Origin of the sequence: Arthrobacter sp. TWP1-1 (assembly GCF_049897845.1) — a bacterium.
GTDB lineage: Bacteria > Actinomycetota > Actinomycetes > Actinomycetales > Micrococcaceae > Specibacter.
Genome location: NZ_JAFCXC010000008.1, coordinates 57,672 through 173,014, shown reverse-complemented (window position 1 = coordinate 173,014; position 115,343 = coordinate 57,672). Strand labels below are relative to the sequence as shown.

94 protein-coding genes (2 of these 94 cut by a window edge) are annotated in these 115,343 nt (G+C 60.9%); 31 read left to right on the top strand and 63 right to left on the bottom strand.

What is annotated here, in order from left to right; translation table 11 throughout:
* From ACP7B9_RS14265 to ACP7B9_RS14250, 4 genes are all read right to left on the bottom strand, one after another.
* A protein-coding gene (locus ACP7B9_RS14265) for an aconitate hydratase (protein WP_425864410.1) crosses the window boundary here: on the bottom strand, nt 1-368 show its 5' end (the start). The gene continues 2,461 nt to the left of window position 1, outside the view; 368 of the gene's 2,829 nt are visible here — the first part of the coding sequence; the start codon lies at nt 366-368; its stop codon lies beyond the left edge, outside the window.
* A 68-nt stretch (nt 369-436) separates the two neighbouring features.
* Complete coding sequence (locus tag ACP7B9_RS14260; RefSeq protein WP_425864408.1) at nt 437-3,010, bottom strand: HAD-IC family P-type ATPase; 2,574 nt, start codon at nt 3,008-3,010, stop codon at nt 437-439.
* An 8-nt stretch (nt 3,011-3,018) separates the two neighbouring features.
* The gene (locus ACP7B9_RS14255; protein WP_425864407.1) at nt 3,019-4,449 is read right to left on the bottom strand and encodes a class I SAM-dependent RNA methyltransferase; all 1,431 of its coding nucleotides are present in this window, start codon (nt 4,447-4,449) and stop codon (nt 3,019-3,021) included.
* A gap of 5 nt (nt 4,450-4,454) precedes the next feature.
* A complete protein-coding gene (locus tag ACP7B9_RS14250) occupies nt 4,455-6,425 on the bottom strand; it encodes an APC family permease (protein WP_425864406.1) in 1,971 nt (656 codons plus the stop codon).
* 102 nt (nt 6,426-6,527) lie between these two features.
* Between ACP7B9_RS14250 and ACP7B9_RS14245 the strand changes: the two genes are divergently transcribed.
* Nucleotides 6,528-7,199, top strand: a complete 672-nt coding sequence (locus tag ACP7B9_RS14245) for a potassium channel family protein (protein WP_425864404.1) — start codon at nt 6,528-6,530, stop codon at nt 7,197-7,199.
* A gap of 2 nt (nt 7,200-7,201) precedes the next feature.
* Complete coding sequence (locus ACP7B9_RS14240) at nt 7,202-7,876, top strand: potassium channel family protein (protein ID WP_425864402.1); 675 nt, start codon at nt 7,202-7,204, stop codon at nt 7,874-7,876.
* Nucleotides 7,877-7,969: 93 nt separating this feature from the next.
* Here ACP7B9_RS14240 and ACP7B9_RS14235 read toward each other — a convergent pair whose 3' ends face one another.
* From ACP7B9_RS14235 to dut, 4 genes are read right to left on the bottom strand one after another with little or no spacing between them, the layout of a single operon-like run.
* Nucleotides 7,970-8,722 (bottom strand): DUF3159 domain-containing protein, encoded by a 753-nt coding sequence (locus ACP7B9_RS14235; RefSeq protein WP_425864400.1) that lies wholly within the window; start codon nt 8,720-8,722, stop codon nt 7,970-7,972.
* On the bottom strand, nt 8,723-9,052 hold the full coding sequence (locus ACP7B9_RS14230; protein ID WP_425864399.1) for a hypothetical protein: 330 nt from the start codon (nt 9,050-9,052) through the stop codon (nt 8,723-8,725).
* Nucleotides 9,053-9,063: 11 nt separating this feature from the next.
* Nucleotides 9,064-9,840 (bottom strand): DUF3710 domain-containing protein, encoded by a 777-nt coding sequence (locus ACP7B9_RS14225; protein WP_425864397.1) that lies wholly within the window; start codon nt 9,838-9,840, stop codon nt 9,064-9,066.
* Between the two features lie 53 nt (nt 9,841-9,893).
* Nucleotides 9,894-10,385, bottom strand: coding sequence for a dUTP diphosphatase (gene dut / locus ACP7B9_RS14220; RefSeq protein WP_425864428.1), 492 nt, complete (start codon nt 10,383-10,385; stop codon nt 9,894-9,896).
* A 125-nt stretch (nt 10,386-10,510) separates the two neighbouring features.
* Here dut and ACP7B9_RS14215 point away from each other — a divergent pair, with 125 nt between their 5' ends.
* Nucleotides 10,511-11,008, top strand: coding sequence for a DUF3093 domain-containing protein (locus tag ACP7B9_RS14215; RefSeq protein WP_425864396.1), 498 nt, complete (start codon nt 10,511-10,513; stop codon nt 11,006-11,008).
* Between the two features lie 41 nt (nt 11,009-11,049).
* Here the strand turns inward: ACP7B9_RS14215 and ACP7B9_RS14210 are convergent, their stop codons facing one another.
* Nucleotides 11,050-11,340: a DUF4193 family protein gene (locus tag ACP7B9_RS14210; RefSeq protein WP_425864395.1), complete on the bottom strand. Its 291-nt coding sequence runs from the start codon at nt 11,338-11,340 to the stop codon at nt 11,050-11,052.
* Between the two features lie 263 nt (nt 11,341-11,603).
* On the opposite strand from ACP7B9_RS14210, the gene sepH reads away from it, so the two are divergent.
* Nucleotides 11,604-12,893, top strand: coding sequence for a septation protein SepH (sepH, locus tag ACP7B9_RS14205; protein WP_425864393.1), 1,290 nt, complete (start codon nt 11,604-11,606; stop codon nt 12,891-12,893).
* A gap of 61 nt (nt 12,894-12,954) precedes the next feature.
* Here sepH and ACP7B9_RS14200 read toward each other — a convergent pair whose 3' ends face one another.
* The 3 genes from ACP7B9_RS14200 to ACP7B9_RS14190 form a co-directional block, all read right to left on the bottom strand.
* Complete coding sequence (locus ACP7B9_RS14200; RefSeq protein ID WP_425864391.1) at nt 12,955-14,202, bottom strand: alkaline phosphatase family protein; 1,248 nt, start codon at nt 14,200-14,202, stop codon at nt 12,955-12,957.
* A gap of 4 nt (nt 14,203-14,206) precedes the next feature.
* The gene (locus tag ACP7B9_RS14195; protein ID WP_425864389.1) at nt 14,207-14,902 is read right to left on the bottom strand and encodes a DUF5998 family protein; all 696 of its coding nucleotides are present in this window, start codon (nt 14,900-14,902) and stop codon (nt 14,207-14,209) included.
* 68 nt (nt 14,903-14,970) lie between these two features.
* A complete protein-coding gene (locus ACP7B9_RS14190) occupies nt 14,971-17,646 on the bottom strand; it encodes a GNAT family N-acetyltransferase (RefSeq protein ID WP_425864387.1) in 2,676 nt (891 codons plus the stop codon).
* 84 nt (nt 17,647-17,730) lie between these two features.
* On the opposite strand from ACP7B9_RS14190, the gene ACP7B9_RS14185 reads away from it, so the two are divergent.
* Together ACP7B9_RS14185 and ACP7B9_RS14180 are read left to right on the top strand one after the other, a co-directional pair.
* Nucleotides 17,731-20,346: a DNA gyrase/topoisomerase IV subunit A gene (locus tag ACP7B9_RS14185; RefSeq protein ID WP_425864385.1), complete on the top strand. Its 2,616-nt coding sequence runs from the start codon at nt 17,731-17,733 to the stop codon at nt 20,344-20,346.
* A gap of 59 nt (nt 20,347-20,405) precedes the next feature.
* Nucleotides 20,406-20,924 (top strand): DinB family protein, encoded by a 519-nt coding sequence (locus tag ACP7B9_RS14180; RefSeq protein WP_425864383.1) that lies wholly within the window; start codon nt 20,406-20,408, stop codon nt 20,922-20,924.
* Nucleotides 20,925-20,955: 31 nt separating this feature from the next.
* Here the strand turns inward: ACP7B9_RS14180 and ACP7B9_RS14175 are convergent, their stop codons facing one another.
* A complete protein-coding gene (locus ACP7B9_RS14175) occupies nt 20,956-21,933 on the bottom strand; it encodes a GNAT family N-acetyltransferase (protein ID WP_425864381.1) in 978 nt (325 codons plus the stop codon).
* Between the two features lie 125 nt (nt 21,934-22,058).
* On the opposite strand from ACP7B9_RS14175, the gene ACP7B9_RS14170 reads away from it, so the two are divergent.
* The gene (locus ACP7B9_RS14170; protein WP_425864379.1) at nt 22,059-23,828 is read left to right on the top strand and encodes a LamG-like jellyroll fold domain-containing protein; all 1,770 of its coding nucleotides are present in this window, start codon (nt 22,059-22,061) and stop codon (nt 23,826-23,828) included.
* A 12-nt stretch (nt 23,829-23,840) separates the two neighbouring features.
* On the opposite strand, the gene cydC is transcribed toward ACP7B9_RS14170, so the two are convergent.
* The 3 genes from cydC to ACP7B9_RS14155 are packed head-to-tail and all read right to left on the bottom strand — an operon-like array spanning nt 23,841 to nt 29,985.
* Nucleotides 23,841-27,269, bottom strand: a complete 3,429-nt coding sequence (gene cydC / locus ACP7B9_RS14165) for a thiol reductant ABC exporter subunit CydC (RefSeq protein ID WP_425864377.1) — start codon at nt 27,267-27,269, stop codon at nt 23,841-23,843.
* Nucleotide 27,270: 1 nt separating this feature from the next.
* Nucleotides 27,271-28,341, bottom strand: coding sequence for a cytochrome d ubiquinol oxidase subunit II (cydB, locus tag ACP7B9_RS14160; RefSeq protein ID WP_425864376.1), 1,071 nt, complete (start codon nt 28,339-28,341; stop codon nt 27,271-27,273).
* A 57-nt stretch (nt 28,342-28,398) separates the two neighbouring features.
* Nucleotides 28,399-29,985 carry a cytochrome ubiquinol oxidase subunit I gene (locus tag ACP7B9_RS14155; RefSeq protein WP_425864374.1) on the bottom strand — a complete coding sequence of 529 codons (1,587 nt, stop codon included), beginning with the start codon at nt 29,983-29,985 and terminating at the stop codon, nt 28,399-28,401.
* A 171-nt stretch (nt 29,986-30,156) separates the two neighbouring features.
* On the opposite strand from ACP7B9_RS14155, the gene ACP7B9_RS14150 reads away from it, so the two are divergent.
* Both ACP7B9_RS14150 and ACP7B9_RS14145 read left to right on the top strand, forming a co-directional pair.
* Nucleotides 30,157-30,534, top strand: a complete 378-nt coding sequence (locus ACP7B9_RS14150; RefSeq protein WP_425864372.1) for a BlaI/MecI/CopY family transcriptional regulator — start codon at nt 30,157-30,159, stop codon at nt 30,532-30,534.
* A 47-nt stretch (nt 30,535-30,581) separates the two neighbouring features.
* Nucleotides 30,582-31,532, top strand: coding sequence for a M56 family metallopeptidase (locus ACP7B9_RS14145; RefSeq protein WP_425864371.1), 951 nt, complete (start codon nt 30,582-30,584; stop codon nt 31,530-31,532).
* Nucleotides 31,533-31,553: 21 nt separating this feature from the next.
* Here ACP7B9_RS14145 and ACP7B9_RS14140 read toward each other — a convergent pair whose 3' ends face one another.
* Nucleotides 31,554-33,674: a DNA gyrase/topoisomerase IV subunit B gene (locus ACP7B9_RS14140; RefSeq protein ID WP_425864369.1), complete on the bottom strand. Its 2,121-nt coding sequence runs from the start codon at nt 33,672-33,674 to the stop codon at nt 31,554-31,556.
* A 218-nt stretch (nt 33,675-33,892) separates the two neighbouring features.
* Here ACP7B9_RS14140 and ACP7B9_RS14135 point away from each other — a divergent pair, with 218 nt between their 5' ends.
* Complete coding sequence (locus ACP7B9_RS14135) at nt 33,893-34,117, top strand: DUF7455 domain-containing protein (protein WP_425864368.1); 225 nt, start codon at nt 33,893-33,895, stop codon at nt 34,115-34,117.
* 243 nt (nt 34,118-34,360) lie between these two features.
* On the opposite strand, the gene ACP7B9_RS14130 is transcribed toward ACP7B9_RS14135, so the two are convergent.
* From ACP7B9_RS14130 to ACP7B9_RS14115, 4 genes are all read right to left on the bottom strand, one after another.
* On the bottom strand, nt 34,361-35,575 hold the full coding sequence (locus tag ACP7B9_RS14130) for an RNA polymerase sigma factor (RefSeq protein ID WP_425864427.1): 1,215 nt from the start codon (nt 35,573-35,575) through the stop codon (nt 34,361-34,363).
* Between the two features lie 383 nt (nt 35,576-35,958).
* Nucleotides 35,959-37,227 carry a DUF4192 domain-containing protein gene (locus ACP7B9_RS14125; RefSeq protein WP_425864367.1) on the bottom strand — a complete coding sequence of 423 codons (1,269 nt, stop codon included), beginning with the start codon at nt 37,225-37,227 and terminating at the stop codon, nt 35,959-35,961.
* A gap of 143 nt (nt 37,228-37,370) precedes the next feature.
* The gene (locus ACP7B9_RS14120; protein ID WP_425864365.1) at nt 37,371-38,729 is read right to left on the bottom strand and encodes an MFS transporter; all 1,359 of its coding nucleotides are present in this window, start codon (nt 38,727-38,729) and stop codon (nt 37,371-37,373) included.
* 14 nt (nt 38,730-38,743) lie between these two features.
* On the bottom strand, nt 38,744-39,700 hold the full coding sequence (locus tag ACP7B9_RS14115; RefSeq protein WP_425864363.1) for a proteasome assembly chaperone family protein: 957 nt from the start codon (nt 39,698-39,700) through the stop codon (nt 38,744-38,746).
* A gap of 229 nt (nt 39,701-39,929) precedes the next feature.
* Here ACP7B9_RS14115 and ACP7B9_RS14110 point away from each other — a divergent pair, with 229 nt between their 5' ends.
* From ACP7B9_RS14110 to ACP7B9_RS14090, 5 genes are all read left to right on the top strand, one after another.
* Nucleotides 39,930-41,453 carry a leucyl aminopeptidase gene (locus ACP7B9_RS14110; protein ID WP_425864362.1) on the top strand — a complete coding sequence of 508 codons (1,524 nt, stop codon included), beginning with the start codon at nt 39,930-39,932 and terminating at the stop codon, nt 41,451-41,453.
* 318 nt (nt 41,454-41,771) lie between these two features.
* Nucleotides 41,772-43,154, top strand: a complete 1,383-nt coding sequence (lpdA, locus tag ACP7B9_RS14105; RefSeq protein WP_425864360.1) for a dihydrolipoyl dehydrogenase — start codon at nt 41,772-41,774, stop codon at nt 43,152-43,154.
* Nucleotides 43,155-43,296: 142 nt separating this feature from the next.
* Complete coding sequence (gene sucB / locus ACP7B9_RS14100; protein ID WP_425864358.1) at nt 43,297-44,979, top strand: 2-oxoglutarate dehydrogenase, E2 component, dihydrolipoamide succinyltransferase; 1,683 nt, start codon at nt 43,297-43,299, stop codon at nt 44,977-44,979.
* A gap of 160 nt (nt 44,980-45,139) precedes the next feature.
* The gene (locus tag ACP7B9_RS14095) at nt 45,140-45,490 is read left to right on the top strand and encodes a hypothetical protein (RefSeq protein ID WP_425864357.1); all 351 of its coding nucleotides are present in this window, start codon (nt 45,140-45,142) and stop codon (nt 45,488-45,490) included.
* A gap of 266 nt (nt 45,491-45,756) precedes the next feature.
* Complete coding sequence (locus ACP7B9_RS14090) at nt 45,757-46,185, top strand: OsmC family peroxiredoxin (protein ID WP_425864355.1); 429 nt, start codon at nt 45,757-45,759, stop codon at nt 46,183-46,185.
* 133 nt (nt 46,186-46,318) lie between these two features.
* Here the strand turns inward: ACP7B9_RS14090 and ACP7B9_RS14085 are convergent, their stop codons facing one another.
* Nucleotides 46,319-48,037, bottom strand: a complete 1,719-nt coding sequence (locus tag ACP7B9_RS14085; RefSeq protein ID WP_425864354.1) for a serine/threonine-protein kinase — start codon at nt 48,035-48,037, stop codon at nt 46,319-46,321.
* Nucleotides 48,038-48,139: 102 nt separating this feature from the next.
* Here ACP7B9_RS14085 and lipB point away from each other — a divergent pair, with 102 nt between their 5' ends.
* Genes lipB through ACP7B9_RS14070 form a run of 3 tightly spaced genes read left to right on the top strand, consistent with a single transcriptional unit; the run spans nt 48,140 to nt 50,666 of the window.
* Nucleotides 48,140-48,850 (top strand): lipoyl(octanoyl) transferase LipB, encoded by a 711-nt coding sequence (gene lipB / locus ACP7B9_RS14080; RefSeq protein WP_425864352.1) that lies wholly within the window; start codon nt 48,140-48,142, stop codon nt 48,848-48,850.
* Nucleotides 48,847-49,863, top strand: a complete 1,017-nt coding sequence (lipA, locus tag ACP7B9_RS14075) for a lipoyl synthase (protein ID WP_425864351.1) — start codon at nt 48,847-48,849, stop codon at nt 49,861-49,863. Before lipB ends, lipA begins: the two co-directional genes overlap by 4 nt.
* Nucleotides 49,864-49,895: 32 nt before the next feature.
* Nucleotides 49,896-50,666 carry a DUF4191 domain-containing protein gene (locus ACP7B9_RS14070; protein ID WP_425864349.1) on the top strand — a complete coding sequence of 257 codons (771 nt, stop codon included), beginning with the start codon at nt 49,896-49,898 and terminating at the stop codon, nt 50,664-50,666.
* A 215-nt stretch (nt 50,667-50,881) separates the two neighbouring features.
* Here the strand turns inward: ACP7B9_RS14070 and ACP7B9_RS14065 are convergent, their stop codons facing one another.
* On the bottom strand, nt 50,882-51,319 hold the full coding sequence (locus ACP7B9_RS14065) for an RDD family protein (RefSeq protein ID WP_425864348.1): 438 nt from the start codon (nt 51,317-51,319) through the stop codon (nt 50,882-50,884).
* A 179-nt stretch (nt 51,320-51,498) separates the two neighbouring features.
* Here ACP7B9_RS14065 and glnA point away from each other — a divergent pair, with 179 nt between their 5' ends.
* Nucleotides 51,499-52,923 (top strand): type I glutamate--ammonia ligase, encoded by a 1,425-nt coding sequence (gene glnA, locus ACP7B9_RS14060; protein WP_425864346.1) that lies wholly within the window; start codon nt 51,499-51,501, stop codon nt 52,921-52,923.
* Between the two features lie 109 nt (nt 52,924-53,032).
* Here glnA and ACP7B9_RS14055 read toward each other — a convergent pair whose 3' ends face one another.
* The 5 genes from ACP7B9_RS14055 to ACP7B9_RS14035 form a co-directional block, all read right to left on the bottom strand.
* The gene (locus ACP7B9_RS14055) at nt 53,033-53,218 is read right to left on the bottom strand and encodes a CsbD family protein (protein WP_425864344.1); all 186 of its coding nucleotides are present in this window, start codon (nt 53,216-53,218) and stop codon (nt 53,033-53,035) included.
* A gap of 105 nt (nt 53,219-53,323) precedes the next feature.
* Entirely contained in the window at nt 53,324-53,524 is a 201-nt protein-coding gene (locus ACP7B9_RS14050; RefSeq protein ID WP_425864342.1) for an AsnC family protein, read from the bottom strand.
* A 163-nt stretch (nt 53,525-53,687) separates the two neighbouring features.
* The gene (locus tag ACP7B9_RS14045) at nt 53,688-54,602 is read right to left on the bottom strand and encodes a glutaminase (RefSeq protein WP_425864341.1); all 915 of its coding nucleotides are present in this window, start codon (nt 54,600-54,602) and stop codon (nt 53,688-53,690) included.
* Nucleotides 54,603-54,691: 89 nt separating this feature from the next.
* Nucleotides 54,692-55,438, bottom strand: a complete 747-nt coding sequence (locus ACP7B9_RS14040; RefSeq protein WP_425864339.1) for an amino acid ABC transporter ATP-binding protein — start codon at nt 55,436-55,438, stop codon at nt 54,692-54,694.
* On the bottom strand, nt 55,435-56,952 hold the full coding sequence (locus ACP7B9_RS14035) for an amino acid ABC transporter substrate-binding protein/permease (RefSeq protein WP_425864337.1): 1,518 nt from the start codon (nt 56,950-56,952) through the stop codon (nt 55,435-55,437). Before ACP7B9_RS14035 ends, ACP7B9_RS14040 begins: the two co-directional genes overlap by 4 nt.
* A 216-nt stretch (nt 56,953-57,168) precedes the next feature.
* On the opposite strand from ACP7B9_RS14035, the gene ACP7B9_RS14030 reads away from it, so the two are divergent.
* A complete protein-coding gene (locus ACP7B9_RS14030; protein ID WP_425864336.1) occupies nt 57,169-58,656 on the top strand; it encodes an arylsulfatase in 1,488 nt (495 codons plus the stop codon).
* Between the two features lie 7 nt (nt 58,657-58,663).
* Here ACP7B9_RS14030 and ACP7B9_RS14025 read toward each other — a convergent pair whose 3' ends face one another.
* Both ACP7B9_RS14025 and ACP7B9_RS14020 read right to left on the bottom strand, forming a co-directional pair.
* A complete protein-coding gene (locus ACP7B9_RS14025; RefSeq protein WP_425864335.1) occupies nt 58,664-61,726 on the bottom strand; it encodes a bifunctional [glutamine synthetase] adenylyltransferase/[glutamine synthetase]-adenylyl-L-tyrosine phosphorylase in 3,063 nt (1,020 codons plus the stop codon).
* 8 nt (nt 61,727-61,734) lie between these two features.
* Complete coding sequence (locus tag ACP7B9_RS14020; RefSeq protein WP_425864333.1) at nt 61,735-63,081, bottom strand: glutamine synthetase family protein; 1,347 nt, start codon at nt 63,079-63,081, stop codon at nt 61,735-61,737.
* Nucleotides 63,082-63,237: 156 nt separating this feature from the next.
* Here ACP7B9_RS14020 and panB point away from each other — a divergent pair, with 156 nt between their 5' ends.
* The gene (gene panB / locus ACP7B9_RS14015) at nt 63,238-64,185 is read left to right on the top strand and encodes a 3-methyl-2-oxobutanoate hydroxymethyltransferase (protein ID WP_425864331.1); all 948 of its coding nucleotides are present in this window, start codon (nt 63,238-63,240) and stop codon (nt 64,183-64,185) included.
* 1 nt (nt 64,186) lies between these two features.
* On the opposite strand, the gene ACP7B9_RS14010 is transcribed toward panB, so the two are convergent.
* On the bottom strand, nt 64,187-64,363 hold the full coding sequence (locus ACP7B9_RS14010; RefSeq protein WP_425864329.1) for an SPOR domain-containing protein: 177 nt from the start codon (nt 64,361-64,363) through the stop codon (nt 64,187-64,189).
* Nucleotides 64,364-64,494: 131 nt separating this feature from the next.
* On the opposite strand from ACP7B9_RS14010, the gene map reads away from it, so the two are divergent.
* From map to ACP7B9_RS13995, 3 genes are all read left to right on the top strand, one after another.
* On the top strand, nt 64,495-65,373 hold the full coding sequence (gene map, locus ACP7B9_RS14005; protein ID WP_425864327.1) for a type I methionyl aminopeptidase: 879 nt from the start codon (nt 64,495-64,497) through the stop codon (nt 65,371-65,373).
* Between the two features lie 114 nt (nt 65,374-65,487).
* Nucleotides 65,488-66,282, top strand: a complete 795-nt coding sequence (ppgK, locus tag ACP7B9_RS14000; RefSeq protein WP_425864325.1) for a polyphosphate--glucose phosphotransferase — start codon at nt 65,488-65,490, stop codon at nt 66,280-66,282.
* 10 nt (nt 66,283-66,292) lie between these two features.
* Nucleotides 66,293-67,045 carry an SDR family oxidoreductase gene (locus ACP7B9_RS13995; protein ID WP_425864324.1) on the top strand — a complete coding sequence of 251 codons (753 nt, stop codon included), beginning with the start codon at nt 66,293-66,295 and terminating at the stop codon, nt 67,043-67,045.
* 67 nt (nt 67,046-67,112) lie between these two features.
* Here ACP7B9_RS13995 and nrdR read toward each other — a convergent pair whose 3' ends face one another.
* From nrdR to dinB, 26 genes are all read right to left on the bottom strand, one after another.
* A complete protein-coding gene (gene nrdR / locus ACP7B9_RS13990) occupies nt 67,113-67,589 on the bottom strand; it encodes a transcriptional regulator NrdR (protein WP_425864323.1) in 477 nt (158 codons plus the stop codon).
* 108 nt (nt 67,590-67,697) lie between these two features.
* Nucleotides 67,698-69,080, bottom strand: coding sequence for a histidinol dehydrogenase (gene hisD / locus ACP7B9_RS13985; RefSeq protein ID WP_425864322.1), 1,383 nt, complete (start codon nt 69,078-69,080; stop codon nt 67,698-67,700).
* A gap of 10 nt (nt 69,081-69,090) precedes the next feature.
* Nucleotides 69,091-69,621: a hypothetical protein gene (locus ACP7B9_RS13980; protein WP_425864320.1), complete on the bottom strand. Its 531-nt coding sequence runs from the start codon at nt 69,619-69,621 to the stop codon at nt 69,091-69,093.
* The gene (gene dnaE / locus ACP7B9_RS13975; protein WP_425864318.1) at nt 69,621-73,187 is read right to left on the bottom strand and encodes a DNA polymerase III subunit alpha; all 3,567 of its coding nucleotides are present in this window, start codon (nt 73,185-73,187) and stop codon (nt 69,621-69,623) included. Before dnaE ends, ACP7B9_RS13980 begins: the two co-directional genes overlap by 1 nt.
* A 120-nt stretch (nt 73,188-73,307) precedes the next feature.
* Nucleotides 73,308-74,231, bottom strand: coding sequence for an RluA family pseudouridine synthase (locus ACP7B9_RS13970; protein WP_425864316.1), 924 nt, complete (start codon nt 74,229-74,231; stop codon nt 73,308-73,310).
* On the bottom strand, nt 74,224-74,808 hold the full coding sequence (lspA, locus tag ACP7B9_RS13965) for a signal peptidase II (protein WP_425864315.1): 585 nt from the start codon (nt 74,806-74,808) through the stop codon (nt 74,224-74,226). The genes ACP7B9_RS13970 and lspA overlap by 8 nt, the downstream gene beginning before the upstream one ends.
* A 94-nt stretch (nt 74,809-74,902) precedes the next feature.
* Complete coding sequence (locus ACP7B9_RS13960; protein WP_425864313.1) at nt 74,903-75,589, bottom strand: DivIVA domain-containing protein; 687 nt, start codon at nt 75,587-75,589, stop codon at nt 74,903-74,905.
* A gap of 144 nt (nt 75,590-75,733) precedes the next feature.
* Nucleotides 75,734-76,024, bottom strand: a complete 291-nt coding sequence (locus ACP7B9_RS13955) for a YggT family protein (RefSeq protein ID WP_425864311.1) — start codon at nt 76,022-76,024, stop codon at nt 75,734-75,736.
* A gap of 144 nt (nt 76,025-76,168) precedes the next feature.
* On the bottom strand, nt 76,169-76,705 hold the full coding sequence (locus tag ACP7B9_RS13950; protein WP_425864310.1) for a cell division protein SepF: 537 nt from the start codon (nt 76,703-76,705) through the stop codon (nt 76,169-76,171).
* A gap of 86 nt (nt 76,706-76,791) precedes the next feature.
* Nucleotides 76,792-77,535: a YggS family pyridoxal phosphate enzyme gene (locus ACP7B9_RS13945; RefSeq protein ID WP_425864308.1), complete on the bottom strand. Its 744-nt coding sequence runs from the start codon at nt 77,533-77,535 to the stop codon at nt 76,792-76,794.
* Complete coding sequence (locus ACP7B9_RS13940; protein ID WP_425864306.1) at nt 77,532-78,341, bottom strand: polyphenol oxidase family protein; 810 nt, start codon at nt 78,339-78,341, stop codon at nt 77,532-77,534. The genes ACP7B9_RS13945 and ACP7B9_RS13940 overlap by 4 nt, the downstream gene beginning before the upstream one ends.
* Nucleotides 78,342-78,432: 91 nt before the next feature.
* The gene (gene ftsZ, locus ACP7B9_RS13935) at nt 78,433-79,602 is read right to left on the bottom strand and encodes a cell division protein FtsZ (protein WP_425864305.1); all 1,170 of its coding nucleotides are present in this window, start codon (nt 79,600-79,602) and stop codon (nt 78,433-78,435) included.
* Between the two features lie 318 nt (nt 79,603-79,920).
* Nucleotides 79,921-81,027, bottom strand: coding sequence for a cell division protein FtsQ/DivIB (locus ACP7B9_RS13930; protein ID WP_425864303.1), 1,107 nt, complete (start codon nt 81,025-81,027; stop codon nt 79,921-79,923).
* On the bottom strand, nt 80,990-82,477 hold the full coding sequence (murC, locus tag ACP7B9_RS13925) for a UDP-N-acetylmuramate--L-alanine ligase (RefSeq protein ID WP_425864301.1): 1,488 nt from the start codon (nt 82,475-82,477) through the stop codon (nt 80,990-80,992). The genes ACP7B9_RS13930 and murC overlap by 38 nt, the downstream gene beginning before the upstream one ends.
* A 5-nt stretch (nt 82,478-82,482) precedes the next feature.
* Nucleotides 82,483-83,592, bottom strand: a complete 1,110-nt coding sequence (murG, locus tag ACP7B9_RS13920; RefSeq protein WP_425864299.1) for an undecaprenyldiphospho-muramoylpentapeptide beta-N-acetylglucosaminyltransferase — start codon at nt 83,590-83,592, stop codon at nt 82,483-82,485.
* Nucleotides 83,589-84,869 (bottom strand): putative lipid II flippase FtsW, encoded by a 1,281-nt coding sequence (ftsW, locus tag ACP7B9_RS13915; RefSeq protein ID WP_425864297.1) that lies wholly within the window; start codon nt 84,867-84,869, stop codon nt 83,589-83,591. The genes murG and ftsW overlap by 4 nt, the downstream gene beginning before the upstream one ends.
* A complete protein-coding gene (gene murD / locus ACP7B9_RS13910; protein ID WP_425864295.1) occupies nt 84,869-86,422 on the bottom strand; it encodes a UDP-N-acetylmuramoyl-L-alanine--D-glutamate ligase in 1,554 nt (517 codons plus the stop codon). Before murD ends, ftsW begins: the two co-directional genes overlap by 1 nt.
* The gene (gene mraY / locus ACP7B9_RS13905) at nt 86,404-87,516 is read right to left on the bottom strand and encodes a phospho-N-acetylmuramoyl-pentapeptide-transferase (protein WP_425864294.1); all 1,113 of its coding nucleotides are present in this window, start codon (nt 87,514-87,516) and stop codon (nt 86,404-86,406) included. The genes murD and mraY overlap by 19 nt, the downstream gene beginning before the upstream one ends.
* Nucleotides 87,513-89,018, bottom strand: coding sequence for a UDP-N-acetylmuramoyl-tripeptide--D-alanyl-D-alanine ligase (locus tag ACP7B9_RS13900; RefSeq protein ID WP_425864292.1), 1,506 nt, complete (start codon nt 89,016-89,018; stop codon nt 87,513-87,515). The genes mraY and ACP7B9_RS13900 overlap by 4 nt, the downstream gene beginning before the upstream one ends.
* Nucleotides 89,011-90,747, bottom strand: coding sequence for a Mur ligase family protein (locus ACP7B9_RS13895; protein ID WP_425864425.1), 1,737 nt, complete (start codon nt 90,745-90,747; stop codon nt 89,011-89,013). Before ACP7B9_RS13895 ends, ACP7B9_RS13900 begins: the two co-directional genes overlap by 8 nt.
* Nucleotides 90,748-90,803: 56 nt before the next feature.
* On the bottom strand, nt 90,804-92,633 hold the full coding sequence (locus ACP7B9_RS13890; RefSeq protein ID WP_425864291.1) for a peptidoglycan D,D-transpeptidase FtsI family protein: 1,830 nt from the start codon (nt 92,631-92,633) through the stop codon (nt 90,804-90,806).
* Nucleotides 92,634-92,697: 64 nt separating this feature from the next.
* Nucleotides 92,698-93,390 (bottom strand): hypothetical protein, encoded by a 693-nt coding sequence (locus ACP7B9_RS13885; protein ID WP_425864290.1) that lies wholly within the window; start codon nt 93,388-93,390, stop codon nt 92,698-92,700.
* Nucleotides 93,387-94,385, bottom strand: coding sequence for a 16S rRNA (cytosine(1402)-N(4))-methyltransferase RsmH (rsmH, locus tag ACP7B9_RS13880; RefSeq protein WP_425864288.1), 999 nt, complete (start codon nt 94,383-94,385; stop codon nt 93,387-93,389). Before rsmH ends, ACP7B9_RS13885 begins: the two co-directional genes overlap by 4 nt.
* Nucleotides 94,386-94,672: 287 nt before the next feature.
* Nucleotides 94,673-95,104, bottom strand: coding sequence for a division/cell wall cluster transcriptional repressor MraZ (gene mraZ, locus ACP7B9_RS13875; protein WP_425864286.1), 432 nt, complete (start codon nt 95,102-95,104; stop codon nt 94,673-94,675).
* Between the two features lie 471 nt (nt 95,105-95,575).
* Complete coding sequence (locus ACP7B9_RS13870; protein ID WP_425864285.1) at nt 95,576-95,953, bottom strand: DUF3040 domain-containing protein; 378 nt, start codon at nt 95,951-95,953, stop codon at nt 95,576-95,578.
* A 204-nt stretch (nt 95,954-96,157) separates the two neighbouring features.
* Nucleotides 96,158-97,372: a DNA polymerase IV gene (gene dinB / locus ACP7B9_RS13865; RefSeq protein ID WP_425864283.1), complete on the bottom strand. Its 1,215-nt coding sequence runs from the start codon at nt 97,370-97,372 to the stop codon at nt 96,158-96,160.
* 103 nt (nt 97,373-97,475) lie between these two features.
* On the opposite strand from dinB, the gene ACP7B9_RS13860 reads away from it, so the two are divergent.
* Nucleotides 97,476-98,048, top strand: a complete 573-nt coding sequence (locus ACP7B9_RS13860; RefSeq protein ID WP_425864281.1) for a hypothetical protein — start codon at nt 97,476-97,478, stop codon at nt 98,046-98,048.
* 56 nt (nt 98,049-98,104) lie between these two features.
* Complete coding sequence (locus tag ACP7B9_RS13855; protein ID WP_425864280.1) at nt 98,105-99,229, top strand: polyprenyl synthetase family protein; 1,125 nt, start codon at nt 98,105-98,107, stop codon at nt 99,227-99,229.
* Between the two features lie 107 nt (nt 99,230-99,336).
* Here the strand turns inward: ACP7B9_RS13855 and ACP7B9_RS13850 are convergent, their stop codons facing one another.
* Complete coding sequence (locus tag ACP7B9_RS13850; protein WP_425864278.1) at nt 99,337-99,690, bottom strand: Rv2175c family DNA-binding protein; 354 nt, start codon at nt 99,688-99,690, stop codon at nt 99,337-99,339.
* Nucleotides 99,691-99,872: 182 nt separating this feature from the next.
* Between ACP7B9_RS13850 and ACP7B9_RS13845 the strand changes: the two genes are divergently transcribed.
* Together ACP7B9_RS13845 and pknB are read left to right on the top strand one after the other, a co-directional pair.
* On the top strand, nt 99,873-101,294 hold the full coding sequence (locus ACP7B9_RS13845) for a LysM peptidoglycan-binding domain-containing protein (protein WP_425864276.1): 1,422 nt from the start codon (nt 99,873-99,875) through the stop codon (nt 101,292-101,294).
* 107 nt (nt 101,295-101,401) lie between these two features.
* Nucleotides 101,402-103,480: a Stk1 family PASTA domain-containing Ser/Thr kinase gene (pknB, locus tag ACP7B9_RS13840; RefSeq protein WP_425864274.1), complete on the top strand. Its 2,079-nt coding sequence runs from the start codon at nt 101,402-101,404 to the stop codon at nt 103,478-103,480.
* Between the two features lie 59 nt (nt 103,481-103,539).
* Here pknB and ACP7B9_RS13835 read toward each other — a convergent pair whose 3' ends face one another.
* Together ACP7B9_RS13835 and ACP7B9_RS13830 are read right to left on the bottom strand one after the other, a co-directional pair.
* Nucleotides 103,540-104,937, bottom strand: coding sequence for a class II 3-deoxy-7-phosphoheptulonate synthase (locus ACP7B9_RS13835; protein WP_425864272.1), 1,398 nt, complete (start codon nt 104,935-104,937; stop codon nt 103,540-103,542).
* An 84-nt stretch (nt 104,938-105,021) separates the two neighbouring features.
* On the bottom strand, nt 105,022-105,861 hold the full coding sequence (locus tag ACP7B9_RS13830; RefSeq protein ID WP_425864271.1) for a lysophospholipid acyltransferase family protein: 840 nt from the start codon (nt 105,859-105,861) through the stop codon (nt 105,022-105,024).
* Nucleotides 105,862-106,039: 178 nt separating this feature from the next.
* Between ACP7B9_RS13830 and ACP7B9_RS13825 the strand changes: the two genes are divergently transcribed.
* Together ACP7B9_RS13825 and ACP7B9_RS13820 are read left to right on the top strand one after the other, a co-directional pair.
* Complete coding sequence (locus tag ACP7B9_RS13825; RefSeq protein ID WP_425864270.1) at nt 106,040-106,783, top strand: alpha/beta hydrolase; 744 nt, start codon at nt 106,040-106,042, stop codon at nt 106,781-106,783.
* Entirely contained in the window at nt 106,773-107,318 is a 546-nt protein-coding gene (locus tag ACP7B9_RS13820) for a hypothetical protein (RefSeq protein WP_425864269.1), read from the top strand. Before ACP7B9_RS13825 ends, ACP7B9_RS13820 begins: the two co-directional genes overlap by 11 nt.
* 24 nt (nt 107,319-107,342) lie before the next feature.
* Here the strand turns inward: ACP7B9_RS13820 and ACP7B9_RS13815 are convergent, their stop codons facing one another.
* Nucleotides 107,343-108,386: an ROK family glucokinase gene (locus ACP7B9_RS13815; protein ID WP_425864267.1), complete on the bottom strand. Its 1,044-nt coding sequence runs from the start codon at nt 108,384-108,386 to the stop codon at nt 107,343-107,345.
* Between the two features lie 235 nt (nt 108,387-108,621).
* Between ACP7B9_RS13815 and ACP7B9_RS13810 the strand changes: the two genes are divergently transcribed.
* Nucleotides 108,622-110,436 carry an AMP-dependent synthetase/ligase gene (locus ACP7B9_RS13810; RefSeq protein WP_425864266.1) on the top strand — a complete coding sequence of 605 codons (1,815 nt, stop codon included), beginning with the start codon at nt 108,622-108,624 and terminating at the stop codon, nt 110,434-110,436.
* A 100-nt stretch (nt 110,437-110,536) separates the two neighbouring features.
* Here ACP7B9_RS13810 and ACP7B9_RS13805 read toward each other — a convergent pair whose 3' ends face one another.
* Together ACP7B9_RS13805 and gcvP are read right to left on the bottom strand one after the other, a co-directional pair.
* Nucleotides 110,537-113,932, bottom strand: coding sequence for a pyruvate carboxylase (locus ACP7B9_RS13805; RefSeq protein ID WP_425864264.1), 3,396 nt, complete (start codon nt 113,930-113,932; stop codon nt 110,537-110,539).
* 233 nt (nt 113,933-114,165) lie between these two features.
* Nucleotides 114,166-115,343 carry the 3' end of an aminomethyl-transferring glycine dehydrogenase gene (gcvP, locus tag ACP7B9_RS13800; RefSeq protein WP_425864424.1) on the bottom strand. Its footprint extends 1,666 nt past the window's final position, so 1,178 of the gene's 2,844 nt are visible here — the last part of the coding sequence; its start codon lies beyond the right edge, outside the window; it ends in the stop codon at nt 114,166-114,168.

Genomic DNA, 115,343 nt, shown 5'->3' with positions numbered 1-115,343 from the left:
ATGACCATCTCGGCGGGAGCCAACGGGTTTACACGGCTGGGGTCTCCGCCGAGTTCCTTGACTGCTTCACGCATGGTCGCCAGGTCAACGATGCAGGGAACTCCAGTGAAGTCCTGCATGATGACGCGTGCCGGGGTGAACTGGATTTCCGTGTTGGGTTCCGCGCTGGGATCCCACTGCGCCAACGCACGTACGTGGTCGGCTGTAATGTTCGCACCATCTTCGGTACGAAGCAGGTTCTCCAGCAATACTTTGAGGCTGAACGGAAGGCTCTTGGCGCCTTCTACCGAGTTCAGTCGGAAAATCTCATAATCGGTTCCGGCGACATTAAGTACGCCTTTGGAACCAAAACTGTCCACATTTGTCATGGATGGACTCCTCTCGCCACTGCTTTTATCTTGGTCACGCACGGGGCAGGATGCCAGTTAGGCAGCCCTTACTCACGCTCGGAGACCGCTCCGCGCTTCTTCAGAAAACGGTAGAGCAGCTCGATCGCCAAACATCCCATTGCAGTCACGGCAATCGTAACCGCTAACAAGCCTCCCCGGGGTATGTCCAGCGCAAAGAAGTTCCGGGCAAAGGGGACGGCCATGACCAGGGCCAGGCCAATGACCATGGCGGCGACCAATAACGCGCGCCATTTATCAAACGGCCGGGCCAAGGCGCCGAGCACCCACAGCGCCACCAACAGCACTGTCATGGTGACGGCCGTTTGTGCTTCCCGCACCGCCAACTCTTCCCCGAGTAGGGGGTTGGGGAACGTGGTGGCGTAGGAATAGACAGCCAGGATGCACATGGCGACAATGGTGCCGGAGGGGATGGCGAACATCAACGTCCGCCGCAAGAATCCGGGCTGGTAGCGCCGCGCATTTGGCAACAAGGCAAGGAAAAACGCCGGAATACCAATGGTCATGGAGCTCACAATGGACAGCTGCCGCGGTAGGAACGGGTAACGCCACATCAGGATGCCGATGACGATTGAGATGATGATCGCATAGGTGGTTTTGGTGAGGAACAGGTTTGCCACGCGCTCCACGTTGGCAATGACCCTGCGGCCTTCGGCAACAACGGAGGGCAGGTGCGAGAATTGCCCATCGAGCAGGACCAGGCGGGACACTGCCTTAGTGGCGGCAGCCCCGCTGCCCATGGCGATGCCGATGTCGGCATGCTTGAGCGCCAGGGCATCGTTGACGCCGTCGCCCGTCATGGCCACAACGTGGCCGCTGCGCTGTAGGGCCAACACGATGGCTTTTTTCTGTTCCGGAGTTACCCGGCCCAACACGCTTTCATGTTGCAGCACTTGGGCCAGGGCGTCGATGTCTTCTGGGAGGTTGCGCGCGTCATATCCGTCGCCAGTAAAGTCAAAACCTACATCCCGGGCCACGGCCGCGACGGTTCTCGGATTGTCCCCCGAAATAATTTTCAAGGCCACGCCCTGCTCGCGGAAATACTCCAAGGTCTCGGCAGCATCCGGGCGAACCTTTTCCCGGAACACCAAAAGCGCCACGGGAACAAGTCCCGTCAGATCGAAGTCGCCGGCGCTCACGCCAGGCCCAGGTGTGGCCGATTCCGCCGAGGGTGCCTGCGCCCGATGAGCCAACACCAGGGCCCGCAGGCCGCGCCCAGCAGCCTCGAAAGCCGTCGCGAGGGGTTCCGGGTGGAATTCAGGTTGTAGGACGACCTCAGGGGCACCCAGCACCCATTCACCGGCCACAGCGCCGGGGCCGAAAGTTACCGAACTGAACTTTCGCGCACTACTAAAATCGAGTTCCGAGATGGGACGGTCCTGGACCCCATCGCTGTAGCTTGAGGACAAGGCCGCGGCGGTTGCGTTGGCATTGGGGTGGGCGCCCAACCAGGCCAGGACCTGCTCCCACCCGGGGACCGCCTCAAACACGGTGGTGCCGGCCAGCTCCATCCGGCCCTCGGTGAGCGTTCCGGTCTTATCTAGACAAACCATATCGACGCGGGCCAGCCCTTCCACGGCCGGCAACTCCTGCACCAAAACCTGGCTGCGGGCCAGCTTTACGGCCGCCATGCCAAAGGAAATGCTTGTCAACAGCACCAGGCCTTCGGGAATCATGGCAACAATGCTCGCAACGGCGCTGACGACGGCGATGCGCCAGTCCCCCGAGGCAATGGCCGCGGCCCATCCGCCGTGGGCGTTCATCTGGCCGTTGATGACCAGCACGATGATGGGGATCAGGGCCCAGGCGATGTACAGGATGATCCGGTTGATGGAATTGCGGATCTCCGAATTAACCAGCGAGAACCGCCGCGCCTCGGCAGTCAGTGCCGCGGCATAGGACTCGGCCCCTACCCGGTGCACGCGGGCCGAACCATGGCCGGCCACCACGGCGGAACCCGAAAGGGACAAATCACCCGTGGACTTCCCTACCGGCGCCGACTCCCCCGTCAGCAGTGATTCATCAATTTCCAAGCCCTCGGAGACAACCACCACGGCATCCGCGGGAACCTGATCTCCTGTGCGCAGCAACAGCAGATCATCCTGAACCACCTCGGCGACGGCCAGTTCCAACGATAAACCGCCGCGACGCACCCTTGCCCTGGGTGCATGCAGCACGGCCAATTTATCCAGCGTGCGCTTGGCCCGGTACTCCTGAACCACACCGATGGCGGCGTTGGCCACCACAATGAACCCAAAGAGCGCATCCCGCGGGTCCCCCACCAGCAGCACCAGAACCAGGCAACTGCCCAACACCGTATTGAACAGCGTGAACACATTCGCGCGAATAATGGCCCACACACTGCGGCTGCTCTCATGCGCCACCGCATTGCTCAGCTCGGCAGTGTGCCGCTCATGAACCTGGGCGGCGTTGAGCCCATCGCGTTCCAGCGCCTGCGCATCAACCGGTGCCAACTTGCCGCGGGCCGCCTCCATGGCGGAGCGGCGGTGTTCATCGCGCCGTTCCGCCAGAAGCGTGACCTTGGGCTTGTTGCGGGTGAGGTCCCGCCGCGGCGGGCGATCCCTGGATTCGCTTTGGTTCAAGGACGTTCCTACTCCGTAATGGTTGCTTTCGCGGCAGGCACCAACAAGGCAACGGTTTCCACATGGTGGGTGTGCGGGTACAGATCGAAGGCTCGCAGCTTTTCGATCTTCCAGCCAGCGTTGGCAAAGTACTTTACGTCCCGGGCGAAGGCTGCCGGATCGCAGGAAACGTAGGCGATGGCCGACGGCGAGGTGGCCACCAGGGCGCGTACAACTGCCTTCCCGGCACCCGCACGCGGCGGATCGAGTACGACGGCGTCAAAGTGGCGGCGCTGTCCGGCGGCACTTTGGGAGGCTCGGGACTGGGTGCCCAGAATCTTTTCGACACGGCCCTGGAGGATTTCAACCTGCTCGCTGGCGTGCAGGTTTTTCCTGGCGTCGCGGCTGGTTCCCGGGGAACCTTCCACGGACAGTACGCTGCCGTCGTTTCCAACGGCGTCCGCCAACGGTGCGGTGAACAAGCCGGCTCCGGCGTACAGATCGGCGACATCGGCGCCGTCGTTCAGGTAGCCGCCTTGCAGCAGGTAGCCCAACGCTGCATCGGTGAGAACCTTGGGGGCCCTGCGGTGAATCTGCCAGAAGCCGTCGCCGGTGATGCGGAACTCGTGGTCGTCGGTAGTTTCCTTGACCCAGCCGCGGCCGTTGATGACCTCGATGGCACTGTTTTCAGGGTTCCAGCGCGCCACGGACGGGGCTGTTTCAAGGGCAGCAAGGGAGCGGGCGATGCGCTTGATGGCTGCTCCGGCGGCCTTTTCGCTGAGCCCGTGGATGGGTGCCAACAGCACCAAAACGCCGGACCCATTGGCTGGGGCGGCAACTTCAACACGATCAATGCCGGTGAAATCCAGCTCCCACAGACGCAGTTCGTTGATGGCTGGCAGTGCCAGCGGCATTTCCTGAACGGGCAGGATGGTGTGTGAACGGTGCGCGTGCATGCCAAGCTTGCCCGACGGTGTGACAGCAAAGCCCACACGGGTGCGCCAGCCAAGACCGGCTTGCTGCTCGGCGTTGCCGGCGGTATCCACGTCCTCCACGCCAGCACCAAACAGTGCGTCGATGGCCTCGGTGGACAGGCCGCCCAGGCGTTCAAGCTGTTCGCGTACCACGGAGGTCTTCAGCGCCAACTGGCCGGTGCGGGACACATGGCCAAATTCGGCTCCACCGACGGGGGCAGCATTGCGGCTGCCTGCTCGAAGGGCGTCGGCTTCGGCCCAGAAGTGGTGAACGCGCTCAGGCGAAGCCTCTACGACACTGGTGACATCACCGCGCCAGAACTTCGCGTCCTCGCCCTGCTCCGTGATGGCAATTTCCACGGTCTCACCGGGGATGGCGTGGCGGACAAAGATGACGCGTCCATCGTGGCGCGCAACGCAATGGCCGCCGTGGGCCACCGGCCCAACGGTGACGGTGAGGCGGGGGGTGCTGGTGGACTCGCTCATAGGCTCTATTCCTGATATTTCTTCGCGTCAGTGGAGGATTTCAGCTGCCAAGGCACGCTGGCAACCACAACTCCTGGTTCAAAATGCAACCGCGTCTTAATGCGCAGGGCCGTCTGGTTGTGCACCAGTTGCTCCCACCATTTGCCCACCACGTATTCCGGGATGTACACCACAATCAAGTCCCGCGGGGAATCCCTACGCATGGCCTTAATGTGGCTGATCAGCGGCGTCAACGTTTCCCGGTAGGGACTCGCCAACACAGTCAACGGTACCGGGATGGAGAGCCTTGCCCAATCCGCGATGGTCGCTTCGGTCTCGGCAGGGTCCAGATCAACCGTGATCGCTTCCAGCGTTGAAGGCCGCGACGCCCGTGCGAACGCTATTGCACGCATGACGGGCTTGCGGACGTGCGAGACCAAGATCACCGCGTGAATGCGGGCTGGCAGGGCCTTGATAGCCGAGTCTGTCTCGACGGCCAGTTCCTTGGCCACGTTGTCGTAGTGCGAGCGGATGCTCCACATGATGACAAACAAGATGGCCATGGCAAGCAGAGCAATCCAGGCACCCTGCTCAAATTTTGTGACCAAAACAATGAGCAGCACCGTCAGGGTCATGCAGAAGCCGATGGTGTTGATGACCCGCGAACGCATCATCCTAAAGCGGATGCCCTTGTCCTTGACCTTGAGCAGTTCCCGCGTCCAGTGCCGAATCATGCCCAGCTGGCTGGCCGTAAAGGAGATAAACACGCCAACAATGTAGAGCTGGATCAGGCGGGTGACATCGGCGTTGAAGGCGACGATCAGCACCAGCGCGCCGGCGGCAAGGAGTATGACGCCGTTGCTGAAGGCCAGGCGGTCGCCACGGGTACGCAACTGGCGCGGCAGGTAGCCATCCTTGGCGAGGATGGATGCCAGAACCGGGAAGCCGTTGAAAGCCGTGTTGGAGGCAAAGACCAGGATGGCTCCCGTCGCGGCAACGATGATGAAGAACGGGATGGATCCGGCACCAAAAATCGTGGATGCGATCTGGCTGATCGACGGGTTCTGTACGTAATCTTCGGGCAGCGCCACACCATTCAACAAGAACTCGGTGTGGGGATCCGCCACGATGTGAACGCCTGTGGCATTGGCAAGGAACAAAATGCTGGCCATCATGCCGGCGGCAATGGCACCGAGCAGCAACAGCGTTGTGGCGGCATTCTTGCTCTTGGGTTTGCGGAAGTTTGGCACTCCGTTGCTGATGGCCTCAACACCCGTCAAGGCGGCAGCGCCTGAGGAGAAGGCACGCAGGAGTAGGAAGGCCCCGGCTAGGCCGACAAGGCCCTGGTTGAAGGCAGACTCTGGCACAATCTCAAACGCGGCCGACGGCGCCCGGCCTAGGGATCCCGTCATGGCCTGAAACAGGCCCGTGGCGGTCATGGCGAAGATGCAGAACATGAAAATGTAGGTGGGCACGGCAAATACGCTGCCCGCCTCACGCACGCCGCGGAGATTGACCAGGGCCAGGATAATGACACCGACGACGGCGATCGCGGCCTGTGTGCCGTGCCATCCGGGCACCGCGGTGGCCAGGTAATTGGCGGCCGAGGACATCGACACCGCAACCGTCAAGACGTAGTCAACCATGAGCGCCGAAGCGACAGTCAGTCCCGATCGCTTGCCAAGATTGACTGTGGCAATCTCATAGTCGCCACCACCGGAAGGGTAGGCATGCACGTTCTGGCGATAAGAGGCCACAACCGTTAGCAGGACCACCATGACAGCCAAGCCAACCCAGGGCGACAGTGAAACAGCTGCCACACCCGCCAGAGCCAGGGTAAGCAAGATTTCATCGGGCGCATAAGCCACGGAGGAAAGAGCGTCCGAGGCGAATACCGGCAGGGCAATACGTTTGGGCAGTAGCGTGTGGGCAAGTTTGTCGTTGCGGTAGGGACGCCCCACAAGGATCCGCTTAAACGCGTTGAAGAAGTTCAGCACGCGGGTAACGCTAGCACCACCTTGCCCGTTGTGCCCCTGCCAGCACGAACTAATGCGAGAATGTACTGACACAACACGGTACCGAAACGACAGGGAGCATCAGTGGCACATTTCGTGATCATGGGTTGCGGACGCGTGGGTGCCACCTTGGCCCATGCCTTGGAGGACTCCGGCCATTCCGTGGCCATCATCGATCAGGATGAGCGCGCCTTCCGCCGCCTGCGCACGGGCTTCAGCGGTCGCAAGGTGACCGGCGTCGGCTTCGACCAGGACACGCTCAAGCAGGCCGACATCGAGAACGCCTACGCCTTTGCCGCCGTTTCCAGCGGAGACAACTCCAACATCCTGGCCACCCGCGTGGCCCGGGAAACCTTCCATGTGGAGCACGTTGTAGCCCGGATCTACGATCCCGGCCGCGCGGAAATCTACCAGCGCCTTGGCATCCCCACGGTGGCCGCAGTGCGTTGGAGCGCCGATCAGGTGTTGCGTCGGATCCTCCCGGAATCGGCGATCAAGGGTGACTTCCGGGAACCCTCAGGCCGGTTGCTGCTGACCGAGCTCACGCTGCATCCAGGGTGGATTGGCCAGCACGTCCTGGACATTGAAAATGCCGCCCAGGTGCGCGTGGCCTACCTGACCCGATTCGGTGAAGGCATGCTGCCGGGGCCGGACACGAGTTACCAGCAAGGCGACACCGTCCACGCGATGATCGTCGGCACACAATCCACTGACGTGATGCACATCCTGTCCACACCGCCAGCGAAGGAGTCCTAAGGATGTTGGTAGTCATTGTTGGTGCTGGCAGCGTTGGCTGTTCCATTGCCAAGGAACTTCTCTCTAACGGCCACGACACCTTGCTGATCGATCCCAAGCCCGAGGTCATTGGCAAAAGCGGACTTCGTGGCGCACGGTGGCTGGTGGGCGACGCCTGCGAAATCACTACGCTGCGCGAAGCCAAACTTGAGGAGGCCGACGTCGTCGTTTCGGCAACAGGGGACGACAAGGTCAACCTTGTCGTCTCACTGCTGGCCAAATCGGAATTTGGCGTTGGCCGCACGGTGGGCCGGGTCAATAATCCAAAGAATGATTGGATGTTTGACGATTCGTGGGGCGTCGACGTAGCCGTCAGCACTCCGCGGCTCATGACGGCCCTCGTTGAGGAAGCTGTGGAGATCGGTGACCTAGTCCGTCTGCTGACCCTTCAGGCCGGTGTGGCGTCCCTCGTTGAGTTCACCGTGCCAACGGAATCGCACATCATTGGCCAGACGGTTGGCACGATCGAGTGGCCGATGGACTCCACTTTGGTCGCTATTCTGCGCGATGAAGCTCCCATCACGCCCAGCCCGGACGACGTGGTGGAGGGCGGCGATGAACTATTCTTCGTCACCACCATTGCCGCGGAAAACGATCTGCGCGCGCTGCTCTCCCCGGACAAACCAACAAGCAAATAGCAAACCTGCCAGTAGCTTAAGCAAGGATGGGCCCGGTCATCTGACCGGGCCCATCCTTGCTTGTGGCTAGCTGGCGCTGTTGCTTTTAGCGCGCTAACTTTTAGCGTCTTCGCTGCCACCCACGGGCCGGCTGATGAGCCAAGCAATCCAGAGGCCAAACGCGTAGAGGGGAACGCCCATGATCAACCGCATGGCGCCGAGCGCATCAACATGCTCGGTCAGGTACAACGGCAGCTGGACAGCGAGGCGGGCAGCCATGACGCCCACCAAGATCCAGGTGGCCGCACGGTAGGCGCGCAGCCGTTCAGGCTCGGCACGCCAGCGCAATCCCTCATTCCGGGCGTAGCCAAACAGCAGCCCCAGAACAGGCCACCGAAGAGCAATGGACAGCACCATGGCCGCAATGTAGGCGGCGTTGGTGTAGAAACCCACCAAATAGTAGTTTTCTGCCTTACCCGTTTTCATGGCCAGAAACGCTGAAAGTGCGACGCCGACAATTCCGGCCAGTGCCTGCGTCAGCGGAGTGCGCTGAATGAGCCTAGCGACGAGGAAGATCGCCGCCATGGCGATCGACCCCACCAAGGCACTGCTCAGGTTCCGGGTCAGGGTGAAGACAACAAGAAATACCAGGCCAGGCAGGACGCTCTCGGCGATGCCCCTGATTCCCCCAGCTGCGGCCAGCAGGTCAATGTGTCCATCATCTTTTCGGACCAGCGGATTCTTAGCGGCCATCTCCTGGGCGAGTTCGGCAAAGGTAGCAGCCGGCTTACCTTGCTGATCTGCACTTGACTCATCGGCACTTAACTCATCGGCGCGGGAGTTATCTTCGGGGCTCTGCTGGCTCAACTAGCTCTCCTGAATTCCAATGATTTCGTAGCGTGGGTTGTACATGGTGGGTAAGCCATCGCGGAGCGAGACCATCCCTTCGACACGCAGACGGGTGCCGGCAAGAATGCCGGGCATCCGCCGTCGTCCGATCCAGACAAGACGCAGTCGGTGATTTCCGCCGTCGTTAGCCATCCGGTGGAATTCCCTATCCGTCAATATGGCGGTGTAGGCCGGGGCGACCAATTCGGGCTGGATCGTGACGGCGTCGATGACGCCCGTGCAGACCGCCCGGCCGCGCAGTGGCAATTCGCCGATGGCAATCGCCTCAGGCCAATCTCCTTGGGGCATGGGCGCCAAGGTCAGCCGATCGCCGTGATTTCAGGACCGCGCCGGAATGGCTCGCCACCCTGGGCCGGTGCTGCATGGTCGGCGGCCATCTGACCCTGGGGTCCGGCAACGGCGTCCTTGGGCAGGCGCAGGAGCAGCAGGTCACGAGGGGGCAGCGGTGTTTCGCCGCGCACAACTACGACGCCCCGGAAGAGGTCTTCCAATTCCTTGGCCGCTTCGCTGTCAACTGCGGCACTGCCACCCAAGACGCCGCGCAGGAACCAACGTGGTCCGTCGACACCGATGAATCGGGCAACGCGGAAGCCCTTGCTGCCGTCGCTAGCCTGGGCTGGGACCTTGGCCAAAACTTCCTTGCCAAAGGTGCCATCTAGAATTTCGATCTCGCCACCCTGGGATCCGACCGAGAGTCCGATCTGCTCGCGGATGTCGCGCCACAGTTTCTCCGACCGCGAGGCGGCAAAGGCTTGCAACTGCAGGCTTGAACCGTTCAGGTCAAGGGTTACGGCAATGACGCGGGAGGTACTCTCTTCAACCTCAAGGCGCAGCGACAGGCCTTCACGCGGGGTGACGAGCAGTGCGCCCAGATCCACGTATCCGTCGGTGTTCGTCACTTCTGATTCGTCCAAGGGGCCGTGGACGTCGCGCTCATAGGCGGTATCCGCCGGGTTGGGCGGCAGATCCACCGATTCCGGTTCCTTGGCTTCGCCTTCTTGGGCACCAGTTTCAGGCTGGAGCTCGTCCACGTCGTTTACGCTGTTCTTCTTTTTCTTACCGAACCCAAAAGCCATGGGGTAAAGACTCCTTGAAGTTTTTTCTTGAAATAGATGATGACTGCGGCGAATTAGGCCGACGGCGTGAAACCACCGGTGGATCCGAAGCCTCCGGTGCCGCGCACCGAATCCGGCAGTTCGTCCACCGCAATGAATTCCGCCGTTTCTACGCGCTGGATCACCATTTGCGCAATTCTATCGCCCCGTGACAGGGAGATGGAATGACGGGAATCTGTGTTCAGCAGCGTCACGGACAGCTCACCTCGGTAGCCGGCGTCAACTGTGCCAGGGCTGTTGACGATCGTCAGCCCGGACTTGGTGGCTAGGCCGGAGCGCGGGTGGATCAGTGCGACAAAGCCAAACGGAAGGGCAATGCTGACTCCGGTGGGAACCAGTGCGCGCTCCCCCGGCGCCAAGACGATGTCGATGCGGGTGCGCAGATCGGCTCCGGCGTCACCGGGGTGGGCGTAGCTGGGAGGCGCTATCCCGTCGTCGAGCATGCGCAACTGCACGCTGAGGGTGGGGCTGGGTGTCGGGAGGACAGAGTCCAGCTCGTCGTTCATTTGGTCTGCGGGGAAAGTCTCATGGGTCACAACAGCCAACTCTATCCCGAACCGGGGCACGGTGCCGCGCGGCCAGAGGGTGGCGTCAAGGTGAATTACTGGCGAAAAGATGAAAAGCTGTTCCCATGTCTTCACAATCCCCGCAGAGCGCCACGTCCCCTTCCACGGCAAACTACACCGAGAAGCTGTGGCCCAATTTCTGGGGCTGGGTCATCGTGGTGGGACTTTCCGCGGCGGCAATCCTCATCTTCATCCCGATTAGCCCTACCGCAGGCTACATTGCCTTCTTCGTCATGCTGATTGGGCTGTCGACGCTGCTGATCGCCACTACCCCCACCATTTCGGTCACCGCCGACACGCTGCGGGTGGGGCGTGCCCAGATTGAGCGCCAATATGTTGGCGAGGTCAGTATCTACAGCGGTGAGGCCGCCTTCGAACAGCGCGGCCGGAAGCTCAACGGTTTGGCGTACCTGTGCATTCGTGGCTGGATCAAGCCCGTCGTGAAGATCGAGATTACCGATCCGGCAGATCGCACGCCGTACTGGTTGACTTCCTCACGCAACCCTGAATACCTGGCCGCAGCCCTTGGTGGAGCAACCCGCACCGAGACCGGTCAAGACTAGAACGACTAGCGAGACTAGCGAGAGAAAGATTTACGGCTGCTTTAGCCTTCGCAATCCCGGCAATATTTCAGGCCGTTCTTCTCCCGCGCCAGCTGTGAACGATGCCTGACAAGGAAGCATGATCCACAGGTAAATTCATCGAGCTGTTCTGCCAGGATTTCCAAGGCCAGCTCGTCGGGAGGCAATTCTCCGCCGGGAAGTTCGTAGGACTCGGCAAGATCGGAGTCGGCGAGATCAATCACGGCGCTTTGTTTCGCTGCGTGCGAGTTTCCTTCAGCGGCCGGCCCGGAATGGTGGTGGGCCGCGCGGGGCCGGTGGTAACCGGTAGTCATGGTCGTTTCCTTAAAATAGCTGTCCAAGCGTGGCGGACAATAAACACTGCAAACACTTTAAACCTCAAAGCAACGCAGTTCAGCCAAGGGCGCCCTGAGTTCGCAGCTGGCTTAAGGCATTCGGCAGGCGACGGCGCCCCATGAGGGGTGGCAAGACGCACATTCTTCAAGGCTTCTCACGCCACGCCTGCACGGTAGTAGGAAAATGCGCACATCGGTGGCAAAGTTTCGAAGTGAACTGAAAGACTTTTTGGGAGGACGGCATGGCTGATCTACGGCTGGTGGGTGTCCACGATGATGGCAGAAATCTGCTTCTTAGTGGTCCCGATGGGGACATCTACCTACTCCCCCTGGATGAGGCGCTGCGCACAGCTGTGGGCAAAACCGCTCACCGCTCCTCACGCGTAACCCAGGCGTCGGGTACCCGGATGACACCTCGGGAAATTCAGAGCTTGATCCGGGCCGGATCCAGTGCATCTGATGTGGCCGAGGAATCGGGCCTTTCCCTGGAGCAGGTCCGACGCTATGAAGGACCGGTTCTGGCCGAGCGCGAGTACATCGCCACTCAGGCCCGTGCCGTTGAAGTTTCTGCGGCCGCCCCACACATTGAGGGTTACAAATCTGCCTTTGGCGACAGCCCGGCATCCCTGGATGAAATGGTCCGGCACCGCCTTGCGGCTTTTGGCATCGACCCCAAGACGCTGCGCTGGGACGCTTGGCGCAATAGCGCCGGCGCATGGACCATCAGTGCCGATTTTGACCCCGGCACTGAAAGGGCAGCCAGCAGCATTGGCGAACCTGCCCCCGCCCTCTGGCGTTTCCATGCGAGCCGCAAGGCTTTGCACAACGCCAACCGTTGGGCCCAGCAACTCAGCGAACTAGAACCACTGGACAGCCCCGTGCCGGAACGTCGACTCAGTGCCGTCATGGACAAACCCTTTGACGTAGAAGCGGACGTTTCAGAGGCGGAAGCTGACGCTGTTGCTACCGCAGAGGCGCCCGAAACCACCGAGGATTACCCGGCACGCGGCGGGCTCCTTGACATGTTGCGTTCGCGCCGCGGCGTACGCCTAGGCATTGATGAGGATGGCGACGACGAACTAGCCGCCATGCTCGGCACTCATGTGCCCGGCGCTCATCCGCGGGACGAGGCCCTGTACGGGTCCACCTCAGATGAGGAATCAACAGAGCCTGTCGAAGAAGAGCCTGAGGTTCCGGCGCCCAAGGATCGGCTGCGGTCCATCCCATTCCTGAAATTGGCACCTCGGCTGGCCGAGGATGATCACGAGTTCGACGGCGTATCCGACGTCAGCACGGAAACTCGCGAGATTGTCCTCTCTGGTGAACCTGCCACGGCACTACGCCCAACGCAGACTCAGGCAGAGCCGGTGTTTGAGGTTTCGGCCAAGAGGAGCGACGACAGCGACGAGGACGCCGGCGGCCCCAGCGACAGCGAAGTTGCCGCACGGCTGGAACGTAAGGCCGCTGGCAAGCCCAAGCGCTCCAGCGTTCCCAGTTGGGATGAGATCGTTTTCGGCACCAAGGGCGATTGACCTTCACTCCGAATAAATGCGGGATAAACACACTGTTCTAGTGTGTTTATCCCGCATTTCGTTAACGCCGCTTGGTTTTGCTCTTGGTTTTCTTGGCCGTGACGGGGATTCGCAGTAACGGAACTTCCCGTTCTGCCTTCGTAATGGATCCGTGCTGGCCCACCACATCCATGGCCTGCAGGCGCACCCGGCGGAGATCATAGAACGCGATCGACTCACGGGCCAGGATGAGAACGTCACCTATGCGGGCCGCGACTGATTCGCTGACCTCGCCGAAGTATCCGGCGGCGATGGCCTCCTCACGGGTGATTACCCACGCCTGCTTACCGAACTTCTCAAGCCAGGAAGCCATCAACAGTTGCCGGGTTTCCTCGCTGGAATCCGGTTCAAGGTAGAGGTGAACCATGCGCGGCTCCCCCGCCGTGTGCCGGACACCTGCCACGAGTTCGGGGAACTCGGAGTAATCAATGCGGGCCGAGCGCGGCACATCGACCATGCCGTGATCTGCCGTCAGCAGGATCAGGGCATCGGCCGGTGCCGCGGCTGCCAAACGTTTCATGCCGGCGTCGAGGTCCTCCAGCTGGCGTTCCCACTGCGGCGAATCAGACCCGTAGGCATGACCAGCCTTGTCTAACTCACTCCAGTACAAATACACGAGCGCGCTGGGCGTGGCGGCCAGCGCCTCGGCGGCAGCCTCAACGCGGTCCGTCGTGGACTGGACGCCACGGAAGTCACTGCCACGGAGCGCAGCACGCGTCATGGGCGAGTTGGCAAAGTGCGGCAGGCTCACCGTGGTGGTGGGCACGTTAGGAGACAATTTCTCGAAAATCGTGGCTTGGGGCTGCCACGTCATGGGGTCAACACCGGGATCCCAATTTCCCAACAAGTTCACTACCTTGTCCTGGCGCGGATCCAGAACGTCATAGCCAACCATGCCGTGCAGACCGGGAACCACACCCGTACCCAAGGCTGTAAGCGAGGTGGCTGTGGTGCTCGGAAACGCCGCTTGCAGGGTCCTGGGGTGTTCTCCCTGGGAGTCCTGCGCCATCACCTCACGGAGGAACGGTGCATGCGACGCGCGTTGTTTGAGCAGGGACTTACCCAACCCGTCGACAAGCACGACGCAGATCCGCGGCGCCGCGGGCAACCTCAGGACATTCGCGAACCCGGGGGCACCCAATGCCGCTGCAGCGCTGCTGAGAACATCGCCGATGCTGGATTTTCCGTAACCCGGCGCGGCTGGCAAGGGTGGCTGTTGAGCCAGCACCAGCGGTGCGGGACTTGTAGGTGCGGGACTCGTGGTGCTCACGGCGTTATCGGCGGTAATGGGAACGGCCCAACCGTGCGCCAAAGACGGGGAACTTACTTGCGGCCAGCTCCCCGTGGCCTGCACCGGAATTGACTGCCCCGGTGTTCACCGCGCGCAAGGCGCGGGCAAAGGCCTTGGCATCGGCAACAGCCTGGAGACCTTCCGCCTCGGCGCTGATACGCAACGCAATGTCTTCCTGGGCAATGGTGCCAGAGTAGCCATGATCCGCGTCGCATTCAGGATCCCCGCACGCCGACGGACCCATCTCGATCCGCTGGCCTCCGGACCAGGCGATGGCCAGGGTCAGCTCACGGGCCGGGTCGGAAGGCTTGTAGTCCTGGGGCTGGGCGTAAATATAGCTGAGCACCACGGACTTGATCTGGCTGACGGGCACCGACTCAGTGGAAACCTGGGCCACCATCTGCTCGCCCGACTCATCCAATTGGTGGTCGTCAACGTGGGTGATGACCAGCATTTCCGAGGTGAGCGCCAAGACCGTGATGTGACGGTGCACCTCGTTCCGCTCGAAGTGGGTTTCAAGATGGACCAGGTGCGACAAGCTTTCCTGGCCATCCAGGGCGTCATTGACCACATCCGCAACGAGTCGGGGATAAAAACCCGAGCGTTGGAGGGCGGCTTCCAATTCACGGGCCGTGGTGTTGGCCGGGGCGCCGGCTCCGAAGCTGTTCATATGCCCCATTTTCGCACTTTGGCGGCGGCGTTGCGAACTGGGCACGACGCGCATGAAACATGCACGTGAAAACCCAGTCAGGAAATCATGGCCCGGCGTGCACTGTCGGTACGCTGTGCCGGATTGCCGATGCGCAGATCAGCGGCAAGGACTGTCACCTCGGTGGGTCCCACCAGAATAGGCCTGAATTCCAGGAAGGCCACCTCCGGATGTTCGTCCTTGAGCATGGCAACCCTGGCCACAAGATCTTCCAACGCCGTCACATTGCCCGGGGGCAGCCCCTCGTAACCAAAGAGTTTTGCAGCCGCCCGTGGCGAGCGGATCAACTCGGCGGTGTCGCCGAGAGACAGCGGCGGGACCCTGTGCGCCCAGTCGTCCAAGAGATTCACGGCATCACCGGAAAGACCAAAGGAAACCACCGGGCCTAGAAGCGGGTCCTCAATGGCACGCAGGGTGCAGGATTGACCCACCTGCGCCATCGACTGAACTTCAAGCCCCTTCTTCCCGTACGGCTCGAGCAGCTTGCGCATCTGCACAATGTTGCGCCGGAGCGAGTCCGCGTCTTCAATATTGATGCGCACACCGCCTAGGTCCAGGCGATGCCGCAGGCTGGGGTCAAGGGTCTTGATGGCCACCGGCCAGCCCAGCCTTTCGGCGGCCGCAACGGCTTCATCGCCATTTCCAAAAGGCGCCGATTCAAGCATCGTAATTCCGTAGTGGCCCAATAGTTCCCGAGTCTTAGCGGCGCTGAGGGTCACCAGCTCGTCCCCGGCCACACCCTTGAGCCACGTAGCCAGAAGCGACTCGGCCGCCTGCGGGTTCACCCCAGCAGGCGGTTCGAAGATCGGCGCCTCCAACGTCAACCAGTGCGCGTAACGGGTCACCGCCGCTAGGGCAGCCGTGGCCGCGCCCGGGCTGGAATACGCCGGGAGCGCTCCAGCCATCTGCCGGTTCACCTGAACGCGAGGGTCCATGTTCCCTGTGAAAGCGGCGATGACAGGCTTCCCGGACTCCGCCGAGCACTCCTGCAATGTTTTGGCTATGTTTTCCAGCGTCAGCCCGATGACGGGCAGCAGGGTCACGATGGCAGAATCCACGCCGGGCTCCCCCAGCGCACCGAGGACGGTTCGTTTGAGCAGCGGCAAGGCCCGTGATTGGCCAATGTCAAGCACGAGCCGGGCGTGGACGGCCGCTACCGTCAGCCCGTGCCGTTCGGCCAAATCGGCCACGACAGTGCCCATCGCCGCGGAATTGCCAATGATGGCCAGCCCTGGCCCCTTGGGCAGCGGCTGGCCTGCCACTATTTGGGCCACATCGGAGAGTTCCTCAATCGTGTTGACCCGGATGACGCCGGACTGGCGCAGCATGGCGTCCAGCGCACCTGCCGGCGCCGCCGTGGTGCGCACGGCGTGACCGGGCGGCAGCCGCAGCCCCACGGAATCCGATTTAGCGACGATGACTGGTTTGCTGCGGGAAAGCCGGCGCGAGATGCGGGAGAACTTGCGCGGATTGCCCACGGATTCCAGATACAGCCCGCACGCGGTGGTGTTGGGATCGTCCTCCCAAAATTGCATCATGTCATTGCCAGAGACATCGGCCCGGTTTCCGGCGGACAGTACCGTTGACATGCCAACCTCCCGCCGCGTCATCGAGGCAAAGAGGGAAACGCCGAGCGCTGCGGACTGGCTAAAGATCCCCAGTCCACCCTTTGGCGGCAGAAATGGCGCCATGGAGGCGTTCAGGGACACTGCCGGATCGGTGTTGGCAAGACCTAACGACGCCGGACCCACCAACCGCATGCCGTTCGCCCGGGCTTGACGCACCAAGGCGCGCTGCCTCGCAAGGCCGCGTACGCCGTCGTCCGCAAAACCGGCCGTGACAACAACGAGGCCCTTGACACCTGCCTTGCCGCACTGATCCACTACGCCGGGAACCTGGTCATAAGGTACGGCGATGACGGCCAGGTCGACGGGCCCCGGCACCTCGGCGATGCTGGCGTAGGGCATCATGCCGGAGACTTCCAGGGCGTCCTGGTTGACGGCGTGAATGGCGCCTGTGAACTTGCCCTCCACCACGTGTTCGAGCAGTTGTTGCCCGATACTTCCCCACGCCCGGCTGGCGCCAATGACGGCCACGGACTGTGGCGCCACCAGACCGGCAACGCTGCGCGCTTCGGCGCGGTGTTCGCGGGACTCCATGACGGCCCGGGATTTGTCGGTGGGGTCGATCTGGAAGTACAGGGAGATGACGCCGTCGTCGTAGTGACGGTGAACCTCGTAACCGGCCTCGGAGAACACCTGGATCATCTTGCGGTTTTCCGGGAGGACCTCGGCGGAAAACTTATCGATCCCCTTCTCCCGAGCGGCCGCGGCGAGGTGTTCCAATAGGATGGAACCCAGTCCCCTGCCCTGGTTGGAATCAGAGACGTTGAAGGCAACTTCGGCCTCGGTGGGGTCATCGAGCCTGTCGTATCGCCCGATCCCGATAATTTCTGCGCCGCGCGTTATGACAAATGCCACACGGTTGGAATAGTCGAGTTCGGTGAAGCGGCGCAGTTCCTTCGCAGTGAGCTTGGATTTATACGTAAAAAAACGCATATAGATGGAATTTTGCGACTGTGACATGTGAAATGCCTGCACCGCATCCGCATCTTCGGCCGTCATGGGGCGCAAATGCCCGGTTCCGCCATCGCGGAGAACAACATCAGCTTCCCAATGGGCCGGATATACGGGCTCGGGCTCTGGCTTCACCATAGAATCACTGTACCGACTTGATGCGCTTTTTAGCGTCCGTGCCGGTTTCGCAACACCCCATGTAGAAAAGGAACCACTGCCATCATGGCCAAGCGCCAACCTCCCGCAGCCGAAGACTTCGTTGAAAACATCGTCGACATCGATGTTTCAAGTGAAATGGAAGGCTCCTTCCTGGAGTATGCCTACTCGGTTATTTACTCCCGGGCGCTGCCTGACGCGCGCGACGGGCTCAAGCCTGTGCAGCGACGCATCCTGTACATGATGAGCGAGATGGGGCTGCGCCCGGACAAGGGGCACGTCAAGAGTGCCCGCGTGGTGGGCGAGGTCATGGGAAAGTTGCACCCGCACGGCGACACTGCCATCTACGACACCATGGTCCGCATGGCCCAGGACTGGACGCTGCGCCTGCCGCTCATTGATGGGCACGGCAACTTCGGCTCGCTCGACGACGGCCCTGCCGCCCCCCGTTACACCGAGGCCCGCATGGCTGCCGCGGCCCTGGAACTCACGGGAAACCTGGATGAGAACGTTGTGGACTTTGTCCCCAACTATGACAACCAGATGATGCAGCCCTCGGTGTTGCCGGCCGCCTACCCCAACCTTCTCGTTAACGGCGCCAGCGGTATCGCGGTGGGCATGGCCACAAACATGGCCCCCCACAACCTCGGCGAGGTCATCGCCGCCGCACAACACTTGATCGCGAACCCCGACGCAACGCTCGAGGACGTCATGGCGTATGTTCCCGGGCCGGACCTGCCCTCGGGCGGGCGCATCGTTGGCCTGCAGGGAATCCGGGACGCTTATGCCAACGGACGCGGTTCCTTCAAGACGCGCGCCAAGATTACCGTCGAACAACTTTCCCCGCGCCGCGTTGGCCTGGTTGTCACCGAACTGCCTTATCTGGTGGGTCCGGAAAAGGTACAGGAAAAGCTCAAGGACGCCCGCAACAACAATAAAGTCGCCGGTGTCGCCGACTTCATCGACCTCTCTGACCGCAAGAACGGCTTGCGCCTGGTCATTGAGCTTAAGAACGGTTTCAACCCGGCCGCCGTCATGGAACAGCTCTACCGGTTCACCCCGCTCGAGGAATCCTTTGGCATCAACAACGTCTGTCTAGTGGACGGTCAACCGCAGACCCTCGGTTTGCTGCCGCTGCTGCAGGTCTTTGTTTCCCACCGCATTGATGTGGTCAGGCGCCGCACGGCCTTCAGGCTGGGCAAGAAGCAGGATCGGCTGCACCTGGTCGAGGGCATGCTCATCGCCATTGTGGACATCGATGAGGTCATCCAAATCATCCGCACCTCCGATGAAGTTGCTGCAGCCCGGGAACGGCTCATGGCCATCTATGACCTGTCCGAGATCCAAACCAACTACATCCTTGACCTGCAGCTGCGCCGCCTGACCCGCTTCTCCATGGTTGAGCTGGAAACCGAACGGGATGAATTGCGCCGCGAGATCGCCTCGCTCGAGGCGATCCTTGGCTCCCAGGAACTACTGCACCAGCTGGTGTCCGATGAGATGGGTGAGGTGGCGGCCAAGTACGCCACACCTCGCCGCACGGTGCTGCTGGAATCCGAGGCCATGGCTCCTTCGGTAGCCAAGGCGCTGGCCGCCGGCCTCGGTGGTAAGGCCGGAAAGGCTGCCCCGCTCGCCCTGGAAATTGCCGATGATCCCTGCTGGGTGTTGCTCAGCGCCACGGGGCAGATTGCCCGCACCAGCACGGCCGATCCGTTGGTTGAATCCGGCGGGCGGAGCAAGCATGATGTGTTCACCTCCGTGCTCAAGACCAGTGCCCGGGCAGAAATCGGTGCTTTGACCTCGCTGGGCCGGATGCTCCGGTTGCTGGTCGTGGACATGCCGGTCCTGCCACCCACGGCCGCCCTGCCCAACCTCTCCGGCGGTGTGGCTGCCAAGGACTTCATCACGCTCACCAAGGGCGAATCATTGGTGGGCTTCGTGCCGTTGAACAGCATCTTCGCGGTGGGTACAGCCACCGGTGTGGTCAAGCGAGTTACCCCGGAATACCCCCTGAACCGCGACGATTGGGAGTACATCTCACTCAAGCCCAAGGACTACGTAGTGGGGGCGGCTGTTGCCACGGACGACGACGACCTCGTGTTCCTCACGCAGGGAGCCCAGTTGCTTCGGTACAGTGCCGCCAACGTCCGTCCCCAGGGCCGCACGGCCGGTGGCATGGCCGGCATCAAGCTCGGCGCAGGTGACGTTGTACTGTCGTTCGGGGTGGTCTCCCCCGCCGATGCTGAGGCTGTTGTGGTCACGGTGGCCGGCGGGCAGGACGCCCTGCCCGGTACGCCGTCAGGCTCTGCAAAGGTCACGGCCCTCTCCGAATACCCGGCCAAGGGCAGGGCAACGGGCGGCGTGCGGGCGCACCGCTTCCTCAAGGGCGAAGACCGATTGTTCGTCGCCTGGGCCGGTCACGGCCCGGCCAAGGCCTCGACCAGTTCTGGCGTTGTGCGGGCCCTGCCCGTGGAGCACGGGAACCGAGACGGTTCCGGTGTGGCACTGAGCGCTGCGATCGACCTCGTTGGCCCAAGTCTTGGCTCCCAGGGCACGGGTCCGGAGGGCCCCGGCACGGCTCAGGCAGCTACACCCCCGCAGTCTGCACCGCCTGCTCCTGCGGCTGATCCAGAACCAATGCCGACCTCTACTCAGGAAGCATTTGAGCTACCCCTCGACTGATAAGTCGGATAGGGCGTAACCCGGTGCAGCCTTTCCCAAAATCCCCCTAGACTGGCCGCATGGCGATCATTTCTGATGACAAAGACTGGACCTGGGTTCTGGAACGGACCTGCCCCGAATGCGGTTTCGAAGCAGCTACGGCAACTCCCGCCACGGCGGCAACCATGCTTCCCGCGGTGCTGCCGCGCTGGCAGGGGGCATTGCGACGGGCAGATGTTGAGGTTCGCCCCAGTCCCGACACCTGGTCGGTGCTGGAATACAGTGCGCACGTCAGGGACGTCTTTGACGTGTTCACAGCCCGGCTTGAACTCATGCTGCGCGAAGAAACACCCACCTTTGCCAATTGGGACCAAGACCAGGCCGCCCTTGATGGTAATTATTCCGCTCTGGACCCCGAGGTGGTTTCGCAGGAGTTGGTACAAAACGGGCTCGACGCCGCAGCCGCCTTTGGCGCCGTCAGCGAAGAACAATGGAGCCGCCGCGGATTGCGCAGCAATGGCTCCGAATTCACGGTTTTGACCCTGGCCGGCTACTTCCTCCATGACGTGGTTCATCACCTGCACGACATCGACGCGTAGCATCAACGCCTAAAAATCAACGCCTAAAATTCTAGAGCGCCTTATCCCAGGCCATGCTGCTGCGCACGGGCTTATAGCCCATGCGCTCATACAAGCCCAGGGCCCCGGTGGGATTCTCGGTATCCACATCTAGGGCGGCGTACTGAAGTCCGGCCGCGGCAAAGCGAGCCATGGCATCCGCCAGCAAGGCCGGTGCGATCCCACGGCCCCGCCACTCCCGGCGCACGCCCAATAGCTCCGTGTAGCCCTCGCTGCGGCCGTTCGTGGATTCGGGGTCAACGGTCGCCAACTGGTATCCGGCAACGTCGCCCGTGGCACTGTCAACGGCCACGGCCGACAAGTCAAGGCGCCCGTGCTCGTGCGCCATTTGGACGTCCCACTGTTCAACAGTTCGGGGCTCGGAACCCCAATGGTCACCGAAGGCCTCATTGTGGGCAAGGCGGACGGCTTCGCTGAGCTCCGGCGTCCAGGACACGATAGAAATTCCCGGGGGTGCGGGCACCGCCGGAGCCTGCTCCAGCGGTCGGAGCATCTCCGAGAAATACCGCACCACGGTGTATCCGGCACCCGCCATCAGGGCAAGGAGCGCCGGGTTATCTTCCTCAACGTAGTTCCGTGCCTTCGGCGCGTGTTGGCCGTCCGCCACGAAACGCTCTGCGGTCCGGGCTTCCTGCCACGCCAGAACGGCCCGCCCAATGCCGCGCCGCTGCCACAACGGATCAACTCCACCGTAGACGTGGGCCTTGTCTCCGTCGGGATTCTTGACCACACGAGCAAAGACGCGCACCACGCCGTCGCCGTCCACACCCGCTAGCGAATTGTCCGCCACCGGGTTCACAGCATCGGATATCGCCGCCATCAGTTCGGAGCGCTGCATGTGCCACGGAGCCTTTTCAAACGCGGCGACGCGTTCCACCAGCTCGAGCCACATATTCACGTCCGCCGCCGTCAATGGGCGAAATTCCAGTCCAGGAACCGCGGGCCAGGGCACTGTTTGCATCGATGTCATGTCCCCAGCCTAGGCCGTGGCCGGCGAATCCTGCCCAGTGCTTGCGGGCTGGCCGCTGCGGGTTTTCGCCTGCTGTTTACGCTGCCGTGTCCGCCCGTTCAGAGTGGCCCCGTACGGTCTCTGCCATGTCAACCACACTTTCCCGCCGTTCCATGCTTGCCGGCGGCCTCGCCAGCGCCGGTGCCGCCGCGGCCGCACCCTTCCTCCTCCCCCAGAATGCGCAGGCCGCCGTTCTTGCGGCTCCGGCATCCGATTCCGGGCGGGTGTTCACGCTGGCCATCATTCCCGACACGCAGTACCTGTTCGACGGCGAGTCGCTCCACCCTGAACCCCTCACCGAAACCATGAAATATCTCGCGGGCTTGAAGGATCTCGCCTTCGTTGCCCACCTCGGCGACGTGGTGCAAAATGGGCTCGCCCAGGAAGTCGCGGCCGCGAAAGAGCCGTTCGCCATCCTCGCAAAGAAGAACATCCCGTTCTCCGTCATTGCCGGCAACCACGATCTCCCTAACTCCAACACGGACGACCAGCGCGGACCCACCCCGTTTCTGGACGCGTTTGCGCCGCTCGCCTCGAAGCAGCGCATTGCCCAGGACGCAGGCGGCTACAACTCCGCCTACACCTTTGATGGAGCAGGGACGGAATTCCTGCTGCTGGCCTTGGACTGGCGCCTGTCCACGGCGGGCATCGCCTGGGCGCGCTCCATCCTTGAAGCCCATGCCCAGACACCCACCATCATCACCGTCCACGATTCCGTCAGCGCCGACGGCGGAACCGCGGTCCAAAGCGCCCACGGCAAACTCGTCTGGGACCAGCTCATCAACGAGAACCAGCAGGTCTTCCTGAGCATCAACGGCCACTTTTGGCCCTCGGGCCGCATAACCCGCAAAAACGCGGCCGACCAGCCGGTCGAGCTCCACCTGGCCAACTACCAGCAGCTCTACTACGGTGGTGCTGCCGCCACACGGCTGTACCGCTTCGATCTGGACCGGGGCGTGGTGGATGTTTCCACCGAAGTCCCGCACATCGACGCGGGCGGCCTCAACGAGCTCGAACGCGAGGAACTGCAGCTCACAGCCGAGACCGACCGCTTCTCCTTTGCGCTGCCGCCAGCCCTCACGCCGCCGACGCGACGGGACCCTCGCCCGGCAGCGACATTGGTGATCCCCGGAACCGAGGCGTACTGGCGCTTCGAGGGAACAGGGACACTGGCCACGGGCAGCCGGATCGAGGATGCCTCGGGCCGCGGAAACGCGCTTGTCGTCGCAGGTCCTTCAACCGAGCCGTTGGTCTTCGCCAACGACAGCCACCCCAGTCAGCCAGCCAATTCTTCGCTGACTTTCTCCGGGAGCAAAGACACGGGCGCCTACCTCCTCACGGCTGACGACGCCCCCATCAACAAGGCAGCATTTGAGGGCGGCTACACCTTCGAGGCGTTCTTCAAGCTGCCGGAGCCGTTCAACGGCGACTCCGCCTGGAGCGCCATTATCTCCCGCTGGGTCTCAGCTAAGGCGGCCGGGCGCGTCAAGGGAGATGTCGACGAGCCAGCCGCAACACTGTCCATCAGTGGCGGTCCTGAGCTGCAATGGTGCGTCTACCCGACAAATCTGGACCGCTCCGTGACGAACTGGGGACACGAACTGCGCACCTCCCGCTGGTGGCACGTCGCAGTGGTCAACGATGGCCGCCACACCACCATGTACGTCGACGGATGCGCCGTGGTCCGCAACCCGTCCACTGTCAACAAGGGCCTAGCCGGTGGTGAAACCGGCGCACCGTGGACCGTGGGCGCCTACTCCTGGGCGGGCGAGCTCGACAAGACCTGGCTCGGCACCATTGGTGACATTCGCATCGTGTCCCGTGCTCTCGCACCGCGGGAGTTCATGATTGCCTGAGCCCAGCTGCGGCTAGGCACGCGCGGGCTGTGCCGCCGCCTTATCCATGCCCAGCGCGAGGTGCGTGTCCCCGCTGCCCGCCACCCCTCTGTTGTGGGAAACGTCGTGGGTCACGAGGACCACGGCGGCATCTACTAAGGCGCCACGGAGGTCACGTACCAGCTGCGCAGCCTCGTCCTCACCTAGGTGCGCCGTGGGTTCATCCAGAAGGACGACGTCGGCCCCCGCCACGAGCGTCCGGGCCACCGACACTCGGGTGCGCTGGCCGCCGGAAAGGTGGTGTCCGCCGGGGCCGACACGGGTATCAAGACCCAGTGGCAGATCGGCTAGCCAGGGGCCGAGGCCAACGGTCTCCAAGACCTGAAGCAGCTGGGCGTCAGTTGGCGCGCCGTCCGCCGGTTTGGCGATGGCAAGATTTGCGCGCAGCGTGGAATTGAAGAGATAAGAATCCTGGGGGCACCAGGCAATGCTGGCCAGCGCCCCGGGCGTGGCCGCGTGAGCGTTGATCCGGTAACTGCCGCGTTCGGGCACAAGGAATCCGAGGAGGACGGCCAACAAGGTGGATTTCCCCGATCCCGAGGGGCCGCTGACGGTCCACCAACGCCCGCGCTCGGTACCGCCACTCACGCCGCTAAAGACTGGATGTTCAGCGTTGGGGTACCTGGCCGAAATGTCGGCGACGGCCAGCTCCCTCACTTCCGTGCCGCCGTCGGACGCTTCCTCACTCTGGGTTGCCAGCACCGTGGACGGGGCATCGAGCAGCGGCAGCGTTCGTTTCATCATGGCCACGAGGGCCGGAAGTGCGGAGACCGCCTCGACAAACTGGCCCAGCGGTTCTGCCAACGCCAGCATCAGCAATGCCACAACGGCCGCGGCACGAGGATCCGCACCGGCACCAATGGCAGTTGCCGCGACACCCACCGCTGCCAGCGAAGTCAGGAACATCACGGCGCCTTGGCCTAGGCCGTCAGACCAGGCCAATCGTCGGAGCGGCTTGGCCACCATGGCATCTTGAGTGCTGAAGCGAACCGCCTCAGTACGGCCCACACCATTGGCCCGGAGCTGGCTCGCAGCGGCAAAGAGCGTTGTCACGCGGTTGGCAAGCCAGACCCGGTGCACGGCCGCGGCCGCCGATGCTCGGCGCTGTGCGGCGAGCACCACAAGGGGCAGCAGCACCAGTGCCAGCACACCAAGAACCACAACGATCCAGGCAACTTCGGGAACCAATAAGACAGTGGTTACGAGCACGGCCGCATAGGAAATGAGGGCGGCGGGAAGGGGAACCACGGCGCGGGGAACGGCGTCGCGCAACTCGTCCACGTCGGCAACGAGTGTGCCCAGTGCACCGCCAGATCGGGTGAGCTTGCCCCAGTGCAGCACCGAGGAACCCAACGAGTCCCACAACTTCACCCGCAGCGCAGCCGCCCACCGGAAGACTGCATCGTGTGTCAGCAGGCGTTCACTGTAGCGCAAGAGCGATCGGCCAATCCCGAAGGCACGAACACCCACGATCAAGGTCATCAGGTACAGAATGGGGGGCTGCGCGGCCGCCCATACGATGAGCCAGCCGGAGATGCCGCTGAGGGCCGCCGCGCTCAGGGTGGCGAGGGCGGAGACCGCGACTCCGGCGGCAAAACGAGGCGAAAGCAACGGCAATAGCCGCAGGTGACGCCACGACAACCTCGGCTCAGCGATAGTTCCAGGCACAGGACGCTCAGGCGCATCGCCTGCCGGGGAGCTGTCCGTGGCCGGCCCAGCGGGGTGGACGGGCTCGCCCTGTGCGGGCGTGCCGGAGACTTCGCCACCCAGCGTGGCTGCCAACTGCGAGTCATGGGTTGCCACCACAACGGCAACACTCCCCCGTAGGCGTCCCAGCGCCCTGCGCACGGCTGCTGCGGAGACTGGATCCAGGTGGGCGGTTGGCTCGTCAAAAAGGGCCAGTTCTACCGCCGGATCGGCCGCAATGCGTGCCAGCGCCCGGGCAACGGCCACCCTGCGAAGTTCGCCCGGGCTGCAGTCAACCACAGTGCGTTGGGCCAGGTGCGATGCATTGACGTCTGCCAGTGCAGCCGTGAATACGGCAGGGTCGACGGCGATCCCCTGCGGACCTGCGGCATAGAGGGCAAGCTCGGCCAACACGGTGTCTTCGGTAAATGCGGGATGTTGCGTAACAAATATCTGGGTGTCCGGGGCGCTCAGCAACAGAGTTCCGGTGATGTCCGCATTGTCCAAGGAGCCGGCGATGGCCGCCAGAATTGTTGATTTCCCTGTCCCGCTTGGCGTTGCCAGCACCAGTGCTTCGCCCCGGGCCAGCGTGGCACTGAAGCCTTCGACGGCGGCGTGCCCCCGACCGGGGTAGCTGACGCGCAGCTTGTCCGCCACCAGGACAGCGGTGCTGCCACTGGCTCGTGGCGCTTCACTTCGCTTTTGGGTGACAGGTGATTCATCGTCACCGGCCACCGGATCCGCCCCGCCCTCCGGATCCGTCGCCTCATTGCCCAGAATTTCCTTGACCCTGCGGAGCGCTTCCACGCCATCTTCACTGCCGTGGTGGGCAGCGCCGAGGTCCCGCAGGGGACGGAAGCACTCCGGCGCCAGCATCAAGGCAAGCAGCCCGGCCTCAAGTTCCATCCCTCCGGCAACCAATCTGACGCCAATGAAAACAGCAACCACGGCAACCGAAATGGTGCTGATGAGTTCCAGGGCCATGGAGGACAGGAATGCTGTACGGAGCGTAGCCATGGTCGATTTCCGGTAGGAATCGCATACATCGGCAAGGGCCTTGCGCTGTGCTGCCGCGCGGCGCAAGCCGACCAGAACCGGCAGCCCGCGAGCCAGTTCCAGCAGGTGATTTGAGAGCCTATCAAGGCCGCGGGCAGCCTGGTCAACACGTTCCTGGGTATGGAGGCCGATCAAGATCATAAACACCGGAACCAAGGGCACTGTCAACACCACGATCAGCGCGCTGACCCAATCCGAAATCAAAATCTGCAGCCCCACCAGCAGCGGCAGGACCGCGCAGCTCACCAGTGCCGGCAGGTACGTGCTGAAATAGTTGTCCAGCCCGTCCAAACCCCGGCTGGCCAGCATCGACTCCGCACCGACACCTGTGGCCCCAACACCCGCGCCCGGGGCAGAGCTTTCAGTGAGCCGATGTTCCACGAGACGTGCCCGCAGCTCCTCTTTGGTGCCCAACGCGGCTCGGCGGGCCAGGACTGATTGGCCCCACACGGTAACCCCCATGAGCACGGCGCCCACGGTGCCCTGAACCAGCAGCTTGATAGGGTCGAGGGCGGCGCCGGCCGCCCACTGCCCCAGCGCGTGGGCCAGGGCGCCCATGAGCAGGACCAGAGCCACTGCTTTGACGGCGGCCAGGCCAGCAAGGCCGGCCAAGGCCAGACGGGTTGAGGTACCTTCGGGGAGCGTGGGGCGCAGGCTCATATTAGATCTGGCCGCCCGTCACAGCAACGGATTCGGCTGCTTGGGCCGGCCCGACGGCGGGGGCAAAGTCGTGCGGTTCGGGCAGGTGCGTCACGCTGATGCGCTTACGGAAAATCCAGTACGTCCAGGCCTGGTAGGCCAGGACCAACGGGAGGCCAATGGCAGCCACGATGGACATCAACCCCAACGTGTAGCTCGAGGACGATGCGTTCTCCACGGTCAGGTTCCACACTGGGTTCAGTGTGGAGGGCAGCACCACGGGGTAGACAGCGCTGAAGATGGACGCGACTCCGGCCAAGAGAAAGCCGCCCATGGCCAGGAAGCTGAATCCTTCCCGGCCCGCCCGGTTGGCCACCCACGATGAGATGGCAGCGACCACGGCAACAGCGATCAACAACCAGCTGAACCACTTGCCGTTTTCGGCGGCAACCGCGATGGCCCAGAGCGCCATCGGCAGAAGTCCCACCGGCAACCAGCGACCCACTAGGCGGCGCGCCCGGTGGCGGACGTCGCCGTCGGTCTTCAGCGCTATGAATGCAGCCGCGTGAATCACCGCAAAGCCGACCACGGCCAAGCCACCCAGTACGGCATACCAAGTGAACCAGGCGAAGGGCCCGCCGACCCGGTCACCATTGGCATTCAGTGGCAGGCCCGTGGTGGTCAGGGCCAACATGGCACCAACACCAAACGCTGCAAGCAGCGAGCCGACGGCGATGGCCCAGTCCCAGACCCGCCGCCACATCTCCGAGTGGATCTTGCCACGATATTCGAAGGCCACGGCGCGGAAGATCAGGGCAAGCAGCACAAAGACAAGCGGGATGTACAGGGCTGAAAAGAGCGAGGCGTACCAAAAGGGGAAGGCCGCAAAGGTGGCGGCGCCGGCCGTAATCAACCACACCTCGTTGCCGTCCCACACCGGCCCCACGGTATTGAGCAGGAGCCGGCGCTCCTTCTCGTCACGGGCAAAGGTCTTCATGAGCATGCCAACACCCAAGTCGAAGCCCTCGAGGAAGAGGTAACCGGTCCAGAGCACGGCGATGAGTATGAACCATAAAGTAGGCAGAAAATCCATCATTAGTCCTTTAGTTCCAGCAGCAGATCAGGGAGCGTGGTGTGGTACCGGCAGGAATCAATACGCGAACGCAAGAACATCGTCGCCGCCATCTCCGCCCGGGCCGTTGGCGCCGTCGTCCTTCTTCTTCGTCTGGTCGAGTTCGGGCATAGCAGAGACAACTCCGCCCCGGATGTACTTGGTCAAGAGCTTTACCTCCACCACGAGCAGCACGGCGTACACGGTGGCCAAGGTAACGAGGGAGAAGATCACCTCGCCGGCAGAAACTCCCGGGGATGCGGCCGCAGCCGTGAACAGGAAGACCTGGTCCACGCCGCTCATGGAGGGGTTTGGTGCCACAACGAAGGGCTGGCGGCCCATTTCGGTGAAGATCCACCCTGCCGCATTGGCCCCGAACGGAGCAAGGATGCCAATCAGGGCAAGGCGCATCAGGCCCTTGGACTTCGGTACTGTGCCCTTGCGCGTGACGAAGAGCGCAACTGCGGCGGCCATGGCGGCGAGCCCGCCGAAGCCGATCATCATACGGAAGCCCCAGTAGGTGACAGGCATGACCGGGACGTAGTTGATCTCTTGGCCAGCGTTGGCGCCGTACATGGGATCATCGGGGAGGTATTTGCCGTACTTTTCCTGATACTTGGGGACGAGGGTGTTGACGCCCTTGATCTCGGTGTCGAAATCGTTGTGGGCCAGGAAGGAGAGCAGACCCGGAACTTCCATGACGGCGACGACGTCGGAACAGTCTTTGGCTCCCACATCACCTAGGGAAAGTATGGAGAAGCTCGTGCCGTCATGACAAGCGGCCTCGGCTGCGGCCATTTTCATGGGTTGCTGTTCGAACATGAGCTTTCCCGACATGTCTCCGGAGATAGCCGAACCGGCAAAGGCAATCATGGCCACGACGGCACCAATCCGCAAGGACTTGATCCAGACCGAGTGATCCCGTTTGTCGCGGCCAGGGATGGTTTCGGAGCTGCCAACAATGACGCGTCCGTCAGCACCAACAGTGTCAATCCCGTCCTTGCGGCGGCGCCACAGGTGATACCAGGAAATACCCAATAGGAACCCGCCGGCCACGGCGAAGGCACCGGTGATGGTGTGGAAGAAGGCCACAACCGCGGTGTTGTTGGTGAATACAGCCCAGGCGTCGTTCATGACCGGACGCCCATCAACCATTTCCACTCCAACCGGGTGCTGCATCCAAGAGTTGGCCACGAGGATGAAGTACGCCGAGACAATGGATCCTGCCACGGCTATCCACAGGCAGGCGAGGTGAACCTTGGCCGGCAGCTTTTTCCAGCCGAAGATCCATAAACCAAGGAAGGTGGACTCGACGAAGAAGGCCAGAAGCGCTTCCATCGCCAGCGGGGCGCCAAAGACGTCACCCACGAAGCGGCTGTACTCGCTCCAGGCCATGCCGAATTGGAACTCCTGAACAATGCCGGTGGCCACGCCCATGATGAAGTTGATCAGGAACAGCTTGCCCCAGAACTTCGTCATCCGCAGGTATTCTTCTTTGCCTGTTTTGAGCCAACGGGTCTGCAATATCGCAACCAGCCCACCGAGCCCAATAGTGAGTGGCACCATCAGGAAGTGGTACACGGTCACTATCCCGAACTGCCATCGGGCAATGTCCAGAGCTTCCACGAAATTCCCCTCGTCGTTCTAAAAACTTCAGGTCCCGCAATAATTTCTACTTGCTGTAGAAGTTCTAGTTCTACCCTGTGTAGAACATTGCTGTCAAAAGCTGTACATTAGAGGTGTGCACATGTTCCGTGTGCCACGTTTTGACGCACAGATTTTATTTTAAGGAAGTACATGGCAACGCTTGGAGATCTCGAAAGAGCTGTCATGGACCTGCTGTGGGAACATCAGGAAGCCATTACGGCCAATAGTCTGCGCGACCTGCTCTCGCAGCGCCCCTCCTCGGAAGACAGCTCCGTTGAGTCGCGGCCATTGGCCGTCACTACAGTTCTGACGGTCCTCTCACGCCTAGAGAAGAAGGGCCTGGTGGAGCGCGAACGCTCCTCACGCCCGCACCGCTACCGCGCCGTAACAAGCCGCGAGGACCACACCGCCGAACTCATGCTGGAAGTCCTGGGTTCCGCACCGGACCGCGAGGCAGTTCTCGCCCGATTCATCGGCACGGTCAGCGCAGGGGAAGCCGAAACCCTTCGCAAGCTGCTGGGCCACTAGCAACCGCACCGCCGCCATCAGTGCCGTTTCACGGTAAGTTGTAGTACATGTTTTGGACCTCTTGGTTCCTCGCCGCCCTTGCCGTGGTCTTGGCTTGGCCGGTTCCCGTTTTTCTGGCTCGTGCGGCATGGCCCGCACGAGCCCCTTTTGCTGCCATGGTGCTCTGGCAATCGATCGCACTCGCCGGTGGGCTCTCAATGATCGGAGCCATGCTTTGCTACGGGCTGGTGCCACTGGGCGACAATTTGGCCAGAGGCCTGCGGGGCTTGGCAAACATTCTTCTTGGCCAACAATCACTTGACACGCTGGGCCTGGTGCACGCCTTCGCCCTGAGCGCGGCAGCGCTGCTTTCCGCGCACCTCGTCTTCACACTGTGGCTGAGCTACTTCCGGATTCTGCGCCAACGCCGCCGCCACAGGGACCTGCTGAACCTACTCAGCTCACCTTCGGATGATCGGCCCGACACCTTCGTGATCAGCCATCAGGCGCCGGTTGCGTACTGCCTGCCGGGTGGCTCGCGATCCATCACCGTCTTGTCCGAGGGCCTGCTAAAGCTTCTCTCCCCCGATGAACTGCGTGCCGTGCTCCTCCACGAGCAGACACATCTGACGCAACGGCACCACCTGTTGTTGTGGGCATTTGCCGCCTGGCGTTCGGCACTCCCCTGGTTGCCGACCTCGAAGCTGGCCCAGCGCGCAGTGTCCTCACTCATCGAGATTTTGGCCGACGACGTCGCCTTGCGTTCGGTGAGCAAGTCAACCCTAGTCACGGCCATCGCCTTGGTGGCAAGTGGGCCGGCACAGCTTCCGGCCAACACCCTGCTGGCCGGCGATACCAGCCAGATCGACACACCAGCAACCACCTCGGCACGGTTGGGGCGCCTGCTAACTCCTACCCCGAGCTTGGGAGCCGGGCTTCAGGTGCTGGTGGTAGCCGGGGCAATCCTGCTCCTTGCCATTCCCACGGCACTGCTGCTGGTGCCTGGCATCATGCCTTGATTGCAGTACGGCGCCTGAGCGCTATGCGTCGATCCGGTCCTGGTCCAGGAATTCACTTCCGGCCACAATAAAGTCCTTGCGCGGTGCCACCTCGGAGCCCATCAGCAATTCAAAGGTGTGCTCGGCACGGTCCGCATCGGTGCTCGTGACCCGACGCAACGTTCTGTGGCGCGGATCCATGGTGGTCTCGGCCAGCTGGTCGGCGTCCATCTCACCCAATCCCTTGTACCGCTGGATCGGCTCCTTGTAGCGCTTGCCCGTTTTTGCCAGCTTCGCCAGCAACGTATGAAGTTCCTTCTCGGAATAGGTGTAGATCATCTCGTTGGCCTTGGCGCCGGCGTTGATGACCTCCACCCTGTGGAGCGGCGGGACAGCGGCGAAGACACGTCCGGCGTCGATCATGGGACGCATGTACCGGAAGAAGAGCGTGAGCAGCAGGGTCCGAATGTGTGCACCATCCACATCGGCGTCCGTCATCAGGATGACCTTGCCATAGCGTGCCGATTCCAGGTCAAAGCTACGGCCCGAGCCTGCTCCCACCACTTGGATCAGGGCCGCGCATTCGGCGTTGGCCAGCATGTCCCCCACCGACGCCTTTTGGACGTTGAGAATCTTTCCACGAATGGGCAGCAGGGCCTGAAAATCGGAAGACCGCGCAAGTTTTGCCGTACCGAGTGCGCTGTCACCTTCGACGATGAACAGCTCGCTCTTCTCGACTTCGTTACTGCGACAATCAGCCAGCTTGGTGGGCAAGGACGAGGTCTCCAACGCGTTCTTGCGGCGCTGAGTTTCCTTGTGAACTCGTGCGGAAATACGCGACTTCATCTCCGAAACCACTTTTTCAAGCAGCGTCGCGGCCTGAATCTTCTCCCCGCGGGCCGTAGATTCCAGCTTGGCCTTGAGTTCGCGTTCCACAACCTTGGCCACAATGTTCTTCACTGCAGGCGTGCCCAAGATCTCCTTGGTCTGGCCCTCAAACTGCGGCTCGGCAAGACGAACCGTCAACACGGCCGTCATTCCCGCCATAACGTCATCTTTCTCGATCTTGTCATTGCCAGCCTTGAGCTTGCGAGCATTGGTCTCAATGACCTTGCGGAACGTCTTGAGAAGAGCAAGCTCAAAGCCCTCCTGGTGGCGCCCACCCTTGGGTGTCGCGATGATGTTCACAAAGCTGCGCATTGTGGTGTCATAACCCACGCCCCACCGCAGCGCAATGTCCACCTCACAATCGCGCTCCACGGCCGTGCTTTCCAGATGGCCCTGGGCGTTCAAGACCGGAACGGTCTCCGTGAACGTACCGTTGCCATGAATGCGCCAAATGTCGGTAACAGGTCCACCAACGGAGAGGAAATCTACAAACTCCGAGATGCCGCCGTCGTGGTGGAACGTCTCTTCGTGGGTGGCAAACTCCCCCGGAGTACCTGCAACACGGCGTTCGTCAACAATGCGGATCTTCAATCCCGGAACCAGGAAGGACGTCTGGCGCGCCCTTGCCACGAGTTCCTCATAGGAGAACTTCGCGTCGGCGGTGAAAATTTGGCGATCGGCCCAGTATCTGATGCGGGTTCCGGTCACTCCACGCTTGGTGGTTCCCACAATGTCAAGGCTGGAGTCCTCAACGAACGGTTCGAATGTCACCTCAGGGCTGAGAGTTCGGCCGACGTCTTTAAAGTGCCCCGGCTCGCCCCGGCGGAAGCTCATCTGGTAAGTCTTTCCACCACGATCGACCTGTGCGTCCATCCGTGCGGACAGGGCGTTGACCACGCTGGCACCCACGCCGTGCAAACCACCGGATGCTGCGTATGAGCCGCCACCGAACTTACCGCCGGCATGCAACTTGGTGAGAACTACTTCCAGTCCGGTGAGTCCGGTCTTGGGCTCCACGTCCACAGGGATGCCACGGCCGTCGTCGTGCACTTCAACGGAATTGTCCTTGTGCAGGATCACGGAAATGTTCTGGCCGTAGCCGGCCAGGGCCTCGTCAACAGAGTTGTCGATGATCTCCCAGAGGCAGTGCATCAGTCCGCGGGAGTCGGTGGAGCCAATGTACATGCCGGGACGTTTCCGGACAGCTTCCAGCCCCTCCAGAACAGAGAGGTGGCGGGCGCTGTAATCGGAACTCGAACGTGCCACGGTTGGCATACTCCTTATGACTGTGTTGGCAAAGCCTGTGGGCCAAGCAAATATAGGGCGGTCAGGCCTGCACCTGCCTCACTCAAGGTTAACCGCTGCGGGCGCCGGCCCCTGACAGGCGTGCCGTATCGACACGGCTACGCGGTGAGCGAAAGTACACCCTTCCAGGGATGGAACAGCGACGACTAATGGTTATATAGGTATCAAGATCTATGAAGGAGGCCATCATGACTACCACCGCCATCGCCAGCCGAGAGCTGAATACTTTGGACCGTTGCGACCGCTGCGGCGCCCAAGCCTACGTGCGGGTCGTTCTGGAATCCTCCGGCGGGGAACTCCTCTTCTGCGGACATCATGCCCGCTCGGTTGAGGCTAACCTGAAGCCCATCTCCTCGGAGTGGCACGACGAGACCAGCCGTCTCACCGAAAAGGCTCCGGTCCCCGTGGACTAAATAATTTTCCAAATGTAGGGCCCCGGATTCGTCCGGGGCCCTACATTTTTGCCCTTTTACCGGGCCTCGCCCTCAACGAGCCCAAAAACAAAGTAACCCGCAGTTGTGGTCGAAAAAGCGCCTCAAAGGGCATTTTTTCGACGACTACTGCGGGTTACTTGCAAGGCCCATCCTTGGGCCCACGCGGCCGAGGGACCCAATGTTTGGATCGCTAGCGATCTAAACATTGGGAGGCCGTGGGGATTAGTCCAGGTAGTCGCGCAGAACCTGTGAACGCGACGGGTGGCGCAGCTTGGACATGGTCTTGGATTCGATCTGACGGATGCGCTCACGCGTAACTCCGTAGACCTTGCCGATTTCGTCTAAAGTCTTCGGCTGACCGTCGGTCAAACCGAAGCGCATTGCGACTACGCCGGCTTCGCGCTCGGACAAGGTATCAAGTACCGAGTGAAGCTGTTCCTGCAACAAGGTGAAGGACACTGCGTCGGCCGGTACAACAGCCTCGGAGTCTTCAATCAAGTCACCGAACTCAGAGTCACCGTCTTCACCCAGCGGGGTGTGGAGGGAGATGGGTTCGCGGCCGTACTTCTGAACCTCAACAACCTTTTCCGGGGTCATGTCCAATTCCTTGGCCAATTCTTCCGGTGTTGGTTCGCGACCAAGGTCCTGCAGCATCTGCCGCTGAACCCGGGCCAACTTGTTGATGACTTCCACCATGTGCACGGGAATACGGATGGTGCGCGCCTGGTCGGCCATGGCGCGAGTGATGGCCTGACGGATCCACCAGGTGGCATACGTGGAGAACTTGAAGCCCTTTGTGTAGTCGAACTTCTCAACTGCACGGATCAGGCCAAGGTTGCCTTCCTGGATCAAGTCCAAGAAGAGCATGCCACGGCCTGTGTAGCGCTTTGCCAACGACACAACGAGACGAAGGTTGGCCTCGAGGAGGTGGTTCTTGGCGCGGCCGCCGTCATGCACAATGCGGTCGAGATCGCGCTGGAGCTGGGGGTCCATGGAGTCCCGGCCAGCTTTGAGCTTCTCGGTGGCAAAAAGACCAGCCTCAATGCGCAGGGCCAAATCGACTTCCTGCTCCGCGTTGAGCAAGGCAACCTTGCCGATCTGCTTCAGGTAATCCTTGACCGGGTCAGCTGTTGCACCGGCCGACATGACCTGCTGGACGGGTGCATCGTCGTCGTCGGAATCGGAGTAAACAAAGCCGGTTCCGGTGGCAACTGGACGCTCGGGTTTTGCGTCGTCCTGCTCGTCCTCTTCTGCAGCGGAATCCGAGCTCTGCTCTTCTTCATCTTTAGCCTTGGCCTTGCCGCGTCGGGCCGGGGCAGCCTTCTTGGCGACAGGGGCCGCATCATCACCGGCTGCAGCCTTCTTGGCAGCGATGGTGGCAGCGCGCTTCTGTGCTGGAGTCAGCGGCGCGGTGGCTGAAGAGGTGGGATCCTCGATCTCCTTCGTTGGGGAGACTTTGCTCTTGGCAGTAGCAGACACAGAAAACCTTTCTTACGGCGGTCTGTGGAGTTACCTTCGGGCAACACCACTATGACCCTGTCAAGTCCGCGTTGCTTGGCGCATCACTTCTGCTTGGAGGGTCTAAGGGTATAACTCCCTGTGGGGCGGCTTTGTTCCCGCCTCACCAGAAGAAAATGCCTTCCGGATCCTTATATTCCAAACTTCATTAATGCATCAACACGAACCCAACCGGGTCTCGACTTATAGTGTCTCACGATTTGCCTCGTGCTCCTTGCCCGCACCGCCGCCTCGACCATGTTTTCCGCACCCATTCCGCTTGCATCCACGAGCGCTGCATCCCCAAACTGGCCGACGATTCGCTAGGCCGCTTGGTCACCGATGCTTTCATCCTTGCGGCCGTGCCAGGCGGTGCGCTGGTCCTTGGCGCAGGCTGCTATGTAGCCAACGGCAAGCAGCTGATCCAACATGCTGGCCAGCCGGTACCGGGGCTGGAAGCCTTGGCACAGCTGAAAGTAATTGCCCGCCCAGGTGCCCCGGCCCTTGCACCATTGAATCCATCCCAGCAGGCAGAGCACCGGAGCCTTGTCAGCGGCATTCGTGGCGCTGGCAAGGAAGGCCAGCAGTGGTTCGGCCCTGTCCAGTCGGTCCCAGTTCGGCCCTCTGGCCCCGCCGTCGTGGTCCCCAACCTCGCCCACCAAGATGTTGCCAAAGTCTCGGCAAGCCAGGAGGTAGGCCGTGTCGCTGTAGCTTTCAATTTCTACGATGCTCGGGGCTGACTGGTTGCCACCATGCCAATTGCGAGGCGCCACAACAGAAGTCATGTCCCCTTCCAAGAGTCCCATCCCGGATGCCCCGGTGAGCGCGTGGTTCGCAGTGGTTGCCAAGGCCACGATGACTGTATCGCGCACTGTGGTGTCAGCCAGGCTGGCCAGCAAGAAGGCGGTCATGGAAGCATCGGGTGTTTTGGGCCATCGACTCAGGCTGTATTCCCAGGCGCCGAGAGTGACTGCGATCTGCGCGGATCCGCGGCCGGAGTCAGCCAGCGGCTCCCGTAGATCGTTCCCCGCGGCGGCGACCGAGGTAGCAAAAGCTTCATCCTTGACGGCAATGAGCTCCCGAATCTGTTCCTTGGGGCTTTCCCCGACCATGCTCCCCCGGTAGATGAACTCCGTGTTGACGAAACTTTCCTTGATGGAGACGTTGTCCTTGCCAGGCCACGGACAGCACGCCGCATCCGTGCATTCCAGACTCCGCCAATGCTCGGTGCCCACGTACCAGGCATCCTGTACCGGCATGCCTGCCTCGGCAAAAGCAACACGCAAAGCCAAGTAACTCCCTGCCTGCGGGAAATCCGCTGGGTCAACCCAGTCTTCCCTGCCGAAAATTGCGATAAGGCAGCCATCGGCCTCGCTATCACTGGACAATTGCGATGCGGCAATATCAGCAAATTGTTGTGCATCAGAACTGTCATCCGGCGGCAGATCCAGCCGCATGGTAGCCCGTAGCCGCTTCCCGCTCATGCCGATACAGACGATGCTGTGCTTGGGCCAGTACCCCACCATGTGGGGAATGAAAGCCAGGAGGTCCTCACCGGCGCTTACCCTGATTTTGTCTACTTGATTTCCCATGCCCCAAGGTTCCCGCTGGCCGGGCATGGAAGAAAGGGCCAATAGGCGAAATCGCCGAATCTGTGGATAACGCAGGCACAGATCCGCATAGAAACTAAAAAAATCTTCGGCAAAACCGGAAGCGGCGCTCCCGGCGACCAGCCTCAGCGCTTGCGAGCTGCGCGCTGATCCTTTTGTTCTTGCTTGAACTGTTCACGCCGTCGTCGGTTGTCGGCGATGACATCACGAAGCGGGGGTACCATTTCGCCGCGCTCAGCCATGCCGCGACGAACTTTGCGACGAGTCACGGCTACCGCTGCAAAGCCGAAGCCAAGGACCAGGAACTGGAAGGAAAACGCCACGCGGAAGGCATCAAGGGAGTACAGCCCATCAGGTGAAAAGCCGACACTGTTGAGCAGGTCGAGAATAATTCCGATGATGTACATGCTGATGAGCGCGGCCACGAAGCCACCAACATTGACGATTCCGGTGGCCGTGCCAATCCTGTGGGACGGATTGAATGTCCGCGCGAAGTCGAAGGCAATCATCGACGCCGGACCGCCAATGGCGAGCACCAGGATCAAAATCACGAGCAGCCACAGCGGTGAAGGACCCGAATGGGAAATGACTGCGGCCCAAGCGGCTGCCGTGGCTAACGTCACGGCGAGCACCATGCTTGAACGGCGTAGGGGGTGGCGGCCTACCCAACTGCCGAGGAAGGGACCGCAGATAATGCCAACCACCACAAAAAGGCTCAACAATATGCTGGCTGTTCCGGTATCGAGGCCTTGACCGGATACCAGGAATGGGTAGCCCCAGGTGAGAACAAAGACCGTACCGCTGAACTGGGTGGCGAAGTGACTCCACATGCCCAGCCGAGTACCCGGCTGTCGCCACGCCGTAGACAAATCAATGGCAGTTTCCCTGATTCCGCTCTTGGAGACCGGCGTTTCCAAACCCTTGGGCGCATTGCGCAGCAGGGCAGCAGAGAGCACACACGCCAGCACACCCAACCCGGCGAGGCCCGCAAAAGCAGGGCTCCAGCCTGCAGCGTGAAGGACAAAAGCAAAGGGAGCAAGGCTGATGAGCTGACCAAATTGGCCCAGTTGACCTGTCAGCTGGGTCAGTACCGGAACTCGGTATGAAGGGAACCACAGCGGGATCAGGCGAATGACGGCAATAAATGTCATTGCGTCGCCTGCCCCGACGAAGATCCTGCCAACTACGCCGCCAGGGACAGAGGTGGCCGCCGCCAGCTGCAGCTGACCCACAGCCATCAAACCAGCACCCGTGGCGATCATGATCCGCGGGCCAAACCTGTCTACGAGGACGCCGACGGGGATTTGCAAAACGGCATACACCACAAGCTGAATGACGGTGAAGGCAGAGAGCGCCGACGCCGTAGCGTCAAAGCGATCGGTGGCAACAAGTCCAGCAACACCAAAGGAGGTTCTATGCGTCACCGCAATCAGGTACGCAAATACGCCAACACCCCACACCAACCATGCACGTTTACTATCCACCTGATTAGCTTATGTCAGCTTGGCCCAGCACCCTGTTGCCCTGCGTCACGGCTCGCCAAATACGCTTCGACGGCGGCACCAAGTTCATCGGCATCGGGCAATTCGTCATTGTCCCCGGCCAGGAGTGAACGGCGGGCAGTACCGTCAGCATGTTCGTCGTACTGTTTTTCAAGGTTCGACACAACCGCCGCAACGTCACTGGAGCCCTCGACTTGCTCGGTAATCTGGCGCTCCACTGCCCGGCCGGCTTCCCGCAACCGTTCGCTGGGGAGCATCAGGGATGCCGCGGCTCCCAGGAATTCAAGGCCAGCAACAGCGGCCGGCGGGTACTCGGCGTCGGCCAGGTAGTGCGGCACGTGGATGGCATAGCCAACCACGTTCCGGCCAGCCTCTGCGAGCTTGTACTCGAGGACATGACCCACAGCAGCGGGGATGTCCACGGTCGACTTCCACGCCGAAATGCCTTCGATTAGATCCGGCCGGTTGCCGTGCACCGTGGCGCCAATGGGACGAGTGTGCGGAACTGGCATGGGCACCGAATGCACCCAGGCCACCAGATTGACGTCGAAGCGTTCTACGAGGGAAAGTACGGCGGCGCTGAATCTTTCCCATTGCAGGTCAGGCTCGTTGCCTTGCAAGAACAAAAACGGAGTGCCCAGTGCATCGACCATGCGGTGCAGCACCAGCGAGGGCGCCTTGTAGTCCGTCAGGTGGTCCTCCGTGAACGTGATCCGGGGACGGCGCGAGCGGTAGTCAATAAGCTGATCAATATCAAACACAGCAACGGGTTCACCCGCGAGTTGATCCTTGAGTTCGTGGGAAATTTGCGTGACGACGTGGCCCGCATCGGAGGCCCCCGTGAAGGACATGATCATGTTCGCGCCCTGGAGGTCCGCATCGCCCACCAACTCTTCGTTGAGGACGTACAGGGATTCCGGGCTATTAAAGGGTGTGTATCTGGTCAAATTCATGATTTTCCTCAGCTGCTTGCGTCTCTTGAGTGCACAACACCGCAAGGCCGCCGATCATTCCTTGTCGAAAGCCTAGCCTTGGGACCGGCCATTGAAGGACGACGGCGTAGCCTCCTGAAGCCCTGCCTCGCCTGCCGCTGGCGCGAGCGGGCAATCTGGAGGCGTTGGGGATACGATCGAAGGCAGCGACACCCGTTCAATATCACCAAAAAGTGAGGACTGTATTTCAGTGAGTGTGAAAGAAAACATCAGCTTCCGCGTCATAAGCACGGATCTGGCGAAGGTATCAGCAGACGCATTGGTCATTGCCGTCAGCAAAGGCAGCGACGGTCCCGAGCTTGTGGGCGCTCCCCTGTCCGCTGTAGCCGTTGCATCCCTCAACGGTTCCATGACCGCACTGGGAGTTACCGGTGCGGCCGATCAGGTAGTCCGCCTCCCCGGCCTGCCCGAAACCGGGGCCAAGGTCCTGGTCCTGGCCGGCGTTGGTGCTGCGAAGGACGGCGTGGTCAGCGATGAAGCACTGCGCCGCACAGCTGGAGCGGCCGTACGCCAGCTCGCTGGCCTGAACCACGTGCTCTTTGCCATCCCCACGACGGCGGTTAGCCAGGTCGCGGCGATTGCCGAAGGTGCCGCACTGGGCGCTTACCAATACGCCAGCCTCCACTCGAGCACCAAGGGCAAACTGGAACCCGTTGCCAAGATCACCATCCACTCCACCTTGGCCAAGGATCCGGAACTGGCGGCCGCCCTGGAACGCGCTTCGATTGTGTCCAACGCGGTCAACGCAACCCGCACGCTGGTCAACGAACCCCCGAGCAAGCTCTACCCGGCCACCTTTGCCGAAGCGGCCAAGGACCTGGCCAAGGGCCTCCCCATCAAGGTGACAATCCTGGATGAAAAGCGTCTCCTGAAAGACGGCTACGGCGGCATCATGGGCGTCGGCCAGGGATCATCCCGTCCGCCTCGCATGGTGAAGCTGGAATACAAGTCCGATCGCGCCGTGGCCGATCTGGCCTTCGTCGGCAAGGGGATCACCTTTGACTCCGGTGGCATCTCCATCAAGCCGGGAGCCGGCATGGTCACCATGAAGTGCGACATGGCCGGCGCAGCAGCGGTCCTGAATTCGGTTCTGGCCGTGGCTGCCCTAGGTCTTCCCGTAAACGTCACCGGATGGCTCTGCATTGCAGAAAACATGCCCTCGGGCACTGCCATCCGCCCTTCCGATGTCCTAACAATCTTTGGCGGCAAGACGGTTGAAGTTCTGAACACCGACGCCGAGGGCCGCTTGGTCATGGCCGACGGCCTCGTCGCCGCATCGCAGGAATTCCCGGACGTCATCATTGACGTTGCTACATTGACCGGGGCCCAGGTTGTGGCACTCGGACACCGCACTGCCGGCGTCATGGGCGATGAAGGTGTTAGCGCGGCGTTGAAGGCTGCGGCCGATCGTGCTGGCGAATTGGTCTGGCCCATGCCTCTCCCCGAGGAATTGCGCCCGTCGCTAGAATCTCCCGTTGCCGACATGGCCAACATTGGCGAACGCATGGGTGGCATGATGACAGCGGCTGTCTTCCTGCAGGAATTCATCGGCAAGGGCAAGGACGGCGTGACCATTCCCTGGGCTCACCTCGATATTGCCGGACCGGCCTTCAACGAAGGCTCACCCTACGGATACACGCCCAAGCAGGGAACCGGCATGGCAGTTCGCACTCTGGTGGCCTACGTAGAAGATGTTGTGGCCCGCAGCGTCTAACCTCGCAGCGTTTAATCACGAACCGTCCCACATAACCATCGGTTGCGGCGTCATCAAGCACTGACGCCGCAACCGTGTTGGACGGGGCAAGAAATGCCAGCGTAAGCAATGCCATAGCGACTATGACCACAATCACCTTTACTGTGACAGCATCGAGGGCGTTGGATGGAACAACTGACGTAAGGTGAATGCTGAAAGTATTTGTCTTTGACTTAGAAGAAGCGTTGCATCCACTTCGGCTGGAATTGTTTCTTTCAATTATTGATGAGATGACGCGCTAACAAAATGTGCGTCACCCGAACGCGAGGGAGCGTCTAAGTGGCCGAACAGGCAGCTGGGCAAGAATTCGACATTTTGGTTCTCGGCGGTGGCAGTGGCGGATACGCAACTGCACTGCGGGCAGTCCAATTGGGTATGACCGTAGGTCTCGTGGAGAAGGGCAAGTTGGGTGGCACCTGCCTCCACAACGGCTGCATCCCCACAAAGGCTCTGCTGCACGCAGCAGAGGTAGCCGACCACGCTCGTGAAGGCGCCTCAATCGGCGTCAACAGCCAGCTCAACGGCATCGACCTGGTCGCAGTCAACAAGTACAAGGACGGCATCATTGCCGGCAAGTACAAGGGTTTGCAGGGCCTCATCAAGGGCAAGGGCATCACGGTCATCGACGGCGAAGGCAAGCTCACTGCAGCCAACACCATCACGGTGAACGGCGTGAACTACACAGGTAAGAACATTGTTCTGGCCACGGGTTCCTACTCACGCAGCCTGCCCGGCCTGGAAATCGGCGGCAAGGTCATCACCTCCGACGAGGCCCTGAGCATGGAAACCCTGCCCAAGAGCGCCATCGTGCTCGGTGGCGGCGTCATCGGCGTCGAATTTGCTTCCGTCTGGAAGTCCTTCGGCGTGGATGTCACCATCATTGAAGGCATGGCCTCCTTGGTCCCCAACGAAGATGCCTCCATCATCAAGGTGCTCGAGCGCACGTTCCGCAAGCGCGGAATCAAGTTCAACACCGGCACCTTCTTCCAGGGTGTGGAGCAGATCAACGACGGCGTCAAGGCCACCTTGGTTGATGGCAAGACGTTCGAAGCTGACCTCATGCTCGTAGCCGTTGGTCGTGGCCCGTCCACCTCCGGCATGGGCTTCGAAGAAGCGGGCGTCACGATTGACCGCGGCTTCGTCATCACCAACGATCGTCTGCACACAGGCGTTGGCAACATCTACGCAGTGGGCGACATTGTCCCCGGCGTGCAGTTGGCACACCGCGGCTTCCAGCAGGGCATCTTCGTCGCCGAGGAAATCGCCGGCATGAACCCGGTCATCGTCGAAGACATCAACATCCCCAAGGTCACTTTCTGTGACCCTGAGATTGCATCCGTTGGTTTGAACGAAAAGCAGGCCAAGGAAAAGTTTGGCGATGCAAACGTTGAAAGCACCGAGTACAACTTGGCTGGCAACGGCAAGAGCGCCATTCTTGGCACTGGCGGCATCATCAAGTTTGTCCGCGAAAAGGATGGCCCCGTAGTTGGTGTTCACATGATCGGCAGCCACATCGGTGAGCAGATCGGTGAGGCACAGCTCATTGTGAACTGGGAAGCGTACCCGGAGGACATTGCTGGCCTCATTCACGGTCACCCCACCCAGAACGAAGCTCTTGGAGAAGCGGCAATGGCCTTGGCCGGACGCCCGCTCCACGGCTAGCAACAAACCCTCTTAGTGCACCCGGCGCCCGCGCCGGGTGCACTAAGCTGAAAATCATACTTAATATCAAGGAATTTCGTGGCGATGCACCCGAGTGCACCATCAGCGAAATGCAGCGCATTAGAAGGAGAACGGGGACGAAATGTCTGAATCCGTGAACTTGCCCGCCTTGGGTGAAAGCGTCACCGAAGGTACCGTTACGCGATGGCTCAAGCAGGTCGGGGACCGCGTCGAAATTGACGAGCCCCTGCTGGAAGTTTCCACCGACAAGGTTGACACCGAGATCCCGTCACCCTTTGCCGGCATCCTGGAAGAAATCCTTGTACCCGAGGACGAAACCGCAGAAGTAGGTGCAACCCTTGCCCGCATCGGCAGCGGCGCCGCTGCTCCGGCAGAGGCACCCGCCGAAGCTGCTCCTGCAGCTGAAGCCGCTCCCGTGGCCGAAGCTGCCCCTGTGGTCGAGGCCGCTCCGGTAGCCGAGCCTGTCGAGACCCCGGCCGCTCCGGCCGGAGATGCCCACGAAGTGGTTTTGCCTGCTTTGGGTGAATCCGTTACCGAAGGTACCGTCACCCGCTGGTTGAAGGCCGTTGGCGACACCATCGAGGTCGACGAGCCGCTCCTCGAGGTTTCCACCGACAAGGTTGACACCGAGATCCCCTCCCCCGTAGCTGGCGTGCTGCTGGAAATTCGCGTTCCCGAAGACGAGACCGCTGAAGTTGGTGGCGTTCTGGCACTGATCGGTTCCGCCGCAGCTGCCGCAGCTCCCGCCCCGGCCGCAGCTGCACCTGCCGCACCCGTAGCCGCTCCGGCCGCCGTTGCTGCTCCTGTTGCAGCTCCCGCACCGGCCGCTGCTCCTGCCGCTCCCGCAGCAGCTCCGGCGGCTGGCGCCGAGTCCAACTACGTGACTCCGTTGGTGCGCAAGCTTGCCAACCAGCAGGGCGTTGACATCGCTACCGTCACCGGCACCGGTGTTGGTGGACGCATCCGCAAGCAGGACGTCGTTGCAGCAGCAGAGGCCGCCAAGGCTGTTGCCGCCCCGGCCCCCGCAGCGCCTGCCGCAGCCGCCGCTCCTAAGGCTGCCGCCGCCGTCGTACCGTCTTCATTGCGCGGCACCACGGTCAAGGCTCCTCGGATCCGTCAGGTTATCGCCCGCCGCATGCGCGAGTCGCTGGAAGCTTCCACGCAGCTCACGCAGGTGCACGAGATCGACATGACGCGCATCGTCAAGCTGCGCACCAAGGCTAAGAACCAGTTCCAGGCCACCAACGGCACGAAGCTGACTTACCTGCCTTTCATTGCTAAGGCTGTCACCGAGGCACTGAAGGTGCACCCGTCGGTCAACGGTGAATACAACGAGGAAACTCAGCAGATCACCTACCACGACGCCGAGCACCTCGCGATTGCTGTGGACACCGACAAGGGCCTGCTGGTTCCTGTCATCTCCAACGCAGGCGATCTGAACCTCGCTGGCCTGGCCGGCAAGATCGCCGATGTTGCTTCACGCACCCGCAGCGGCAAGATCGGTCCGGACGAGCTCTCCGGCGGCACGTTCTCCATCACGAACATCGGTTCTGTTGGCGCACTGTTCGACACCCCGATCATCAACCAGCCCAACGTTGCCATCCTTGGCACCGGCGCGATCGTCAAGCGCGCAGTGGTTGTTGCTGATGCAGACGGTGACGACACTATCGCCATCCGCCACATGATGTACCTGTGCCTGACGTACGATCACCGTCTGGTGGACGGCGCAGACGCTGGCCGCTTCTTGCAGACCTTGAAGGCTCGCTTGGAAGCTGGCGCATTCGAAGCTGACCTGGGCCTGTAATACGCCTTAGTCGATGAATGCTCGACGGCGGCCCGTGACTTGGAAACTCAAGTCACGGGCCGCCGTCGTTGTGTCTGCTGTTGTTGCTAGCCATGTCATGTTTCCCACATAAGGCGGACCTTGATAGACACTGTGTCACCAAGTTGCCTAAGCTGGGGACATGGACTTTTTACGCTTAGTGCTCGTGTTTTTGCATATCCTCGGTGCCGCCGCAATCGTCGGCGGCTGGCTCGCCGCCTTCAAGACGCCCACCGTTAGCAAGTGGCAGTGGATTGGTGCGCTGACCCAGCTCATCACCGGCCTGCTGCTGGTCGGTCTGGCCGAAATGGGCGACGGCGACGTCAACCATATGAAGATCGGCGTCAAGCTGCTCATCGCCCTGGTTATTGCCGTTGCCGCCTTCATTGGCCGCCGCAAGGTCAAGAACAACCAGGACGTCTCCAAGGGCATTGCCCACGCCGTGGGTGGCATGGCCTTCATCAATATTGCCGTGGCGGTTTTCTGGGTCTAGTACCTCAGAACACCCTGTGGGATTGCCGCTGTGGCGACTTAGACCTGGTCTACGTCGACACAGCGGCAATCCCATTCTTGTTGACGGGTGGGCGCCGCGATTTTATTCAGACGCAGTGATTTATTCAGGCGCAGTGTGTCATCGGCGCACGTTGCGGCGTTCAACCGCATAGGGTGGATGTAGGTGCCAAGGAATGCTCTGGCATCACGATTATTTAATTCTTCACAAGAATTCTTCACAATTCACTTTTTTCACAAGGAGTCAACATGGCTGCAACTCGTAACGCCCACGCAGGCTGGGTCGGCGACCTTCCCACCGGCGGCGGACAGGTCACGCTGGACAGCTCGGAACTGGGCACGTTCGACATCACATGGAAGGCCCGCACCGAGGCCTCAGAAGGCAAGACAAGCCCGGAAGAGCTCATCGCGGCAGCCCACTCCTCCTGCTTCGCAATGGCCTTCTCCCATGAGCTGTCAGGCGCCGGTTTCGCGGCAGAGTACGTCAACACCAGTGCGGCCGTCACCTTCGTTCCCGGTACGGGCATCACGGGAAGCCACCTCACGCTGGCAACGAAGATTCCCGGCATCAGCCAGGAAGACTTTGACAAGATTGCCAATGGCGCCAAGGCCGGATGCCCCGTTTCTGCAGCCCTCGCGGGAGTCGAGATCACTCTCGACGCAACGCTGGAAGCATAGCAACACCGGACACCTCGTCCCCTCAGCTTCAACAGAGTGGGCGGCAGCTACGTTAGTGGCCGCCGCCCACTCTTGTCATTAATTGCCTTGTCTTTATTTGCCTCGTCTCCAGCTACTTTGCTTCCGGCTACTTTCACCCATCCGGCAGAATTTCAGCGATGACCCACCGCTGATCAACCCGGGTCAGGACGATCGTCAACTCCTGCCGTTGTGGCTCGGACTGCCGGTGCACTATGGCGCCGGCAGCGTCCTGTTCTGCAAATGCGCTGGTCGTAATCGTTGCGTGAACGGTGACCGTGGCAGGATCATCGGCACTCCCACTGTCACTGGCTGGCCGCGCATCCCGGGCACTATCGATGCATGCCTCGGAAACACGGGTATCCAGCCCGGTAAAGGAGTGCCTAAGACTCTTGAGCGTGTCGACTACGGATTGGTCGGCTTCAAAGGCAGCAGAGCCGGGGGCATTGATCCCAGCCAATAAATCCGCATCGGCATTAGACAGTGCATAGGAACGCGCCCACGCCAGTGCATGCAACGCCGCCACGGGGTCTTGTGCTGACAGCCCTTTTCTCTTCTCTGTCGGCAATCCTGCCGCCCACGTGAGGGCAGCCACATTGGCTACGCTATCGTCTGCCAGCATGCTTGCGGTTGGATCCGGAAGACTGCTTGTCCGCGATAGTCCCCACGATCCCTGGAAGGTCGTCAAGGCGGCGGCAACGGCAATGACCGCCACGACAACTGCCGCGGAAACCAGCCGCTTCTTGGTGTTCCTTGGACGCCGCACTACTCCCGCTTCGCTGGCCCACACCAGGGCAGAGTGCCGTCTGGAGCGCCGAACCGGCGCCGCATGGCTGCGCGACCGTAGGGCATTAGTCCGCTGGGGACCACGCTGCGATGGCACGATTCGCAACATCAGATTCACGGCGCGTTGTGCCCACCTGGACGCAGGCCCTCTGGTCTGTCGGGCCATCACGTCATGTCGCGTCAATAGATCTGGCAAGACGCTCGAATGGACGGCGTTACCCAAGGCTACGGGCGCCGCCTTGGCGCTGCGGAACACCGCCTGCGCAAAGGCAGCCGCCGTCGGCCGCAGGACAGGGCTTTCTTGCAATCCCGCTTCTAGCGCGGCAACCAACTCGGCAGGCACGTCCGGCACAAAGGTTCCCAATGGAAGCCTGTCACGCGTAGGTGGCGCAGGACGGCCCGTGAGCAAGAACCAGCCAACCGAGGCCAAGGAATACACATCGGAGGCCTCGGTCCTTGAGGTGTCACTCTTGCAGTAAAAGCCGGGCGTGCCCGCTGGCGGCCCCTCCGATTGGCCCAACATCCGGCCGAAGCCAAAATCAGACAGATACGGTTTACCCGCCGCGCTGAGCAGGATATTGCCAGGCGATACATCACCGTGCACCGCTCCCCTGCCATGCAGGAATGAGAGTACCTGGCCCATGGGCGTCAAAACCGTGACTGCCTCACCTACGGTCATGGGGCCCTTTGCCGTGACAATCTGGGCGAGTGATCCTCCGGCAGCATGCTCCATGAGCAGAACGTGGGCGCCACTCTCATCCCTCACAAGCTGCTGCAGCCGGATAAGGTGCTCATGTCGAAATTGGGTCAACAGCCGCCACTCCTGTGTGATGTGCCTTTCATTGTGACGAAGCGGGTCTCCATCCTCATCGGAATCAGGACGGCTGGAAACTGGCGCCAAATACTTCGCCGCCACAGCCGGCGAACCGTCCTGGGGTGCCATAAGCCAAACTTGGCCCTGTGTGCCGGACCCCAAACAGCGCACCGGATCGTGGTTGGCGATGGCTGGCGGCTGAGGCTCCACCCCATTGGTGCTGAAAGTGTCCATAAACCAGTAGTAGTCCCATTCCGGATTTTCTGCTCGAAGTTATCCACAGGTCTCCGCGGATGCGTCTTTTCTGATTTAGGCGAAAAAGCTTCGTCCTCTAAAGTGACTCCTATGAGTGTTCAGTTCTCCGAGCTCGGATTTGAGCCTAATTTCATTGATTACGTCAGCGCCTGGGACCAGCAACGAGCTATTCATGCTTCCGTTGTTGCCGGCGATGCCCCCAATACCGTTTTGTTGCTGGAACACGCCGCCGTGTACACAGCAGGCAAACGCACCGAAGACCACGAACGGCCCTTCGACGGAACGCCAGTGGTCAATGTAGACCGCGGCGGGAAACTCACGTGGCATGGTCCCGGCCAGTTGGTCATGTACCCGATCGTGCACCTGGCCGACGTCCGCGGCATCAGGGCGTACGTCCATGCCCTCGAAGACATCATTATTGAGGTCCTTGCTCACTATGGCGTCGACGCCCTACGCGTTGACGGACGCCCCGGCATTTGGTTGCTCGCCGACGACAAGGGTCCTGATCGAAAGATTGCGGCCATCGGCATCAGGGTTCACGAAGGTGTGACCATGCATGGCATTGCCATCAACGTGAACAACAGCCTGGCCCCCTACGCGCAAATTATTGCCTGCGGCATTGAAGATGCCGGGACCACCACCCTGCAGGCCGAAACTGGCCTGGACATCGCACCCAAGGACATCGCTTCTCTGGTCCAGAGCGCCACCGCCCGGATCCTTGCGCCCCTTGTGACAGACATCCAGCCTGCCGCCACGCCGGAATCGACTCCCAGCGAAGGAGTTTTCTCATGACGTTGGCGCCTGAGGGTCGTAAGTTGTTGCGTATTGAGCAGCGTAATGCTGCTGTTCCGGTGGAGCGTAAGCCGGAGTGGATGAAGGCCAAGGTCGAGATGGGCCCGGAGTTCATCGCGATGAAGAACCTGGTCAAGGGCGAGGGTCTGCACACGGTGTGTGAAGAGGCTGGCTGCCCGAATATTTTTGAGTGCTGGGAAGACCGTGAGGCGACGTTCCTCATTGGTGGTTCCGAGTGCACGCGGCGCTGTGATTTCTGCCAGATTGATACAGGCAAGCCGTCCCCGATCGACAGGTTCGAGCCCACGAAGGTCGCCCGCTCGGTCGTGAAGATGAACCTGCGCTACGCCACCGTCACGGGTGTGGCTCGTGATGATCTGGCTGATGAGGGTGTGTGGCTCTACGCCGAGACGGTGCGGAAGATTCACGAGTTGAACCCGAACACCGGGGTGGAGTTGTTGATTCCTGATTTCTCCGGCAAGCCCGAGCACATCACCGCGATTTGTGAGTCCAAGCCCGAGGTCTTTGCGCACAATGTGGAGACCGTGCCGCGGATCTTCAAGCGCATCCGTCCGGCGTTCCGGTATGAGCGTTCCCTGGATGTCATTAGCCAGGGTCGTGACCATGGGATGGTGACGAAGTCCAACCTGATTCTGGGTATGGGTGAGACGCGTGAGGAAATCTCTCAGGCCCTGCAGGATTTGCATGATGCGGGGACGGATCTGATCACGATCACCCAGTACCTGCGTCCTTCCGAGCGGCACCTGCCGGTGGATCGTTGGGTCAAGCCGCAGGAATTCCTTGAACTCTCGGCCGAGGCTGAGGAGATGGGCTTCCTGGGTGTCATGAGTGGACCGTTGGTGCGTTCTTCGTACCGGGCCGGGCGTTTGTGGGCCACGGCCATGCGGAAAAAGGGCCTCGACATCCCCGAACACCTCGCACACATCGCCGAAGGCATCGAAGATTCCGGCCACACCCGCCAGGAAGCCGCCTCCCTAATCGCAACACCATAATTTCTTTCAAAACCCGCTAGAATTGACTTACTATGGCCAAAACCACTGACACAGCATCCAGCAACGCTGACGAACCCAAGCGCTCCTTCTTTTCTCGCAAGCCGAAGCCTGGCGCGCCGAATAAGGTAAAGAAGCCCAGCCGCATCAAGCAAATGGTGGACATCTTCAAGATGACCCGCCGCCACGACCCCATGATCACGTGGCTAATGCTTGGTGCATTCCTCGGCTTGATCCTGGTTTCCCTCGTGGTGACCTTGCTGGTCTCCCCCGGTAATTGGATCACCGGCTTGCTGGTCGGCATCCCCCTTGGACTCTTGGGTGCTTTGCTGATCATGTCGCGCCGCGCTGAGCGCGCTGCTTACTCCCAGATCGAGGGTAAGCCCGGAGCTGCCGGAGCAGCCTTGAGCTCGCTTAAGCGCGGTTGGATCTTTGATGAGCAGCCCGCTGCTGTCAACCCCCGCACCCAAGACGTGGTGTTCCGCGCCATCGGCAAGCCCGGCATTGTGCTGGTCACCGAAGGCCCTTCGACTCGAGTGAAGAGCCTCGTTGATGCAGAACGACGACGTCTCTCTCGTATTCTGCCCAACGTCACCATCACCGTCATCGAGACGGGTAAGGGCGAGGGCCAGACCTCGATTGCCAAGGTCACGAAGCAGATGAACAAGCTTAAGGGTGAACTGACCAAGGTTGAGGTCAGCACCGTCAACAAGCGCATTGCCTCGTTGGGTAACAAGCTGCCCATTCCGAAGGGCATTGACCCGAACAAGGCACGCCCGGATCGCAAGGCTGCTCGCGGACGCTAGTAGCGAACGCAACAATTTTGAGAAATAGAGTGGGCCCGGCAGAACTTCTGCCGGGCCCACTGTCGTTAAGCGCCAACTTCCACGCGCCGCCCAAGCATCAGGCCAGTGCCCGCAGCCAGCCGTATGGCCTATGACTGTTAGGACTCGACGCGCACCCAAAATATGGGACCTTAAAAAGAACCGGCCCCGAGACACGCCCGGGGCCGTACATTTTATTAGCGACGGACCAGAATGGTCTTCATGGCCTTGTCATGAAGACCACGGTGGTCTGCATCAACGATGATGGCCGGGATCACCAGGCACACCAGCAAGGTGCGAACCACACCGGCCAGCAGGCCCGCGGGTCCGCCGTCGAGCCTTGTCACCTGGATGCCCATGATCCTGTGCCCCACGCTGTATCCAAGGGTTCCCACGAGGACCATTTGTTCGGCGGCGAAGATGGCCAGGATGGCGTTGGGATTGGCGTCGAAAAAGGCAATCGCAATCAAATACGACAGACCCCAATCGATGCATAACGCGAGAATTCGCCGACCGGCCCTAGCCATGGAACCCCGGCCAGATTCCGGAAGACCCAACCGCTGCCCGGGAAATTTGGATATATTGGATGTGTCCGGCCCAGAGAGCCAAGAACCTATGTCTTTACGATCTACCACCCCTCCAGCCTACCTTCGCGCTTGCAAAGCCCGAACATCCGGCCACTTCGGAGGGCTTGTAACCTGCCCGAAACAATTCGGACACGATAAGGTAATGGGTTCGTTCTAGGCTGGTCACAGTTGTACAGGCACCATGGCCGCACCCAGCCGGCCAAACCCCATAGCGCCGAGGAGCGTAGATGTTCAAGAACGCGGAAGAAGTACTCCAGTTCATCAAAGACGAAAATGTTAAGTTCGTCGATATTCGATTCACCGACCTGCCCGGAGTCCAGCAGCACTTCAACGTGCCCGCCAAGACTGTGGACCTTGACTTCTTCGTCAACGGCCAGCTCTTCGATGGTTCCTCCATCCGCGGTTTCCAGGGTATCGCCGAGTCGGACATGCAGCTGATTCCGGATCCCACCACCGCATTCGTTGACACGTTCCGCAAGGAGAAGACGCTTGCGCTGAACTTCTCGATCGTGAACCCGCGCACCGGAGATCCGTACCACCGCGACCCGCGTGGCGTAGCCGAAAAGGCTGAGGCCTACTTGGCTTCCACCGGAATTGCCGACACTGCATTCTTCGGCGCCGAGGCCGAGTTCTTCGTCTTCGACAACGTCCAGTACGAGTCCTCACCGCAGGGATCTTTCTACAAGATCGACTCCGAAGAGGCCAACTGGAACACGGGCCGCGAAGAAGTTGGCGGAAACTTGGGCTACAAGACCCCCGTCAAGGGCGGTTACTTCCCGGTTGCCCCGATCGACCACCAGGCAGACCTGCGCGACGCCATGTGCATCGAGTTGGATGCCGCTGGCCTCGAAGTTGAGCGCTCTCACCACGAAGTTGGCGCAGCCGGTCAGGCTGAAATCAACTACAAGTTCAACACTCTGGTTCACTCAGCTGATGACCTGCAGAAGTTCAAGTACGTCATCAAGAACACCGCTTGGGCCGCCGGCAAGTCCGTAACCTTCATGCCGAAGCCCGTCTTCGGTGACAACGGTTCGGGTATGCACTGCCACCAGTCATTGTGGAGCAACGGCGAGCCGCTGTTCTACGACGAGAAGGGTTACGCCGGCCTGTCCGACATGGCTCGCTGGTACATCGGTGGTCTGCTCAAGCACTCCTCCGCTGTTTTGGCTTTCACCAACCCGACGGTGAACTCCTACCGCCGCCTGGTCAAGGGCTTCGAAGCTCCCGTGAACATGGTTTACTCGCAGGGCAACCGCTCAGCCGGTATCCGTATCCCGATCACCGGTACCAACCCGAAGGCCAAGCGCCTCGAGTTCCGCGCACCGGACCCGTCCTCCAACCCGTACCTGGCCTTCTCAGCTCAGCTGATGGCCGGCCTTGACGGAATCAAGAACCGGATTGAACCCCCGGCTCCCATCGACAAGGACCTGTACGAGCTGCCCCCGGAAGAAGCCAAGGACATCCCCAAGGCTCCGGAGTCCCTCGAAGCAGCCCTCATTGCTTTGGAGAACGACAACGAGTTCCTCCAGGCCGGTGGCGTCTTCACCCAGGACCTGATCGACACCTGGATCGAATACAAGCGTGAATACGAGATCAAGCCGCTCTCACTGCGCCCGAACCCGTACGAGTTCGAGCTCTACTACGGCTGCTAAGCCACGCATTAGACGCTAAATAAGCGCTGAAACAAACACTGAAGGGCCGGAACATTTATGTTCCGGCCCTTCAGTGTTAGTGCTCAATCTTTAATCTTCGATCCATGCTCTATTTATCAAAGACGTCCTTGGCAGCATCCTTGGCCTGTTCGCCAGCCTGCTTCGCCTTCGCCGCGGCTTGATCCGCGGCGCCCTCTGCCTGAAGCTTGGCATTGTCGGTTGCATCTCCGACGCCTTCTTTGACCTTGCCAGCCATTTCCTGCGCCTTGTTGCTGATCTTATCTCCGAGTCCCATGAGGACCTCCTTCAATATGAATCCAACGGGGTAACACTTTCGAAGCTACGTACCTAGGCTGGGAATTACCTGCATGGACAGTGAAAAGTCAGTTACACGCCTGATCTAGCGCTTCCCATATTTCTTGTGAACAGCCTGCTTCGTCACGCCCAAGCACAGGGCGACAGCCTCCCAAGAGAGCCCTGCTGCCCGCGCGCGGGCCACCATCTCTGATTCTGTGCGGGCCAGCTCCTTGCGCCATTGCGCAACCGCGTACAGGGCCTCAGCTGGACCCATTCCATCCATGTTGCCAACCAGTGTCTTCATCGCCACCCCTCCAACGTCAACGTTAGTTGACTAAGTGTGGGCGGGTCAATGAAAGTTGACGAATCGCTCGGGCATCGCGCGGTTACGAAACAACCACACGCAGGAGCAGGACCACCAGTCCGAAGCTGCAACAGCCCGGGGCGTCGAGTTGACGGTAGCAGCCCTAGAAGATGGACCAGCCCGTCCGTGCCGTGAAGGCGTCCAGAGCGGCGATGCCGGCCACAGAGTTGCCGTTCGGGCCCAAGGAGGGACCCCACACCGTGATGGAGCAACGGCCGGGGACAATGGCCACTATGCCGCCACCCACGCCGCTCTTGCCCGGCAGCCCCACGCGATAAGCGAACTCCCCCGCGGCGTCGTATGTGCCGCAGGTAAGCATGACGGCGTTGACACGCTTACTCTGATTGGGGCTCAGGAACGGCGTGCCGCCAGCTGAAACACCGTGCCTGGCCAGAAACAGCGACGCCTTGGCGAGGTCCTCGCAGGACATCTCAAGGGCACACTGGTTGAAGTAATTCTCCAGCACGAGTTCCACTGGATTTTCTAGGTTGCCGTAGCTGGCCAAGAGGTGCGCCAAGGATGCATTTCGGTGTCCATGGTCCGCCTCGGAAGCGGCCACCACCGAATCGACATCGACGGACGGGTTGCCAGATTCGCTGCGCAACAGTCCCCGCACGGACCCGGCTGCGTCACCTGTGAGTGTCAGCAGCCTGTCCGTGACCACGAGTGCGCCAGCATTAATGAAGGGGTTGCGGGGAATACCCCGGTCAGCCTCAAGCTGGATCATGGAGTTGAAGGGCGTACCGGACGGTTCACGAAAGACACGCTTCCAGATCGAGTCGTAATCGTAGGACATGACAAGGGCCAGCGAAAAAACCTTGGAAATGCTCTGGATGGAGAAGGGCGTGCGCCAATCCCCCGCCCCGTATACGGTGCCGTCGGCCATGGCGACACACATGCCGAAATTATCCGGAGAAACCTCACCCAAACTGGGAATGTAGGCAGCCACTTCACCATTGCGGCACAAAGGTGCAACCATGTCGGCTATCTCGTTCAAGATTCCCTGCAAGTCCTTCATGTCCGCTCCCAACTGAAGTAAAACGTCGTCGTTTCTTAACCCCAAAAAGGGGGTGGTCGGCAGTCAGCCGGCCACCCCCTATCGTGTCGCTAGAGTACTTTCGCCAAGAACTCCTGCAGACGCGGCTGCTGGGCGTTGGTGAAGATGGCCTCAGGGGTGCCCTCTTCGCAGATGTAACCGCCATCCATGAAGATCACGCGGTCGGCGACCTCGCGGGCGAAGCCCATCTCATGAGTCACTACCACCATGGTCATGCCTTCTGCGGCCAGATCGCGGATGACCTGCAGCACCTCGCCCACCATTTCGGGGTCAAGGGCGCTGGTGGCCTCGTCGAAGAGCATGATGCCGGGATTCATGGCCAGCGCACGGGCAATCGCCACACGCTGCTTCTGACCGCCAGAGAGCGACGCCGGACGGGCATCGGCCTTCTCTGCCAACCCCACGCGCTTCAACAGCTCCATGGCCTTGGCCCGGGCCGCAGCCTTGTCCAGCTTCTTCAGCTCGACAGGGGCCAGCATGATGTTCTGAATGACACTCATGTGCGGGAAAAGGTTGAAGTGCTGGAAGACCATGCCAATGTTCTGGCGCACGGTATTCAGGTCAACCTTGGCATCCGTGAGGTCAAAGCCGTTGACGGTGACCGTGCCGGCCGTGATGTCTTCGAGTTTGTTCAGGCAACGAAGGAACGTGGACTTTCCCGAACCTGACGGGCCGATGACACACACAACCTCGCCCTCGGCAATGTCAACGTCGAGACCCTTGAGGACCTCGTTGGAACCAAAGGACTTCTTCAGTTCGCGGACACTGATTTTCGCGGTCTTTTCGCTTGCGCTCATTTGTTGAACTTCCTGTCCAAGACGTTGGAGAGCTGGGTCAAGATGGTGATCACGATGAAGTACATCGCGGCCACGATCAGCAGGGTTTCACCGGTCCGGAAGTTGGAGGCGTAGATCTGCTGCCCCTGGTAGGTCAGTTCCGCGAAGCCAATGACGGCCAGCAAGGAGGTGTCCTTCAAGGTGATGACGAACTGGTTGATGAACGACGGCGTCATGATCTTCACAGCTTGCGGCACCACTACCCGGCGCATGGAGGTGACGTACCCCAAGCCAAGGCTGCGGCTGGCTTCGAGCTGGCCAGGATCAACCGACTGGATACCGCCACGGACGATCTCCGTCATGTAGGCTCCAGCGTTCAGGCTCAGCGTGAGAACACCCGCCGTGAGGACGTCCAGCGGCTGGCCGGTCATCTGGGGCAGGCCGAAGTAGAAGAAGAACGCCTGAACCAGCAGCGGCGTGCCACGGAAGATGGCGACGTAGACGGTGGCAATGGCCCGCAGAACCTTGTTCTCAGCTACCTTGAAGAAACCGAAGAGCACACCGAGAACCAACGCAATGGCCAAGGAAAGAACCGTGGCGACCAAAGTCAGCCACAGGCCCTTCATCAGGGCCGGGAAACTGTCCTTGACGAGCTGGAAGAATCCACCCTGTTCCTGAACATCGCTCTTGGCGAGGTACTTATCAAGGATGGCCTGGTATTCGCCATTGGCCTTCAAGGCCGTCAGGCCGTCATTGAACGCCTGCAGCAGCTCCGCGTTTTGCCCCTTGTTGACGGCGAAACCGTAAGAACTTCCCTGCTCCTTGTCGGTGACAATCTTCAGTCCATTGTTCTGGCTGACACCGTAGGCGAGCACCGGGTAGTCGTCGAACACAGCCACGGAGTTGCCGGCTTTTACGTCGTCGTACATGGTGGCCGAATCCGCCAGGGCCTTGACGGTGAAGCCGTACTGGTCCTTGATGGAGTTGGCGAATGTCTCGCCCTCGCTGCCGCGCTTGGCGGTAACGGTCTTGCCCGAGAGTTCGGTGTAGGACTTGATGTCCTGGTTGTTCTTCGCCACGGCCATCTGCACGCCGGAATCGAAGTACGGATCCGAGAAGTCAAAAACGTTCTTGCGCTCGTCAGTGATGGACATACCGGCAATGACGCCGGCTACCTGGTTCGACTGCAGTGCCTGCAAGGCAGCGTCGAAACCCAAGGACTTGATGTCAACCTCAAAGCCCTGCTGCTTGGCGATGGCCTTGAGCAGGTCCATGTCGATGCCGATCAGCTCTCCGCTGCCATCACGGAATTCAAACGGTGCGAACGTGGTGTCCGTGGCGATGGAAAACTTCTTGCCGGAGACATCTGTGGTTTGTGCGGTTCCCTGCACGTTGGTACCAACTGACGCCGGGGCAGGTGCGCTCAACGCTGAGGCACCACCTACCCCAAACGCCAGAAAGAAGACTGTAAAAAAGGCGGCGAGGGCGGCAAATGTGCCACCTCTGCGCCGCCGAATGGGCGGAATCCTCAGCATTAAATTTCCCTCATAAAGGTGTCGCGCCCCCGGGGGGCGATTGAAGTACCCCTTGACGTTACAGGCTTTGGCGCGCTGACGCGAGACGTGTTCACTCTTAATTAGCAGGGCTGGCCCCTTGCGCCAACTCATTCCACCCTTGAGGACGCGGCGTTCCGGTACGCTCAATGTGGCCCACGTTACTCCGGCGCCGCTTGCCTCCACGGAAAGAAGTGAATGAACAAGCCCAACGTCATCCTCATCTGCGTCGACGAATGGCGCGGCGATTGTCTGGGAGCCGAGGGCCACCCTTACGTTCAAACACCGCATCTGGATGAGCTGGCAGCCAAGGGCGCCCGCTTTCGGCACGCGTATTCCGCGACACCCACCTGCGTGCCCGCACGGGTGGCACTGTTCACGGGGCAATCGCAGGAACGGCACGGGCGGGTTGGCTATGAAGAAGGCGTGAAGTTCGACGACGTCCATCCCGTCACGCTGGCTGGCGAGTTTGGCAGGGCCGGCTATCAGACGCAAGCTATCGGCAAGCTGCATGTCTACCCGGAACGCAACCGTGTGGGTTTTGACGAGGTCATCCTGCACGACGGCTTCCTGCACCACGCCCGGAAGGAACACCGGCGCGATTTCAAGTTCTTTGACGATTATGTTCCGTGGCTGCGCCGCCAACCCGGAGTTAGCGCTGACGAGGAGTACTTCGACCACGGAGCAGGCTGCAACTCAACCGTGGCCCGCCCGTGGGACAAGGCCGAACGTTTACATCCGACGTCGTGGACCGGTTCGCAGGCCGTTGAATGGCTGTACCGCCGTGATCCAACGGTGCCATTCTTCCTCTATCTTTCTTTCCATCGTCCGCACCCTCCTTACGACCCGCCGTCATGGGCCATGGACATGTATCTGGATCTGCCCGCCTTTGAGCGCAGGCTTGGCGATTGGGAGCACCACTACGAATCCGTGCGCACCAACGGGAATCACCAGTTGTCCTTCGGCACCCTGGCGCCCGCCGTGACACACCGGGCCCGGGCCGGGTACTACGGCCTCATGACCCAGATCGATCTGCAGCTCATGCGCGTCTTTGAGGCCTTAAACGAGTTTGATCTGGCCGACGACACCATCATTGCCTTCACCTCGGACCATGGGGAAATGCTGGGAGATCACGATTTCTATCGCAAGGCGGTGGGCTATGAGGGTTCCGCACGCGTGCCGTTGATCGTCATGCCGGCACCCAACGATCCAGCGGCACAACGCGGCGGCGTTGTTGACGAGGTGGTTGAGCTGCGCGACATCATGCCAACACTTCTTGAGCTGGCCGGAGTGCCCATTCCGGAATCCTGTGACGGAAAGTCACTGGCCCGCTTTGTCCGCGAGTCCCCCTCCGCTTCAAGCGATCCTGAGCCCTGGCGTGAATGGCTCCACGGCGAGCACGTGTACTTTGGCCAGTCGCTGCAGTGGGTCACCGACGGGCATGTGAAATACCTCTGGGCTTCGGAGTGGGGCACCGAGGAACTCTTTGACCTCGATGCCGACCCTGGGGAGTTTCATAATCTCGCTCCTCTGCCCGAGCATGCAGGGTTGCTGAAGCTATGGAAGGAACGGCTCATCGCAGATCTCACCGGTCGTGAGGAAGGATTCGTGCACCACGGCGAACTGGTCACCGGGGCACCGGTGGTCACCATGCTGTCCCACGCCAGGGCATTGGCACAGAAATAGTCCGGCCCTAGCCGTAGAACAGGCGTTCAAACACGGCCCGGGCACGCCTCGTCAAACTAAGGTAGGACTCCTCAAAGGCTGTGGCACTCCCCTGTTCACAGCCGCACCATCGGGCCACGGCTTCCAAATCGCGCCTTGCCGTCGGCAACAGGTCAGAAGGTGTACCCGTCCACATCACGTTGGCGTTGCGGATCTTCCCGGCGAGGCGCCATGCACTTTCTAGGATTTCGGCGTCGGCTTCATCAACCAGTCCCAGATCTTTTGCCGCGTGCAAGGCTGCCAGAGTCTGCGTGGTGCGCAGTTCCGGATGGGCATGGGCGTGCTGCAGCTGCCACATCTGCACCAGCCATTCCACATCGCTCAACCCACCGCGGCCCAGCTTGACGTGGCGGGCAGGATCGGCGCCGCGCGGCAGCCGTTCGGATTCCATCCTTGCCTTGATGCGCTTGATCTCCCGGCGATCGTCCTTGGACAAAGCCTGCGGATACCGGATGGGATCGGCCATGGCGATAAACTCCACAGCCAGGGCGTCAGAGCCCGCCATAGGCATTGCCCGCAGCAGAGCCTGAGCCTCCCAGGCAGAGGACCACCGGGCGTAGTATTCCCGGTAAGCGTCCAGGGACCGAACGAGGGGCCCGCTGCGACCCTCCGGGCGCAGATCCGCGTCAACGCTGAGCACCCGCTCCGCCTGGATGGCGGGGCGAACCGGGGCCGTGAGCAGGGCCGTTAGTTTCTGCACGATTGCCATGGCCTGCTGCGTTGCGGCACCCTGTTGATTCTCCGGCAATCCGTCAACGGGGCGGTGGACAAACAAGACGTCGGCGTCGGAACCGTAGCCTATTTCGCGTCCCCCTTGACGGCCCATCGCCACAACCAACACGTGGGTCAAGGGCTCGGTTCCCGCATAGATTTCCTCTTCGGCCACCATAAGGGCACCAAGGACCGCGGCCCTGTCGGCATCGCTCAAGGCCTTGGAAACCTCGTCCTGGTCCAACAGCCCGCTGCTGTCGGCGATCCCGATCCGTAGGATCTCACGTTGCCGCAGCAACCGGATCAAGCGAATGGCCTCGGTCCCTTCGGGGTGGCGCGAAAGCTTGGACTGAATTTCCGTCCATTGCGATTCAAAGCTCAGCGGCACCAACTCCTTGGAGTTGCCCAGCCAGGCCGTGGCCTCCGGTGAAACCTCTAACAGGTCACTGACGAGGCGGGAGCTGGAGAGCAGGTGGCATAACCGCTCGGCGGCCGCCTGGTGATCCCGCAACATACCGAGGTACCAGTGAGAGGTCCCCAAGGCGTCGCTGACGCGGCGGAAGGCGAGCAATCCGGCGTCGGGGTCCACGCCGTCGGCCAGCCAACCCAGCAGCACCGGCAGCAGTTGCCGCTGCAGGGCAGCCCGCCGGCTTACACCAGCGGTGAGCGCCTCGATGTGGCGTACGGCCCCCGCGGCGTCCCGGTAACCCAGAGCGGCCAGCCGGGCCCGCGCAGCATCCGTGGTCAACGCGGCATCCTCGGAACTGAGGTGGGCGGCGGTGGCCAAAATCGGGTGATAGAAGATCTGCTCATGCAGCGAACTGACAGATCGTTTGACCTTGGCCCAATCGGACAGCAGCGAGTCGGCGCTTGGCCGTTTCAGGCTCAGCGGTCCTTGGAGTGAGCGCGCCAACGCCCGCAACTGTTCCGGCGCCGTGGGCATGATGTGTGTGCGGCGCATCTGCACCAGCTGAATTCTGTGCTCCAAAACACGCAGGTAGGTGTAGTGGTTGCGCAAAAGCGCGGCGTCGGTGCGGCCAATGTATCCAGCCTTCGTCAAGGCGTCGATGGCTCCCGTTGTGGCACGAATGCGGAGGCTGGGATCGTTCTTGCCGTGGACCAACTGCAACAGCTGAACCGTGAACTCCACATCACGAAGACCGCCCTTGCCGAGCTTGATCTGGCGATCAGCATCACCGCCTCGGATATTGGCCTTAACCCGACGGCGCATGGCCTGGACGGATTCAACAAACCCATCGCGCTCCGAGGAGGTCCAGATGAGCGGCGCAACGGCCTGCTCAAATGATGCTCCCAAGGCCGCGTCACCGGCAATGGTGCGGGCCTTTAACAGTGCTTGGAATTCCCAACTCTGCGCCCAGCGATGATAGTAGGCCAGATATGAATCAAGGGTCCGTACGAGTTGTCCGTCCTTGCCCTCGGGCCGGAGGTTGGCATCGACTTCCCACAGTCCGGGTTCACGTTCAGGCGCATAGATGGCACGTGAGAGGGCCGAGGCCATGGCGTTTCCGACCGTGACAATCTCTCCCTCTTCGATGGCAGGAGCACCCGTGACGGCATCCAGTACGGGCTCCACCACGTACATGACGTCCACATCGGAGATGTAGTTCAGTTCGCGGGCGCCGCACTTGCCCATGCCCAGCACGGCGAAGCGTACGGCCGCGACCTTCTCCACACCCTGGACTTCTCCCACTTCGGCGCGAGCCACGGCGAGGGCAGCCTCAACGGCAGCCGCGGCCAGATCGGCCAATTCAGCACCAACCACGGGCATCACCGATTGCGGGGACGCAGCGCCCAGATCACGCACGGCCAGCTCGCAAAGATGCCGCCGGTACCGGCTGCGCAGGGCCACCCGCGCCGCAACTCCGGTTATTTGGGCAGTTGGCATTCCCGCGGCAGGATCGGCTCCGACTGCCCGCAGCAAGGAGGCACGCAGGGCCACTGGATCGGCAGCCATCGGCTCCGGCGACGGCACCACATCGAGCACATCCAGATTCTCGGGATGGCGCATGAGAAATTCTGCCAACGCCTCCGATGCGCCTAGGAGACGGAACAGGGACTCATTGGAGACCCGTCGCCCGCTGTCCGGGTCAACAACGCTCAGCCTGTTGCCAACCTCGGGTACCACGCTGAGCAATCTCACGAGGGAATGCAAGGCAAGGTCAGGGTTATCGGCGACGGAAAGTGCGTCCAACAGCTCGGTCTGGTCTAAATCAGCCAGTTCGGAGAAACCCAGAAACCGCTCACTGGTTTCCAGGTCGGAGAAACCACGGGAGATGAGGGTGCGGGTCAACGAACTCATAGTGGTGTTTAGAGCACTCCCAGGTAGCGATTGATCTCATACGGGGTTACCTGCAGGCGGTAGTCCTGCCATTCGGCGCGCTTATTGCGCAAGAAGTTCTCAAACACCTGCTCGCCCAAGATCTCGGGCATGAGTTCGGATTCTTCCATCTGACGCACGGCATCGTGAAGGCTTGATGGCAGGGGGTCATGGCCCAGTACACGGCGCTCTGAGCTGGTCAGGGCGCTAATGTCTTCAACGGCGGCGGCGGGAAGTTCATAACCTTCCTCGATGCCCTTCAAACCGGCGCCAAGCAGCACGGCGTAGGCCAGGTACGGGTTGGCGGCCGAATCGATGCCGCGGTATTCCAAACGCGCGGCCTGTCCCTTGCCGGGCTTGTACAGCGGAACACGCATAAGGGCCGAACGGTTGTTGTGGCCCCAGGAGAGGTAGCTGGGGGCTTCTCCCCCGCCCCATAGGCGCTTGTAGGAGTTCACAAACTGGTTGGTGACGGCCGTAAATTCAGGGGCATGCTTAAGGATTCCAGCCATGAACTGGCGTGCCGTTTTGGATAGCTGGTACTCAGCACCGGGCTCGTAGAATGCGTTAGTGTCACCCTCGAACAAGGAGAAGTGGGTGTGCATGCCCGAGCCGGGGTGATCGGAAAACGGCTTCGGCATAAACGTTGCGTAGGTGCCTTGCTGGATGGCCACCTCACGGATGACGGTGCGGAAGGTCATGATGTTGTCGGCAGTTTGCAGGGCATCGGCGTACCGCAGGTCGATTTCGTTCTGGCCCGGGCCACCCTCATGGTGACTGAACTCAACGGAGATGCCCACGTCTTCGAGCATGGTGACGGCAGTGCGCCTAAAGTCCTGGGCAACACCACCTGGAACATGGTCAAAGTAGCCTGCCTGATCCACCGGGACAGGGATACCATCAGGTCCTGGCTTGTCCGATTTCAGCAGGTAAAACTCGATCTCGGGGTGCGTGTAGCAGGTGAAGCCCATGTCGGCAGCCTTGGCAAGGGTGCGCTTGAGAACATTGCGGGGATCGGCTGCGGAGGGTTCGCCGTCGGGCGTGAGAATATCGCAGAACATGCGCGAGGTCTGCTCTGACTTGCCGTTGCCGCGCCACGGCAAAATCTGGAAGGTAGAGGGATCCGGCTGGGCCAACATGTCGGACTCGAAAATCCGGGCCAGCCCTTCAATGGCGGAACCATCAAAGCCCAGGCCTTCCTCGAAGGCGCCTTCAACTTCGGCGGGGGCCAGCGCCACGGATTTGAGGCTGCCAACAACATCCGTGAACCACAAACGCACAAACCGTACGTCGCGCTCTTCAATGGTGCGCAGCACAAATTCCTGCTGACGGTTCATGTACGTGCCTCTTCCTTTGACGCCCCGCCCAACACCGATTGCGGGCAGGCAAGCGGGTAGGTTTGCGGGCAGTTGTGATCCCTGCACTGATTACTCTACTAAGTCCTACGCCACGGTTTGCCCAAATCGACATACGACTCGTAATAAGGTGGAGGCATGGCCCCCACTAGCACCCCTGATTCCGCTCCTGTGTCCTCTGTTTCCTCGAGCATGACCGATTCCGCCGAGCTCGTCTCCCCCTACGGCAATGGCGCTGCTGCTGCTGCCTCTACGCCGGCACAGCACTCCACATCGGCTATTCCAGCCACGGCTCCCAAGGTACGCACGCACCACTTGCAGGCAGCGAAATTGGCCGGCGAAAAGTTTGCCATGCTCACTGCCTACGATCAGTACACGGCACAAATTTTTGACGAGGCCGGCATCGAAGTGCTGCTCGTGGGAGACTCCGCCTCCAATAATGTCCTTGGCAACGAAACCTCCCTGCCCATCACGCTGGATGAAATGATCATCTTCTGCCGCGCGGTGACGGCCGGGGCCAAGCGTGCCTTGATTGTGGCCGATCTTCCCTTTGGCAGCTACGAACAGTCCCCCGAGCAGGCCATCGCCTCCTCCGTGCGCCTCATGAAGGAAGGCCTGGTCCATGCGGTCAAGATGGAAGGCGGGGCCTACTATGCGTCAACCGTGCAGGCCCTGACACAGGCAGGCATCCCGGTCATGGCCCACATTGGCTTCACGCCTCAAAGCGAACACACCTTGGGCGGCTACCGAGTGCAGGGCCGCGGCGACATGGCCCAAACCATGATTGACGACGCCGTGGCACTGGCTGACGCCGGCGCGTTCTGTGTGCTGATGGAAATGGTGCCAGCAACCACGGCCACCGCCGTGGATGCCGCCGTTTCGGTGCCCACCGTGGGCATCGGGGCCGGAAATTCAACCACCGGTCAGGTACTGGTGTGGCAGGACATGGCCGGGTTGCGCACGGGCAAGATCGCCAAATTCGTCAAGCAGTATGCGCAAATGCGCGGCATCCTTGCCGACGCCGCAAGCGAGTTCGCCACCGAGGTGCGCTCCGGGGCCTTCCCCGGCCCCGAGCACACCTTCTGACTCAGGCTTCGTCTTCTTCTTCGTCTTGCGCGTCGGCCAGTTCGTTGCGCTCACGCACCTTGGCCAATGCTTGTTCAGCTTCGGCACGAGATTCATAGGGACCAATCAGGGACTGCCACCCTGATTGAGCGTCTTTTTCAACTTCGTGGGTCTGAACGTTGTACCAATACTTCGCCATGGTGCTCTCCGCGTCTGTAGTCCGATATTTCTTGTCAAAATTTCTTGTAAAAAAGGCGCTGTCAACGCCCATCATAGGCTCGCACTGGGCACTTCGCGGCAGCCTGTGAACAAAACTTATAAGATGGAGTCATGTCTTCAACAGCAACCACGGCACCTATTGGCAAGCTCGTTCCCGGAATCATCAGCCCTGAACTGGCAGTCCCCTTCTCGATCCCCCGCCCAGAATATGTGGGCAAGGCAGGCCCAACGCCCTTCAAGGGCTCCGAGGTCAAGGACGCCGAAACCCTGGAGAAGATCCGCATCTCGTCCAAGATTGCCGCCCAAGCCATCGTGGAGGTCGGCAAGCATATTGTCCCCGGCGTCACCACGGATGCCTTGGACCGGATCGGGCACGAGTTCTTACTCGACAACAAGGCCTACCCCTCAACGCTTGGCTACAGGGGTTTCAAAAAGTCCCTGTGCTCCTCCATCAATGAGGTCATTTGCCACGGCATTCCGGACACCACGGTTGTTGAAGATGGTGACATCATCAACATTGACATCACGGCGTTCAAGAACGGCGTCCATGGCGACACGAACTGGACGTTCACCGTGGGTAATGTTGACGAAGAATCCCGTCTACTGGTCGAACGAACCCAGGAATCGCTCCGGCGGGCAATCCGGGCGGTTGCGCCCGGCCGTGAGATCAACGTCATTGGCCGCACCATTGAGTCCTACGCCAAGCGCTTCGGCTACGGCGTGGTTCGCGATTTCACCGGCCACGGCGTCGGCGAGGCCTTCCACACGGGCCTGATTATTCCGCACTATGACGCGGCACCCGCCTACAACACGGTCATGGAAGAAGGCATGGTGTTCACGATTGAACCCATGCTCACCCTTGGCGGTATCGAATGGGACATGTGGGCCGACGACTGGACAGTTGTCACCCGTGACCGTAAGCGAACAGCGCAGTTTGAACACACCATGGTTGTTACGGCCACAGGTGCAGAAGTACTCACCCTGCCGTAAATTTCGACGCCACGCGGTGCCATGCCGCAGTGACCTGCAGTACACTACCAAGGGCGCCCGCCTGCCGTGGCACCTCCTTTCAGCTTTGCCCCCTTCGACTCTTCAGGAGCCTGCATGTCTAAGAAGCACTCATCCGCCAGCACTGTCATTGGCATCGATATTGGCGGTACGGGCATCAAGGGTGGGATCGTTGACTTGGACAGCGGCGAGGTGTTGGGCGATCGCTACCGGATCCCCACCCCCACACCGTCGACACCGCAGGCAGTGGCCAAGGTAGTCAAGGAGATCGTCGACGAGCTCATGACCCGTCCGCACGCTCCCAGCCAAGACGCGCCCGTCGGCATCACATTCCCGGCCATCATCTCCCATGGCGTGGCGCGCTCCGCAGCAAATGTTGACAAGTCCTGGATCGACGCCGATGTGGATGACATCTTCACCAAGGAACTGGGTCGCGACGTTCAGGTGATGAACGACGCCGATGCCGCCGGCTTGGCAGAGGCCCGCTACGGCGCCGGCAAGGACGTTAAGGGAACCGTTCTGGTCATCACCCTCGGCACCGGCATAGGTTCCGCTTTCATCTTCAACGGCAAGCTCATTCCCAACGTCGAATTGGGACACCTGGAAATCGACGGCGTTGGCGCCGAGACCAAGGCTTCAGCCAGCGCCCGCGAACGCGACGGCATCTCATGGGATGAATATTCCGTGCGCCTGCAGCGCTACTTCTCCCACGTTGAATTCCTGTTCTCCCCCGAACTGTTCATCATTGGCGGCGGCATCTCCAAGCGCAGCGAGGATTACCTGCCGCAGCTGAAGTTGCGCACCAAGATCATCACGGCCGAACTGAAAAACAACGCTGGAATCGTTGGCGGCGCCCTGCAGGCTGCCGTGCACTTCAAGCTGACCAAGTAGACCCCTGGCCATGGCCCAACGCGGTGTCGCTATTATTACCGGTGCCAGCCGGGGCATCGGCGCGGCCACGGCAATCATGGCGGCTAGGGCCGGGTATGCGGCTGTGGTTAACTTCAGCGAAGATTCAGACGGCGCGGCCAGGGTTGTTGAGCAGATCAAGAACGACGGCGGGACCACCGTAGCTGTGCAGGCGGACGTCAGCGACCCAGCCGCTGTCCTAGGCCTGTTCGATGCAGCCCAAGCCTTGGGGCCGGTAGCGGCGGTAGTCAACAATGCCGGGATCACCGGCGACATCATCGGCAACCTTGTGGATGTCTCACCGGAGACCATCAAGCGTGTGCTCGAGATCAATGTCGCCGGGACCATGTTCATGTGTCAGGAAGCTACGCGCCGCATGTCGATCCTCTCCGGCGGCAAGGGCGGATCGATCATCAACATCTCCTCGACGGCCGTCAAGGCTGGCTCACCGGGCACCTGGGTGCACTACGCGGCATCAAAAGGGGCCGTGGATGTCCTGACAGTGGGTCTTGCCACGGAAGCAGCCGCACACGGCATCCGCGTCAACGCGGTGTCGCCCGGCATCACCAACACCGGCCTCCACGCCGCTGCTGGCATGCCAGATCGAGTGGAAAGCGTCAAACATCTCATCCCCTTGGGACGCGGTGGCGAGCCGGAGAATGTTGCTTCCGCCGTCATGTGGCTTCTGAGCGATGAGGCTTCCTACATCACAGGAGCCATCCTGCCCGTAGCCGGCGGACGATAGCGCCAGCAGATTCCACAGAGAAGGGCTGGCCGGTGCAATTGCACCGCCCAGCCCTTCTCTGAATGAACTAGCTTTCTGTGGCCCGAACGCTGGCCTCGGCCTTGTCGCTGCGCAGCTGGGCGATGGAAGCCTCAAAGTCTTCCAGCGATTCAAAAGCCTGGTACACACTGGCAAACCGCAGGTACGCCACTAGGTCAAGGCGCCGCAGTGGTGCCAGGATGGCCAGACCAACATCGTTGGCCTCAATTTCGGCAGCCCCGCTGGCCCGGATGGACTCTTCAACTTCCTGCGCCAGTTTGGCCAGATCATCGTCGGTGACGGGCCGTCCCTGGCAGGCCTTGCGGACACCGCTGATGACCTTGCTTCGGCTGAAGGGCTCGGCCACTCCGGATCGCTTGCTGACCGTGAGACTTGCCGTTTCAACCGTGCTGAAACGACGTCCGCATTCCGTGCACTGACGGCGACGACGGATGGATGAGCCGTCGTCGGATAGACGCGAATCAACAACCCGCGAATCGGGATTGCGGCAGAACGGGCAATACATGCGGATCCCTTCGAGTGGTGGTGCTCACCAGTCTAGGGTGAGAAATTGTCAAACAATAATCCCGCAGCTACCACTGCTGCACAATCGCCACAAGGGCCATTGCCACCTTTAGGCGAAACGGACGGCCACAGCATCACCGTGAGCCGGCAGGCCCTCGGCCTTGGAAAGCGTAATCACATGATCCGCAACCTGCGACAAGGCATCCTTGTTGTAGTTGATGACCTGTACGGCGCGCAGGAACGTAGTGACATTCAAGCCCGAGGAAAACGCGGCCGTGCCACTTGTGGGCAGGACGTGGTTGGACCCTGCGCAGTAATCGCCAAGGCTGACCGGACTGTAATCCCCCACAAAGATCGCGCCAGCATTCGTGATCCTGGCAGCGACGGCCGCAGCATTCTCCGTAACAACCTCCAAGTGTTCGGCGGCGTACGCGTTACACACCGCGACACCCTGATCTAGGTTATCAACAAGCACAATGCCCGACTGCGGGCCGTTCAAGGCGGTTTCAACACGTTCCCGGTGCGTTGTGGTGGCCACCTGACGACGCAATTCTTCCTCGACGGCGTCGGCAAGCTCCGGTGACGGCGTCACCAGAACGGAGGCGGCGTTGGGATCATGCTCTGCCTGGCTGATGAGATCGGCTGCCACAAACGCCGGGTTTGCGCTCTGGTCCGCTAGAACCGCAATTTCGGTGGCCCCGGCCTCCGAGTCAATGCCAACAACTCCCTTGACCAGGCGCTTGGCCGTGGCAACAAAGATATTACCCGGGCCCGTAACCACATCAACAGGCTCAATGACGCCGCCTGTTCCGTTAGCGCTACTACCGGCCTGCACGCCGTAGGCGAAGGCAACGATGGCCTGGGCACCGCCCATGGCGTAAACCTCATCGATCCCCAGCAGCGCGGCCGCAGCCAACACCGTAAGATCCGGAAGGCCACCAAATTCCTTCTGCGGCGGCGACGCGAGGGCCACCGAGCTGACGCCGGCGGCCAGCGCCGGAACAACGTTCATGATCACCGACGAAGGATAGGCAGCTAGGCCGCCGGGCACGTAAAGGCCAACACGGCGCACCGGAATCCAGTGTGAGGATACAACGGCACCAGCGGCAATGGGCACGTCAATGTCAGCGGGCTTTTGGGCCTGCGCAAATACCTTGGCGCGGGAAATTGACTCTTCCAAGGCGGCCCGTACTTTGGGGTCCAGAGATTCCAGCGCCTCGGCAAGTGCCGCGGCCGGGACCCGAGGATGTTCCTGGGTGACGCCGTCGAACTTCAGGGCAAGGTCCGCAAGTGCCGCATGGCCGCGCTCCCGAACATCGGCAATAATGCCATGAACTGCGGTCTCGGCCGTTGTGACGGTCGACTGGGCCGTCCGGGGAACGGCGCTTTTCAACTCGGCAAGGCTCAGGGTGCGTCCGCGCAGGTCGGTGCGGTGCAGATTTGCGAATGCGCTGGACGGGGCGGCGGACACGGAAGATTCAAGGTTGCTCACCCGGGTAAGTTTACCCGTTGGCCTCGGCCGTGGTGTGCAGCGTCTCATCCGGTGATGGCACGAAGGCGTAGGAGACAAGGCTCCACACAAAGAGCACCACCGAAGCAAGCAGCGGCCACACGAGGAGTAACGGGCCCGATCGCAGAGAGAACACGATGCTGGGGTTGGGCATGTTGTCCGGCGGTGTTTGGAAGAGATCTCCGGCAAAAACGCCCATTCGCCATGCGACGACGGAGCCCACCAAACCAGACACGGCCAGAATCACGATGGCCATCGGTGCTACTGCCTGCTTTGCCGCCGAGCCTTGGGCTGAATGACCCGGTGATGAGCGGCGCATCGTGACCACGGCCGAGAAAACCCCCGCCAAGGCCAGCAGAATCCCTAGCACGGCATCGCGCGGCAACCAGATGGTGGCATCGGTGCCTTTGCCATAAAAAGCTCCGCCGGGGGCCAGTAACCACCACAGGACCCCTACAACTAGGCCCGTCAGGATGCCAAAGGACAGGCCACGACGCCATAGCTCCCGAGTATCCTGGTTCATCAGCCTTCCAAGCATGTCGGCCCCAACAGGACCTTCAAGTCCCCAAACAAGGCAGGCGTGGGATTGACGCGGTGGTGCAAGGGCAGCTTCATGACTTTCATGGACCGGCTGCCGGACAAGTGCATCTTGACTTCGGTGTTGCCGCGGTGATCCCCCAACACGTTCTTCAAGGCCAGCAACACTTGCTCGTTGGCCTTGTGCTCAGGCATGGAGATGACCAGCGGGCCGGAAAGTCCTTCGCTCAGGTCCGGAACGCTCAGTTCCATGGCGTTCAAGGTGATGGCGCCGTCGTCGCGCTTTTGCAAGCGTCCCTTGATGACCACGATCAGGTCTTCGGCAAGGACGTTGGCGATGGGACCGTACACTTGGCCAAAGAACATGACCTCCACCGAGCCACCAAGATCCTCCACCTCGCAGCGCGCGTACGGGTTGCCGCTGCTCTTGGCAATGCGCCGCTGCAGGTTGGTGATCATGCCCGAAATGGTGATGATGTGGCCATCCTGCGGGCCGTCATCGGCGAGCAGCGCGGTGATGGAAATGTCGGCGTTTTGGCTCAGGATGCCTTCCAGGCCACGCAGCGGGTGGTCGGAGACGTAGAGGCCCAGCATGTCGCGCTCAAACGCCAGCTTGTCCTTCTTCTCCCATTCGGGAAGATCCGGAATCTCGGTGATCAAGGCAGCCTCGGGTTCGGCGTCCCCGCCGAGCCCGGCAAAGAGGTCAAACTGCCCCACGGCCTCGTTGCGCTTGATGGTGATGACCGAGTCCACGGCTTCTTCGTGGATCATGGCCAGGGCCCTGCGGGCGTGGCCAAGAGAATCAAAGGCGCCGGCCTTGATCAAGGATTCGATGGTGCGTTTGTTGCACACTACCGCCGGAACCTTCATCAGGAAGTCGGCGAAGTTCTCGAAATTACCGCGCTCCGTGCGGGATTCCACCAGTCCGTTCACAACGTTGGCACCAACGTTGCGGATGGCACCCATGCCAAAGCGGATGTCGCTTCCGACAGGGGTGAAGTTCAGTGCTGACTCGTTGACGTCAGGGGCCAGCACGGTAATGCCCATGCGGCGGCACTCGTTCAGGTAGAGGGCAAGTTTGTCCTTGTCATCCCCGACGCTGGTCAGCAGCGCCGCCATGTATTCGGCCGGGTAATGCGCCTTGAGGTAGGCGGTCCAGTAGCTGATGACACCGTACGCGGCGGAGTGGGCCTTGTTGAAGGCGTAGTCGGAGAAGGGCAACAGGATGGCCCACAGTGTGGTGACAGCGGCGTCAGAGTAGCCGTTGTCCAACATGCCCTGGTGGAAGCCGGCGTACTGCTTATCCAGCTCCGACTTCTTCTTCTTACCCATGGCACGGCGCAAAATATCAGCCCGGCCCAGCGAATAGCCGGCCAGTTTCTGCGCGATGGACATGACCTGCTCCTGGTACACGATCAAACCGTAGGTACCGCCGAGAATTTCCGCCAGCGGCTCTTCAAGCTCGGGGTGAATCGGGGTGATCGGCTGCAGGCCGTTCTTGCGCAAGGCATAGTTGGTGTGCGAATCGGCACCCATGGGACCGGGCCGGTAGAGCGCCAGGACGGCAGAAATATCCTCAAAGTTGTCAGGACGCATGAGCTTGAGCAAGCCGCGCATGGGCCCGCCGTCGAGCTGGAACACGCCCAGCGTGTCACCGCGGGCCATCAGCTCGTAGGAGGCTGCGTCGTCGTACTCCAGGCCTTCAAGGTCTAGTTCAAAACCTGTGTTGGCCTTAATGTTCTCCAAGGCGTCGGTGATGATGGTGAGGTTGCGCAACCCCAAAAAGTCCATCTTGATCAGGCCGAGGCCCTCACTCGTCGGGTAGTCGAACTGCGTGATGACCTGCCCGTCCTGGATACGGCGCATGATCGGGATGACGTCGATGATGGGATCGGAGCTCATGATCACACCGGCGGCATGGACACCCCACTGGCGCTTAAGTCCTTCAAGGCCCTTGGACAGTTCAAAGACCTTGGCGGCTTCCGGATCGGAGTTGATCAGGTTGCGGAAGTCCGCCGCCTCGCTGTAACGCTTGGCCTCGGGGTTTTCAATGTCATTGAGCAGGATGTCCTTGGCCATGACAGCCGGCGGCAGAGCCTTGGTCAGCATTTCACCCATGCTGAAGGGGTGCCCCAGGACGCGGGAGGAGTCCTTCAGGGCCTGCTTGGTCTTGATGCTGCCGTAGGTGACGATCATGGCGACGCGCTCATCACCGTACTTCTCGGTCACGTACTTAATGACCTCATGGCGGCGCCTATCATCGAAGTCCACGTCAAAGTCAGGCATGGACACGCGCTCAGGGTTCAGGAAGCGCTCAAAGATCAGACCGTGCCGGATCGGATCCAGATCGGTGATGCGCATGGCGTAGGCCACCATGGAACCGGCACCCGAACCACGGCCGGGACCTACACGAATTCCATGGTCCTTTGACCAGTTGATGAAGTCGGCAACCACCAGGAAGTAACCCGGGAAGCCCATCTTGATGATGACACCAAGTTCATAATCGGCACGTGCCCGAACATCGTCCGGGATACCCGCCGGATACCTGAATTTCAGCCCAGCATCGACCTCCTTGACCAACCAGGACGTTTCATCGTCGCCGGGCGGGCAAGGGAACTTGGGCATGTAGTTGGCGCCCGTGTTGAACGACACCTCACAGCGCTCGGCGATGAGAAGCGTGTTGTCACAGGCTTCGGGCAGTTCCGAGAACAGCGAACGCATTTCAGCCGGAGACTTCAGGTAGTAGCCGCTACCGCTAAACGCAAAGCGCTTGCCACCCTGGTCATAGGTGGGCTCGGTGAGCGTGGACGCGGATTGCAGGGCCAAGAGTGCCTCATGGGCCTTGGCATCGTGCTCGTGGGTGTAGTGGAGATCGTTGGTGGCGACGAGCGGGATCGCCAGTTCCTTGGCAAGACGCAGCAAGTCCTTGGTCACGCGGCGCTCAATGTCCAGGCCGTGGTCCATGAGCTCGCAGAAGTAGTTTTCCTTGCCGAAAATATCCTGGAATTCGGCGGCCGCAGCCTTGGCCTCGTTGTACTGGCCCAAGCGGAGCCTTGTCTGCACCTCACCGGAGGGGCAACCCGTGGTGGCAATCAGGCCCGGGTGGTACTCGTTGAGCAGTTCACGGTCAAGGCGGGGGTACTTGCCCATGGGTGAATCCAGCGAACCAAGGGAGGAGGCCCGGAACAGGTTCCGCATGCCCTGGTTGTTGTAGCTAAGCAGCGTCATGTGGGTGTAGAAACCACCACCGGAGATGTCGTCCTTCTTCTGGGACTCCTCGGTGCGCCACTTGATCCTGGTCTTGTCGGTGCGCGCCGTGCCAGGGGTGACATAGGCTTCAACACCAATGATGGGCTTAATGCCCGCTTCAGTGGCCTTCTTCCAGAAATCGAAGGCCCCGAATAGGTAACCATGATCTGTGGTGGCCAGGGCCGGCATTTCAAGCCGTTTGGCCTCGTCAAACAGTTCGGTCAGACGCGCCGCACCGTCCAACATGGAGTACTCGGTGTGCGTATGAAGATGAACAAAACTGTCAGTCGATGAGCTAGCCACCAGATCATTCTACGTGCCAAAAGTGAAACCCCGCCCGACTACACGACGCTCGCGCACATCCGGGGGTTTAAACCATTACGCTCCCTCACCTGAGGTGAGGGAGCGTTTGAACAGAAGCAGTTAGTGCTCTCCGCGAAGATGGTCCAGTGCGTAGTTCAGGTCCTGCGGGTAGGGGCTTGTCACCGATACCAACTCGCCCGACGTCGGGTGCGTGAAGCCGAGTTTGTGCGCGTGCAGCCATTGCCGGGTCAGGCCCAGTTCGGCCGCCAACGTGGGATCGGCACCGTAGGTGAGGTCACCGGCACAGGGGTGGCGCAGTGCCGAGAAGTGGACACGGATCTGGTGGGTACGCCCCGTCTCCAGATGCACCTCAACCAAGGAGGCCTTGCCGAATGCTTCAAGGACCTCATAGTGCGTGATTGAAGGGCGGCCGTCCTCGATCACGGCAAAACGCCAGTCAAAGCCTGGGTGGCGGCCAATAGGAGCATCGATGGTGCCCGCCAGTGGATCGGGCAGCCCCTGAACTACGGCGTGATAAACCTTCTCCACGGTCCGTTCACGGAAGGCCTGCTTGAGCACGGTGTAGGCGTGTTCGGTCTTGGCCACCACCATGGCTCCTGAGGTGCCAACATCGAGCCGGTGGACAATGCCAACCCGCTCCTGTGCGCCGGAGGTGGAGATTCGGAATCCGGCGGCGGCCAGGCCACCCACAACGGTCGGTCCAACCCAGCCCGGTGAGGGGTGAGCTGCCACGCCTACGGGCTTGTCAACCACTACGAATTCGTCGTCGTCGAGCAGGATGTTCAAGCCCTCGACAGGCTCCACCACAACTTCAAGGAAGTTACGCCGCTCAGGAATCGTGACCTGAATGCTGGCTCCGACCTTGAATTTCTCGCTCTTTCCCAGGACCACACCGTTTTGAAGCACGTTTCCTTCCGTGCACAGCAAGGCAGCAGCGGAACGCGAGATGCCAAGCAGCGCCGCCAGTCCGGCGTCGGCCCGGCCGCCTGCGACATCTTCGGGAACGGTAAAAGTTTCAGTCATTTTCGTTTTCCTCGCCAGCGATTTCGGCATTCTGTTCTGGTGCGACTTCTTCCGGCTTGACCCCACTCAACGGAATGCCAAGGAGAGTCAGCAGGCAGATGGTGATGATCCCGCCAACTACTGCCATATCGGCCATGTTAAAGATGGCAAAGTTCGGGAAGGAAATGAAGTCAACCACGTGCCCCATGGCGAACGACGGCGGACGGAACAGCCTGTCCGTCAGGTTTCCCAGTGCGCCACCCAGGACTAGGCCAAGGCCAATCCCCCACCAGGCAGAGCCGATCCGCCGGGACATCACGATGATCGCAACGGCTACTGCCGCCATGACCAAGGTAAAGAACCAGGTGAAGTTTTCACCGATGGAGAATGCGGCACCGGAATTGCGAATGAAGTACCACTGCAGGACGCCGGGAATCACAGCCGTGGTTTGACCTTCAACCATGGTGGAAGTAACCCACCATTTAGTCAATTGGTCGCACGCATAGGCAAACACGGCAAAGCCCAGCCACAGCCACCAAAACGTTCGACGGCGGAGCTTGGATGGCGCTGCCGGGCCCTGCAAAGAGTTCTCGCTCATGTTGCTTTCATTTGTTCTTAGCAAAAAGTAATTGGTCAATTAAAAAAGCCGGTGGAACAAGTTTCCTTGCACCACCGGCTTTTTAGTTCTTGGCTTAGGATTCTGAGTTACCCTCGGCGAAATCCGGTGCTGCCACCGAACCGCGGGCATCCAAGTCACGCAGCTGACCTTCAATGTAGGTCTTCAGGCGTGAACGGTAGTCACGCTCGAATCCGCGCAACTGCTCAACCTTGCGTTCGAGCACTGAACGCTGCTGCTCCAGGGCACCGAGCGTCTTACGGCTCTTCTCCTGTGCATCGTTGACCAGCGTGCTGGCCTCGATCTGTGCTTCGGCGATGATCTTGTCGCGCTGCTCCACACCTGCGTTGACGTATTCGTCGTGCAGGCGCTGAGCCAGGGCGATAACGCCGGTAGCGGACTCTGCCGAGGTAGCGGAAACTGCTGCTGCTGCCGGAGCAGCCGCAACAACAACGGGCGCTTCCTTGACAACGGGCTTGGCTTCAACAACCGGCTCGGGCTCAACGACGGGCTCGGGCTTAACCGGCTCCTTGACAGCTTTCGGCTCCTTCGTCAACAGCGGGGCTGCTGCGACAGGAGTGGCTGCGGAGTCGGTTCCACCATCGGCGAGCTGCTTGCGCAGGTCATCGTTTTCCTGGTGCAAGCGGCGAAGCTCTACGACGATTTCGTCAAGAAAATCGTCAACTTCGTCCTGGTCGTAGCCTTCGCGGAACTTCGTCGGCTGGAACCGCTTGTTGACAACGTCTTCTGGCGTAAGCGCCATTTAGTCACCTCATTGGTTTTAGTGAATCTGAAACTGACCGAAGCCGTCCAGACTACGGTACCGAATACAAATCTAATGACCTGTACAGGGGTCTATCGCTTTTTACAATATAACTTTTCCTCGATGAAAACTAACGACGCGGCTCTAATTCACAAAACTTTTTGTGACACTCATCCCAATACCCACGGTGACGAGCAACAAAATGAAGCCAATATCAAGTGCCACTGACCCAATCCGCAGGGGTGGAATCATGGCTCGCAACTTTCGCAGTGGCGGGTCGGTGAGTCGGTAAACAACGGATGCGCCGATCAAGGCCGCGCCCTTGGGACGCCAGTCACGAGCGAAGACCTGGACCCAGTCAAACACCATGCGCAGCAGAAGCGTGAGGAAGTATAGGAGCAACAACAAGTAGAGAAGAGCAAAGACAATTGTCACGCGAGTGCACACAATCCCTAGGTGGCCGAAATTCAAACGAAATGCTGTGTCCAGAATAGACCAAAGCCCGGACACAGTGTGTCCGGGCAAAGGAAAAACATCGCTGGCGCAAGAGCTGGGTGCGGACCGATCCGGTCCGCGCAGCTAGCTCTGGTTGAAGAAAGTTGCCTGCGTGTCTGAGATCTTCTTGTCGTCACCGAGGACCTCGATGTATGACGGAGAGAGCAGGAACACCTTGTTTGTTACGCGCTCGATGGAGCCGCGCAAGCCAAACACCAATCCGGCTGAGAAGTCGACCAAACGCTTGGCGTCGGCCTCACCCATGTCGGTGACGTTCATGATGACCGGAATGCCATCCCGGAAACTCTCACCAATGATTTTTGCGTCATTGTATGACCGGGGGTGGACGGTGGTAATCTGGCGCAAACTTTCTGCCTCTTCCCGAGTTGATGCGGCACGCTTGATAGGGGTCACCGGAGCCCGGTATTCGTCGTCGCCAGCCTTGGGCGCGGCGGCTTCCACGACGGGAGCAGGCGCTGCCGTCGTTTCGCGCGTTTCGCGCTCATTGGGTTGGGCGTAATCTTCGTCTTTTTGGAATGACGGAGCATGCTCAGCGTCATAGTGCTCGTCACCGTCGGCGAGTCCAAGAAAGATCATCGTCTTGCGCATAGCGCCAGCCATGGTTGCTCCTCATTAGTCTGCAAAACACAAATCACGTCACCGGTAGCTTGTGCGGTACTTCAGCGTTGTTGCCAACACTCAAAACGCTACAGTACAGGCGGACGGGGGCCGAGTATATCGGAACCGACACGCAGGTGTGTCGCACCCACGGCCATGGCTGCTTCCAGGTCATGACTCATGCCGGCCGAGATTCCGGTAGCACCGGGGTGATTGGCGATCAGCGCCGAGGATGCCTCTGCCAGCAAGGAAAAGGCCGGCTCGGGTTTCACCCCTAGAGGGGCAACTGCCATAACCCCGGCCAGATCCAACCCCTCGGTGCCGGCAATCAGATCCGCCAACCGAGCAATGTCCGACGGCGCGACCCCTCCCCTGCCGCTGTGGTTGGCCACTTCTGCGTCGGCCAGTCCGGGGTATGCCTCACTGAGGTCGAGCTGAATGAAACATTCAAGGTTTGCCCGGCCGTTAGTTTGCTGCTGGACAGCCATAGCCTTGGCCAATGCATTGACGAGCGAGGCCCTATCAATGGAATGGACAGATTGCGCGTAGGCGGCAACAGACTTGGCCTTGTTGGTCTGCAGCTGGCCAATGAAGTGCCATCGCAGTTCCGGGTCCGCTACCTCGAGCGCCTTGGCCGCTGCCTCCTGGGCACGGTTTTCGCCAACGTCGGCAACACCCAAGGTACGCAGACGCAGGACATCGGCAGCGGGATGAAATTTTGTCACCACAATGAGGGTGGGCACGGCCTTGCTACCTGCTGCCACCTCGATGCGGTGGCGAACCACCGAGAGGCGATCGGCGAGAACTGCGGTACGGTCATCGTGCAGGGTCATTGCGTGAGATTACTTTCGTTCGTTTGCACGTTGTTAGTGCCAGTCAGGTTAGAGCCAGGCATGGCGGCGACGAAGCCGATGAAGCGGCCTTCCGCTTCGCCGTCGCGCTGGGAGCGACGGTGGGAAAAGTAACGCGAATCCTCGAGGGTGCAAATTCCTGAGGCGTGCGCGGTGACGCCGTTGGAGGTCAACTGCTCAACGACTGCGGCGGGAAGGTCCAACGCGGGCGTCCCCCACGTGGTGATTGAATGGGAGGCCGGGGCCACTGCTGCCACAGCTGTCCGCATGGCTTCGGGAACTTCGTAGCACTTACCGCACACGCTCGGTCCAAGCCAGGCCTCAAGTGACACTGCCCCAGACCGATGCATTTGGGCCACAACAGCACCGATGACGTCCTTCTCCACGCCGGGCCGCCCTGCGTGGGCTACGCCGATGACTGTGCTCCCCGATGAGGTCTCTCCAACCAGGACAACTGGGACGCAATCGGCGACCATGACGGCCAGCCCGGTTGGTTCGCCGTCAGGGCACATGACCATGGCGTCGACCGTGGGCGCGGACGCCCCCGTGGCAGCAGTCCCGTCTGCGGCGATCACCGCCACATCGGCACCATGAACCTGGTTCATGTAGGCCAGTACCGGTGAAGGGGCCGCCGCTGAAAGCGACTGGCGGGCCAGCCGTGTTTCCACATCAGCCCTGCGACCGGCTACGTCCTGCGCGTCGTCACCAACATGAAAGGCCAGGTTGCCTGCCGTGGTGTCAGTAAAGCCCACCCATATTCCGGGACGAACCTGTTCTGAAAACCACATGCAAACAACCTGACCAATCTGCTGTCACCGGCAACTAGCGGTGACTAAGGAACATACTTCAGGACGCCCTGTCTAAATCAGGAAGTCTGACCTACTTCAGGAAGTCGGGGACATCCAGATCGTCGGAACGGTGACCGCTCAGGTCAGGTTCAACGATGGCGGGCAGCTCAACATCAAAGCCACCGTCTGCCGGAACGTTGCTACCGGAGTGCTGGCCCCACTGGTTCAGGTTCGTGACAGTAGCGCTGGCGGGAACGGCTGCCGGTACCGGAGGGGCCACGACTGCTGCCGGCTCCAAGTTGTCGGCTGGATTTTCCGGATCGTCGAAGCCAGCGGCGATAACCGTGACACGAACCTCATCGCCGAGAGCATCATCAATGACAGCACCAAAGATGATGTTGGCTTCGGGGTGGGCAACTTCTTGCACGAGGCGCGCGGCCTCGTTGATTTCGAAGAGCCCAAGGTCCGAACCACCCTGGACGGACAGCAGAACTCCGTGCGCGCCATCGATGGAGGCTTCAAGCAGCGGCGACGCGATAGCGAGTTCGGCGGCCTTAACCGCACGGTCTTCGCCACGAGCCGAGCCGATACCCATGAGAGCCGAGCCAGCACCCTGCATGACCGACTTGACGTCGGCAAAGTCAAGGTTGATCAGGCCCGGGGTGGTGATGAGGTCCGTGATGCCCTGGACACCTGAGAGCAGGACCTGGTCGGCGGAGCGGAAGGCATCCATGACCGAGACGTTGCGGTCGCTGATGGACAGCAGGCGATCGTTGGGGATGACGATCAAGGTATCAACCTCGTCGCGGAGCGCTTCGATGCCTGCGTCGGCGCTGGATGCGCGGCGACGGCCCTCAAAGGTGAACGGTCGCGTAACAACACCGATGGTCAAGGCACCCAAGGTGCGGGCAATACGGGCAACAACCGGTGCGCCACCGGTTCCAGTGCCGCCACCCTCGCCAGCCGTAACGAAGACCATGTCTGCGCCGCGCAGGACTTCTTCGATCTCTTCCTGGTGATCTTCCGCCGCCTGGCGTCCAACGTCCGGGTTGGCGCCCGCTCCGAGACCGCGTGTCAGCTCGCGGCCGACGTCAAGCTTGACGTCGGCGTCGCTCATCAACAGCGCTTGTGCGTCGGTGTTGATGGCGATAAATTCAACGCCGCGCAAACCCACGTCAATCATGCGGTTCACTGCATTTACGCCGCCACCGCCGATACCGACGACTTTGATGACTGCCAAGTAATTCTGGGGTGCTGCCACGTTAGGTGTCCCTTGTTCGTATGTTGCTTCGAAGATCAAAAAATTTGCTGCTGCCAAAGGCTCCGGCCCCTACTTCAAGGCCTCGGCGTCGATCTCCGAGGCAACCTTGAAGTGTTGCTTGAAACTTTATTAGCTTAACCCTCAACTTGAAGGTTATAGTTATGTCAACTAACTCTTATGTGTGACGCTATGATGCATCCACGCCGCATGCAATGACCACTGCCGCGTGTCGCCGTAATCCGCCAAAAAAGACGTCAAAGCTACCGGGTGTAGTGTCGCATCCCACTCCATCATGACCTAGTCCCTGCCGATTCCAGTTCACCGCGTCACCGGATGACGTGGAGCACTGACATCGAAGACTTTGGCCGGGACGGGATCGGGCTTGCCTACAGCCGCAGTAGGCGCCGGCGCATTGAGCAGTGCCTCGAGAACTTGAGCCTTCAGTTCCATGTCACTGGCATTGCCCCACACCACGCTCCTACCATCGGCCAGCGCTAACTCCACTGCATCCGGGGACTTTGCCGTTGCGTTGGCAAGCTGCGAAAGAATGCCCTGCGGCAGGTTCGCCAGTACGGCCGTCATGGCTTGAAACGTGTCCTGGCCAATTGCTGCAGTGCCGCCGTCGATCAAGGGCAGCGACGCCGTCGCCGGATCCTTGGTGGAACCGAGCTGGACTCCGTCCTGATCCACCAACAGGTAGTCCTTGCCATTCTTAAGCAGTGCCACGGGAACCCGTTCCACAATGTGCACCAGCAGGGTTGACGGAGGCCTGGCCTCAATACTGGAGCTCTTGACCTGGACCACTGAGCCAAGTAGCTCCTGAACCTCGGAGTCCGTGACCTGGGGCAACGGCTTGCCCACGAGCGGCGCCACCGCCAATTGCAGAGTGCTTTCGCCAACGAGCTTCTGACCCTCGAATACCACCGTCTTGACGCCCAACACGGGAGAGAACATGGCCATGGCCATGATGAGCGCTAAGACGACTCCAACGCCCGCCACGGCATAGAGGACGATGCGTCGCCGGCGCTTGTACTCCGGGACCGGAAAGGCCAGAACCTTTGCGCCCCCATCCGGGGCAGCCTTCGCCTTCTCGCCCTTTTTGACTCGCACTTCTTTTTGAACCGGCACGTCCTTTTGGACTGACCCAGCTTTTTCAACCGGCACAGTTTTTTGACTCGGTGACGGCTTGACCTTAGGCCGCGAGGCACCGGGTCGTGGCACGGAAAATTTCCGGGCGGCAGGCTTTTCATCAAGAGCGTCCGACAGCGGGACCACGGATACCTTGGAGCTCGTGCTGCGGACCGCGGTGTTCACCGGCTCGTCCGTGGCTTCGGCGGTCCGCGGCACGGCTCCTGGCCGCGTCCTGATAACTCGGGGCTTGCGCGGCTCAGCCATCACTGCCTTCGTCGAGATTGTCTTTGTCAACGCTGTCCTTGTTCAGCGCGGCAACTAGTGCCGGGCCAAATTCCGTGACGTCACCGGCACCGACGGTCAAGATGATGTCTCCGGCGGAGGCGCCGTTAACCAACTTCTGCACAGCCGCAGCGCTGTCGGGGGCGTAGCCGTCGGGCAGGCGCAACTCACGTGTAATGAGTTCGCTCGTAACCCCGGGAACAGGGTCTTCACGTGCAGCGTAAATGTCAAGCACTGCCACGGTGTCGGCAAGATCCAGGGCCTGCGCAAATTCGGAAGCAAATTCCAAGGTCCGGGAGAACAAGTGCGGCTGAAACAGGACGTGAACTTTATGCTCTCCGGCCACGGTCCGGGCGGCCTTGAGTGCTGCTGTCACTTCCGTGGGGTGATGGGCGTAATCGTCATAGACGCTGACGCCGCGCCCCTCCCCCTTGGCCTCGAATCTTCTAGCCGCTCCACTGAAGTTGGCCAGTGCCGCCAGCGCCTTGCCCACGTCAACCCCTAGTGCCACGGCAACGGCCACGGCAGCTCCGGCGTTGTTGAGGTTATGGTTGCCGGGCACCTGCAGGCGCAAAGTGAGCGGGCTTTCCTGCACATTCGGCAGCAGCCCTTCGCGGAACTCGAGGACGGCAGTGCTGTGCAGCCCCTTCTGGGTGTCAGGCAACAGCCGGATATCGGCGCCCTCCGAGAAACCATAGCTGAGGCAGCGGGTACCGGTAGTCGCCACCTTGGCAGCCAAGGCGGCCGATCCGGCGTCGTCGGCGCAAGCAACAAGCGTGCCGTCGGCCGGAAGCAGGGCAGCAAATTTCTCAAACGCGGCAAAGACGGCCTCGGCCGTTCCATAGTGGTCAAGGTGGTCGGCCTCAAGGTTGGTGACCACGGCAATGTTCGGGCGGTAGTTCAGGAAGGACGCATCCGACTCATCGGCTTCGGCGACGAAGACGTCCGAATCGCCATGACCGGCATTGACGCCAAGGCCCTGAACTGTGCCGCCCACGGCGAAGGAAGCATCGACATCAGCGCCCTTGAGCATCACGGTAATCATGGACGTGGTGGTTGTCTTGCCATGCGTCCCCGCAACAGCCACCACGGTGTCATCGGCCATGGCCGCCGCCAGTGCCTGCGACCGGTGAAGCACGCGAACGCCGGCGGCTCGGGCAGCCACCAGCTCCGGGTTGCTTTCCCTGATTGCGGTAGAGATAACAACTGTGTCAACACCGGTAACGTTCTCCGCGCTCTGCCCAAGGTGCACCGTTGCGCCTAGTTCAGCCAACTCGGACAGGCCAGTCGAATTCTTCGCGTCGGATCCGCTGACGGTCAAACCCTGCCCCAGCATGATGCGGGCAATGGCTGACATGCCAGCTCCACCCATGCCGATGAAGTGGACACGGCCAAGTTCGGAGAGTGTCGGTGGAATATAGGCCACAGCTGTTATTTCCTCAGTACTAGATTGATCTGTCATAGCTGTCACTTTCCGCTGGCGGCAAGAACCATGCCGGCCATGCTTTCGGCGGCATTACGGATGCCAAGCTGGGCGGCAGACTCACCCATGCGGGTCAGCCGCGGCTCATCCAGGCACAAGGGAATCACGGTGTCCATAATCCACTGTGCAGTCAATGCGGCATCAGATACCAGCAGCGCAGCTTCTGCGGCAACGAGTCCGGCGGCATTGCGAGCTTGTTCCCCGTTACCCACGGGCAACGGCACGAAGACGGCAGGCAGGCCCACGGCCGCAACCTCGGAAACCGTCCCGGCCCCCGAACGGCACAGCAGGAGGTCCGCCGCCGCATAAACATCTTCCATGCCGTCAACATACTCAACCTGACGGTACAGCGGCGCGGTGAGGAGTTCGCCGTCGGCCCCCTGAACTGATTTGCCCTTGCCGGTAATGTGGAGGGTCTGAATTCCGGCTGCAGCCAGGGCGTCCAGCGATGCCGCCACGGCCTTGTTGATGCGCAGCGCGCCAAGGGAACCGCCGGTGACGATCAGGGTAGGCAGCCCGGCTTCGAGTCCCAGCCGTTCACGGGCACCGTCACGTTCGGCGGTGCGATCCAGGGTGGCAACGGCCTTGCGCATGGGCATGCCCACGAGATGCGCGTGGCGGATCTTGGTGGCCTCAAACGCCGTGCCAACGAAGGTCGTGTATCTGGCGCCGACCTTGTTGGCGAGCCCGGCCTTGGTATTGGCTTCATGAATGACGATGGGCACACCCAGGGACTTGGCGGCTAGGTACATCGGCGTGCATACATAGCCACCAACCCCGACAAGAACGTCGGCCTTGGCATCTTGCAGGAGGGTCTTGGCCGTAGCTACAGCCCGGACCATGCGAATGGGGAGCTTCAGGAGATCAACGGAGGGCCTGCGGGGAAGCGGGATGCGTTCGATGAATGCCAGCTCAAACCCGGCCGCCGGGACGAGCCGGGTCTCCAGTCCGTCCCGGGTGCCGACAGCCAGGATGGCAGCGTCAGGCACGGTGGCCTTGATCGCGTTGGCGATTGCCAGCAAGGGGCTGACGTGGCCGGCCGAGCCTCCCCCGGCCAACACCACAGACAGCGGCGTGTTTGAATTCTGTGTCATGAAGTCTTCAGGGTGCTTTCTGGCTCAGTTCGGGAAAATGACAGGACAACGCCGATGGCCGCAAGAACCATGACGAGCGCGGTACCGCCATAAGAAATCAAGGGCAGCGGGACACCAATAACGGGCAGCAGCCCAACCACCACCGCAATGTTGACCACGGCCTGACCAATGATCCAGGTCAGGATCATGCCGCACACGATCCGGGAAAACGGTTCGTTGCGGGTATTGATAATGCGGAAAATCGCAAACGCCATCACTACGTACAACCCAAGGATCACGAGTGTGCCCAGGAGTCCGAATTCCTCGCCAATAATGGCGAAGATGAAGTCGTTGTGGGCTTCCGGGATCCAGCTCCACTTTTGCCGGCTTTGGCCAAGACCCACCCCGAACCAACCACCGGACGCCAGAGCGTAAACGCCGTTTAGATACTGGTCACACGCACCCGGTTCGCTGCAGTCACCCAGCCAGCTGGCAATGCGTCCGGTCCGGTTGGAGCTCAAGACCGAGAACGCAATGGCGACGACGGCGGCAGCCGCCAGAGCGAAGCCAAGCAGCCATTTCCGTACGCCGGCGAACATGAGTCCCGAAAGGAGCATCATGCCAACAATGACGGCCGTGCCCAGATCCTTGCCACCAAGGATCAGGGCAAGGACGGCCGCGCCACCGACACCAACGGGCAACAGCACGTGGAGGAACTGCCGAACCAGGGTTCCCTTAAGCGCCAGAACGGAACCGACCCAAATGGCCAGCGCCAGCTTCGCCGCCTCGGACGGCTGGAAAGTCACCGGGCCCAACGCCAACCAGTTCAGGTTTCCGTTGATATCGACGCCCAAGGGCGTAAAGATCAGGACTAGGAGGAACACGGCCAGTCCCAAGAGCGGCCACCCCAACTTTCGAAGCAGCCTTGGCGGCACACACGAAAGCCCAAACATGAGGATGAGACCTCCAACCGCGAACTGCGACTCGCGGATAAAGAGATCGTACGGGTCCTTACCTTCGGAAATCGTCTCAGCTGTCGACGCCGAAAGCACCGTCATGCGGCCGATCAGCGTCAGCGTCACGGTGGTGCCAATAATCCAGTAGTAGGTAGCCGTGGGGCGCCCAACCTTGCGGTCGAACCAGGTCCGGAAGCGCTTGAGTGGACGCAGCTTTCCGTCGTCTGCCGTGGACACTGGCGCACTGGATTTGGAAACTTTTGAGCCGACCGAACCCGCAGCAGCCTTGGTCTGCGCTGCTCGTGCGGCGGATGAGCCTGGCTGTGTGGGGGTCTTGGCCACTAGGACTCCTTGTCGGCGCTTGCCTGTGATTCCAGTAGCTCACGGACCGCGTCGATGAACGCTTGGCCTCGGTGGGCGTAGGAAGAAAATTGATCCATGGAGGCCGACGCCGGCGCCATGAGGACTGTGTCGCCGTCGGCTGCCAGTGACGCCGCCACTGCGACGGCCTCGGCCATGACCGCATCCCCGCGTAAGGTATCGGCGTTCGTATGCCTACCGCCTTCGGCGCGGGTCGTGATGACCTGGACTCCCGGGGCAAGACGTTCAAGGGAACCGGCAAGAGCGGAGCTGTCGGCCCCAATCAACACCACCGCCTTCAGACGTGCCGCGTGCTCCTGCACCAAAGCGTCAAAGTTCACGCCCTTGGGCAATCCGCCGGCAATCCAAATCACGGGCTTAAATGCCGACAATGAGGCTGAGGCTGCGTGTGGGTTCGTTGCCTTGGAATCGTTGACCCACAGCACACCGCCCGAACGTGCCACCGGCTGAATCCGGTGCTCACCGTTGTGATAGTTCTGCAGACCGGTGCGCACATCTTTTGGCGTCAGGCCATAGGCGAGCACCAGCGCCGAGGCCGCTGCCGCATTGGCCACCAAGTGTCTGGGAACCAGATCACCGATGTCGCTCATGCTGGCCAATTCAGCCGCGGAATCCTTGCGCTCTTCAATGAAGGCCCGGTCTACCAGGAGACCTTCCACCACACCCACCATGCTGATGGAGGGAATTCCCGTGGTGAAACCAACGGCTCTGCAGCCTTCCTGGACGTCGGCTTCCTGGACCATGCGTTCGGTTTCGATCTGCTCGGCGTTGTAGACGCAGGCAATCTTCGTGTTCGCGTAGATCTTGGCCTTGTCCGCCGCATAAGCTTCAAAGCTGCCATGCCAGTCAACGTGATCCTCGGCAAGGTTCAGGCAAACACTGGAGACCGGCGCCAAAGACTCGCTCCAGTGCAGTTGAAACGTTGAGAGTTCAACGGCAAGGGCGTCGTATCCCTCGGGGTCCCGGACAGCATCCAGGATGGGGGTGCCGATGTTGCCTGCCGCGATGGCACGCAACCCGGCCGCTTGCAGCATTGATTCAACCATGGTGGTTGTGGTGGTCTTGCCGTTGGTGCCTGTAATGGTGATCCATTCGGCAGTCTTCCGGCCAGCCTTGGTGCGCACACGCCAAGCCAATTCCACATCTCCCCAGATGGGAATGCCGGCAGCCGCGGCCGAGGCCAGCAACGGGTGGCTGGGCTTGAAACCCGGGCTGGTGACAACCAATTCCGCAGGCAAGCCCTCGACGAGCGGAAGCACGGTGGAGGTGTCCAGGCCAAGAATGACGTCCTTGACGCCGACAATCCTTAGCGTGTCAGCATCAGCATGAGCTTTCTCGTCATCCGAAGCGGCAACAACCACAACGTGTGCGCCAAGCTCGGCCAAGGTGTCCGCAACGGAGAAGCCCGTTTTGCTGATGCCCGTCACCACAACACGTAGTTTCGACCAATCGGCATCCCAACTTGTCAGTGACTCAAGCCGGTTTTCGGGTGCACTCACAGGCGAACAATCCATTCAGCATAAAAAGCTCCAAGTCCAACAGCAACCAGAAGGCCGGCCAAGATCCAGAAGCGAACAACAACTGTCACTTCACGCCACCCCTTCAGCTCAAAGTGGTGCTGCAGCGGAGCCATGAGGAACACGCGCTTGCCCTTTGAAAGCTTGAAGAAGCCAACCTGAATGATGACCGAGAGGGAGATGATAACGAAGAGGCCGCCAATGATGGCCAGCAAAATTTCGGTGCGGGAAAGAATGGCGAACCCGGCCATGGCTCCGCCGATGGCCAGCGAGCCCGTGTCACCCATGAAAATCTTTGCGGGCGAAGTGTTCCACCATAGGAACCCAATGAGCGCCGCAAACATGATCGCTGCAACGAGAGCCAGGTCCAACGGGTCGCGGACTTGATAGCAAACCGATTCATTGGCCACCTTGTGAGTGCCACAAGCCTGGCTGCTCTGCCAGATGCCGATCAAGGTGTAAGCACCAAAGACCATGATCGATGCCCCCGTGGCGAGGCCGTCGAGGCCATCCGTCAGGTTTACCCCGTTCGTGGCGGCCGTAATGATCAAGTTGGACCACAAGATGAACAACACCACGCCAAGTCCAGCCCCGGCAAAGGCCAGGTTGAGCGCCGGAATGTCGCGGGCAAAGGAGATGAGTGTGCTGGCCGGGGTGCGCCCGGCCTCATCGGGGAATCCCAAAGCCATGATGGCAAAGGAAATACCCACAACTCCCTGGCCAATGAGCTTGCCCTTGGGGTCAAGTCCCGTGTTGTGCTGTTTGGTGATCTTCAAGAAGTCGTCAAGGAACCCGACAAGCCCCATGCCAACCATGAGGTAGATCATGAGTAGGCCCGATGCGCTCGGCCCTGCGGAATTCTGGTTGAGAAGCCACACGATCAGGTGCGTGATGAAGTAGGCAGCCACCACGGCGCCAACAAAGACGGTGCCACCCATGGTGGGCGTCCCGCGCTTGATCTGGTGGGTTGTGGGACCATCCTCACGGATGATCTGACCGTATCCCTGCTTGACAAGGAAACGGATAAACAAGGGGGTGCCGACCATGGCAAAGGCCAAGGCCAAACCTGCACCAATAAGCAATGCGATCACGGCTGGGCAGTCCTTTCGCCTAGGGTGGGCTCGGTTGTCTTACTGGGGTGATTCCCCGTGGGTAATGCTATCCGATCACCCAAGAAGCGCAGTCCTGCGCCGTTGGAGGATTTGACCAGAACAACATCTCCGGGCGCCAGTTCGGCGCTCAAAATTTGATAGGCGGCCTCGGCGTCGGGCAGGAACATTGACTCATTCCCCCACGATCCCTCCATCACCGCACCCACGTGCATGGCCCTGGCGCCAGCGCCAACAACCAGCAGGCGGGAAATATTCAGCCGGACGGCAACGCGGCCAACGGCATCGTGTTCGAGCACCGAGTCTTCGCCGAGTTCGAGCATCTCACCCAGCACAGCCCAGGTACGACGGGCGCCGCGTCCACCGAGCTCGGCCAAGGTCCGTAGCGCCGCGCGCATGGATTCAGGGTTGGCGTTGTACGCATCGTTGACGACAGTAACGCCGTCGCTGCGATCCGTGCGTTCCATCCTGTAACGGCTGGCCGCACGCTGTTCGTTGAGCGAATCCACAATGAGCTCCGGAGCAATGCCCAACGCATGGGCCGCGGACGCGGCAGCCAGCAGGTTGGCTACGTGATGAAGTCCCAGCAGCTTGCTATGTACCTGGTATTCGCCGTCGTGGCCGGGGAATAGAAGATCAAACTCAGGCTCGCCTTCAGCATTGGTGCGAACGTTTCGGGCCTGCAAAAAATCCTGACCTGACTCATCGGCGGCCGCATCGGCGCTGCTGAAGAAGGTGACAGGTGCACCGGAGCGCGCAGCCATGGCTCGAACGCGGCCATCGTCAAAGTTAAGCAGGGCGCGGCCAGCAGGCGCCAGCGCCTCGACCAATTCACCCTTGGCGGCGGCAATGTTCTCGATGGACCCGAACTCGCCAGCGTGAGCGCTGCCAACGCACAGCACCACACCAAGATCTGGTGCCACCATGGTGCTCAGGTAAGCAATGTGGCCAATCTTCGTGGCGCCCATTTCAATAATGAGATAGCGCGTGTCTTCATCGGCGCGGAAGACCGTCAACGGCACGCCAACTTCACCGTTGTAAGAACCAACCGGAGCCACGGTGGCACCCACCGGGGACAGGATGCCACCCAGAAGATCCTTCGTTGTGGTCTTGCCAGCGGAGCCCGTGATGCCAATGACCGTGAGCGGGGAATGCGCGCGAATGCGGCGCACCACCTCTGCCGCCAGCGTCCCCATAGCCAGCACAGCATCGGTAACGATGACGGCAGGGAAGGGAGTTCCGGCATCGTCCGCGGCAATATCCCGCTCGGAGAGGGCCAATACGGCACCGGCGCGGAAGGCCGCAGCCATGAAATCATGGCCGTCGGCGTTTTCACCCGCCTTCGCCACATACATTCCACCGGGAGTGACCTCGCGGGAATCCGTGGCGATTTTTACCACGTCAATGGACGTGGCCGGGTCGGTGCCGGCGGACAGCGTGCCGCCGGTCAGTTCGGCAATCTGGGCCGCAGAAAAATCAATCATCAGTTGAGGACTCTATCTTGCTTGTATCGCTCAGGGGGAATCCGTGGGAGACCAGGGCCGTCCGCAACTCGACCCTGTCGTCGAGGGAAATGTTGATGCCCTTGACCTCTTGGTAAACTTCGTGGCCGCGCCCTGCAACCAAAATCACGTCCTGCGGGGTGGCCAATTCCACGGCCCGGGCGATCGCGGCGGCGCGCTGGTCAAATTCCTCGATGACCCGGCCCAGTCCGCCAGTGCGGTTGGCTTCGTTGGCACCGGCCAACACCTCGGCCCGGATGGTTGCAGGGTCCTCGTTGTGGGGGTCGTCATCGGTGATGATGACCACGTCTGCACCCTGGGCCACGACTGCACCCATGATGGGCCGCTTCGTCGCATCGCGCTCCCCCGTTGCCCCAAATACGGCGATGACGCGCGCGCCGGGAGCTGTTGGCCGCACTGCGTCCAAGGCCCGCTCGAGTGCGTCGGGATTGTGGGCGAAATCAACCACGGCAATAGGCGCCGTGCCGATGAGCTGCATGCGCCCGGGTACCTCCACCGTGAAAGGATCGTCGGCATCAAGTGCAGCCTGTACCCGGGCAAGGACTGCCTTGGCAGAAGTGCCGGCGTTGCTAGAAGTACCTGACTCGGGCACGACGCCGGAGCCAGACTCCGCGGCAATCGCTAGTAGGCGTGTGGTCACCATGAGCAACGCCAGGGCCGCGTTGGCGACATTGAAGTCACCAGGGAGGCCTGTGTGCGCTTCAAGGACGGCGCCATCGGGGCCGCTCAGGCTGAAGCGGGAGCCAATGCCTTCGCGGCGAACATTGCGCACCTGCCACATGGCGCGCGACTGCTCGTTTTCGGTCTGGACCAGTTCGGTCTGCCGAGTTGAAAGAGTCACGGCTGGAACCGTGCAGATCTCGGCCAAGCGGGAACCCCATGAATCGTCAACGGTTATGACAGCGGAGTGGGCGTGCTCCGGTGTGAAGAGCGCTGCCTTTGTCTCGAAGTAACCGTCCATGCCGCCATGCAGGTCAAGGTGATCCTGCGTGAGATTGGTGAATCCGGCCACGTTGAACGCCACGGCATCCACCCGACCAAAGGAAAGGGCATGGGAGGAGACCTCCATGGATGCTGCGCTGAGGCCCTTTTCGGCCATGACCGCCAGCAAAGCATGGACATCCGTGGACTCAGGTGTGGTCAACTTACTGGGAATCGCTTCGGATCCGGCCAGAATCTCAATCGTGCCGATGAGCCCGGTCGTGTTACCCAGGGCCTGCAACAAGGAGTTAAGGAAATAGGTGGTGGTGGTCTTACCGTTTGTACCGGTAACACCAAAGAGTTCCAGGGTTTGCTTGCCGATCCGACCATCTACACCAGGTACGGCCGAGGTACCGTAAACCTCGGCCGCGGCCAACCCTGTCACGGCACGGGCATCAGGAACGGTGAGTACGGGAACAGCCGAGGCTGCACCCAAAAGCCGGGTTCCGGAGTCGTCCGTCAGGATCGCAACGGCACCTGCCGCAATGGCCTGTTCCGCAAACTGGGCACCGTGCGCCCGGGCACCGGGGAGGGCAACGTAGAGGTCTCCCGGACAAATGGACCGAGAATCAAGGCTGACACCGCTGACGTGCACCTGAGCGGCACTCCCCTGCGGATCGCTCATAGCGGCACCAAGCAGGGTGGCCAGCTCGGCCAGCGCCGCACCACGATGGTGGTGTGGACGCAGCGGGGCAGGTGCATTATTCACAGGCACTTGAACAGAATCCTTTTCTTTCACGGGTCATCGTCTCCGGTGGTTCCGGGCTACTCGTAGAACTTCGGCAACTTGACCGGAGGGGTGGTGGACGGCGGCACATCGTAGCTGCGCAGCACCTGTCCCATCACCTGATTAAACGTATACCCCTGCGTGACTCCATAGATGTCGCCCTGCGGGCGTTGGACGGTAATTCCCACCACATATCTGGGATCTTCCATGGGAGCCATGCCGATGAAGGAGGCCGTGTAGCCGTCAAAACCCACACCGTTGTCGGCCGGAGCTTCCGCGGTGCCAGTCTTTCCACCGGTACGGTAGCCGGGGATGTTGACGATCTTGTAGTCAGTCATGGTCACGACACCTTCGAGCATGTCGCGCGCCGCCTGGGCCGTTTCCGGACTGACAACTTCAACGCCGTCAGCCTGGGGAACGGTGTCAACGGTGCCATCGGCATGAGTGAACGATTCGATAAGGGCCGGCTTTAGACGAACACCGTTGTTGGCGATGGTCTGGAAGACCATAGTTGTCTGCAACGGAGTTTGAGCCACACCTTGGCCGAACAATACTGTATAACGTTGGCGCCCATCCCAGTCCTGCCAATTGGCCAAAATACCTGAACTCTCGCCCGGGAGCGGGATGCCGGTTTTCTCACCAACACCAAACTTGCGCATGTAGTCATAGCGCTGTTGAAGACTCAGCTTGGCGCCGGCCATGACAGTACCGGTGTTCATGGAATCGGCAATAATGCCGGCAAGGGTTCGCTTTTCAGTCCCGTGCTCGAAGGCGTCTGAGAATGTCTGCCCGTCGATGGACAGAGTGGGTGGCACCAAATACTGACTCATGGGCGTGGCTAGTCCTTCTTGGACCAATGCGGCGGCCGTCATGATCTTGCTTGTGGAGCCTGGCTCCACCGCGGAGCTAACCGTCCGCGAACCGATGTTTGCGGCCTGTGAGGCTCCCACGTCATTTGGATCGTAGGAGTCGCTATCGGCAAGGGCAATGACCTTGCCGGTCTTTACTTCAATGACGGAAATACTGGCCCATTGGGCGCTGTACTTTTCCTTCTGCTGCTGGGCAGCCTGCTGGGCGTAGTACTGGATATCCTGATCGATCGTGAGCTTGACTGTTTGCCCGTCAACGGCCGGTTCGGTGCGAACGGGCGCAGTTGGAATGATGATGCCGTTCTTGCCAGCCTGAAAGGTACGCTTTCCGTCGGCGCCGGTGAGCTGCTTATTCATGGTCTGCTCAATACCGGCCAGAGGGTTTCCGTCGGAGTCCAGGAAGCCAACAATGGGGCCGCCCACGGCGCCCATGGGGTACACACGCTTGGTGATTGTTTGTGGATAGATGGCCGGAATTCCGAGTTCGGCCACCTTCTTCTCAACCAAGGGGCTCACATCCTTGGCGATGTAGTTGAAGTTAGCCGTTCCCGTGACGCTCTTCTTGACGGCCTCGAAACTCATACCCAAAACCTCGGCCAACTGGGCCAGGCCTTCATCTTTGGTGTAAACGGTTTTGGTGACCTTGCCGGTATCCGGATCTACTTCTCGGCGCTCGTAGTCATCAACTTCAGCGAGGTTGTTTTGGGCCACGGTGATGTCGTAGCGGATGATACTTTCGGCCAGAACGTTGCCTTTGGCGTCAATGATCTTGCCGCGAACGGCCGGTAGCGTCTGGACTACCGTGCGCTGGTTCTCAGCGGCCTGCGCCATGTTGCCAACATCGAGTCCCTGCACCATGATGAGCCTGCCCGCAATGAGCAGCAGGAAGACCATCATCACAACAAAGCCGGCGCGCATCCGTCCGCGGCCAACCTTGTTGAGTTGTTGTGCACTTGCACCACGTGCTGACTGGGCGGGTTTCTGTGCCACTGCTGCCATTCCTTGCGCTGTTTGCTGTGAGAGCGGCGATGCCGCCTCTTGTGATGATGACCGTGGTTAAACCCTAGTCGCCCTTCTCAAGCGGAGCCGGGATGGTGCCGCCGTTAAGATCGGGTGTCACAACAGCAGCCGGCGCCGCGGCAGCTTTCTCGGCCGCGACTGAACTGTCGCTTTCCGCGGTTTGCTTTGCTGCAGGACTAACCGGCTCAGCGGCCTCCGCTACAACGGGAACTGCGGGAGTGTCGATCAGGGCTGGTGGAATGACCGCCAAACCCTTGGTATCTGCTGCAGCGGGCTGGGGCGAACCACTGACCTGCTTGGTGCGCACATCAATCTGGCCCGTTGTTGTAGCTGGCACCATACCCAGGGCCGCGGCCTGGGCCACAAGTTCCTGGGGAGCCTGCTTCGCCGCAATGTCCTGCTCGAGTGATTGATTCACTTTGTACAGATCTGATTGCTGACTCTTCAGGTCCACGAGTTCATACTGCCCCTTGGAGACCGAGATACTCATGACCAGCACAACGGCCATGGCCGTTACGACCACCACGAACAAGATGACCATCAGCGACCTTGAGCTGCGCTTGGGTGCGGATACAACCAAGGACAGCGGCGCGCGCGACTTCTTTGACTTCTCAGGGGCAGACTTCTCAGGGGCCGGGGCGGGCCGGCCAACGCGAGGATCGGCCAACGACGCACGCAAGGATCGGGCGTTATTGCCGATTGTCGCGGGGAAGATGCGTGCTGCTTGTTGGCTCATTTGGCGCTCCTGATCCTGATTTTTTCCACTGCCCGTAAGCGCGCGGAGGCGGCCCGTGGATTCTCGGCTATTTCTTCTTCTGTGGGTATCTCCGTACCCTTGGTCAGGCGTTTAAGAGTTGCCTTATGTTCTTCAAGCTCCACCGGAAATCCAGCAGGGGCCGAGGACTGAGATCCGGCCGCAAAGACAGCCTTGACGATCTTGTCTTCCAGAGAGTGGTAAGACATAACAACGGCCCGGCCGTGCAGCGCCAGCGCATCAACAGCGGCCGGAATAGCTCTTTCCAGCACACTGAGTTCCTCATTGACCTCGATGCGCAGAGCCTGGAAAGTTCGTTTGGCGGGATGCCCACCCGTTTTGGCCGCGCCCGACGGGACAACGTTGCGGATGATGTCAACGAGTTCACCGGTGCGGGTCAGCGGCGCCTTATCGCGTGCCGCCACAATATGATTGGCGATGCGCCCGGCGAACTTCTCCTCGCCCCACTTGCGGATGATCCGGACCAGGTCTTCTTCCGAGTAGCTGTTGATGACGTCTGCCGCAGTCTGCCCACGGCTCGTATCCATGCGCATGTCCAGCGGCGCATCAAATGAATAGGCGAAGCCGCGATCGCGCTCATCGAGCTGGAGTGAGGAAACACCCAGATCCATCAGGATGCCGTCGATGGCCGGGACGCCAAGATCCTCAAGGACGTCAGCAATTTCGTCATAGATCGCGTGCACAAGGTCGGTGCGATCGGCAAACGGAGCCAGACGCTCACCAGCCAGGCCAAGAGCCTCGGTGTCTCGGTCAATTCCGATCAGGTGCAGATCCGGGTAGCGCTGCAGCATTGCCTCACTATGTCCACCCATGCCCAACGTGGCATCGATGACGATAGGGGTGCGGCCGGCTACACGGGCGACCTCAAAGGCAGGAGCCAGGAGGTTGATACAACGGTCTTTCAAAACGGGAGTGTGGCGTTCGGACGTTGGTGGCGTAGGGGTATCCGACGTCATCACGACTCCGTTTCTCTTCGGTCAAAACCGGTAAGGGGCATTCAATCCCCCTGTGGCAATGCAAACTGACAATTAGCTAACTATTGGTCTTGCTGTGGTACTCGGTACTGCGCTGGTCCGTCCATACCATTGCGGCATCTTCTTGAACCAGATCCCCCTCCGCGCCAAGCCGTGCCATGCCTGACTCCGGGGAAGGTGAGTCAGGAAAAGGCCGTGCTGGGCGGCTGGAGATCTCATTCAAGACCACCGATGAACGCTGTGTTGCTGTTGTTGGGTGACGAAACCAATTAGCTTATTCCGGGGATGGCGAGTTCGTCAGTTGCTGCGAATGCCGTCTCCTTGGCTGCCAGGTACACGTGCCAAGCCTGTGAATCCCAAATCTCTGCCCGGCTGCCGGCGCCAATGACCACCAGCTCCTTCTCGAGACCTGCGTAAGAACGAAGAGTGGCCGGAATGGTCACCCGTCCTTGCTTGTCGGGCACTTCGTCTGAAGCCCCCGAGAGAAAGATTCGAATGTAATCCCGAGCCGCCATGTTGGACAGTGGTGCATCCTGCATTTGGGTCAAGACCTTTTCGAACTCTCTTGCACTGAAGACGTAAATGCAGTTTTCCTGCCCCTTGGTGAGGACAAGTCCGCTGGAAAGTTCCTCCCGGAACTTTGCGGGAAGGATGATCCGGCCCTTTTCATCAAGGCGCGGTGAATGTGTTCCGAGAAACAACGTCCACCGCCTTCATTGTTGAGAGCCTAACCCCAATCCCCTCTTACGTGCTCCACATTACTCCACAATCCTCCACCGTCAACTCCACTTTACGGCGTGTTGACCACTGTCTGGATTAATAATCCGCGTCGTTTCAAGGTTTTCTCGCGGGGTGTGTGGTGGAGGGAAAAATGGGGCGTCTGCCACACCGGGCGTGCCCACCCCCGCAATTTCGCCATTCGAGGCGCATATTCGCCTGGCCGAGGCGTCTGGTGGTGCAAAGTGGAGGATTTCAGCATGGCAGCCAGTGGCTGTTGGATTCACAGGAAGCGTGGCTAACTTTGATCAACGGTGCCTAAATTAACGGTGCTTAAAACAAAAAAGGCCCCGAAGGACCTTTTGTTGTGCGCAGGGCTTGTTAGGCGCGGAATCCGTTATCAGCGACCGGGGCCGCAGACGACCGCCGATGAAGTGACGTGGGGCCGTCGACTCCTATTGTTGGCGACGCCGCTCTTCCCACTTTTCCTCGAGCCCATTCATGAAGCCACTCTTCTGCTTGGCTCCGTTCTTTCCACCCGCGTTGTTGGCACCTTGCTGACCGGGCGCAAACTTCGCTTTGGAAAGTGCCAGGTATACGCCGCCGCCCATGACCAGGAATCCAAGAATTCCCACAATGACCAGGTGCGAGGCTACGCCGCCAAGGACGACCAGCAATCCGACGATCACGACGAGCACGCCGATGACCACGTTGCGCATCGACATTGAGCGCGTTGAGTCCGATGACAGAGCATTGGCAAATTTGGGATCTTCAGCATGCAGCTGCTGCTCCAACTGGTCCAACAGTCTCTGCTCATGTTCAGAGAGGGGCATGACGACCTCCTTCAGGTCAAGGGCCGCTGGGGTCTTTTCTTGTTAACGACCTTACCGCCGAAAAGATTCCCCCCGAACCAGTTTTCGCGCAAGCTACAACGGCAGGTCCAGGAGAGCAAAATTCGTCGTATTGCCATCAACAAATTAACTCCTATGACTAACAATAGGCTTCATTTTGCCGAACTGAAACCCACGCTCCCTTTACTACTCCGCGCGAGGCTTAAGCAGCCGTGCGGGGCCTATTTTTGCTGTCCCGAACCTCGCAGCAATGGCGTCCCCCACCACCTCGGCATTACGAGAATTGTCATCTCGAGGATCCAAGGTGAACTGCAATGGTGCACTTTCCAACGACTCCAGCTTCTCAACGCGGACGCCGATCAGGCGCACGCTCTGCGGCCTATCCCCCAGTGCGCGAAGAAGGGCAACAGTGCCGGCGTATATTTGCGTGGCGCTATCGGTGCTGGCACCGAGCGCCTTCGACCGGGTGATGGTTGAGAAATCCGAATATTTGATCTTGAGGGCGAGTGTGCGCCCACTCAATCCCGCCTCACGAAGGCGCCCGGCCACCCGGTGCGAGAGCCGCAGCAGCTCCTTCGTCAGGAGTTCACTGTCGAAGGTGTCCTTGGCAAACGTTTCTTCTGCACCAATACTCTTTTCCTGGTGCTCGGGTGTGACTGCCCGCGGATCTATCCCCCATGAAAGCGCATGCAAGGACGCTCCGGTGCTGCCAAGTGCTTTTTGTAGGGCAGGCAAAGGTGTTGCGGCAACGTCGGCCACTGTGAAAATACCCAAGCGCGCCAGGACCTCACGGGTTTTTGCTCCCACTCCCCACAGTGCCTCCACGGGCAATGTATGGAGGTATTCCACGGTGCGCGCCTTCTCAATGAGCAGCATGCCATTGGGCTTGCAACGGGTCGATGCCACCTTGGCCACAAATTTACTGGCGGCGATTCCGACCGAAGCGGTGATGCCGATCTCAGCTGCTATTCGCCGGCGAACCAGTGCCCCGATTTCCAAGGGTGTCCCCAGCCGCCGCAGGGAACCGCTGATGTCAAGGAAGGCCTCGTCGACGCTGAGCTGCTCAACGGTGTCTGTAATGGATCGAAATACAGTCATAACATCGGCCGAGACCTCGTAGTAGAGCTTGTGCCGTGGTTCGATCACGACGGCGTTGGGGCACATCCGCATTGCCGTTGACATGGGCATGGCCGAGCGCACGCCGAGGGCACGAGCCTCATACGAGGCCGACAGCACCACGGATCGACCTTCGGGGAAGCCCACGATGACCATCTTGCCCACCAGCTCCGGCCTGTCCCGCAGCTCAACGGAGACAAAGAATGCGTCCATGTCTACGTGCATGACGGTGCACCCGCCCTGCTCCGGTACCTGATTCCGCCCTGTCCGTTGATCCTGATTCACGCCTCAAGTCTAGTGATTCGGGCGGGGCTAAGGCACCGGCCCCCATCGTGGGTAAACTGGACGGGATGCCATCCCACAGGCTCAAGAAGCTAAGGAACCGCTCATGACTCTAGAATCACCCCGCGCCGGGCGCACACTGCTATTGCGGCGCACGCGACTGGCGGCTGCAGCCGCAACAGCCGCCGTCGTTCTTTTGACTGCCTGCTCAAGCCCCGCTCCCAGCGATTCCTCCTCCGCTCCTGATACCTCGGTCTCAGCCACGGCATCACAAGGAACGACGGCGGCAGCCACCTCCAGCGCGTCGCCGACGGCAACGGCCGCGGCCTCTGCCGACACGGCCGTCAAGGAACTCGTGGCTGGGTTCCCGGCCACTGTCATGCCGCTCATGAAGGGTGCGCAGATTCAGACCTCCAGCATCCAACACGCTGAACCCGTATCCATGGCATCACTGACGGCCACGGCAACTGCCCCTTCGGCCGATGTTTTGAGCTACTACACCAAGGTTTTCTCAGACCAGGGCTTCAAGGCACAACCGGGCGATTCCGTGGATGGCATTCCCATGAAGACGTTCGTGCGCGCTGAGGGCCAGGAAATCGTGACCGTCTCAGTCATCCAGACGGCCTCTACCGCCACCTTCACCCTCGGCGCCACACTGCTGCCGGCTTCATTCAAGTAGTCCCCCCGCATCTTTTATTGTCAGCAACAGCTCAAACAGCAAGGAATCTTGAAAGCATGAATGCAACGCCTGTCCATCCTGACGCCACTCCGTCGGCCGAACAAGATGCATTCATTGCAGCAGTTGCCACCCAACTGAACATTTTCCTTGCCGAAAAGCACGCGCTTCTGGCACAGATTTCCCCTGACACCTTGACGTTGATTGATTCCATCAAGACCCTCGTCACGGGCGGCAAACGGATGCGAGCCCTGCTCTGCTACTGGGGGTGGCGCGGCGCTGGCGGCGCGGCGGACGCCGAGGCCGTCATTCGGGCCGGAGCTGCACTTGAACTATTCCAGGCCGCAGCCTTGATCCATGATGACATCATCGACCGCTCAGATACCCGTCGCGGCGGACCCAGTGTGCACCGCCAATTCAGTACCCTGCACTCGGAGAGCGGTTGGGCCTTGGACGATCAGCGGTTTGGCCATGCTGCGGCCATCCTGACCGGCGATCTTTGCCTCTCACTGAGTGAGGAAATGTTCTCACTCATTGGCTCCGGTTCGGCCACTGTGTCCACCGCGGCCGCCGCGAGGGCCCGCGCGGTCTTCAACGTGATGCGCACCGAGGTCATGGCCGGGCAGTACCTTGACATCCTGGAAGAAGTTTCAGGGCCTTCCAAGCCTCATGGCACGGCAGTTGCCCGGGCATCGGCCATCATTCGCTACAAGAGTGCGAAGTATTCCTCGGAGCACCCTCTCGTCATGGGTGGCGCATTGGCTGGTGCCAACGAAGACCTCCTGGCCGGTTACAGCGCATTTTCACTCCCCCTCGGCGAGGCGTTTCAATTGCGCGACGACGTTCTCGGCGTTTTTGGTGACCCGGCCACGACGGGCAAGCCCGCAGGAGACGACCTGCGCGAGGGCAAACGTACAGTCCTTGTCGGGTTGACCATCGCTGCCGCAAGCACCCAAGACGGTGAGTTTGTGGACCGGAATCTTGGCCGGCAGGATCTCAGCAACGAGGAAATTCAACGGCTGTGCGCCATCATGGTCGAGTCCGGAGCCTTGGCCAACACCGAAGCAATGATTTCCGAACTCAGCGAGAGCGCCTTTTCGGCGCTGGCGCAACTAAGCATTGATGCCTCAGTTGCCGCGGCGCTTTCGGCGTTGGGTCTCGCGGCCGTGGCCCGGACGTCCTAACCACCTGGCTACTTAAACTGCTGGACACTTAAACTAAAGGAGAGGTTGGGCACCACGCCCAACCTCTCCTGTTTAATACTTATTTAGTGCTGGGCCATTCGTGCTTGCTACCAGCCCAGGGCTGACGCGCGGCGGCGAATCTCGGTCTTACGGCCACCGATAAGGGCATCAATGGGACGACCCGGCAGTGATTCATCGGGGGTGTAGAGCCACACAATGGCCTCTTCGTCTTCGAAGCCGGCATCCTGCAGCACCGAGATGGTGCCCCGCAGGCTTTCCAAGATATGGTCACCTGCAATGAATTCGGCGGGCACGGCCCGAATCCGGCGCTCCCCTACACGTGCAGCCAGCAAGGAACCATCCTTGACCAGTGCATGGACTTTGGTGACCGAGACATCAAGCTTCTCGGCGACATCGGGCAGGGGCAACCATTCGCTAACTACTGTTTCAACATTACTCACCCTCAAAGGTTCCCACATATTGCCCTCAATCATGTATATAAGGTGCAAATTCGGAGAATTTTGTGCGCCAATCCACAGCGGGGTCCCACTTTACTGTGTTTTAGGGTAAATTTTCTGGTAGTCACATTAGTAACATCATTCCCATTGGTCTCATCCGTAACGGAAACTTGAGGTACGCACCCATGACTCCCACACGCCCTTCTCCCGCCGCCACCAAACCGGCAGCGGGTGGCAAGCAGCTGGTTGCAGTCGCCACCGCAGCCATTCCGGTTGTTATGCTCTCATCCCTGGCCCTTGCAGCTCCGGTCTCAGCGGCGCCTGCCCAGTCAGGAATCGCCACGCAAGGAACGCACGGCTCCCTTGATTCCCAGAAGGTTCTTGCAGCAGTCCAGGCTCGCACCACAGCCAACCGCATACCTTCTACACTCGTTGCCAGCTCGGTCCCGCGCGCCGTCACCGCGATCGGCGCAAACGCGCTGAGTACCTTGAAGGCACAGTCAACCAAGATCTCCCACACGGTGGCTGCCGGAGATACTGTCTCCGCCATTGCCGCCAAGTACGGTGTCTCCACGGAGTCCGTGCTGGCCCGCAACAAGCTCTCGGCAAGCTCCATCATTCACCCGGGCAAGGTCCTGAGCATCTCGGGAGCTACGGCGGCCGAAGCACCGAGTACCAGCACTGCCACGGCGTCGACTAGCTACACCGTCCGCGCAGGGGACACCCTCAGCGGCATTGCTGCCGATCACAAGATCAGCCTGTCAAACATTTTTTCCTTGAATGGGCTCAGCGGCAGTTCAGTCATCCACCCGGGCCAGAAGGTCAAGGTGGGCGGACAAGCCGCGCAAGCTCCGGCGTCGAACACCACCAAGGCGCCAGCCGCAGCCAAGCCGGCCAGCGGTTCTGATTACGTCATCAAGGCCGGAGATACGCTTTCCTCCATTGCAGCCGAGAATGACGTCAGTCTTTCTGCCTTGGTCTCGGCCAATGGCGCGGACGTCAAGGCACCCATTTACCCGGGTAAGACCCTCATCATCCCGGGCCTGAGCGCGGCCTCGAGTGAGATCACCCCCATCGCACCGAAGCCCTCGGACACTACCGCTGCCTTGGCGCCGGAAGATGAGGTACCCAGCACGTTCCTGCATTACACCTACCCCGCGGCAGTGGTCAGCGACGCCAACAAGAATAAATCCTTGTTGCTGGCGGCACCCTCACCGTCACAGGAGCAGATGAAGGAGCTAGTAGCCAGCACCGCTGCCCGCATGGGAGTCGACCCGGCACTGGCGATGGCCTTCGCTCAGCAGGAATCAGGATTCAACCACCAGTCGGTTTCCCCTGCCAACGCCATTGGCACCATGCAGGTCATCCCTGATGCCGGTGAATGGGCCTCAGGACTTGTCGGCCGCGAGCTGAATCTGCTTGACCCTCAGGACAACGTCACGGCGGGAGTCGCGATCATCCGTGCGCTGCTCAAGGGTGCCCCCAGCGAGTCCGAGGCCATCGCCGGTTACTACCAAGGCCAGTATTCCGTCAGTGTGAACGGAATGTTCGCCGATACCGAGATCTATGTGGCTGGCATTAATGCCAACCGCGAGCTCTTCCGGTAGAACAAACAGCCCATATATAGGGCACAATCGTTCGCTTTCAACGAAAAGGGACCTCCAGCACTGTGTTGCTGGCGGTCCCTTTTCGTTTCAGCTTCTAAGGTAGAAGAGTGCAAGATGTCTCAGACGATCCGCTGAACGGGTCAACCATCGATGGACGCTATCTGGTTGTCTCCAAGGTGGCGCACGGTGGCATGTCCACCGTCTACCTGGCCAAGGACCTGCGGCTGGGTCGAAACATCGCCTTGAAGATTCTGCACCCCCACCTAGCCACGGATACAGCGTTCATTACACGCCTGCGCCGCGAGGCCCAGAGCGCCGCAAGCCTTTCCCACCCGCACGTCGTCCAGATTCACGATCACGGCGTTGGTCCACAGCACGCCTACCTTGTCTTTGAATACATTGATGGGTACACCCTGCGGGACGTCGTCAATGAAAATGGCGCCCTCAGCCCCCGGCAGGCCCTTGACCTGCTGGACCCCGTCGTAGAGGGTCTAGCCGCGGCCCATAACGCCGGGCTGGTACATCGTGACGTCAAGCCCGAGAACGTCCTGATCTCCCGTCAGGGATGGGTCAAGATCGGTGACTTTGGGCTGTCCCGGGCGGTGACCACATCCACAAACACCGGCACGCTGCTGGGCACCGTTGGTTACATCGCACCCGAATTGGCCCGCGGCCATGGCGGCGATGCACGCAGCGACATCTACTCCGCTGGCATCATGCTCTACGAGCTACTGACAGGTTCCCAGCCGTTCCGCGGTGAAATTCCGGTGGCCGTTGTCATGGCACACATCCAGGATGAGGTTCCCGCGCCCTCGCTCGCTGTCCCCGGGCTTCCGCCGGTCATGGACGAACTCGTCCGATACATGACAGAAAAGGACCCCGATCACCGCCCCGCCGATGGCGCGGCGCTGCTGGAGGATCTCCGCCATATCCGCCAAACGCTGTCCAATGCCGAGCTGGACTTTGGTGCAACACCGGGCGGACCCGCCGTCCCCTCTGGCAGGCAGCAAGCTTCCCCGAGCAACGCCCCCAACAACTCACGCAACAACTCCCCCAGCAACTCACCCAACACAGAGGTCATCACGGGGCCCAGCTCGTTCCCCGACGCCACCAGCGTGATTGCAGCCCCCTACTTCCCCACGTCCGTCCTGCCGGCCTCGCCACGGCTGTACGCCGAGGATCCTGTTGAAGAATCAGAAACCCCTGCGACGCTTTCAAAGCGCCAGGCAGCCATCGCAGCCAAGGAACGGGCCAAAGCGGCCGCAACCCCAACAAAGACATTGGGATCAAAGAAGCCAAGGCGGCGCGCCCTGGTGTGGATCCTGCTGGTCGTAGTTCTGGCCATATTGGCCGCCACAGCCGGCTGGTTTGTCGGCTTTGGCCCCGGCGCACTTGCCACCGTCCCGGACGTCCACAACAAGACCGTGCCTCAAGCGCAGGAACTACTGCTCGCGGCAGGGTTCGAGCAGGCGCCCACCGCAGATGTCTTCGATGAAAAAGTGGCTGCCGGCTTCATCGTCGCCACGGATCCGGCAGCCGGAAAATCAGTGCGAAAATTCAACACCGTCACGCTGAAGGTTTCTCGCGGCCCCGTTCTCTACACCGTCCCCACCGTGACGGGGCAACAGCTGGACGCGGCCAAGAAGGCCCTCACCGATGCCAACCTAGCTGCGGGAAACGTTACCGAAACCTTCGATGAAAAAGTTCCCGCCGGCGTCGTACTGAGTCAGGATCCTGCCGCTGGCAAGGAATTCCGCAATGGAACAACGATCAATCTCGTGACGTCCAAGGGCCCCAAGCCCATCCCCGTGCCATCCGTGGCCGGTAAGAGCGAAGCCGATGCCGTGGCAGCGCTCAAGGCCGTTGGGCTGGTGGCCGTGACCGCGCCGGAGCAGGTCAACAGCAAGACCGTCCCCGCCGGCGTCGTCGTCTCGCAGTCACCCGAATCGGGCAACCTCACAGCCGGCGGCACGGTCACCCTGACGCTGTCCAAGGGACCGACGATGGTGGCCGTACCGGACTTGGTAGGCAAGCAGGTCGGTGCAGCCACGGCCGAACTGAAGGCCCTCGGCTTCGAGGTAGCAGTGAAGAACCTGCTGGGCGGCTTCTTTGGCACGGTTCGCTTCCAAGACCCGAGCGGCGGCGAGGCCCCCGAGGGCAGTACGATCACGCTCCAAGTCATCTAGCACACTGAGGTTAAACGGAACGGGAGCCGAGGATTTCGGCTCCCGTTCTTAGTGCTCTACTACTGGGACTTGCGCAGGCCTTCAGAGACGAGGAAGGCCATTTCCAGGGACTGCTTGTGGTTCAGGCGAGGATCGCACACGGACTCGTAACCGGTCAGGAATGCTTCCTGGTCGATCGGGTCCGCGCCACCGAGGCACTCGGCGACGTCGTCGCCAGTCATTTCCACGTGCAGGCCACCAGGAACGGTCCCCTGTGCCTCGTGAACCTCGAAGAAACCGCGAACCTCGTCGATGACGTCGTCGAAGTTGCGGGTCTTGTACCCGTTGGGTGAGGTGACTGTGTTGCCGTGCATGGGATCGGTGACCCAGAGGACCTCGGCACCGGAAGCAGTAACCTTCTCGACAAGGTTCGGCAGCTTCTCGCGAATGTTGTTCGCACCCATGCGGGTAATGAACGTCAGGCGGCCGGGCTCGCGGTTCGGGTCAAGCTTTTCGATGAGGCGCAGGGCATCGTCGGGGGACGTGGTGGGCCCGAGCTTGACGCCGATCGGGTTGCGGACGCGCGAGAGGAAGTCAACGTGCGCCTGGTCCAGGTCACGGGTACGCTCGCCGATCCACAGGAAGTGGGCGGAGGTGTCGTACGGCAGTCCGGTGCGTGAATCGATGCGGGTCAGTGCGCGCTCGTAGTCAAGCAAGAGTGCTTCGTGGCTGGCGAAGAACTCAACGGTCTTGAGTGCTTCGAAGTCGGCACCGCAGGAGGCCATGAACTTGATGGCCCTGTCGATTTCCTTGGCCAGCTGCTCGTAGCGGCTGTGCGCAGGGTTGGCGGTGAAGCCGCGGTTCCATTCGTGCACACTGCGCAGGTCCGCGAAGCCACCCTGCGTGAACGCCCGAATCAAATTCAAGGTCGACGCCGAGGTGTGGTACGCCTTGAGCATGCGCGCCGGATCGTGCTGGCGGGATTCAGGCGTGAAGTCGTAGCCATTGACGATGTCGCCGCGGTATGCCGGAAGCGTTACGCCGTCGCGCGTTTCATCATTGGAAGAGCGCGGCTTGGCGAACTGGCCGGCCATGCGCCCCATCTTGATGACGGGCAGCTGGGCACCGTAAGTCAGTACAACAGCCATCTGCAGAATGGTCTTGACGCGGGCACTGATCTTATCTGCCGTGGCGGCTTCAAAGGTTTCGGCGCAGTCACCACCCTGCAACAGGAATGCCTTGCCCTTGGCTGCCTGGGCCAGACGCGACCGCAGAACATCCACTTCGCCCGCAAACACCAGCGGAGGCAGGACGGAAAGTTCCTTTACCGTGGGCTCAAACGCCGGGGACTGCTCCCATGTGGGTTGCTGGGCGATGGGAAGCCCGCGCCAGTCATCAAGGCCTGGGTATACGGCGGCACCGGGGACGGAAATTCCGGCAGCGGGTGCAAGAGTGTCATTAGGAGTTAGGTCAGTCACGCCTTAAGGGTATCTCCCAAAGCGGCCGCTCACTAACCTGTCCGCCACCTGAGATGAGTTCTTGCGGGTCGCGTCGCCACGACGTTAGTTTTGCGTCGCCTCTAAGTCGGGCTTGGCGTCAGGCTCGACGTCGGACTTGGCCTCGTCCTTTTTGGCGCCGATGACTGTCACGGTTCCCGGGGCAATGACGGGGCTGGGATCGATCCGTACCGCGTCGCTGGCCACAGGAGGCTTGGCGGACTTCTCAGCAGCGATCTTGTCCTTGATGGTGCTGGCGTAAGAATCCACGTACTCCTGGCCGGACAGGCGCATGAGCTCGTACATAATTTCATCCGTGACGGATCGCTGGACAAAGCGGTCGTCGGCCATGCCTTGGTAGCGGCTGAAGTCCATGGGCTCACCAAATATGACGCCGAGCCGGCGGATCGTAGGGATGCGACGGCCGATGGGCTGGACCTTGTCAGTGCCAATCATGGCCACGGGAATCACTGGCACATTGGCCGTCAGCACAAGCTTGGCCACGCCGACCTTGCCACGGTACAGGCGGCCATCGGGGCTGCGAGTCCCCTCGGGGTAGATGCCCAGCAAGCCACCGTCCTTGAGTACGTCAATGCCCGTCTGGAGCGAGTTCTGGGATGCCGCACCGCCTGAGCGGTCCATGGGCAGCTGGTTCGTCAGCTTGAAGAACGCGGCGGTCAGGCGCCCCTTGATGCCCTTGCCGGTGAAGTAATCGCTCTTGGCGAGGAACACCACCGGACGCGGAACCATCAAGGGCATAAAGATGGAGTCCGAAAAGGAAAGGTGGTTACTAGCCAGGACGGCCGGGCCATCAATAGGGAGGTTGTCCAACCCTTTTGTCCAGGGCCGGAACAGCACCTTCAAAACAGGGCCTAGAAAAATCTTCTTTAGTACCCAATAGATCACGGTGGTGTTCCTCCTCTTGCGCTGCCGGTTGCGCACGAACCGGGTTCACTGCGGTTCCCCCGCTGTGAACATATCAACAGTAGTCTAGTGAAAGCGGCACACAATCGCGGCAGCACGGCCGCAGCCACGCGAGGTACTTCCCCGGCCACGGCGTCCGGGCAGGAAAGGGGCCATCACCATGGCGCAATCGTTCCGTTCCCAAGGACACGGGGAACTGGCCCGTATTGGCGTAGCTGTGTGTCACGGCTTCACCGGATCCCCCGTGAGCATGCGCGGTTGGAGCGAATACCTCGCAGAGGCGGGCTTTGCCGTCAACATGCCTTTGCTTGCGGGCCACGGCACCACGTGGCAGGAACTGAACAAGACACCGTGGGAGCACTGGTACCGGGACTTTGAGGCCGCCTATCTGGAATTAGCGGGCCGCTGTGACACCGTATTTGTTGCCGGCATGTCCATGGGCGGGGCACTGGCCTTGCGCGTGGCGGCCCTGCACCCTGTGGCCGGGGTTGCCGTGGTGAATCCCGGCCTGACCTTCTCCGATCCGAAGGCGAAATATGCCGGCCTGCTCAAGTACGTACTCAAGAGCGTTCCGGCCATTGGCGACGATATGAAAGTCCAGGGCGTCAGCGAAGGCGCCTATGCCCGTACGCCCGTCGCCGCGGTTCATCAACTGTCACAACTTTTCGAGGAGACCATAGGGTTGCTGCCCAGCGTCACCGCCCCCACCGTGGTCTTTCGATCCACGGTGGACCATGTCGTGCCCGATTCCAGCCTCGAGGTCATCAAGGAGAAGTTGGGCTCCTCAGAGCTACGGATAGTTCCCTTGGAAAACAGCTACCATGTAGCCACTATGGACAACGACGCGCCATTGATCTTTTCACAGTCTGCTGATTTCTTTCGAAGGAACCTCCATGCAATCTGATCCCGGTGCGGGTGCGCCGCATACCGGCGACAACGACGACGATGTGTGGCGCGATCTTGTTGCGCGGCTCGAAGGCGCCGAAGACTCCTTCATGGATGATCCCGGCATGAAGGCCGCCCCTGATTCCAAAGGCGGGGAGGCCACGAGCGCGGATTCCAAAAGTGGGGAATCCAAAAGCGTCAGCGACTTTGACCCCCTAGGCGTTTGGCAGGCAGAGACTTCGCCGAACAATTCCATGAACGACGCCGGAGCCTCCACTGGCGGACCCCGAGACTATGGGACGGAGGAATCCGAAGACAATTTTGTGCCGGAGGACCCTCCCATCCTGAGCAACACCGAACCCGCCATCATGCTGTCCTGGATTGCTGCCGCTGGCGGCCCACTGTTTCTGGTCTTCTCCGTCATTTTCTGGCGTAACGCGCCCATGCTGCTGGTGGTCGGCGTCATCGTGGCGTTTCTCGCCGGCGCCGGATACCTACTGTTCCGCCTGCCCAACCACCGCGACGACGACGGCGGAGACGGCGCCGTCGTCTAACTTTCAGCGCCTAACTTTTAGCTGCTAACTCTCAGCGTCTAGCTGCCGGCGACGGACGCGCGAAAGATCGGCTGCACCGATCAGTCCGGCGGCAGCTCCCAGTTGCGCAACGGTGATGGCCGCCTCCTGCCGATATCCACGCCCCGTCAAATTCCGTGAGTACGCGCGTCGGGCCGGATCCAGCAGCAGGTCACCGGCAGCACTAAGTCCGCCGCCGATGACAAAGATCGCCGGATCCAGTGCTGCGGCAAGGTTGGCCATGCCTAGGCCCAGCCAGTCACCGACTTCCGCAACGAGCTCTTGGGCAGTTGCTTCCCCTTGCAGGGCCAGCTCGGTGACTACGGTCCCGGTAATGTTTTTCGATCTTCCATGCGCGGCCGCCAGGAGACCGGCGGCCATGGGCGATTGCTTCCCCGCCAGCTCGCGGCCCTCCCTGCCCAAGGCGTTTCCGGAAGCGTACTGCTCCCAGCAACCCCGGTTTCCACATTCACAGCGGTGCCCGCCGGGCATGATGATCTGGTGGCCAAATTCGCCTGCCATTCCAAAGGCGCCACGTTCAACCTTGCCGTCCAAGACAAGCGCGCCACCGATGCCAGTACCCAAGGTCAACATGATCATCCGGCTGTGGCCACGGCCGGCCCCGAAGCGAGATTCAGCCCACGCCGCCGCATCGGCGTCGTTTGTTACCAAAACGGGGCGCCCCAGCATGCCTTCCAGCGTGTCCCGCAGTGGCTCATCACGCCAGGCCAGATGCGGGCTGAACACCACCTTGGCACCGTCTAGGTCCATCCAGCCCGCTGCCCCGATACCCACGGACTCAATACTGTGTCTGGTGCCGAGCTCGGTGACGAGCTCCACGATGACTTCCTCGACGGCGCGAGCATCACGGCCCGGAGTGGCCCTCCTCAGTTCTTCAATGATCACTCCCCTACCATCAACAAGGCCGGCAGCGACCTTGGTGCCGCCAATATCTATCCCCAGCGCTAAGGGCCGTTGCTCAGCTGATGTGGAAGTTGCAGTGGCTGTTGCAATGGCTGTGGCGGTGGGGTCGGTCTGAGGCGGAATCATTCCACGATTCTAGCCAGCCAACCAGCCATCCGTGCAGCTCGCTGGCTGGCACGTTGGCCGATGCAACGCCACTGCAACGCCACCGCAAGGAGAGGAACTGCGGACGCCAACTTGGAAAGTGTGAGCTGAACAACATAAAGTTACTCATCAGTAACATCCGACATCGGACTAAACACCCGCGCGCCGGATAGAGTGAAGCAACACGATTGCAGAGCCACATATCAAAGGAGCTATTGTGCAAGAGATTTCCGTTCCGGCCAAGGTGGTCAGTCCGCCCACCATGAACACCACCGATTTCGTTCTGCGTCAGGCCAAGCTGCCCGCCAATCCTGCACTATTCTCCAAGCGCAACGCAGACAACGTCTGGGTTGATGTATCCGCCAAGGAATTCTTGGCCGACGTTAGCGCCATCGCCAAGGGCCTAATCGCCTCTGGCATTGGCGTGGGTGATCGTGTTGGCATCATGGCCCGCACGCGTTACGAATGGTCTCTCGTTGACTTCTCCATTTGGTTTGCCGGCGCTATATCCGTGCCGATCTACGAAACGTCCTCACCGTCTCAGGTGGCCTGGAATCTGGGCGATTCGGCTGCGGTGGCTGTTTTTGCCGAAACCGGTACCCACGAAAACATCATCCGCCAGGCTGCCCACAACGAAGGGCTGACAACGTTGGCCCACGTGTGGCAACTCGAAGGTGATGGCCTCGACGTCCTGCGTGATGCCGGCCGGGACGTCAGCGATGACGCTTTGGAAGCCGCCCGCACGGCCAACGGCCTCGCTGACACAGCCACCATTATTTACACCTCGGGCACCACGGGCCGCCCCAAGGGCTGCATGCTCACACACAGTAACTTTGTGGAGCTGAGCGAGAACGCGCTCTCGGTCCTAGCCCAGACAGTGGTGACGCCGGGCTCCCAGACCATCATGTTCCTGCCGCTGGCGCATGTGTTTGCGCGCTATATCTCGGTTTTGGCCGTGGCCGGTGGCGCGAAGGTTGGCCACACACCTGATATCAAGCACCTGCTGGCTGACCTGCAAAGCTTCCAGCCCACGTTCATTTTGGCTGTGCCGCGCGTCTTTGAAAAGGTGTACAACTCGGCCTCTCTCAAGGCAGAGAGCGAAGGTAAGGGCAAGATATTTACCATTGCCGCCCACACTGCCGTTGACTATGCCCGCGCGGCTCAGGCTGGCAAGGTTGGTGTGGTCCTCAAGGCCAAGCATGCCCTGTTCGACAAACTCGTCTATTCCAAGCTCCGTGCCGCGATGGGTGGGAATGTTCGTCACGCGGTCTCCGGCGGTGGGCCCCTCGGAGAGCGTCTTGGCTACTTCTTCCAGGGCATCGGCCTGCAAATCCTGGAAGGTTACGGCCTCACCGAAACGACGGCCCCCATCACCGTCAACCGTCCGGAACGGATCAAGATCGGTACCGTGGGCGCGCCCCTGCCGGGCAATGCCGTAAAGATCGCGGCCGACGGCGAAATCCTCACCAAGGGCGTGTGCGTCATGAAGGGCTACTACGGCCGCGATGACCTTACGGCCGAAACCTTTATTGACGGCTGGTTCCGCACCGGAGACATTGGCGAGCTCGACGACCAGGGCTTCCTGAAGATCACGGGGCGTAAAAAGGAAATCATTGTCACCTCAGGTGGCAAGAACGTTGTCCCGGCCCTGCTGGAAGATCAGATCCGGGCTGACGCCATAGTTTCCCAGTGCGTCGTCATTGGCGAGCAACGCCCCTTCATTGCCGCGATCGTCACGCTCGATGAGGAAGCGCTGCCGCAATGGGGCAAGGCTCATGGCCTCAGCGACGGCATCACGGTGGCACAGGCCGGCAAGGACCCGATTGTCCTGGCCGCGGTGCAGAAGGCAGTCGACAGGGCCAACAGCTCGGTCTCTTCCGCTGAGGCCATTAAGCAGTTCAGGATCGTCGACACCGACTTCACCGAGACTTCGGGCCACCTCACCCCGTCCATGAAGGTCAAGCGCGGCCAGGTCCTCAAGGACTACAACTCGGTGGTGGAAGACATCTACCTGAGCAAGAAGCCAGCCTAACCACTCGCTAAACAAGCAAGGCTTAAACAAGAAGAGTCTCGACAGCTTCGACCACCTGTGGTCGAAGCTGTCGAGACTCTTTTGCGTCGCCCTTTTGCTGCTAAGAGATAACCACCAGCAGGTCTCCACCTTGGACCTGGGCCACCCCAGGAACGGCAATGCGGGCCACTGTGCCGCCGATCGGCGTCGTAATTGAGGCTTCCATCTTCATGGCTTCGATGGTGGCGATGGTGGCGCCGGCCTCGACGACGTCGCCCACGGCAACCTTGACACTCACGGCGCCGGCAAACGGCGCTGCAACCTGACCGGGCACGGTCTCGTCGGCCTTCTCAGCCGCCTTGACGGTGCTTTCGATGCTACGATCCCGCACAGTGATGGGACGGTTCTGGCCGTTGAGCTTGCAGACCACGGTTCGCATGCCCTTTTCGTCTGCCTCGGAGATGGTCTCGAGCACCGCGATCAGGCGCACACCCTTGCCAAGGTCCACGGAGTGCTCCACGCCGCGGCGAAGTCCGTAAAGGTAGTCGCGGGTGTCCAGCACGGAAACATCTCCGTACGTCTTGCGAACAGCCTCAAAGTCCTTGGTGGGTCCGGCGAAGAGCAACCGGTTCAGGGCCGCGCGGCGCGTTTCGCTGTCCCCGGCAAGTTCCGCGCTGTCCTGTGCGCTGAGCGTGCCCATGCGTTCGGTCACGGTGCGGCCTTGCAGGGCCTTGGTGCGGAACGGCTCAGGCCAGCCACCCGGAGGGGTGCCCAGCTCGCCGCCGAGGAAGCCAATGACGGAATCCGGGATGTCATAGTTCTGCGGGTTGGCCTCGAAATCGGCCGGGTCGGCCTTGATGCCCACCAGGTGCAGGGCCAAATCACCCACCACCTTGGACGACGGCGTGACCTTGACCAGGTGCCCGAGGATTCTATCCGCGGCCGTGTACATGTCTTCGATTTCCTCGAAGCGCTCCCCCAGACCCAAGGCAATAGCCTGCTGGCGCAGGTTGGACAGCTGGCCTCCCGGGATCTCGTGTAGGTAAACACGGCCGGTGGGTGCGGCAAGTCCTGACTCGAAGGGTGAGTACAGGCGACGAACGGCTTCCCAGTACGGCTCCAGCGAGCTGATGGCCGCCAGATCTATGCCGGTGTCGCGCTCGGTGTGTGCCAGTGCGGCAACCAAGGCGGACGCCGAGGGCTGGCTGGTGGTGCCTGCCAGGGCAGCGGAGGCGACGTCAACGGCGTCGACCCCTGCATTGATGGCCGCCATCAAGGTGGCGAGCTGGCCACCTGCCGTGTCATGGGTGTGCAGGTGTACGGGCAGCTCGAAGCGTTCGCGCAGTGCCGTAACCAGTTTGGCGGCCGCTGCCGGGCGGAGTACGCCGGCCATGTCCTTGATGGCCAGGATGTGCGCGCCGGCGTCGACGATGCGCTGCGCCAGCTCAAGGTAGTAGTCAAGGGTGTAGATGGTTTCGGCCGGATCCAGCAGATCGCCCGTGTAGCACAGGGCCACTTCGGCCACAGCTGTTCCCGTGGCACGCACGGCCTTGATAGCCGGTTCCATCTGGTCAACATCGTTGAGCGCGTCAAAGATGCGGAAAATGTCAATGCCGCTGGCGGCGGCTTCTTGGACAAACGCGTCCGTCACTTCGGCCGGGTACGGCGTGTAGCCCACCGTATTGCGACCACGCAGGAGCATCTGCAGGCAAACGTTGGGGAGTGCTTCGCGCAGCTTGCTCAGCCGCTGCCACGGATCTTCACCGAGGAAGCGCAGGGAGACGTCATAGGTGGCGCCACCCCAGGCTTCCACCGAGAGCAGCTGCGGGGTCAGCACCGAGACGGCGGGGCCCGCAGCCAACAGGTCCCTGGTGCGCACACGGGTGGCCAGCAAGGACTGGTGTGCATCGCGGAACGTGGTGTCCGTGACTGCCACGGGAACCTGTGCTCGCAGGGCTGCGGCAAAGCCTTCCGGGCCAAGCTCAGCAAGCTGCTGGCGTGATCCAGCCGGAGCCGTGGCCAGATCGACGTCGGGCAACTTGCGGGCCGGGTCTTCCAAGACCTTCAACTCGCCGTGCGGCTTGTTGACTGTTGCATCCGCCAGCCAGGTCAGCAGCTTCGTGCCTCGGTCAGAGGACACGTGGGCGTTGAGCAATTCGGGGCGCTCGTCGATGAAGGACGTGGCTACGTCTCCGGCATTGAACGCCGGATCCGCAAGAACGGACTGCAGGAAGGCGATGTTGGTGGAGACGCCGCGGATTCGGAACTCGGCCAAGGCGCGGCGGGCTCGCGAAACCGCTGTCGGGTAGTCTCGGCCGCGGCAGGTGAGCTTGACCAGCATGGAATCAAAATGCGGGCTGATCTGGGCACCTGCGTAGATGGTTCCGCCGTCGAGCCTTACACCGGCGCCACCCGCGGAACGGTAGGTGGTGATCTCGCCAACGTCGGGGCGGAAGCCGTTGGCCGGATCTTCCGTGGTGATGCGGCACTGCAGCGCAGCACCCTTGACCTGTACGGTCTCTTGGCTCAGGCCAAGATCGGCAAGGGTCTCACCGGCGGCAATGCGCAGCTGCGCCTGAACCAAGTCCACATCGGTGATTTCTTCCGTCACGGTGTGCTCGACCTGGATGCGCGGGTTCATTTCGATGAACACGTGCTGTCCGGCGCGCTCCCCCACGGTGTCAACGAGGAACTCCACGGTTCCGGCGTTGACGTAGCCCATGGCCTTGGCGAACTTCACGGCATCGGCGTGCAGGGCCTTGCGGATGTTCTCATCCAGGTTCGGCGCCGGAGCAATCTCAACCACCTTTTGGTGGCGTCGCTGCAGCGAACAATCGCGCTCGAACAGGTGGATGACGTTGCCCTCATTGTCGGCCAGAATCTGGACCTCGATGTGACGGGGGCGCAATACTGCCTGTTCCAGGAACATGGTGGGGTCACCAAAGGCGGCATCCGCTTCACGCATGGCAGCCTTCAGGGCCTCTTCCAGGTCCTCAGCCTTTTCAACACGGCGCATGCCTCGCCCGCCACCGCCGGCAACGGCCTTGGCGAAGATGGGGTAGCCAATCTCCGCGGCGGCACCCAGCAGGTAATCAAGATCTGCACTTGGCTTGCTTGACTGCAGCACTGGGATACCGGCCTTGCGGGCGGCGTCCAGGGCGCGAACCTTGTTACCTGTCAGCTCCAGCACTTCAGCGGGCGGGCCAACAAAGGTAATTCCGGCATCCCTGGCGGCAGCGGCCAGGTCCGGGTTTTCGGAGAGGAACCCGTAACCGGGGTAGATGGCGTCCGCGCCGGCTTCCTTGGCGACACGGATGACCTCCGCCACGTCAAGGTAGGCGCGCACGGGGTGGCCCTCTTCACCAATCAGGTAGGCTTCGTCGGCCTTCTGGCGGTGAATGGAGGTGCGGTCCTCGTAAGGGTAGACGGCTACGGTCTTGGCACCAAGCTCATAGCTGGCACGGAATGCCCGGATCGCGATTTCACCGCGGTTGGCAACCAGAATTTTCGAAAACATCTCACTCCTGTGTGAACAATGGTGGCGAATCACGTGCCTCAAATCTGAAGCAGTGACTCGCCCGTGAGGGCTGCGGTGCTGGGCCTAAAGGCCAGAATCGTGCCGCCTTGTAGAAATTGGTGTAGTTCTGTGACACAAAGTGGTGCAAGTTTGACCCCTGCAGCTATTCTGCACCAAATCGTGTGGCGCAGATCACTGCAGGGGGCGTAATATTCTTGCGCCAGGCTGAGCCGTTACTGCTCGGCCAGTTCCTCGATGGACGGGCACGAGCAGACCAGATGGCGGTCGCCGTAGGCCTGGTCAATGCGGCGAACGATCGGCCAGTACTTGGCACGCGGATCCACACCGGCCGGGAAGACTGCTTCTTCACGGGTGTAGGGGTGGTCCCATTCCTGGGCGATGCTTTGCGCCGTGTGGGGAGCCTGCACCAGCGGATTGTCGTCCGCGGGCCAGAGACCATCCTGGACGGCCGCAATTTCCTTACGGATGCAGATCATGGCATTGATGAAGCGGTCAATCTCGCCCAGGTCCTCGGATTCGGTGGGCTCCACCATGAGCGTGCCGGCCACCGGGAACGACATCGTCGGGGCGTGGAATCCATAGTCGATGAGCCGCTTGGCGACATCATCAACGCTCACACCGGAATCGGCCGTGATGCCGCGCAGATCCAGGATGCATTCGTGCGCCACCAGATCGTGGGCTCCCGTGTAGAGCACCGGATAGTGCTCGCCCAATCGGCGGGCAATGTAGTTGGCCGACAAGATGGCCGTCTGGGTTGCCAGGCGCAGTCCCTCCGGGCCCATCATGCGAATGTAGGCCCAGGAGATGGGAAGGATCGACGCCGAACCGTACGGCGCGCTGGAAACCAGCCCCACCGAGGTGCCAGCATCAAGCTCGCGGGCCGGCAGGTGCTTGGCCAGATGCGCACCAACAGCAACCGGGCCGACGCCGGGTCCGCCGCCGCCGTGCGGGATGCAGAAGGTCTTGTGCAGGTTGAGGTGGGAAACATCGGAACCAAACTTGCCCGGCTGAGCCAAGCCAACCAGAGCGTTAAGGTTCGCCCCATCAACGTAAACCTGACCTCCGGCGTCGTGAATCATGGCGCAAATGGTGCTGATGGACGTCTCGAAAACACCGTGGGTTGACGGGTAGGTGACCATAATCGCGGCCAAGCTATCTTCGTGGACGGTAATTTGGCGCTTGAGATCGTCCATGTCGATGTTGCCGAAACCGTCCGTGGCCACGGCGACAACCTTCATTCCGGCCATGACGGCGGATGCGGCGTTGGTGCCGTGTGCGGAGGTTGGGATTAACACAATGTCCCGGTTCGGATTGCCATTTTCCAGGTGGAACGCGCGGATGGCCATGAGCCCGGCAAATTCGCCCTGTGAACCAGCATTAGGCTGCACGG

Coding starts and splice junctions, on each gene's coding strand:
- ACP7B9_RS14055 (WP_425864344.1), bottom strand. CDS start 53,218: ATGGGACTCGGAGATAAGATCAGCAACAAGGCGCAGGAAATGGCTGGC.
- map (WP_425864327.1), top strand. CDS start 64,495: ATGTCTTCAACAGCAACCACGGCACCTATTGGCAAGCTCGTTCCCGGA.
- ACP7B9_RS14035 (WP_425864337.1), bottom strand. CDS start 56,952: ATGCTGAGGATTCCGCCCATTCGGCGGCGCAGAGGTGGCACATTTGCC.
- ACP7B9_RS14195 (WP_425864389.1), bottom strand. CDS start 14,902: ATGGGGCATATGAACAGCTTCGGAGCCGGCGCCCCGGCCAACACCACG.
- ACP7B9_RS14025 (WP_425864335.1), bottom strand. CDS start 61,726: ATGAGTTCGTTGACCCGCACCCTCATCTCCCGTGGTTTCTCCGACCTG.
- murC (WP_425864301.1), bottom strand. CDS start 82,477: ATGACAGATCAATCTAGTACTGAGGAAATAACAGCTGTGGCCTATATT.
- glnA (WP_425864346.1), top strand. CDS start 51,499: ATGTTCAAGAACGCGGAAGAAGTACTCCAGTTCATCAAAGACGAAAAT.
- ACP7B9_RS14185 (WP_425864385.1), top strand. CDS start 17,731: ATGGCCAAGCGCCAACCTCCCGCAGCCGAAGACTTCGTTGAAAACATC.
- panB (WP_425864331.1), top strand. CDS start 63,238: ATGGCCCCCACTAGCACCCCTGATTCCGCTCCTGTGTCCTCTGTTTCC.
- rsmH (WP_425864288.1), bottom strand. CDS start 94,385: ATGACGTCGGATACCCCTACGCCACCAACGTCCGAACGCCACACTCCC.
- ACP7B9_RS13970 (WP_425864316.1), bottom strand. CDS start 74,231: ATGACTGAAACTTTTACCGTTCCCGAAGATGTCGCAGGCGGCCGGGCC.
- ACP7B9_RS14010 (WP_425864329.1), bottom strand. CDS start 64,363: ATGGCGAAGTATTGGTACAACGTTCAGACCCACGAAGTTGAAAAAGAC.
- ACP7B9_RS14215 (WP_425864396.1), top strand. CDS start 10,511: ATGTCTTCACAATCCCCGCAGAGCGCCACGTCCCCTTCCACGGCAAAC.
- ACP7B9_RS14175 (WP_425864381.1), bottom strand. CDS start 21,933: ATGACATCGATGCAAACAGTGCCCTGGCCCGCGGTTCCTGGACTGGAA.
- ACP7B9_RS14095 (WP_425864357.1), top strand. CDS start 45,140: ATGGACTTTTTACGCTTAGTGCTCGTGTTTTTGCATATCCTCGGTGCC.
- ACP7B9_RS14140 (WP_425864369.1), bottom strand. CDS start 33,674: ATGCCAACCGTGGCACGTTCGAGTTCCGATTACAGCGCCCGCCACCTC.
- nrdR (WP_425864323.1), bottom strand. CDS start 67,589: ATGTATTGCCCGTTCTGCCGCAATCCCGATTCGCGGGTTGTTGATTCG.
- ACP7B9_RS14170 (WP_425864379.1), top strand. CDS start 22,059: ATGTCAACCACACTTTCCCGCCGTTCCATGCTTGCCGGCGGCCTCGCC.
- ACP7B9_RS13885 (WP_425864290.1), bottom strand. CDS start 93,390: ATGAGCCAACAAGCAGCACGCATCTTCCCCGCGACAATCGGCAATAAC.
- ACP7B9_RS13805 (WP_425864264.1), bottom strand. CDS start 113,932: ATGTTTTCGAAAATTCTGGTTGCCAACCGCGGTGAAATCGCGATCCGG.
- ACP7B9_RS14085 (WP_425864354.1), bottom strand. CDS start 48,037: ATGGACACTTTCAGCACCAATGGGGTGGAGCCTCAGCCGCCAGCCATC.
- ACP7B9_RS13855 (WP_425864280.1), top strand. CDS start 98,105: ATGAATGCAACGCCTGTCCATCCTGACGCCACTCCGTCGGCCGAACAA.
- sucB (WP_425864358.1), top strand. CDS start 43,297: ATGTCTGAATCCGTGAACTTGCCCGCCTTGGGTGAAAGCGTCACCGAA.
- ACP7B9_RS14045 (WP_425864341.1), bottom strand. CDS start 54,602: ATGAAGGACTTGCAGGGAATCTTGAACGAGATAGCCGACATGGTTGCA.
- ACP7B9_RS14020 (WP_425864333.1), bottom strand. CDS start 63,081: ATGAACCGTCAGCAGGAATTTGTGCTGCGCACCATTGAAGAGCGCGAC.
- cydB (WP_425864376.1), bottom strand. CDS start 28,341: ATGGATTTTCTGCCTACTTTATGGTTCATACTCATCGCCGTGCTCTGG.
- ACP7B9_RS13825 (WP_425864270.1), top strand. CDS start 106,040: ATGGCGCAATCGTTCCGTTCCCAAGGACACGGGGAACTGGCCCGTATT.
- ACP7B9_RS14070 (WP_425864349.1), top strand. CDS start 49,896: ATGGCCAAAACCACTGACACAGCATCCAGCAACGCTGACGAACCCAAG.
- ACP7B9_RS13815 (WP_425864267.1), bottom strand. CDS start 108,386: ATGATTCCGCCTCAGACCGACCCCACCGCCACAGCCATTGCAACAGCC.
- ACP7B9_RS14090 (WP_425864355.1), top strand. CDS start 45,757: ATGGCTGCAACTCGTAACGCCCACGCAGGCTGGGTCGGCGACCTTCCC.
- ppgK (WP_425864325.1), top strand. CDS start 65,488: ATGTCTAAGAAGCACTCATCCGCCAGCACTGTCATTGGCATCGATATT.
- ACP7B9_RS14180 (WP_425864383.1), top strand. CDS start 20,406: ATGGCGATCATTTCTGATGACAAAGACTGGACCTGGGTTCTGGAACGG.
- lipA (WP_425864351.1), top strand. CDS start 48,847: ATGACGTTGGCGCCTGAGGGTCGTAAGTTGTTGCGTATTGAGCAGCGT.
- ACP7B9_RS13820 (WP_425864269.1), top strand. CDS start 106,773: ATGCAATCTGATCCCGGTGCGGGTGCGCCGCATACCGGCGACAACGAC.
- ACP7B9_RS13960 (WP_425864313.1), bottom strand. CDS start 75,589: ATGGCGCTTACGCCAGAAGACGTTGTCAACAAGCGGTTCCAGCCGACG.
- ACP7B9_RS13945 (WP_425864308.1), bottom strand. CDS start 77,535: ATGACCCTGCACGATGACCGTACCGCAGTTCTCGCCGATCGCCTCTCG.
- ACP7B9_RS14040 (WP_425864339.1), bottom strand. CDS start 55,438: ATGAGCGCAAGCGAAAAGACCGCGAAAATCAGTGTCCGCGAACTGAAG.
- ACP7B9_RS14210 (WP_425864395.1), bottom strand. CDS start 11,340: ATGACTACCGGTTACCACCGGCCCCGCGCGGCCCACCACCATTCCGGG.
- ACP7B9_RS14230 (WP_425864399.1), bottom strand. CDS start 9,052: ATGCCCCAAGGAGATTGGCCTGAGGCGATTGCCATCGGCGAATTGCCA.
- ACP7B9_RS13940 (WP_425864306.1), bottom strand. CDS start 78,341: ATGTGGTTTTCAGAACAGGTTCGTCCCGGAATATGGGTGGGCTTTACT.
- ACP7B9_RS14190 (WP_425864387.1), bottom strand. CDS start 17,646: ATGGTGAAGCCAGAGCCCGAGCCCGTATATCCGGCCCATTGGGAAGCT.
- ACP7B9_RS14145 (WP_425864371.1), top strand. CDS start 30,582: ATGTTTTGGACCTCTTGGTTCCTCGCCGCCCTTGCCGTGGTCTTGGCT.
- dut (WP_425864428.1), bottom strand. CDS start 10,385: ATGAACGACGAGCTGGACTCTGTCCTCCCGACACCCAGCCCCACCCTC.
- ACP7B9_RS14240 (WP_425864402.1), top strand. CDS start 7,202: ATGTTGGTAGTCATTGTTGGTGCTGGCAGCGTTGGCTGTTCCATTGCC.
- murG (WP_425864299.1), bottom strand. CDS start 83,592: ATGACACAGAATTCAAACACGCCGCTGTCTGTGGTGTTGGCCGGGGGA.
- ACP7B9_RS13995 (WP_425864324.1), top strand. CDS start 66,293: ATGGCCCAACGCGGTGTCGCTATTATTACCGGTGCCAGCCGGGGCATC.
- ACP7B9_RS14115 (WP_425864363.1), bottom strand. CDS start 39,700: ATGAATTTGACCAGATACACACCCTTTAATAGCCCGGAATCCCTGTAC.
- ACP7B9_RS14225 (WP_425864397.1), bottom strand. CDS start 9,840: ATGGCTTTTGGGTTCGGTAAGAAAAAGAAGAACAGCGTAAACGACGTG.
- ACP7B9_RS13845 (WP_425864276.1), top strand. CDS start 99,873: ATGACTCCCACACGCCCTTCTCCCGCCGCCACCAAACCGGCAGCGGGT.
- sepH (WP_425864393.1), top strand. CDS start 11,604: ATGGCTGATCTACGGCTGGTGGGTGTCCACGATGATGGCAGAAATCTG.
- ACP7B9_RS14135 (WP_425864368.1), top strand. CDS start 33,893: ATGACTACCACCGCCATCGCCAGCCGAGAGCTGAATACTTTGGACCGT.
- ACP7B9_RS14050 (WP_425864342.1), bottom strand. CDS start 53,524: ATGAAGACACTGGTTGGCAACATGGATGGAATGGGTCCAGCTGAGGCC.
- ACP7B9_RS14150 (WP_425864372.1), top strand. CDS start 30,157: ATGGCAACGCTTGGAGATCTCGAAAGAGCTGTCATGGACCTGCTGTGG.
- ACP7B9_RS13890 (WP_425864291.1), bottom strand. CDS start 92,633: ATGGCAGCAGTGGCACAGAAACCCGCCCAGTCAGCACGTGGTGCAAGT.
- ACP7B9_RS14125 (WP_425864367.1), bottom strand. CDS start 37,227: ATGGGAAATCAAGTAGACAAAATCAGGGTAAGCGCCGGTGAGGACCTC.
- ACP7B9_RS13860 (WP_425864281.1), top strand. CDS start 97,476: ATGACTCTAGAATCACCCCGCGCCGGGCGCACACTGCTATTGCGGCGC.
- lspA (WP_425864315.1), bottom strand. CDS start 74,808: ATGAGCGAGAACTCTTTGCAGGGCCCGGCAGCGCCATCCAAGCTCCGC.
- murD (WP_425864295.1), bottom strand. CDS start 86,422: ATGGATTGTTCGCCTGTGAGTGCACCCGAAAACCGGCTTGAGTCACTG.
- cydC (WP_425864377.1), bottom strand. CDS start 27,269: ATGAGCCTGCGCCCCACGCTCCCCGAAGGTACCTCAACCCGTCTGGCC.
- ACP7B9_RS14255 (WP_425864407.1), bottom strand. CDS start 4,449: ATGAGCGAGTCCACCAGCACCCCCCGCCTCACCGTCACCGTTGGGCCG.
- ACP7B9_RS13870 (WP_425864285.1), bottom strand. CDS start 95,953: ATGCCCCTCTCTGAACATGAGCAGAGACTGTTGGACCAGTTGGAGCAG.
- ACP7B9_RS13980 (WP_425864320.1), bottom strand. CDS start 69,621: ATGAACCAGGATACTCGGGAGCTATGGCGTCGTGGCCTGTCCTTTGGC.
- ACP7B9_RS13950 (WP_425864310.1), bottom strand. CDS start 76,705: ATGGCTGGCGCTATGCGCAAGACGATGATCTTTCTTGGACTCGCCGAC.
- ACP7B9_RS13900 (WP_425864292.1), bottom strand. CDS start 89,018: ATGATTGATTTTTCTGCGGCCCAGATTGCCGAACTGACCGGCGGCACG.
- ACP7B9_RS14030 (WP_425864336.1), top strand. CDS start 57,169: ATGAACAAGCCCAACGTCATCCTCATCTGCGTCGACGAATGGCGCGGC.